This is a genomic window from Dehalococcoidia bacterium (genome assembly GCA_025054935.1).
Classification (GTDB): domain Bacteria; phylum Chloroflexota; class Dehalococcoidia; order SpSt-223; family SpSt-223; genus JANWZD01.
In genome coordinates, this window is sequence record JANWZD010000002.1 from 130065 (window position 1) to 245407 (window position 115343).

87 protein-coding genes, 1 tRNA gene and 1 pseudogene (2 of these 89 cut by a window edge) are annotated in these 115343 nt (G+C 67.1%); 50 read left to right on the forward strand and 39 right to left on the reverse strand.

From position 1 onward, the window contains the following. Window positions 1–1556 carry the 5' portion of a fused MFS/spermidine synthase gene (locus NZ773_03495; protein MCS6800992.1) on the reverse strand. The gene continues 856 nt to the left of window position 1, outside the view, so the window shows 1556 of its 2412 coding nt (coding positions 1–1556); the start codon lies at window positions 1554–1556; its stop codon lies beyond the left edge, outside the window. Between the two features lie 133 nt (window positions 1557–1689). Between NZ773_03495 and NZ773_03500 the strand changes: the two genes are divergently transcribed. Then, window positions 1690–2148, forward strand: coding sequence for a MaoC/PaaZ C-terminal domain-containing protein (locus tag NZ773_03500; GenBank protein MCS6800993.1), 459 nt, complete (start codon window positions 1690–1692; stop codon window positions 2146–2148). Window positions 2149–2158: 10 nt separating this feature from the next. Further along, entirely contained in the window at window positions 2159–3082 is a 924-nt protein-coding gene (locus tag NZ773_03505; protein MCS6800994.1) for an LLM class flavin-dependent oxidoreductase, read from the forward strand. Between the two features lie 65 nt (window positions 3083–3147). On the opposite strand, the pseudogene NZ773_03510 reads toward NZ773_03505, so the two are convergent. The 6 genes and pseudogenes from NZ773_03510 to NZ773_03535 all read right to left on the reverse strand — a co-directional run bounded on the left by NZ773_03510 (window position 3148) and on the right by NZ773_03535 (window position 7923). Beyond that, window positions 3148–3450 (reverse strand): annotated as a pseudogene (locus NZ773_03510) (MGMT family protein). Next, window positions 3447–4337, reverse strand: coding sequence for a homoserine kinase (gene thrB, locus NZ773_03515; protein MCS6800995.1), 891 nt, complete (start codon window positions 4335–4337; stop codon window positions 3447–3449). The pseudogene NZ773_03510 and the gene thrB overlap by 4 nt, the downstream one beginning before the upstream one ends. Beyond that, window positions 4334–5341, reverse strand: a complete 1008-nt coding sequence (locus tag NZ773_03520) for a hypothetical protein (protein ID MCS6800996.1) — start codon at window positions 5339–5341, stop codon at window positions 4334–4336. Before NZ773_03520 ends, thrB begins: the two co-directional genes overlap by 4 nt. 1 nt (window position 5342) lies before the next feature. Next, window positions 5343–6641, reverse strand: coding sequence for a homoserine dehydrogenase (locus tag NZ773_03525; GenBank protein ID MCS6800997.1), 1299 nt, complete (start codon window positions 6639–6641; stop codon window positions 5343–5345). Between the two features lie 19 nt (window positions 6642–6660). Further along, on the reverse strand, window positions 6661–7185 hold the full coding sequence (locus NZ773_03530; GenBank protein MCS6800998.1) for a GNAT family N-acetyltransferase: 525 nt from the start codon (window positions 7183–7185) through the stop codon (window positions 6661–6663). Between the two features lie 324 nt (window positions 7186–7509). Next, on the reverse strand, window positions 7510–7923 hold the full coding sequence (locus tag NZ773_03535; protein ID MCS6800999.1) for a carboxymuconolactone decarboxylase family protein: 414 nt from the start codon (window positions 7921–7923) through the stop codon (window positions 7510–7512). A gap of 43 nt (window positions 7924–7966) precedes the next feature. On the opposite strand from NZ773_03535, the gene NZ773_03540 reads away from it, so the two are divergent. After that, on the forward strand, window positions 7967–9037 hold the full coding sequence (locus NZ773_03540; GenBank protein ID MCS6801000.1) for a D-2-hydroxyacid dehydrogenase: 1071 nt from the start codon (window positions 7967–7969) through the stop codon (window positions 9035–9037). 644 nt (window positions 9038–9681) lie between these two features. Here NZ773_03540 and mutL read toward each other — a convergent pair. Continuing rightward, the gene (mutL, locus tag NZ773_03545) at window positions 9682–11178 is read right to left on the reverse strand and encodes a DNA mismatch repair endonuclease MutL (GenBank protein MCS6801001.1); all 1497 of its coding nucleotides are present in this window, start codon (window positions 11176–11178) and stop codon (window positions 9682–9684) included. A gap of 65 nt (window positions 11179–11243) precedes the next feature. Between mutL and NZ773_03550 the strand changes: the two genes are divergently transcribed. Further along, window positions 11244–12857, forward strand: coding sequence for an ABC transporter substrate-binding protein (locus NZ773_03550; GenBank protein MCS6801002.1), 1614 nt, complete (start codon window positions 11244–11246; stop codon window positions 12855–12857). Between the two features lie 416 nt (window positions 12858–13273). Here the strand turns inward: NZ773_03550 and NZ773_03555 are convergent, their stop codons facing one another. Beyond that, window positions 13274–15799: a glycosyltransferase family 39 protein gene (locus tag NZ773_03555; GenBank protein ID MCS6801003.1), complete on the reverse strand. Its 2526-nt coding sequence runs from the start codon at window positions 15797–15799 to the stop codon at window positions 13274–13276. Between the two features lie 252 nt (window positions 15800–16051). Beyond that, complete coding sequence (locus tag NZ773_03560) at window positions 16052–17167, reverse strand: NAD-dependent epimerase/dehydratase family protein (GenBank protein ID MCS6801004.1); 1116 nt, start codon at window positions 17165–17167, stop codon at window positions 16052–16054. On the opposite strand from NZ773_03560, the gene NZ773_03565 reads away from it, so the two are divergent. Both NZ773_03565 and NZ773_03570 read left to right on the forward strand, forming a co-directional pair. Continuing rightward, window positions 17166–18317 (forward strand): DNA methyltransferase, encoded by a 1152-nt coding sequence (locus NZ773_03565; protein ID MCS6801005.1) that lies wholly within the window; start codon window positions 17166–17168, stop codon window positions 18315–18317. The genes NZ773_03560 and NZ773_03565 overlap by 2 nt on opposite strands. Then, on the forward strand, window positions 18314–19507 hold the full coding sequence (locus NZ773_03570; GenBank protein ID MCS6801006.1) for a Xaa-Pro peptidase family protein: 1194 nt from the start codon (window positions 18314–18316) through the stop codon (window positions 19505–19507). The genes NZ773_03565 and NZ773_03570 overlap by 4 nt, the downstream gene beginning before the upstream one ends. 1650 nt (window positions 19508–21157) lie before the next feature. Here NZ773_03570 and NZ773_03575 read toward each other — a convergent pair. Continuing rightward, window positions 21158–21544, reverse strand: coding sequence for a MarR family transcriptional regulator (locus tag NZ773_03575; GenBank protein ID MCS6801007.1), 387 nt, complete (start codon window positions 21542–21544; stop codon window positions 21158–21160). 26 nt (window positions 21545–21570) lie between these two features. Next, window positions 21571–21702, reverse strand: coding sequence for a hypothetical protein (locus NZ773_03580; GenBank protein ID MCS6801008.1), 132 nt, complete (start codon window positions 21700–21702; stop codon window positions 21571–21573). A 68-nt stretch (window positions 21703–21770) separates the two neighbouring features. Here NZ773_03580 and NZ773_03585 point away from each other — a divergent pair, with 68 nt between their 5' ends. After that, the gene (locus tag NZ773_03585; GenBank protein ID MCS6801009.1) at window positions 21771–22241 is read left to right on the forward strand and encodes a hypothetical protein; all 471 of its coding nucleotides are present in this window, start codon (window positions 21771–21773) and stop codon (window positions 22239–22241) included. A gap of 278 nt (window positions 22242–22519) precedes the next feature. Continuing rightward, window positions 22520–23497 (forward strand): galactokinase, encoded by a 978-nt coding sequence (locus NZ773_03590; GenBank protein MCS6801010.1) that lies wholly within the window; start codon window positions 22520–22522, stop codon window positions 23495–23497. 33 nt (window positions 23498–23530) lie between these two features. Here NZ773_03590 and NZ773_03595 read toward each other — a convergent pair whose 3' ends face one another. The 3 genes from NZ773_03595 to NZ773_03605 are packed head-to-tail and all read right to left on the reverse strand — an operon-like array spanning window position 23531 to window position 27211. Then, window positions 23531–25054, reverse strand: coding sequence for a leucyl aminopeptidase (locus NZ773_03595; protein ID MCS6801011.1), 1524 nt, complete (start codon window positions 25052–25054; stop codon window positions 23531–23533). A 22-nt stretch (window positions 25055–25076) separates the two neighbouring features. Further along, window positions 25077–26537: an ATP-binding protein gene (locus tag NZ773_03600; GenBank protein MCS6801012.1), complete on the reverse strand. Its 1461-nt coding sequence runs from the start codon at window positions 26535–26537 to the stop codon at window positions 25077–25079. A 2-nt stretch (window positions 26538–26539) separates the two neighbouring features. Next, window positions 26540–27211 carry a response regulator transcription factor gene (locus NZ773_03605; GenBank protein ID MCS6801013.1) on the reverse strand — a complete coding sequence of 224 codons (672 nt, stop codon included), beginning with the start codon at window positions 27209–27211 and terminating at the stop codon, window positions 26540–26542. Between the two features lie 108 nt (window positions 27212–27319). Between NZ773_03605 and ilvD the strand changes: the two genes are divergently transcribed. The 9 genes from ilvD to NZ773_03650 all read left to right on the forward strand — a co-directional run bounded on the left by ilvD (window position 27320) and on the right by NZ773_03650 (window position 36650). After that, window positions 27320–29005 (forward strand): dihydroxy-acid dehydratase, encoded by a 1686-nt coding sequence (gene ilvD / locus NZ773_03610; GenBank protein ID MCS6801014.1) that lies wholly within the window; start codon window positions 27320–27322, stop codon window positions 29003–29005. Between the two features lie 231 nt (window positions 29006–29236). Then, entirely contained in the window at window positions 29237–29443 is a 207-nt protein-coding gene (locus NZ773_03615; GenBank protein ID MCS6801015.1) for a hypothetical protein, read from the forward strand. A gap of 152 nt (window positions 29444–29595) precedes the next feature. Further along, the gene (locus tag NZ773_03620; GenBank protein MCS6801016.1) at window positions 29596–31143 is read left to right on the forward strand and encodes a hypothetical protein; all 1548 of its coding nucleotides are present in this window, start codon (window positions 29596–29598) and stop codon (window positions 31141–31143) included. Then, complete coding sequence (locus NZ773_03625) at window positions 31140–32180, forward strand: ABC transporter ATP-binding protein (GenBank protein ID MCS6801017.1); 1041 nt, start codon at window positions 31140–31142, stop codon at window positions 32178–32180. The genes NZ773_03620 and NZ773_03625 overlap by 4 nt, the downstream gene beginning before the upstream one ends. A 46-nt stretch (window positions 32181–32226) precedes the next feature. Further along, entirely contained in the window at window positions 32227–32619 is a 393-nt protein-coding gene (locus tag NZ773_03630; protein ID MCS6801018.1) for a zinc ribbon domain-containing protein, read from the forward strand. Next, the gene (locus NZ773_03635; protein ID MCS6801019.1) at window positions 32619–32981 is read left to right on the forward strand and encodes a zinc ribbon domain-containing protein; all 363 of its coding nucleotides are present in this window, start codon (window positions 32619–32621) and stop codon (window positions 32979–32981) included. The genes NZ773_03630 and NZ773_03635 overlap by 1 nt, the downstream gene beginning before the upstream one ends. Then, window positions 32950–33621 carry a thiamine phosphate synthase gene (gene thiE, locus NZ773_03640; protein MCS6801020.1) on the forward strand — a complete coding sequence of 224 codons (672 nt, stop codon included), beginning with the start codon at window positions 32950–32952 and terminating at the stop codon, window positions 33619–33621. The genes NZ773_03635 and thiE overlap by 32 nt, the downstream gene beginning before the upstream one ends. Continuing rightward, window positions 33618–34247, forward strand: coding sequence for a haloacid dehalogenase (locus NZ773_03645; GenBank protein MCS6801021.1), 630 nt, complete (start codon window positions 33618–33620; stop codon window positions 34245–34247). Before thiE ends, NZ773_03645 begins: the two co-directional genes overlap by 4 nt. A 213-nt stretch (window positions 34248–34460) precedes the next feature. Further along, window positions 34461–36650, forward strand: a complete 2190-nt coding sequence (locus NZ773_03650; protein MCS6801022.1) for a sodium-translocating pyrophosphatase — start codon at window positions 34461–34463, stop codon at window positions 36648–36650. A 46-nt stretch (window positions 36651–36696) separates the two neighbouring features. On the opposite strand, the gene NZ773_03655 is transcribed toward NZ773_03650, so the two are convergent. From NZ773_03655 to NZ773_03665, 3 genes are all read right to left on the reverse strand, one after another. Beyond that, window positions 36697–37785, reverse strand: a complete 1089-nt coding sequence (locus NZ773_03655; protein ID MCS6801023.1) for an ATP-dependent 6-phosphofructokinase — start codon at window positions 37783–37785, stop codon at window positions 36697–36699. Window positions 37786–37883: 98 nt separating this feature from the next. Further along, entirely contained in the window at window positions 37884–40343 is a 2460-nt protein-coding gene (locus NZ773_03660) for an ATP-dependent Clp protease ATP-binding subunit (GenBank protein MCS6801024.1), read from the reverse strand. A 65-nt stretch (window positions 40344–40408) separates the two neighbouring features. Continuing rightward, complete coding sequence (locus NZ773_03665) at window positions 40409–41584, reverse strand: S1 RNA-binding domain-containing protein (protein ID MCS6801025.1); 1176 nt, start codon at window positions 41582–41584, stop codon at window positions 40409–40411. Between the two features lie 299 nt (window positions 41585–41883). Between NZ773_03665 and NZ773_03670 the strand changes: the two genes are divergently transcribed. Further along, window positions 41884–43200 (forward strand): hypothetical protein, encoded by a 1317-nt coding sequence (locus NZ773_03670; GenBank protein ID MCS6801026.1) that lies wholly within the window; start codon window positions 41884–41886, stop codon window positions 43198–43200. Here NZ773_03670 and rimM read toward each other — a convergent pair. The 4 genes from rimM to NZ773_03690 form a co-directional block, all read right to left on the reverse strand. After that, the gene (rimM, locus tag NZ773_03675; GenBank protein ID MCS6801027.1) at window positions 43197–43874 is read right to left on the reverse strand and encodes a ribosome maturation factor RimM; all 678 of its coding nucleotides are present in this window, start codon (window positions 43872–43874) and stop codon (window positions 43197–43199) included. The two genes, NZ773_03670 and rimM, sit on opposite strands and share 4 nt — an antisense overlap. After that, window positions 43871–44098 (reverse strand): KH domain-containing protein, encoded by a 228-nt coding sequence (locus NZ773_03680; protein MCS6801028.1) that lies wholly within the window; start codon window positions 44096–44098, stop codon window positions 43871–43873. The genes rimM and NZ773_03680 overlap by 4 nt, the downstream gene beginning before the upstream one ends. 12 nt (window positions 44099–44110) lie before the next feature. Next, window positions 44111–44383, reverse strand: a complete 273-nt coding sequence (gene rpsP, locus NZ773_03685; protein ID MCS6801029.1) for a 30S ribosomal protein S16 — start codon at window positions 44381–44383, stop codon at window positions 44111–44113. Between the two features lie 68 nt (window positions 44384–44451). Beyond that, the gene (locus NZ773_03690) at window positions 44452–45990 is read right to left on the reverse strand and encodes a hypothetical protein (protein ID MCS6801030.1); all 1539 of its coding nucleotides are present in this window, start codon (window positions 45988–45990) and stop codon (window positions 44452–44454) included. A gap of 263 nt (window positions 45991–46253) precedes the next feature. Here NZ773_03690 and NZ773_03695 point away from each other — a divergent pair, with 263 nt between their 5' ends. From NZ773_03695 to NZ773_03705, 3 genes are read left to right on the forward strand one after another with little or no spacing between them, the layout of a single operon-like run. After that, entirely contained in the window at window positions 46254–47960 is a 1707-nt protein-coding gene (locus NZ773_03695; GenBank protein ID MCS6801031.1) for an ABC transporter substrate-binding protein, read from the forward strand. Between the two features lie 3 nt (window positions 47961–47963). Beyond that, on the forward strand, window positions 47964–48914 hold the full coding sequence (gene rlmB, locus NZ773_03700; protein ID MCS6801032.1) for a 23S rRNA (guanosine(2251)-2'-O)-methyltransferase RlmB: 951 nt from the start codon (window positions 47964–47966) through the stop codon (window positions 48912–48914). Continuing rightward, a complete protein-coding gene (locus NZ773_03705) occupies window positions 48911–49495 on the forward strand; it encodes a Maf family protein (protein MCS6801033.1) in 585 nt (194 codons plus the stop codon). Before rlmB ends, NZ773_03705 begins: the two co-directional genes overlap by 4 nt. Here the strand turns inward: NZ773_03705 and NZ773_03710 are convergent. Further along, window positions 49470–50141, reverse strand: coding sequence for a hypothetical protein (locus tag NZ773_03710; protein MCS6801034.1), 672 nt, complete (start codon window positions 50139–50141; stop codon window positions 49470–49472). The genes NZ773_03705 and NZ773_03710 overlap by 26 nt on opposite strands. Before the next feature lie 125 nt (window positions 50142–50266). On the opposite strand from NZ773_03710, the gene NZ773_03715 reads away from it, so the two are divergent. The 4 genes from NZ773_03715 (at window position 50267) to NZ773_03730 (ending at window position 58971) form a co-directional block, all read left to right on the forward strand. Further along, entirely contained in the window at window positions 50267–51601 is a 1335-nt protein-coding gene (locus tag NZ773_03715) for a hypothetical protein (GenBank protein ID MCS6801035.1), read from the forward strand. Between the two features lie 145 nt (window positions 51602–51746). Then, entirely contained in the window at window positions 51747–53357 is a 1611-nt protein-coding gene (locus NZ773_03720; protein MCS6801036.1) for a protein kinase, read from the forward strand. Between the two features lie 53 nt (window positions 53358–53410). Beyond that, window positions 53411–56194: a DUF2723 domain-containing protein gene (locus tag NZ773_03725; protein MCS6801037.1), complete on the forward strand. Its 2784-nt coding sequence runs from the start codon at window positions 53411–53413 to the stop codon at window positions 56192–56194. Beyond that, the gene (locus tag NZ773_03730; GenBank protein MCS6801038.1) at window positions 56191–58971 is read left to right on the forward strand and encodes a glycosyltransferase family 39 protein; all 2781 of its coding nucleotides are present in this window, start codon (window positions 56191–56193) and stop codon (window positions 58969–58971) included. Before NZ773_03725 ends, NZ773_03730 begins: the two co-directional genes overlap by 4 nt. 196 nt (window positions 58972–59167) lie before the next feature. Here the strand turns inward: NZ773_03730 and NZ773_03735 are convergent, their stop codons facing one another. Beyond that, window positions 59168–59767 carry a 3'-5' exonuclease gene (locus NZ773_03735; GenBank protein ID MCS6801039.1) on the reverse strand — a complete coding sequence of 200 codons (600 nt, stop codon included), beginning with the start codon at window positions 59765–59767 and terminating at the stop codon, window positions 59168–59170. Window positions 59768–59885: 118 nt separating this feature from the next. On the opposite strand from NZ773_03735, the gene NZ773_03740 reads away from it, so the two are divergent. From NZ773_03740 to NZ773_03750, 3 genes are all read left to right on the forward strand, one after another. Further along, window positions 59886–62186, forward strand: coding sequence for a penicillin acylase family protein (locus tag NZ773_03740; GenBank protein MCS6801040.1), 2301 nt, complete (start codon window positions 59886–59888; stop codon window positions 62184–62186). A gap of 92 nt (window positions 62187–62278) precedes the next feature. Next, the gene (glpX, locus tag NZ773_03745; GenBank protein ID MCS6801041.1) at window positions 62279–63322 is read left to right on the forward strand and encodes a class II fructose-bisphosphatase; all 1044 of its coding nucleotides are present in this window, start codon (window positions 62279–62281) and stop codon (window positions 63320–63322) included. A gap of 54 nt (window positions 63323–63376) precedes the next feature. Next, window positions 63377–63838 carry a hypothetical protein gene (locus NZ773_03750; GenBank protein MCS6801042.1) on the forward strand — a complete coding sequence of 154 codons (462 nt, stop codon included), beginning with the start codon at window positions 63377–63379 and terminating at the stop codon, window positions 63836–63838. Here NZ773_03750 and NZ773_03755 read toward each other — a convergent pair. Next, a complete protein-coding gene (locus NZ773_03755; protein MCS6801043.1) occupies window positions 63828–64181 on the reverse strand; it encodes a hypothetical protein in 354 nt (117 codons plus the stop codon). The genes NZ773_03750 and NZ773_03755 overlap by 11 nt on opposite strands. Before the next feature lie 59 nt (window positions 64182–64240). Here NZ773_03755 and dapB point away from each other — a divergent pair, with 59 nt between their 5' ends. The 3 genes from dapB to pknB all read left to right on the forward strand — a co-directional run bounded on the left by dapB (window position 64241) and on the right by pknB (window position 68028). Continuing rightward, entirely contained in the window at window positions 64241–65026 is a 786-nt protein-coding gene (dapB, locus tag NZ773_03760; protein MCS6801044.1) for a 4-hydroxy-tetrahydrodipicolinate reductase, read from the forward strand. A gap of 49 nt (window positions 65027–65075) precedes the next feature. Next, on the forward strand, window positions 65076–65978 hold the full coding sequence (gene dapA / locus NZ773_03765; GenBank protein ID MCS6801045.1) for a 4-hydroxy-tetrahydrodipicolinate synthase: 903 nt from the start codon (window positions 65076–65078) through the stop codon (window positions 65976–65978). Between the two features lie 289 nt (window positions 65979–66267). Next, complete coding sequence (gene pknB / locus NZ773_03770; protein ID MCS6801046.1) at window positions 66268–68028, forward strand: Stk1 family PASTA domain-containing Ser/Thr kinase; 1761 nt, start codon at window positions 66268–66270, stop codon at window positions 68026–68028. A gap of 69 nt (window positions 68029–68097) precedes the next feature. On the opposite strand, the gene NZ773_03775 is transcribed toward pknB, so the two are convergent. From NZ773_03775 to NZ773_03785, 3 genes are all read right to left on the reverse strand, one after another. Further along, window positions 68098–68427, reverse strand: coding sequence for a hypothetical protein (locus NZ773_03775; protein ID MCS6801047.1), 330 nt, complete (start codon window positions 68425–68427; stop codon window positions 68098–68100). 234 nt (window positions 68428–68661) lie between these two features. Then, entirely contained in the window at window positions 68662–69915 is a 1254-nt protein-coding gene (locus NZ773_03780; GenBank protein MCS6801048.1) for a M23 family metallopeptidase, read from the reverse strand. 104 nt (window positions 69916–70019) lie between these two features. After that, window positions 70020–72356, reverse strand: coding sequence for an Ig-like domain-containing protein (locus tag NZ773_03785; GenBank protein MCS6801049.1), 2337 nt, complete (start codon window positions 72354–72356; stop codon window positions 70020–70022). A gap of 207 nt (window positions 72357–72563) precedes the next feature. Between NZ773_03785 and NZ773_03790 the strand changes: the two genes are divergently transcribed. Genes NZ773_03790 through NZ773_03810 form a run of 5 tightly spaced genes read left to right on the forward strand, consistent with a single transcriptional unit; the run spans window position 72564 to window position 78939 of the window. Continuing rightward, window positions 72564–73682 (forward strand): glycosyltransferase family 4 protein, encoded by a 1119-nt coding sequence (locus NZ773_03790; GenBank protein ID MCS6801050.1) that lies wholly within the window; start codon window positions 72564–72566, stop codon window positions 73680–73682. Further along, on the forward strand, window positions 73679–74866 hold the full coding sequence (locus NZ773_03795; protein MCS6801051.1) for a glycosyltransferase: 1188 nt from the start codon (window positions 73679–73681) through the stop codon (window positions 74864–74866). Before NZ773_03790 ends, NZ773_03795 begins: the two co-directional genes overlap by 4 nt. 30 nt (window positions 74867–74896) lie before the next feature. Next, a complete protein-coding gene (locus NZ773_03800; protein MCS6801052.1) occupies window positions 74897–75907 on the forward strand; it encodes an NAD-dependent epimerase/dehydratase family protein in 1011 nt (336 codons plus the stop codon). A gap of 3 nt (window positions 75908–75910) precedes the next feature. Then, entirely contained in the window at window positions 75911–78673 is a 2763-nt protein-coding gene (locus NZ773_03805) for an O-antigen ligase family protein (protein ID MCS6801053.1), read from the forward strand. A gap of 5 nt (window positions 78674–78678) precedes the next feature. Further along, complete coding sequence (locus NZ773_03810) at window positions 78679–78939, forward strand: glutaredoxin family protein (protein ID MCS6801054.1); 261 nt, start codon at window positions 78679–78681, stop codon at window positions 78937–78939. Here NZ773_03810 and NZ773_03815 read toward each other — a convergent pair. Together NZ773_03815 and NZ773_03820 are read right to left on the reverse strand one after the other, a co-directional pair. After that, window positions 78911–79777 (reverse strand): ParB/RepB/Spo0J family partition protein, encoded by an 867-nt coding sequence (locus tag NZ773_03815; GenBank protein ID MCS6801055.1) that lies wholly within the window; start codon window positions 79775–79777, stop codon window positions 78911–78913. The two genes, NZ773_03810 and NZ773_03815, sit on opposite strands and share 29 nt — an antisense overlap. Next, on the reverse strand, window positions 79767–80540 hold the full coding sequence (locus NZ773_03820) for a ParA family protein (GenBank protein MCS6801056.1): 774 nt from the start codon (window positions 80538–80540) through the stop codon (window positions 79767–79769). The genes NZ773_03815 and NZ773_03820 overlap by 11 nt, the downstream gene beginning before the upstream one ends. Before the next feature lie 134 nt (window positions 80541–80674). On the opposite strand from NZ773_03820, the gene NZ773_03825 reads away from it, so the two are divergent. Further along, window positions 80675–83251 carry a M1 family metallopeptidase gene (locus NZ773_03825; GenBank protein ID MCS6801057.1) on the forward strand — a complete coding sequence of 859 codons (2577 nt, stop codon included), beginning with the start codon at window positions 80675–80677 and terminating at the stop codon, window positions 83249–83251. A 15-nt stretch (window positions 83252–83266) separates the two neighbouring features. Here NZ773_03825 and NZ773_03830 read toward each other — a convergent pair whose 3' ends face one another. Together NZ773_03830 and uvrA are read right to left on the reverse strand one after the other, a co-directional pair. Beyond that, a complete protein-coding gene (locus NZ773_03830; GenBank protein ID MCS6801058.1) occupies window positions 83267–84022 on the reverse strand; it encodes a serine protease in 756 nt (251 codons plus the stop codon). 80 nt (window positions 84023–84102) lie between these two features. Next, the gene (uvrA, locus tag NZ773_03835) at window positions 84103–87003 is read right to left on the reverse strand and encodes an excinuclease ABC subunit UvrA (GenBank protein ID MCS6801059.1); all 2901 of its coding nucleotides are present in this window, start codon (window positions 87001–87003) and stop codon (window positions 84103–84105) included. Window positions 87004–87181: 178 nt separating this feature from the next. Here uvrA and NZ773_03840 point away from each other — a divergent pair. Continuing rightward, a tRNA-Thr gene (locus tag NZ773_03840) sits at window positions 87182–87256 on the forward strand. A 41-nt stretch (window positions 87257–87297) separates the two neighbouring features. On the opposite strand, the gene NZ773_03845 is transcribed toward NZ773_03840, so the two are convergent. Then, window positions 87298–88467, reverse strand: a complete 1170-nt coding sequence (locus tag NZ773_03845) for an acyl-CoA/acyl-ACP dehydrogenase (GenBank protein ID MCS6801060.1) — start codon at window positions 88465–88467, stop codon at window positions 87298–87300. Between the two features lie 465 nt (window positions 88468–88932). Here NZ773_03845 and NZ773_03850 point away from each other — a divergent pair, with 465 nt between their 5' ends. The 3 genes from NZ773_03850 to NZ773_03860 are packed head-to-tail and all read left to right on the forward strand — an operon-like array spanning window position 88933 to window position 91334. Continuing rightward, window positions 88933–89379, forward strand: coding sequence for a heme-binding protein (locus NZ773_03850; GenBank protein MCS6801061.1), 447 nt, complete (start codon window positions 88933–88935; stop codon window positions 89377–89379). Next, complete coding sequence (locus tag NZ773_03855) at window positions 89376–90317, forward strand: VOC family protein (protein ID MCS6801062.1); 942 nt, start codon at window positions 89376–89378, stop codon at window positions 90315–90317. The genes NZ773_03850 and NZ773_03855 overlap by 4 nt, the downstream gene beginning before the upstream one ends. Before the next feature lie 3 nt (window positions 90318–90320). Then, window positions 90321–91334 (forward strand): LLM class flavin-dependent oxidoreductase, encoded by a 1014-nt coding sequence (locus NZ773_03860; protein ID MCS6801063.1) that lies wholly within the window; start codon window positions 90321–90323, stop codon window positions 91332–91334. Window positions 91335–91344: 10 nt separating this feature from the next. Here the strand turns inward: NZ773_03860 and NZ773_03865 are convergent, their stop codons facing one another. Both NZ773_03865 and NZ773_03870 read right to left on the reverse strand, forming a co-directional pair. Continuing rightward, complete coding sequence (locus NZ773_03865) at window positions 91345–97137, reverse strand: Ig-like domain-containing protein (GenBank protein MCS6801064.1); 5793 nt, start codon at window positions 97135–97137, stop codon at window positions 91345–91347. Window positions 97138–97151: 14 nt separating this feature from the next. Further along, complete coding sequence (locus NZ773_03870; protein MCS6801065.1) at window positions 97152–99548, reverse strand: transglycosylase domain-containing protein; 2397 nt, start codon at window positions 99546–99548, stop codon at window positions 97152–97154. Between the two features lie 34 nt (window positions 99549–99582). Between NZ773_03870 and dcd the strand changes: the two genes are divergently transcribed. After that, window positions 99583–100269: a dCTP deaminase gene (dcd, locus tag NZ773_03875; protein MCS6801066.1), complete on the forward strand. Its 687-nt coding sequence runs from the start codon at window positions 99583–99585 to the stop codon at window positions 100267–100269. 45 nt (window positions 100270–100314) lie between these two features. Here the strand turns inward: dcd and NZ773_03880 are convergent, their stop codons facing one another. Continuing rightward, the gene (locus NZ773_03880) at window positions 100315–101628 is read right to left on the reverse strand and encodes an MFS transporter (GenBank protein MCS6801067.1); all 1314 of its coding nucleotides are present in this window, start codon (window positions 101626–101628) and stop codon (window positions 100315–100317) included. Between the two features lie 58 nt (window positions 101629–101686). Here NZ773_03880 and NZ773_03885 point away from each other — a divergent pair, with 58 nt between their 5' ends. After that, window positions 101687–101818 carry a hypothetical protein gene (locus NZ773_03885; GenBank protein ID MCS6801068.1) on the forward strand — a complete coding sequence of 44 codons (132 nt, stop codon included), beginning with the start codon at window positions 101687–101689 and terminating at the stop codon, window positions 101816–101818. 118 nt (window positions 101819–101936) lie between these two features. Here NZ773_03885 and NZ773_03890 read toward each other — a convergent pair whose 3' ends face one another. Continuing rightward, entirely contained in the window at window positions 101937–103496 is a 1560-nt protein-coding gene (locus tag NZ773_03890) for an ABC transporter substrate-binding protein (protein MCS6801069.1), read from the reverse strand. Window positions 103497–103774: 278 nt separating this feature from the next. On the opposite strand from NZ773_03890, the gene NZ773_03895 reads away from it, so the two are divergent. Then, entirely contained in the window at window positions 103775–104053 is a 279-nt protein-coding gene (locus tag NZ773_03895; protein ID MCS6801070.1) for a hypothetical protein, read from the forward strand. Window positions 104054–104463: 410 nt separating this feature from the next. On the opposite strand, the gene NZ773_03900 is transcribed toward NZ773_03895, so the two are convergent. After that, complete coding sequence (locus NZ773_03900) at window positions 104464–104805, reverse strand: nuclear transport factor 2 family protein (GenBank protein MCS6801071.1); 342 nt, start codon at window positions 104803–104805, stop codon at window positions 104464–104466. Continuing rightward, entirely contained in the window at window positions 104805–107525 is a 2721-nt protein-coding gene (locus NZ773_03905) for a PBP1A family penicillin-binding protein (GenBank protein ID MCS6801072.1), read from the reverse strand. The genes NZ773_03900 and NZ773_03905 overlap by 1 nt, the downstream gene beginning before the upstream one ends. A gap of 212 nt (window positions 107526–107737) precedes the next feature. Between NZ773_03905 and NZ773_03910 the strand changes: the two genes are divergently transcribed. The 6 genes from NZ773_03910 to selA form a co-directional block, all read left to right on the forward strand. Further along, complete coding sequence (locus tag NZ773_03910) at window positions 107738–108691, forward strand: LLM class flavin-dependent oxidoreductase (protein MCS6801073.1); 954 nt, start codon at window positions 107738–107740, stop codon at window positions 108689–108691. Window positions 108692–108783: 92 nt separating this feature from the next. Beyond that, entirely contained in the window at window positions 108784–109428 is a 645-nt protein-coding gene (coaE, locus tag NZ773_03915; GenBank protein ID MCS6801074.1) for a dephospho-CoA kinase, read from the forward strand. Then, window positions 109425–110282: a CbbQ/NirQ/NorQ/GpvN family protein gene (locus tag NZ773_03920; GenBank protein ID MCS6801075.1), complete on the forward strand. Its 858-nt coding sequence runs from the start codon at window positions 109425–109427 to the stop codon at window positions 110280–110282. The genes coaE and NZ773_03920 overlap by 4 nt, the downstream gene beginning before the upstream one ends. A gap of 3 nt (window positions 110283–110285) precedes the next feature. Further along, complete coding sequence (locus NZ773_03925; protein ID MCS6801076.1) at window positions 110286–113432, forward strand: hypothetical protein; 3147 nt, start codon at window positions 110286–110288, stop codon at window positions 113430–113432. A gap of 11 nt (window positions 113433–113443) precedes the next feature. After that, entirely contained in the window at window positions 113444–114634 is a 1191-nt protein-coding gene (locus NZ773_03930) for a response regulator (GenBank protein MCS6801077.1), read from the forward strand. Continuing rightward, window positions 114631–115343, forward strand: the 5' portion of a protein-coding gene (gene selA, locus NZ773_03935) for an L-seryl-tRNA(Sec) selenium transferase (GenBank protein ID MCS6801078.1). The gene runs 649 nt beyond the window's last position; 713 of the gene's 1362 nt are visible here — the first part of the coding sequence; the start codon lies at window positions 114631–114633; its stop codon lies off the right edge, out of view. Before NZ773_03930 ends, selA begins: the two co-directional genes overlap by 4 nt.

Here is a 115343-nt window from a genome sequence, read left to right on the forward strand (position 1 = left end):
TCGACCCCCTCGCGGTACCACAGGATCTCTTGGTGGGGGAATTTGGTTGCGAGCACGTTCTCGTACAGGTCCGGCGTTGTCTGCACCGCCCCCCAGAAGATGAACCCGCCGAGCGCAGTCAGGCCGACCTTCCAGCCCCAGTGGGTGCTGCGGCGGGGCGCAAGCCAGAGGACGAGGGCTCCCGCGAGAAGCGACCCCGTCGAGAGGAGGAACAGACTGCGTTGGCTGGAGAGGATGGGGATGAGGACAAAGCCGGCGACCGCCGAGCCGAGGATCGAGCCGACCAAGTTTGCGGCGTACAGCGTCCCGACGCGCCGTCCGGCGTCCTCGCGGTCTCCGACATAGAGCGTCGCCGCCACCGCGAAGGTCATTCCGGAGAAGAACATCGCCGGCGCGATCGCGGCGACTGCCGCGAAGATCGAGCGATAGTCTTCGTACTGAGTGATGAATTGCAGCCACTCCCACCCCTGTAGGGTCTGGATCGCGGCCTCGAGGTTGCCCAGCACGCGCACCGAGAGAAGAGCGCAGAGGCCGATTGCAAACTGGAGCAGCGCGAAGATGATCCACCAGTTGATGAAGCGCCCGAATGCGCCGAGCACCGGTCCCAGGACGTAGCTGCCGACCGCGATGCCGAAGAGGACCGCTGCCAGCATGATGGTGAACGAGTAGGTGATGTTCTCGAAGAAGATGCCGAGCAGCCGGAACCAGATCACCTCATAGCCGAGAGCGAAGAACCCCGAAAGCCCGAAGGCGAGAAAGACCGCCGACTGGCTCAGCCCGGTCGTTCGGGTTGAGGTGAGCATGTTGACGATCGCGGCAAGGAGGAGAGAAGCAAAGCCGATGGCGATGTTGATGACCGCGGCGGTCTGAATGCTCCCCTGCACCCCCGAATTCGCAATCAGGACAAACCCCGCGGCGACTGCGCCGAAGATCGCGCCGGCGGTGTTGATCGCATAGAGGAGGCTGACGCTGCAGCCGAGCGAGCTGCCGTTCAGGATGGTCGACCGGAGGATGACGGGGAGCGTCGCGCCCATCAGGGTCGTGGGAATGAGCAGGATGCCGAAGGCGAGGAGCAGCCGGATGAAGTCGGGGAGCAGGGCTGCGGTCAGGCTGAGCGGGCCGAGGGTGCCGAGCGTTGCCGCGACGCCTTCGCTCCACCGGTAGATCGCGGGATAAGCATCGCGGAGGAGGCCGAATGCCCACGGCGTGGCGAGGCCGGTGATGCCGATGCCGAACTCGATGAACGCGTAGGCGACGAGGGGGTTCTTGATCCGGTCGGAGAAGCGGCCGGCGAGATAGCTCCCAACGGCGAGGCCGAGCATGAAGCCGGCGAGCACGGCGCTGACGGCTTGAACCGTCACCCCGAAGATGAGGCTGAGAATGCGCACCCAAGCAACTTGATAAATCAGCCCGCTCGCGCCTGAGGCGAAGAAGAACAGGGCGATAACAAGAATGAACAGCAGCGCTCCACCCTGGGTGAGCGCGACGCTGCCGAGGCGGGAGACGGAAGGCAGACGAAGCGCCCGTACCGCAGCGCGTTCGGCATGTAGCGCCACTCTGTCTCCCCTCCGTGAGGTCGGCCGGTCCGACGATCCGCGGGGCATCATAGCAACGCGAACGCCAAAGATCATCCATGGGCGCTCCCGCAGATCGGCTACGATGGCACTATTCCATGTCCGAGGAGGGGATGTGGCAGGAGCGCCACCAATCCTGTATTGGGAAGATCTGACGATCGGCGACGAATTCTGGTCGCCGGCGCGCACGCTGACCGAGGCCGATCTCGTCTGGTTCTGCAGTTGGACGGGCGATTGGCTGCCGATCCACTCAGATGAAGAGTTCGCCAAGCAGTCTGAATTTGGGCGGCGGATCTTTCATGGGCAGGCCGGCTACGCTGTCGCGACGGGGCTCGTCTCCCGCTCGGGCCTTCACAATGGCGCGATTGTGGTCCTCGAGGTGACGCTTCGCTATAAGAAGCCGCTCTTTGTCGGCGACACGATCCGGGTGCGGAGCATCGTTCAGAACAAGCGCGAGACGAAGAAGCCCGACCGTGGCATCGTCTGGTATGACGTGGCGATCATCAACCAGCATAACGACGTCGTGACCGAAGGACCGTGGACTTTCCTCGTTCGCCGACGGCCAGCCTCGTGAGGGGAGGGCGATGCTCGACCATGTCGGCATGAATCCGGGGTTTTCGCACTACACCCTCGCGCCTGAAATCCAGTCGCTTGGGTTCGACTCGATTTGGGTGAGCGAACACATCGTCTTTCATGGTCCGGTGCTGGAAGCGATGACCGTGCTGAGCTACTACGCTGCGGCGGCGCCGCGCCTCCAGCTCGGCACGGCGGTCTATCTGATGCCGCTGCGCCACGCCACCATCACTGCGAAAACGGCCGCAACCCTCGACTATATCTCTGGCGGCCGGCTCATCCTCGGGATTGGGGTAGGCGGGGAATACCCGAAAGAGTTCGAGGCGTGCGGGGTGCCGGTCAAGCAGCGCGGCGGCCGCACTGATGAGGCGATCGTTGTTGCCAAGAAGCTCTGGTCGGGCGAGCGGGTCACCTTCGAGGGAAAATACTTCCAGCTGAACGATGTCCGGCTGCAGCCGCTGCCGGTCCAGCCTGGGGGGCCGCCGATTTGGGTAGCGGGGCGCTCCGACGCCGCCATCCGGCGCGCGGCGCTGCTCGGCGATGGCTATCTGCCCTATCTCTTTACTCCCGAGCGCTATCGGACGAGCCTGCAGAAGGTGCGGGAGACTGCAGCCCAGGCCGGGCGGGAGCCGGAGGCGATTGCGGCGGCGCACTATCTGCAGTACTACATCGCCAATAGCAAAGAAGAAGCGCGCCGTGCCGCCGCCGACTTCATGACGGACAACTACAAGCAGGACTTTCATCCGCTGGTCGACCGCTTTCTCGCTCTCGGCACGCCGGCCGATTGCGCTGAGTTCATCCAGCGGTTTGTCGATGCGGGGGCGCGCAAGCTGATCCTAATCCCGGCGAGCTACCCGCAGGGGGTGCCGGACCAAGTGCGGCGCGCCGGCGAGGAACTGCTGCCCCTTCTGCGGCCGGGTGCGCGCCGCGGCTGAAGCGCCTCGCCCAGCCGGTCGAGGTGGACCGCTGTGACGCGGCAGGCGGCTTCCTCCTCGGGCGAGGGCCACCAGCGGTAGCGCGCAAGGGAGATTACGCCGTCTGCGTCGGGCACAACCCCTTCTTCGAGCAGGAGGTGCCGCTGATACTCCGGCGGATGGTCGAAGCAGCGCGTGCTGATCCGCCCTTCGCGGTTGATGACGCGCCACCACGGCACGGCGGTCGGGTCGGGCAGATAGTGCAGCGCCGTGCCGACGGCGCGCGCTGCCCGCGGCAGCCCGAGCGACGCGGCGACTTGCCCATACGTCATGACCCGGCCCGGCGGAATGCGCGAGACGAGGGCGTAGACCGCATCGCGGAAGTTCATCGCTCGACCGTCACCCCCTCGCGGGCAATAGCGAGCGGCAGCACTCGCCCCGGCAGCTCACTGCCGGCCGCAGCCGCCATCGCGGCGGCAACCTCCTCATCCCGCTCGTCGACGAGGGCGAGGATGCTCGGTCCCGCACCAGAGAGGGCGACCAAACGCGCCCCCGCCTCCCGCGCTGCGGCGAGCACCCGGGGAAGCGCGGGGATCAAGGCGGCGCGGGCGTCCTGATGCAGCCGGTCTTCGCACGCGATCGGCAGCAGATCGCGACGGTCGGCCCAGAGCGCCGCGACGAGAAGCGCCGTTCTGCCGAGATTGAACACGGCATCGGCGCGCGAAACGGTCTCGGGCAGCACTCCTCGTGCCTTCGCTGTCGGCAGCCGCCGCGTCGGTACATACACAAGCGCCCGCAGCCCCGCTGGAAAGGGGATGGGCGCCACCTGGACGCCGTTGGCGACGACGGCGACTGTGCAGCCGCCGTAGACGGCGGGGGCGACATTGTCGGGATGGCCTTCGATCTCGGCCGCTTTGGTCACCAGTTCCTCGCGCGACAGCCGAAGGCCGGCGAGGGTCGCACCCGCGAGCAGCCCGCCGACGATCGCCGTACTGCTGCTGCCCAGCCCGCGCGAGAGCGGGATCGCGTTGCGCAGTTCGAGAGCGAAGGCCGGCGCAGCCCGGCCGGAGAGCTGGTAGCCGATCGTCGCGCAGCGGTAAGCGAGGTTCGAGGGGTCGCGTCGCAGGTCGTGTTCGCCTTCGCCGGTAATGCTGATGTGAGGAATGGAAGCGGCCGAGATGCGGATCTCGTTATAGAGCGCGAGCGCAAGCCCCAGGCAGTCGAAGCCGGGACCGAGATTAGCGCTGCTGGCCGGCACACGAACCGTGAGGGTCATTTCCCCCGCGCCTTGGCGATCCGCGCCCGGACGTCGCGGATCTGCTGCTGAAGCTCCGTGACGAGGCGGACGCGATGCTGCTCCTCGAGCGACTCGTAGTCTGCGAGCAGTTCGGCGAGCTCCTCCCGCACGCGCTGGATCGCCGCCGCCTGCTCAGTGACCCGCTCGGCGAGAGCGGCTCGGCGGTCGTCCACCTGCTTGGCGAGCCGATAGGTTTCATCGATCTGATTTTTCTGCTCTGTCGTTCGAACGTCGAGGTCGTGCGTCAGCTTTTCGACCCGCGCGAGCGCCACCCGGACAAGACTGACTTGCTGTTCGAGGGCGCGGCGAGCGTCCTCCTCGGCGAGAAATGCCGCGAGGCGATCTTCAGCGTGGTGCAGGCGGTCAGAAAGGATCCGAAGCTGGTCAGCCAGCGCTTCGTGGTGACGGGAGAGGGCGTCGATCTGAAGCTGCAGGTCGCTGAAGCGGTCGTCAACCCGTTTCTCACGCTCCGCGCTGATCTGGATCTTCTGGGCAAGCTGCGCCAGTTCTGCGCGGAGGGCGTCGTTGGCGCTGTGGGCGGATTGGATCGACTCGATGATGCGCTGCTGCGACTCGCTCAGGTTTTGGATCTTGCCGGTGAGGGGGTCGACGTCGCTCCGAAGCGCCTCAATCCGGCGCCACGCTTCGGAGAGAATGCCGCGCAGCCGCTCGACCTCCCCTTGGTCGGCCTTACGGGCGCGGTCGGTGGACGCAGTGAGGTCGGCAAGGGAGTCGCGGCAGTGGGCGAGCGCGCCTTGGACGCTTTTCAACGTTTCGTCGAGGGTGGCGATGTGCCCGGTCTGAGAGCGCAGAGCGGCGAGGGAGTCCTGCATCACGCGCAGTTGGTCGGCGAAGTCGCGCATCAGGCCGATGAGCTGGTCGTATTGGCCGCTCAGCCGGTTGAGCCCTGCTTTTGCTTGCCGCGCTTCATCTTCCAGCCAGGCGATCGTTCCATTCAAGCGACTCCACTCGAGCGGCTGCACCTCACTCCTCCACGCGCAGAAAGCTGGCGACCGTTGCGACGACGGGAAGGCGGGCGATGGCAGCGACCGTCTGCTGCATTGCCGATTCGCTGGCGCGATGGGTCATCACGACAAGTTCGGCGGTACCTGCATCGGCGTCGGCGGCGACTTGGATGACAGAGGCGATGCTGATAGCGTGGTCGCCGAACTCGCGCGCGATCTGGGCGAGAACACCCGCCCGGTCGGCGACGATGAGCCGCAGGTAGAACCGGGAGCTGACATGGTCCATCGGGATGACGACAACGGGGCGGCGCGGCGGCTCTGTTGAGGCGGGCGAGACGCCGCGCACGAGATTTTGGACGAGATCGACCACATCCGCGACCACCGCGCTCGTCGTCGGCTCCGCGCCTGCGCCGCGCCCGTACAACATCAGCCGTCCGACGAGGTCTCCTTCGACCTCGATGCCGTTGAACACGCCGTCGACTTTGGCGAGCAGCTGGTCGCGCGGGATGAGGGTCGGGTGTACCCGCACCTCGATGCCGCGCGCGGTGTTCCGCCCAATCGCCAGCAGCTTAATCGCGTACCCGAGGTCGGCGGCATATTTGAAATCTCGCGCCGAGAGGCGGCGGATCCCTTCGCGAAAGACCTGATGGGGCCGAATGTCGGCATGGAAGCCGAGCGAGCTGAGAATGGCGAGCTTATAGGCCGCGTCATGGCCGTCGATATCGGCGGCGGGGTCAGGTTCGGCGTAGCCGAGCGCCTGCGCCTCAGCGAGCGCCGTCTCGAAGTCGCTTCCGTCGACTGCCATCTTGGTCAGGATGTAGTTGGTCGTCCCGTTGATAATGGCCCGGATCTCGCGGATCTCGTTCGCGCTCAGGTCGTGCTGGAAGACCGCGATGATCGGAATGCCGCCGCCGACGCTCGCCTCGTATTTCACTGCAACTCCCTGGGCGGCGGCGGCGCGCAGCAGTTCTGGGCCGTGCTTGGCGATCACCTCTTTGTTCGCGGTGACGACATGCTTGCCGTTGGCGATTGCGCGTTCGAGGAAGCGGAGGGCCGGGTCTTCGCCGCCGATCACCTCGACCACAATGTCGACTTCGGGATCGTCGAGGACGTCGGCAGGGTTCGTGGTGAGGAGTGCGGGATCGAGGCGCACCGGCCGCGGCTTTGCGGGGTCGCGCACGAGCACGCGACGGATGATCAGCGAAGCGCCGAGGTGGCTGAACAGCGCTTCGCCTTTTGTCGGCAAGATACGCGCGACGCCGCTGCCAACGGTGCCGAGCCCGAGCAGCCCAATCCCAAGTTGCTTCCGCACGCCCACGGATCCTCCTGCGGGGCGCTTACGTGAGCGGAGCGGCGAGGAGGAGCGTTACCTCGTCCTCGCGGTCCACGACGTCGCGCACGCCCCGAATCGTAAATCCCTGCTTCTGAAGAAAGCGGATTGCCGGCGCATTCCGCGCGTCAACGCTCGCCTCAAGAAAGCGGAGACCGCATCGTCGCGCCCATGCGCGGACTTCGCCGACCAGCTGCCCGCCCAGCCCTTGACGTCGCCACGGCGCCCCCACCACAACGAGGTCGAGGATCGCGCGGCCGCCGACCCGCTTGGCGAGGATGTAGGCCGCGACCGCGAGGTCCTCCAGGAGGAGCGCGAAGTCGGCGTCCTCCAGCCGTTCCTCCAGGGGCGGGATGATCGGATACCCGTCGACTGTCCGAGGACGGGGCAGCTTGACCGGCCGAAGAGAAAAGCTAGTCTCCTCACCCCATTCCCGCCGTTCGAGCTGCCATGCCCAGTCGGTGGTGTAGCCGGGGTCAAGATCAAGGCAGGCGAGGATGTCGTCATCGCGCATCCGGCGGGGGCGCAGCACACTCCTAGTATAGGCAGCCCGATTGCGCGAAGCAGCCGGTTGGGTTCGCCGTCGCTACGGGCCAGACGCAACGGCGCCGTCTCCCCCAGCTTCGCTGCCTGCCGGTTGCCGAAGGGCGCTGGGGACGGATCCTCGTGCCCTCTCGGCTGCTCGCGGGCGGAGAGACCTCCTGTCCGCAACCGGTCGCTAGGGGGAGGGCGTGCGCTCGGGCATGAGAAGCCCCGCTTAGGAACGAGATGCCGGCGGCATCGTGCGATACTCTGGTTCGCTTCGCTGGGTTCTGCCGCTCTTCCCACTTCATGCCCCGGCTCCCGTCACAGAATCCTAAGAGGCGTTCGAGCGCGCCTGGTCGGGATGGCGGGCGTCCCACTCGGTGAAAGCCGCCTTGGCGACGCGAAAAGCGCCAATCGCACGGGGGTGACCGCCGTACGGCGCGACCGCCATGATGGTCTCGATGATCTCCTGCTTGGTGAGCCCATTGACGAGCGCCGCCCGGATGTGGTGCCCGAGGGTGAAGTCCAGCCCGAGGACAGTAAGCGCGCCGATGACAATCTGGATGCGCGTCTTGAGGTCGATCCCCTCGCGGCACCAGAGCCCGCCGAAGACATACTCATCGGCATATTCGAAAAAGTCCGGCGCAATATCCTCAAAGCCGGCGCGAATCTCGGGAGCGAACTCGCCGAATATCTCTTGAATGCGCTTCCGTCCTCGTTCCAGCTGCTCGGGGCGTGATGCCATGGTGTCTTCCCTCATCGTTTGTGCGAGTTGTTCGGAGCTGCCGATGATAGGCACGCGCAAGAGTGCCGGTCAACCAGCCTACAATCTGCTCGACCTCATCCCGGAGCCGGCTATGACCGTCAAAGCAGCGATTGCGGGAACCTTCAGTGCGGAAGAGTGGGAGCTCCTCCGGGCAGTGCCGGATGTCGAATTGGTCGACCTCTCAGTCTGGGGAAGTTGGCACCCTCCTGCCCCGCCGGAGAGCGAGCAGTACCGCGCCCTCGTGGCCGCTCTTCCCTCTCAGCTCGCTGGGGTAGAAGCGCTCCTCCTGATGGGACCGGCGCGTCCGCTCGTCGACTGTGCGCCCGACCTGAAATGGATCCAAATCCCGTGGGCCGGACTGGACCAAGTCGCTGCCGCCGGTGTCTTTGAGCGCGGCATTGTGGTGACGAATGCCAAAGGGCTGAATGCCCGCTATGTTGCCGAATGGGCGCTCGCCGCCATCCTTGCGTTCGCCAAGAACCTGCCGCGCTACATCCGGCAGCAGCCCGCAAAGTGCTGGGATCGCCATCCCGCGCTCAGCCTCGAGGAGATCACCGTCGGCATCGTCGGATTAGGGACAATCGGAAGCGAACTCGCGCGTCGCGCTCAGGCGTTGGGCATGCGCGTCATCGCCATTCGCCGGTCCGGGCCGGCCGCCCCGCCGCCTGGCGTCGCCTGGCTGGGCGGCCCTGCAGACTTGGACCGGCTGCTTGCGGAGGCGGATGTCGTCGTCCTCACCGCGCCCCACACTGCTGAGACGCGCGGCCTGATCGGCGCGCGCCAGCTGCAGACGATGAAGCGGAGCGCCTATCTTGTCAATGTGGCTCGAGGCGCATTGGTAGACGAAGAGGCGCTAGCGGCTGCGCTCCGCGAGGGGGTGATTGCGGGCGCCGCGCTCGACGTCTTTCAGACCGAACCCCTCCCGCCAAGCAGTCCGCTCTGGGACCTCGACAACGTCATTCTCACTCCGCACGTCTCCGGCTCGTATGAGGGGCATTTCCACCGCGTCCTGCGCCTGTTCATCGCGAACCTCGAGCGTTATATCGCCGGCCAGCCGCTCCTCAATGTCTGCGACCCAGAGAAAGGCTACTAGCGGCGCTCTCGCCGCGCGGGTGACAGGCGCGCTCATGCGTTTCCTCATCTCAGAACAGCGCGCAAGCGAAGCTGGTGCCTAGGCAAAGCGAACATCCTGCCGGTCGCCCGCGCGCGAGCCGCGGCAGCGCTGGGCGGCGCGCCGCGTTCTGCCGGTGTCCTTAGGCGGGCGAGAAATCGGCGTAATCCGGGCCGCGGAGCGAGGTCAGCGTCCGATCGCCCGTGCGCAGGAGGGAGGCCGCGGCAGCGTCGTGCGGCGCACGGCGCGGTCCTCCTCGTCATTGCGAGTGGTCGAGGCAGTCGAGGAACAGCGGTTGCGTGGTCCTCCTCGTCATTGCGAGGCCGCCGGAGGCGGCCGAGGCAATCCCGAACTGGGAAGGCGAGAGCTGCCTCGCGACGGTGCGCCCCGGCTGCGCCCGAGGCTGCGCATCGGTCTGCGGCAGGTCGCAACGACACCGACTTCGCTGCTGGTGGCGAGGATACGGTAGCGGCAGTGCTTGTCTGGCCATCGCCTCACCGGCCGGGTGAATGAACGGGCGGGTTGGGAACGCTTCCCGCAGCGGTGCCGCGCGGTCACTACGCCGGAAGCAGAGAGAGGTCGATGCCCTGCATCGGCCGGCGAGGGGGTCGGCAAACCTGCTGGCGCTAGCGCCGGCCAAACTGGCGCTTGAGGAAGCGGCGGTCGAAGCGGAGGATGGTCGGCGCGCCATGGGGACAGGTGGTGGGCACATCGGCGAGAGCAAGGCGGCGCAGCAATTCTTGCTGCTCGCCCGGGTCGAGCGGCTGGCCTGCCTTGAGCGCCGAGGTGCAGGCAGCGCGGGCGAGCGCGTCGTCGCCCTCGGGGCCCTCAAAGAGCGGCGGCTGGACATTCTCCGCGGCGCGGCGCGCGAGGTCGCTGTAGAGGATGCGCTCATGGGCGCGGTGCTGGTCGACGAGATAGAGGCCGTCGGGACCGAGAGCGATGATGAAGGTGTTGTCGAACTGGCCGATCGCGCGGAGTTGCGTGAGATCGGGCTCGTCCGGCGCGTAGTCTGCGGGCTCTTCCGCGACCCCGAAGTCACGGCCGAACGACGCCTGCCCGCCTGCGAGCCCGAGCACTGCCCGCCGCGGCCACGCTGGCGTGGCGAGGCGGCGGCTGAGCGCTGCTTCGACAGCTTGCTGCAGCTGTTCCGCGAGCGCGCGCTCATCGTCGATCCGGACCTCGAGCTTCGCTGGATGGATGTTTGGGTCGACACGGTCGCGATCGAGGGAGAGGTCGAGCACGCCGAGCGGCGAGCGACCGCGCGGGAGGAGCGACCGGTATGCCGCTTCGACCGCCCGGAAGAGCGCCGGGTTGCGGACGGGGCGCCCATTCACGCCGATCACGAGGTGACGGCGGTCGGAGCGGCTGAGCCCCGGCGGGCTGATCGCGCCTTCGACGAGAACGCTTGCAACGGGAAGCAGCCGCCGTGTTGTCTCGTGCCCGAAAACGGCGGCCAGCGAACCGGTCAGGCCGGTGCCGGGCGTCTCGAAAACAACTGTGCCGTTGCTCACGAACTTCCAGCGGACGTCCGGGTGGAGCAGCGCATAGGCGGCAACGACGTCAGTAATCGGGCGGCTGATCGCTGGGCCGCTGCGTCGCGCCGGCATGTTGAAAAACAGGTCGCGGACCGTCACGGTCGTCCCCGGCGGACCGCCGACCCAGTCGCTCGCGCCACATTGCCCTCCCCGGACGGTCAGGCAGGCGCCGACAGCAGCCTCCGGCGGGCGCGAGCGGATCGTCAGCTCACTCACTGCCGCAATGCTCGCCAGCGCCTCGCCGCGAAAGCCCAAGGTGGCGATAGCGCGCAGGTCGTCGCCGGCGGCCAGCTTGCTCGTCGCGTGGCGCGCGACCGCAAGCGGCAACTCATCGGCCGGAATCCCGCAGCCGTCGTCGGAGACCGTGATGCCGCCGAACCCGCCGGCGCGGACCTCGATGACGATGCGGCGGGCGCCAGCGTCGAGCGCGTTCTCGACCAGCTCCTTGACGACCGAGGCAGGACGCTCGATCACTTCGCCGGCAGCGATGCGCTCCCGCAGGTCAGGCGGGAGATAGCGGATCGGCAGGGCAGCCTCCTGTTCCGTTCGATCGTAGCGTCTTCTCCAGCGCGAGCGACGCGGCAACAATTTTGACGAAGCGAATCAACGCACTTTACACTGTGTGCTGTGGTCACTGGAGGAGGGAGCCAATGAGCGACATCACTTCATCCCTCTCGCGACGAGACCTGCTCCGACTGATGGCGCTTGCAGGGAGCGTCCCTGTCGCAGGGGGGCTGCTCGCTGCCTGTGCCCCCCAACCCTCGCCCGGCGCGCCCGCGCAGCCGGGGGCTGGCACCGCCCCGCAGCCGGCCCGCATCGCCGAACGAATCACGGTGGCGACCCAGCTGTTCCCGCCGACCTTCGATCCGGGCTTGCTCATCGTCGGCGACTCCGGCGAGGTGATCGACGCCGTCTTCGACAACCTCGTCCGGATGGAGAACGATAGGATCGCGCCCGGGCTGGCGACAGCGTGGCGGTCGGAGGATGGCGGCAAGACATGGACGTTCACCCTGCGGCCGAATGTCCGCTTCCAGAACGGCGACCCCCTGCAGGCGAGCGACGTCGTCTTCTCCTACAAGCGCGGGATCTCATCTGGGCCGAACGGCGCGCCGATGACCGGCTTCAGCCGCATCGCGACCACGATCGAGGACATCGTCGCGGTCGACCCCCTGACGGTGCGGGTCGTGGCGCGGACGCCGGACGCGCTCGTCCCCGGCCGGCTGGTCGATATGCGGATCATCCCGCAGCGGTATTACGAGCAGGTGGGCGAGGCGGCCTTTGCGCAGCGCCCTATCGGCAGCGGCCCGTACCGCATCACCAACTTCGTGCCGAACACGTCGGTGACAATCGAGGCGTGGCCGGAGTCGTGGCGCGGTGCCTCGAAGACGAAGGAGTGGGTGTGGCTCTTAGTCCCGGAGCCGAGCGCGCGGCTGAACGCGCTCCGCACCGGCCAAGCGGATATCGCCACCGCCCTGTCGATCGACGCCGCGAAGGCGCTTGCCAACTCGCCGGATTTCAAGATCGCGCCGATCCCGGCAGGCGCCGTCGTCTCAGTTTATCTCAGCCCGCTGCTCGACACTCCGTTCAAGGACATCCGCGTGCGCCAGGCCGTCCGGATGGCGATCGACAAGAAGCCGCTTATCGACAACCTCTTCTCGGGCTACTACCGGCCGATCAGCGGCCAGTTCGTCGGCGAGGCGACCTTCGGCTACAACCCGAACGCGCGCGACCCTGAATACAACCCCGCGCGCGCCCGCCAGCTTTTGGCCGAGGCCGGCTACCCGAACGGCTTCAAGACGACCCTCGAGTTCAATACGGGGATCCCGTTTGTCACCGATGTCGGCCAGTACGTCGCGGACCAGCTGCGCCAGATCGGCATCGAGGCGCAGATCGACGCCATGGACCTGAACGTCTGGAACACGCGGTTCTTTGCCAGCCAGCTGGGGCCGATGCAGATCATCCTCTCGCTCGTGCAGCCGCTCTTGGACGCCGACCTGACGCTCCAGTTCTGGACCTCGCAGGGAGCGACCCGCCGGATGGAAAATCCCGAGTTCGACCGAACGCTGCTCGCTGCCCGCGCCGAACTCGATCAAGCGAAGCGGCTCGCGCTGCTCCAGGAGTGCATCCGCATCATCAACGACCTGCACGTCGTTGCTCCGCTCTACCAGCCGACGCAGATCTGGGGCTACTCGTCGAAGATCAACGACTTCAAGAAGGGCGTCTCATTCGGCTTCAACATCCAGGGCATCACCAAGAGCGTCTGAGCGACGCCGCTCACGCGGCGGCCGTCAGGGAGGTGATAGGTACGCGGAGCCGGCCGATGAGCGTCGGCAGGGGAGGTGGGGGTGCAGTCGGCGTCGGCGTGGTGACGCTGAGGTCGAGGCTGTTCAAGGGGCGGTCGGCGCGGCGCCTCCGCCCTGCGCGCGACCGGCAGACGCCCGCCGAGCTTTAGGCCAAGCTCGGCTTGGCGGGCGCAGCTGGAGGCTTTCCCGCCGGCCTGCGCCCGCACCGGGAGAAGGATGAGACAAGCAACCGGGATACCGGCTCCGGGCGCCCCGACCCGAGGGAGTTACCCTGTCTGCTCCGCCCCGTCCCACCGCAGACCCAGACCTTCCACGACGTTGGCTCGCCGCAGCAAACATCGCTCGCCAGGGGCAGCGCCTCAATGCGGCAGACCGGTTTAGGGACGGAGGAGCGCCCGCATCCGCTCAGCGACTTCGGGCGTCACCCCTCCGAGGGCGAGGACCTGAACGGCGAGCGACTGCGCTTCCTCGGCACGGCCTTCGGCAGCACGAAGGAGGGCCAGTTCAGCAAGGGCGACGAACCGGTCGGGGTTGTTCTCGACGGCCAGCGCGCGCTGAATCTCTCGCTCTGCTTCCGCAAACTGTCCGGCTTGACGAAAGACTGCGGCTCGGGCAAGGCTGGGCCAAAAAGTCCACGCCGGCTGGCGTTCGCGGGCGACGGCGTACCACTCGAGGGCCTGCGCTCGCTCGCCGCGGGCATTCGCGGCGTTCCCGAGGCGCATCGCCGCCTCGTAAGCGAGTGCTCCCATCGCCTCGAGTTCGACCGTGCGGCGATAGGCGAATTCAGCTTCCCCTTGGCTGCCCAAGGCGCTCAGCACATCGCCGTACTCCAGCCAGCCTCGTGGGTCGCGGGGAGAGTGCGCGAGGTAGCGCGTGAGCAGTTCGCGCGCGTCGTGCAGCCGTCCGTCCTCGCGGTAGAACGCGGCGAGGCGCTTGACGGCGACGATCCGGTCGGGGTGCGCCTCGTCGTTCGCGGCTCGGGCGAATGCCGCCTCGGCGCCAGAGCGATCGCCTTGGCGGAGAAGCGCTTCGCCAAGCCCGAGAAGCGGCCAGAACGCCCAGTCTGGCTGGGCGTCGATCGCCGTCTCGAACCACTCCCGCGCTTCGCCGACCCGGCCTTGGCGGAGGCGAAGCTGCCCAAGGTTGCGCGCCGCGAGGTGGCGAATAGCCCCCTGCTCTTCCAGTTCGGTTGCCTTCTCAAATGCCGCAGCCGCTTCTTCCTCAAGCCCGTTCGCTAGCAGTTCATTGCCGAGCCGGAGCTGAAGCTGCGCCGAGAGGGGCTGGCGCATCGCCGCTCGAGTTGCCCGGAAGAGCCGGGAAACAGGGGATTGCGGCAGATTCGAACGCTCGAGAAGCTCCAGCCCGCGCGCGAGCGGATCGTGGGGATAGGTTAGCTGGGCAAGGCCGAGCGCCTCCAACACCTCACCCGCACGATAGAGCGCCTCCGCCCGGCTGGCAACCCCACGACGCTTGACGACCGTCAGCTCAAAGAAGCGATCGTCAATCTCATACCCCTCGCCAAGGGAGGCAGCGAATGCCGGGGCGTATTTCGATTCGAGCCCGAGAATGACCCACCAGACCGTCGCCGGCTGGTCAAACGTCCAGGGTCCGCTGGCAAGGGCGTCATTGGTGTTGAGCGCGTCCTGCACGCGGTCGACGAGGCGAGGATTGGTAAGGTAGTAGGTGAGCGTGAACGGCCACTGGGCAACGAGGATCAGGTCGGCAGGGGTCGCCTCCGCGTCGAGCATCCGCGCTACCCCGCGCCAATCGGGTCGGGCGGCCTTCCAAGCAAGCGTGGGCGGCGCCTGCACGAGCGAGAGCGCGACGGCGCTCACGAGCACTCCCTGCGCAATCAGGCTGGAACGCAGCGGCGCCGCGCGACGGAGCGACATCCAGCGGGCGAGGTCGGCGGCGAGAACGAGCAGCGCGCCGCTGAAGAGGACGGTGTAGACCGGCAGAAAGAGGATCACATTCCGGAAGAAGAGAGTGGCTTTGAAGGCGTTCAGCAGCAGCACGGCGCCGACGCCGATCGCGAGCACAGCGGCGAGGAACAGGACAGGACGGCTCGTGCGGCGGACGACGGCGTACGCGATGACGCTCACGGGGAGCCAGACGGGGAGGTCCGGCGTGATCGCGGCCAGGGTGTCGAGGAAGGCGCTAAGAGAATTCGGCCAGAAGTATCCCAGATCAGGCCGGTTGTGCAGCTGAAGCTGCGCTCCCGGGACCCACGGCAGGTAGAGCGCCGCTGCGCCGAGCACGACAAGCGCGAAGCGTCCGATCGGCCGCCAGCGTTGGCCTGGCGGGAGCGCCGGCAGGGAAGCGATAACCGCACCCCCGGCGAGAACAGCGACAAAGACGCCGTAGTAGTGAAGATAGGGGGCGAGCGTCAGGATCCCCAGCAGCACCAGCCAGACACCGCCGCCACGCTGGAGCGCGCGCTGCGTCACCAGCACGGCAAGCACGCCGAGCATCGACAGCCAAGCGTAGGCGCGGTTTTCGCGGGCGAAGTAAATCATCAGGTTCGAGAAGGTGAGCAGCAGGGCGGCAATCACGGCCGCGCGCAGGTTGAACAGGTCGAGCGCGAGTCGATATGCCGCCGCGACCGCCAGCGTGCCGGCAATGAGCGAGAGCAGGCGAAGCGCGAACTCGCTCCCCCCGACGAGCCGCTGCCAAAAATGGACGAGGATCAGGTGTCCCGGCGGGTGGACCCCGACGTCGAGGTTCCATCTGAGGATCGCAGAAAGCGGCTGCGCCGAGACAAGCGCAGTATTGAGCTCATCCATCCAGAAGCTGTCGCTGCCGAGGTTGGAGATGCGGAGCGCGAACGCCGCCAGCAGGAGCGCGACGCCGGCTCCTCCGGCGCTGAACAGTCGGCGTTGGCTTACAGTGCTCGACGCCTGCATTACCGGGAGATATAGCGAAACGGCGTCGGCGTGTCGAGGAGGACGAGCGGGCTAGAGCGATACGGCTCCGATCTCGCCGGTCGAGCGAGCACGCATGACCGCCGCTGGATCAGGTCTCGCGCTGGCGTCGGCATACTCGGGCATCGCTCTCGGACGCGCGTTCGCAGCGTCGCGCCTTCAGGCCCGTTGCCCGGGAACAGGCGACAGCTCAAAAGAAGCGAGCCGAGGGAGGCGGCTCCCGACGCTTCCGGGTCACGTCGTCGCCCGGCGCAGCGCGCCCGTGGCAAGCATGCGCTGCATCGCTGCGCCATAGTGGTCATCGAGCCCTGGCTGGCGGCGCGCCCATTCGACATACTCGGCGATTATGGCGTCGAGCGTCCCGGTTGGCTCCCAGCCGAGGGCGCGCAATGCCGAGATATCCGAGACGATATGGCGGGTATCGCCCGCGCGATACAGGCCGGGCGTCTCGGGAGTGAGGGAGGACCCGAGGTAGCGCGCAAGGCGCGCCGCATATTCGAGCACTGTCGTTGGCCGCCCGCTGCCGACATTGAAGACGCGGCCGATCGCGCGGTCATCCTCCAAGGCGAGAAGGTTTGCCCGCGCCACGTCGCTGACAGAAACATAGTCGCGGACCTGCTGCCCGTCTTCATAGGCCACTGGCCGCTGGCCGGTGAGCAGGCGGACGGTGAAAGAGCGCAGAATACCGCTGTAGGCGTTCGTGAAGCTTTGACGCGCGCCTTGCGTGATCGAGTAGCGCAGCGCCACTGAGGGAATACCCCACCGCGCGCCGAGAAGAAGCGCGATCCGCTCCTCCGTATATTTCGAAAGGGCATACTGATTGTGCGGGTCGACGTGGCGTTCATCGGTCGGCTGCCATGCCATCGGCTCGCGACAGACTGGGCAGCGCGGCTCCCACTCCCCGCGGTCGAGCTGCTCTACCGGCCGAGGCGGCGGGTATTGGTCGCCATCTCGTTCGCAGCGGTAGCGTCCCTCGCCGTAGACCGCTTGCGAGCTGGCGACCACGACCCTGCGGATCGGCAGCCGCTCGGCGACGATGATCTCGTAGAGGAGCGCGGTTCCAACCGCGTTGGTGTGAAAGAAGGTGGAGAAGTCCGGCAGATAATCTTGATAAGCAGCGAGATGGATGACGGCATCGACCCCGCGCAGAGCGCGGGCGAGGGCGTCACGGTCGCGTACGTCCCCAGCGATGCGCTCAATGCCGTCGGGAAGGTAGTCTGGCCAAACGGGAACCGGGTGAACCGGGGGGAGAAGGGCGTCGAACACGCGCACGGCATAGCCGCGTGCCACGAGGAGATCGACGGTGTGGCTGCCGATGAAGCCCGCTCCGCCCGTCACCAAGACGTTCATGCTCCCTCCAGGACGCCGGGAGTGTAGCGCTACAATCTCTTTCGTGCCGACGCTCCCGCTCGATACTGTTCTTGAAGGCGATTGCGTGGAGATCCTCGAAACCTTTCCTCCCGCATCAGTCGACCTGGTATTCGCTGACCCTCCTTACAACTTGCAGCTGCAGCGGCCGCTCTATCGGCCAAACGGCAGTCGCGTGGCTGCGGTCGATGCGAGCTGGGACCAAATCGGCTCCTTTGCCGCCTACGATGCCTTCACGCGACGGTGGCTCGCTGCCTGCCGGCGTGTCCTCAAGCCGACGGGAACTATCTGGGTGATCGGCACCTACCACAACATCTATCGGGTAGGCGCAATTCTTCAGGACCTCGGCTTTTGGATCCTGAATGACATTGTGATGATCAAGACGAACCCCATGCCGAACTTTCGCGGCGTTCGGTTTGCCAATGCCCACGAGACCCTCCTCTGGGCCCAGCGTGAGCGCGGCGCTTCCTACACCTTCAATTACCAAACGATGAAAGCGCTCAACGACGATCTCCAAATGCGGAGCGACTGGTATCTGCCGGTCTGTTCCGGCAGCGAGCGGCTTCGCGTCGAGGGGCGGAAGGCGCATCCGACCCAAAAACCGGAGGCACTCCTCTACCGCATCCTGCTCGCGAGCAGCCAGCCGGGCGATGTCGTGCTCGACCCGTTCTTCGGCACGGGGACAACAGGAGCGGTCGCGAAGAAGCTCGGCCGCCGCTGGATCGGCATCGAGCAGGACGCAGCCTACGTCGCGATGGCCCGGCAGCGCATCGCCGCCGTCGCGCCCGTCGCCGACGTGGCGCTTGACTGGCCTCCTCCTCGCGAGCGGCGCATCCCGTTCGGTGCCCTGCTCGAGGCTGGGCTGCTTCACCCCGGCGACCTGCTGCGCTTTGACCGGTCCGACGAAATGGCAATGGTGCTTGCGACCGGTCGGCTCCGCTGGCGCGGCCGCGAGGGGTCGATCCATCAGCTGGGGCGTCTCCTCGCCGGCGGCCCAACGAACGGCTGGGCGCGGTGGCTGTACTGCGACCCGCTGCACGGCTGGCAGCCGATCGATCGCCTCCGACAGCGCCTGCGCCAGTCGGCGGCTGCTGCGCGCGTTTCATTCCACCACGGAGCAAGGGAAGGATGACAAACTCGTTCACGCAACGCCGCCTTCCGCCGCTCGCCGACTACGATCGAGCGCGCGAGGAGATCCGCCGTCATGGGCTCGAAGCAGTCGTCTGCTCGCTTGCCCACAATGTCTATTACTTTTCGGGGCTCGATTCGCCTCCGCTCTGGCATTTCCCCGGCTACGCCGCGGTTCTCGTCCCGGCGCAGGGTGAGCCTGCGCTCATCTGCTCGATCCTGACCCTCAACGCGGCCGCAGAGATGGACCCGTGGATCAGCGATGTCTATCTCGTCTCGCGGGGCGACGCGATCCTCTATCTCGCCGAGGAACTACTGGAATCCGAGCGCTACCTCCGGGAGCTGCGCGATACGCTCGCGCCTACCGCCAGTCCCACGCTGTTTGAGGCGATTGCCAAGGCGCTGACCGACCGGGGCCTCGAGCGCGGCCGGATCGGCTTCGATGAGCCGGGGATCGCCGGCCGCATTCCGCTCGAGGGGTTCCAGCCGTTTGACGCGGTGGACGTCGTGCGCCGCATTCGGATGATCAAGACGGCGCCCGAGATCGAGAAGATGCGCAAAGCGGCGGAGGTCAATGAAGCGGCGGCGCTCGAGGCGGTGCGGCTGATCCCACTGCGGCTGCGAATCGATGAGATCGTCGCCCGCTATCGCTCGGCGATTGCGCTTCGAGGAGGGGAGGCGAAATACCTGCTCACCGGCTCGCCGCATCACACCGGCACCTTCCAGCATCAGTTCACCGACTACCGGCCAGCGCCGGGGGACTTCCTAATGGTCGATGCACTCGGAACGTGGCAGCATTACCACGGGGACTTCGGCCGGACAGTCTCGTGGGGCGTGCCGGCCGCGAAGGTCCGCCAGCGCTTCGAGGCGATGCGGCGCGGCTTCGAGGCGGGCTACGAGAAGGCGCGCCCGGGCGTTCCGTTCAGCGAAATCAGCGAAACCGTTCGCGAGACCGTGCGGCGGGAAGGCTTCCCGGAGTTTGTCGCCTGCGCTCCCCATTCTGTCGGGCTCGAGCATACCGACAATCCCCGCTCGCCAATGCAGACGGTGCAGGCCAACATGACGATGAATATCGACATCGTCTACATGGAAGCGGGATTTGGAGCGCTCCATCTCGAAGACACGTTTCTCATTCGGGAGCAGGGGAACGAACTGTTGACGAGCGGTCGAACCGAATTGATCGTCGTCGAATGAGCGAGGGGCGATGCCGCGTGACGCTCGCGCGGCTAGCGAGCGGGCTTTTCGCGAACATCGGCTCCGCTCCCCTCTGAGCCCTTTCCTTCCATGCCCGCGCTCCGGAACAGTGACGGCTGCTGCCCCCCGATGGTCAGGAGCAGACGCTCAGGCTGGGCGAACTGACGCTGCGGGATCCCCTGACGGCCGTGTCTTCCCAACCGTGTCCGCGTTTTCGCGCGCGATCGTGCTCCCTGCCCCGAGCACGCTGAGAGGCCCGTCTGCTGAGCACGCTTGAAAGGAGGCGGTCTCAGCGCGCGGCGTGTCCACACCCATCGCCCTTTCTTTGCAGGATAGTGAGGCGCTCTTCGGGTGAGGGGGAGCGCACTGTGCAGCCGTCAGCGCGAAGCCGGGCGTCGCACTGCTGACAGCAGCGTGCCGCCTCCTAGAGACAGGAAGGTGCCGCCGAGAGGAGGCGCGCTTGCGCTCTCGTCTCCCAGCCAAAGCCGGCTGCAACCGCTCACGTTGCTTGGGCTGGCGGAGAGGGGGGCCGATGCTGACGGGAGTGCTATAACCGATCCCTATCGTCGCCCCATCCAGTAGAGAAAATTCGATACGCTGCATCCTGTCGATCTGGTACAGTTGCCAAGTCACGACCTGCCGCACCCTGAACGCTCTTCTGGCGGGGTACTCCCAGCATCTGCCTCACGCGCCTATATCGTTCCGTCGCGCCGTCTGACGCGCTGAATGCGCAGGCTGACGGTCGGCGGGTGGAGGAGACTGTTGCGGTACACCGACGATCGGCCTGTCTCGCTGTCTCGAAGCACTCACATCCTTGCTCTTCCCGTCGCGCTTTCCCCTTCCGAAAGGGGCATTCCATGCCAGCTCCCTCTTGCTGCCTGCCCGAAACTTCATGTCACCGGCGAGGTTTGGACGGTCGAAGGGCAGCATCGCGCCTGCTCACCGCAGCCGCCTCGAGCCGTCACGCTCACGTGCGGCAATCGGCCCGGCATCGGCTTGCACGCGGACTGGGCGCTTGCGGTCTGCCTCTCGGTCCGCAATCGGGACTGTCCGTTCCGCTGACCGTGACCGCTTCCCCAACTTCGTGCCCCTGAGAAAGGCACTAATGCCGGCCCGAGCCAACGAGCGAGCCTGATTTCGCGGGCTTCCTCGGGGCCGCCCCTCGCCGCCTTGTCGAACACGGTAAGCCAGCTGCGCAGACGCAGCGGAGGCCGAGGCCGACCACAAGCAGACCAACGTCGATCAGAGCGGTGTCGAATACCATGGGGCAGCGACAGACCCGCCGGTTAGGAGCGAGGCGAGAGCTGCCGCAATGAGGAGGGGAAGAAGGAGAGAGCGGACGCAAGTATCCCGGCGGGTCAGCCTCATGCCGAGCGGTGTGCCGCGCTTGGGACAACGCGTTCCAAGGGCGGGCAGCCGATGCGGTCCAGTCCCCGGGCGCCACGGCCTGCCGCGCGGTTAGATCCTGAAGAGTTGCTGAGGTGGATACCGCGCAGCAGCAGGATGGTGCCCGTTCGCGCCGGAATGGCGAGCGGCTGCTGCATGGTCGCGCATCCGCTCGGCGAGGGGAGCCGGCGGTTGGAGCGCTGGAGGAGGTGTGCGAGACGTCCCGTTCGCTGCCATGCGACGAGCGGGATACCGGGAAGGCGCTCAGAACGGTTCCTCCCGCTGCTCGCCCGCGGTGACCTGCACCAAGCGGCGGCCCGGCGCGGTCGGGAGCGCGATCGGCGCGCGGTGCGGGCGGAGGAGTGCGCTCGCATGGCGCACACGCTCGGTCATGTCGCGCAGTTGCGCAGCAAGCACCGCCAGCGTCTCGGCCTCGATCCTGTTCAAGCACGCGCTCGCCCAGCGCGCTTGCCGCTGGCTGAGCGCCTGATGAAGCGCCCGGCCTTTGGGGATGAGGATCACGAGGGGAGCACGGCGGTCGTCGGGGTTCGGCTGCAACTCGATCACGCCCTCCGCGGCGAGCGCGCTGACGGTCCGCTGCACGCTTTGGCGTGCCAAGCTGAGCCGGCGGGCGATCCGGGAAACGGTCAACGACGACGCGCTGCCACGTTCGTCACTTACCAGCGCGCCCCGCTCGAGCCGAGCTCTGCCGAGAGGGCGTCAGCGGCCTGCAGCACCTCGCCGTGAAGCTGAAAGAGGGCTAGCAGGACAGCTTGAAACGCTTCAGAGGCCTCAGGAGGGGAGGTCATGCTCGTCAAACTGACAGTACTCTGTCATATTGACCGTCTAGTGTCTGCTGGCGAAGAGGAGCATGCCGATGGAGCCGTGGGAGCGCGCTCTCTGGGAGGCGCACGTTGGGGTCTGGAGAAGCCGCTACGTTCTCTACGACGCGTCGGGGAACATTCTCGACCGCCACGAGGCGCGCAGCGACATCGCTCTTGACTGGGTGGCGAACCAGTATGCCCAGCGCAATATCTACACGCGCAATGGCGCCGTCGAAGTGCGCCGCTATGCTGGCCGGTTCGAGGGAAGTCGGCTGCTGATCGAAGGGGAGCAGCTAACCGGCGCTGCCTGGCCGGTTGACCGGCGTGTCATCCTGCTGCACTTTCGTCTCAAGGAGGGGCCAACCGAAACCTTCGAACTGATCACGCTCGGCGATCCGGGCCGTCGCGCGCGGGTGATGCAGCATCTGGTCGCTGGTCGGATGACGGGAGTGACCGCCGTCTTCGATGAGGAGCGCATCTCGTCTACTCCCGCCATCGATGCGCGCGGCAACGACCTTGCCTAATCTGCGGGAGCGGGCAGAGCGGCGTTGTCACTTGCAGGCCGCGTCGTACAGCAGCGAGGCGCGCGCAGTCGTTCGCGGCGTCCTCCTCCTAGCCGGCCCTCTTGTCCCTGCCGCGACCGAGTGACTGCCGTAGCAGGGCGCGTCACGCCGACGGCGCCCCCGCTTCGGCTCGACCCGCTGCTTGGTCCTTCGCCATAATCATTGAGCCGAGCGGCGCTCACCGACGAGCGCTGCTCGAGTCTCTGCTCGCGGCGTCGCGCGAGCGCGAAGGATTGGCAGTGATCATTGCGCGGAGCCCCCTCCGAATTACGCTGGGCGGCGGTGGCACCGATCTCCCCTCGTATTACCGGAAATATGGCGGGTTCCTGACGGCTGCAGCGATCGACAAGTACGTCTACGTCACGGTGATGCGGCCGTTCAGCCCGGGGATCTTCCTCAAATACTCGAAGCTGGAACGCTGCTCGACAATCGATGAGGTAGACCATCCGATTATTCGAGAAGCGCTGCGGCTCCTTGACTTCCGGACGCCCCAAATCGAGATCACGACCCTCGCAGACATCCCCGCCGGAACGGGGCTCGGGTCATCCGGCAGTTTTACGACGGCGCTGCTGAAGGCGCTCTTTCTTCACCGCCGTCGGCTTCTCCTGCAGCAGGAGCTGGCCGAATTGGCCTGCGAGATCGAGATCAACCGGCTCGGCCGCCCTATCGGAAAGCAGGACCAGTATATCGCTGCCTATGGCGGCCTCACCTGTTTTGAGTTTCACCCCGACGATACGGTGACGGCAACGCCGCTGCGGGTCTCCCCGGAGACCCTCTTCGATCTCGAAGATCATCTCCTCCTCTTCTTCACCGGGTTCGAGCGGGGCGCCTCAGAGGTGCTCCGCGATCAGCAGCAGCGGACAGAAGCGGAGGACCCCGAGATGGTCGCGAACCTCCACTACATCAAGGAGCTCGGCCTGCAGAGTAAACGTGCACTCGAAGCCGGGAGAACGGAGGAGTTTGCGGCGCTCATGCATGACCATTGGGAGCACAAGCGCCGGCGCTCGCGCGGCATGTCGAACCCCCAGATCGACGAGTGGTATGAAGCCGGCCGTCGCGCCGGCGCGATTGGGGGGAAGCTGGTCGGCGCCGGCGGCGGCGGCTTCCTCCTCTTCTATGCGCGCGACCGCAACCGCCTGCGGGAAGCGATGGCGCGCTGTGGGCTCGAAGAAGTGCGTTTCCGCTTCGATTTCGAGGGCACCAAGATCCTGCTCTAGGCCGAGCGCCGCGTCAATTGCAGCGGTGCGCGCCTATTGCGGCGCAGCCGTCGCCTCGGGATCGCGCTCGGTGAGCACTTCGACGAAATGGACAAGCGTGCGCGTCGCGACCCCCGTGCCGCCTTTCACTTGGTAGCCCTTCACTGTTTCAGAACGGGCAGTGCCCGCAATATCGAGATGCGCCCACGGCGTGCCCTCGATCATCATCTTCAGCAGCATCGCCGCCGTGATTGCCCCCGCTGCTCGTCCGCCCGTGTTCTTGACGTCCGCGATCTCGGATTTGATCTGGTCGAAATACTCTTCATCGAGCGGCATCGCCCACAGCTTCTCCCCGCTGCGCTCGCTGGCGGCGAGGAGGGTGTGCAGGGTTGCCTCGTCGTTTGCGAAGACGCCCGTGCGCACTTTGCCGAGAGCGATGGTCATCGCTCCGGTCAGCGTCGCCACGTCGACCACCGGCCGGAGACCGAGCGCTTGGGCGTAGGCAAAGGCATCAGAGAGGATGAGCCGGCCTTCGGCGTCGGTATTGATCACCTCGATCGTCTTCCCGTGCATCGTCCGGACGACATCGCCCGGCCGCTGAGCCCGCCCGCCGGGCATGTTCTCGGTCGCCGGGATCAGCCCGACCACCGAGCGCGGCAGCTTCAGGCGAGCGATTGCTTGCAGCGCCCCAATCACCGCCGCGCCGCCCGACATGTCGGTCTTCATCCACTCCATGCCTTCTGCCGGCTTGATCGAGATCCCGCCGCTGTCGAACGTAATCCCCTTGCCGACCAGCCCGACGGGAGGGCGGTCGTCCTGCCCGCGATAGCGCAACTCAAGAAAGCACGGCGGCTCGGCGCTTCCTTGGGCGACTCCAAGGAGCGCTCCCATCCCTTTCTCGCGCATCCACGCGACGTCGTAGACTGCGACCTCCACGCCATACGGTTCAAGCGCGGCGCGGGCCCGCTCGGCGAGGAGGGTAGGGGTGAGGCGATTGGCAGGCTCGTTCTGGAGGTCGCGGGCGAGATTTTGCGCTTCGGCGAGGATGACGCCCCGCGCCACTGCGGCTTCGATTGCAGGGATCCGCGCTGCCTCGCGCTCGACGATGATCAGCTCTTCGATGTCGGGCGTGTCGTCGGATGAGCGGTAGCCGCGGAAGCGGTAGAGACCGAGCAGGGCGCCTTCAACAGTTGCTCTGGCGCTGGCGCCCGGGTCGAGTCCCCCAATGCCGGCACCATGGACGATCGTTGCGATCCGGCGCGCGCCTCGGCTTCGGAGCGCTCGCGCCGCCTCAGCGCTCACTTGGCGAACACGGTCGAGGGTGAACTCTGCTGCTTTGCCGAGCCCGACAATCGCTACCCGGCGCGCTCCTCCGTCCGGCCGGCCGGGAATGATGACGACTTCGTTCAACTTGCCTTTGAGGTCGCCATTCGCGATCAAGGAGGAAATGACGCCACCGAGCGCGCGGTCCATCGCGCCGGTTGCCCCGCCGGGGGCGGTCACGCCTTCGAAGAGGTTGACGACGACGCTGTCCGCGTCGACTGTGGTGATGTCCCCAACGATTACGCGCACATTCACGGGCTGCTCCTTCACATGCTCTTCAGCGCGGGGATGAGACAGCAGTCGTCGCTGGCTCGGGCAGAGCGACATCGTTTACGGCAAGGACCGGGAGGCGAACGGTAAAGACCGAGCCGTTGCCCACCGAGCTTGTCACCTCGATCCGGCCTTGGTGCTCGTCGACCAGCCAGCGGGCAATCGCAAGGCCAAGCCCCGAGCCGGACCCGGCGCGCGCCGGCTCGGCGCGGTAGAACCGTTCGAAGATGTGCGGCAGCGCTTCCGGGGGAATGCCTTGCCCTGTGTCGGCGATCTCGATCGCTAGCTCCGGCGGGTCGCCGCCGAGTTCGGCCGAAATCCGGATCGTGCCGCCGGGCGGCGTGTACTTGATCGCGTTGTCGACCAAAATCAGCAGCAGCTGCTTGAAATGATCGGGAGAGGCGACGATGGTCGCCGGCGCGATCGGCCCCGCTTCAATCGTCTGACCGGTGGCGAGCCGCCGCGCCTGCCGGACCACCTCGCGGACGGTCTCATCGGCGCGGACAGTCGTCATCTGCAGCCGCTGGCCGGCGTCGGCGCGGGCGAGAAAGAGCAGGTCCTCCACCAGCCGGCTCATGCGCTGCGCTTCCGATTTGGCATCGGCGAGCGCGTCGCGCAGATCGGGGTCGTGGAAGGAAGCGTGGCGGGTGAGAAAGTCGAGGTTGCCGAGCACCGTTGTCAGGGGGGTGCGCAGTTCGTGCGACGCATCAGCGACAAAACGGCGCTGCGCCGCGAGCGCCTGCTCGAGGCGGCTGTACGCTTGTTCCAGCCGGTCGAGCATCCAGTTGAAGGTGTTCGCCAAGCGGCCGATCTCATCCTGCGGGCTGGGCGCCCGCACCCGCTCGGTCAGGTTGCCGGAGACACCGATCCGGCGGGCGGTCTGCGTGATCCGGTCGATCGGCATGAGCGCCCGGCGAGCGATCAGCGACCCGGTCAGAAAAGCGACGATCAGGATAAATCCCGAACTGACGAACAGCACTTGGCGCAAGCGGAGCATCGTCGCCTTCAGCTCTTCGAGGGAGCGCGCAATCTGCAGGAAGCCGACCACCCGCCCGCCGCTGACCAGCGGGATAGTGTAGACGCGCAGTTGATGCCGCTCCGCCTGCATTGTGTCGTAGCCGGCGCGTCCGTCCCGCACGATCCGCGCCAGCACCGCGGGGTCGGCGGGGATCCGCTGCGACATCAGGTTGCTGGAGCGATCGAGCAGGTTGCCTTCGGCGTCGATCAGCTGGATGAAAAACTCGCCCGACGCGAACGCATCGACGGTCGGGGGGATGCGGGGCGAAATGAGGAGCGGTCCGGAGGCCGAGAGGACGCGGATCATCTCGTCGGCCCGGGCGTAGAGGGAGTTATCGATCTCTTCCAGCAGATTGCGTTCAAACAGCACATAGAGAAACGAACTGAACAGCGCCAGCATGATCGCAAGGAGCGCGACATACCAGAAGGTGAGGCGCAGCCGAATAGACATCGCTATTCGCGGAGCACGTAGCCCGCTCCGCGGACCGTGTGGATCAGCCGCGGTTCGCCGTTTGCTTCCAGCTTATTCCGGAGATAGCCGATGTAGACGTCCAGCACGTTCGAGTCGCCGCCGAAGTCATAGTCCCAGACGCGCTCGAGAATGGTGGCGCGCGGGAGCACCTGCCGCGGATGGCGCATGAACAAGCTGAGCAGTTCGAATTCGCGGTTGGTCAGTTCGATCGGGCGGTCGCCGCGGAACACCTCGCGGCTGGCGGGGTCAAGCGTCAGGTCGGCATAGCGCAGGATGCCGCTGCTGCTCGGTTCTCGGCGCCGGAGGAGGGCGCGCACCCGCGCGATCAGCTCCTCGAACGCAAACGGCTTCACCATATAGTCGTCGGCGCCGAGGTCGAGCCCGCGAACGCGGTCCGACACCTCGTCGCGGGCGGTCAGCATGAGGACGGGCACATCGCCCCCCGCCCGCAGCCGCCGGCAGATCTCAAACCCGTCCAGCCCGGGGAGCATGATGTCGAGGATGACGAGGTCTGGCGCATGCTCGCGCGCGAGACGCAGCCCCTCTTCTCCCGAGCCGGCAATGTCGACCTGGTATCCCTCATAGGCCAGCCCGCGCCGGACGGTGTTGAGGATCTTGGGGTCGTCGTCGATGACAAGAATGCGGTGCGACATGCGATCTTTTTTCATCATACCATGGTAGCTTGCTGCACTGGCACGCTGGAGCCTTCTCTCGCCTCGTCTTCTGGCACAATTTGTTCCACCGCCTCGAAGGAGAGCAGCATGGCGTATGACCCCAAAGCGAGAAGCGCCGCCATCACCAACGGCCGCGAGCGCGCTCCCGCCCGGGCGATGCTCAAGGCGATCGGCTTCACGGATGACGATCTTGCCCGCCCGATCGTCGGGATCGCCAACACCTGGATCGAGACGATGCCCTGCAACTTCAACCTGCGGCGGCTTGCTGAGCAGGTGAAGGCCGGCGTTCGCGCTGCCGGCGGCACGCCGATGGAGTTCAACACCATCGCGATCGCGGACGGCGTCGCGATGGGCACGGAAGGAATGAAGACCTCCCTAATCAGCCGCGAGGTGATCGCCGACTCGATCGAGCTGGCAGGCCGGGGCTACCTGTTCGATGCCATGGTCTGCCTTGCCGCATGCGACAAGACGATGCCCGGCACCGCGATGGGCTTGATCCGCCTCGACATCCCGGGGTTTGTGCTCTACGGCGGGACGATCCTTCCCGGAAAGTACAAGGGGCGCGACGTCACCATCCTCGACGTGTTCGAGGCGGTCGGTGCAAACGCCGCCGGCCTGATGTCGGATGAGGAGCTGCGCGCTCTCGAGGATGTCGCCTGTCCCGGGCCGGGAGCGTGCGGCGGCCAGTACACAGCCAACACGATGGCGACCGCGTTTGAGTTTCTCGGCATCTCGCCTATGAACACCGCGAGCGCACCTGCTGTCGACCCCCGCAAAGACCGCATCGGGTTTGAGGCAGGCAAGCTGGTGATGGAGATGCTCCGGGCGGGCCGAAAGCCGAGCACCCTGCTCACCCGCAAGTCGTTTGAAAACGCAGTCGCTTCGGTGGCGGCGACGGGCGGTTCCACGAACGCCGTCCTCCACCTGCTCGCCCTCGCTCATGAAGCGGGCGTGCCGCTCACCATCGATGACTTTGACACGATCAGCCGGCGAACGCCGATCATCGCCGACCTGAAGCCAGGAGGACGGTTCACTGCCTATGATGTCGACCGCGCCGGCGGCTGCGGCATCATCGCGCAACGCTTGCTGGCCGGCGGGCTGATCCACGGCGATGCCCTCACCCCGACAGGCCGAACTATCGCCGAAGAAGCAGCGATGGCCGTTGAAACTCCCGGCCAGACCGTTATCACGACCGTCGACCGGCCGTTCAAACAGCAGGGAGGGCTGGTTATCCTGAAGGGAAACCTCGCTCCGGAAGGGTGTGTGGTCAAGATCGCAGGTCACGAACGGATGTACCATCGCGGCCCCGCCCGCGTGTTCGACCGCGAAGAGGATGCGATGGCGGCGGTGACGAGCCGACAGATCCGCCCGGGCGATGTGGTCGTCATCCGCTACGAAGGGCCGCGCGGCGGACCGGGCATGCGGGAGATGCTCGGCGTGACGGCTGCCATTGTCGGCGAGGGGTTGGGCGAGACGGTGGCGCTGCTGACCGACGGCCGGTTCAGCGGCGCGACGCGGGGCCTGATGGCCGGCCATGTTGCCCCTGAGGCCGCCCGCGGCGGGGTGATCGCAGTCGTCGAGGAGGGCGACCCGATCATCTTCGACATCGAGAACCGCCTGCTCACGCTCGATGTCCCGGAGGAGGTGATCCGCCGGCGGCTTGCCGCTTGGTCGCCCCCGCCGCCCCGCTACACCAGCGGCGTAATGGCGAAGTATGCGGCGAGCGTCTCGTCCGCCTCCCAAGGCGCGATCACTGCGCCAGTGTGGGGGTAGCGGGTGCGCTCCTCTGGCAGCGTGCGCTCGGCTGCCTCCTGCGGGGCGGCAGTTCTTAGCAAGTCCTTAGCTTCTCTTCACGTTCCTCTCACGCTGACTGCCTACAGTTCGTAGCGGCATGTGCGGGCGGGGCAGGGGCGAATCACGGCGCTGATGGGCGCCCTCTGTCTGCGTTTGCTCCGCGCCTGCTCGTGCCCTTCACGTCGCGACTGGAAAGCAATCAGGAGGAACGTGATGCTCGGCGATGCGATTGTGGCGCGGCTGGCAGAAGCGGCGGCCGCTGGGCAAGACGGGGTTGTGGTCTTTTTCCCCGACGCCCCTGAGGTGCGGGTGCCGGAGATCGTTCTCCGCCAACCCTCCCGTCCGCCGACCACCCCGCTCGCTCGTCGGATCATCCCGCCAGACCCAGCCTGGAGCGTCAACAGTCCGCCGCTCTGACGCGCCTCCCCCGCCGAAGGGCAGCACCCTTACCGCGCACTCTTCAGGCCGCCGCAAGGCGGCCTTGCTCATCCAAGGAAGCAGCCCTGCCGGCTAACTGATAGAGCAGCCAAGCTGGCAGTGGTAGGATGCGGGCGAAGGAGGAAATCCTGATGGCCCGCGTTCCTGCCATCCTCCGGCCCCTCGGGGGGCCGCTGGCGACCGTTCCGAGCCGAGGCGAACCGCGCATTCGGCATGGCGCTGTCCCTCCGGCGCCGCCCCTTGCCTGGCGAGCACGCCAATGGCTCGCGATCGCCGTCTTTGCCTTCAGCGGTGCTGCTCTGGTCGCTCTTATCGCTGCCGCCGCATCATCTCCCCACGCCCTCGACCTGAGCAGAACAGCAGCTGCAGCGGTCAACTCGCTCCTCGTGGCGGGAGCAGCGACCCTGTTCTCGCTCAGCGCAGGCGTTGCGCTCGCGCTTGCTGCCGCCGCAGGCCCCGTGGAGCTCCGGCCGGTGGCGCTGCGCGCCCTCCCGCTGGCGGCCGGAGTGCCGACAGTGGTCGTTGCGCTCGCCGTGCTGCTGACGGTAGGCCAGCCGAGCGACCCGGTGCTGGCAGTGGTCGCGGTCGCGCTGGTGCAAAGCCTTCTCCTCGGACCGATCGTCGCCGAACAGCTGATCGGCGCCTCGGCCGAGGCGAGCGTTGCCGCTGATGAGGCGGCGCGGGACCTCGGCGCCCGCGGCTGGCTCCGCTTCCGGGTTGTGCTCTGGCCGGTGCTCGCTCCTGCCCTCCCTGCCATCGCAGCAGGAGTGTTCGTCTGGTCGCTCACCGATGTTGTCACGCCGGTGCTGCTCGCCGGACCTCTCCTCACCCTTCCCGGCCTTATCTGGACGCAGGCGCGTGCGGGCGACTCAGCGGCCGTCGCGGCGATGATGATCGTCTGGCTCAGTTTCGGCAGTGTCGCGGGCCTCGCTGCGTGGCGGCATGCCAGCCTGCCTCGGCTCAGTCGGCCCGTCCTCGAGCTGCTGCCCGGATGGTCGTCGCTCGTCCTGACAATCGCGATGGCGCTGCTCTTCCCCCTTGCGATGGCGCCGCTTGTCCTCGTCACCGCTGCCGGCGGCGCAATCGGCCCCGTGATCGCGGCATGGCCGGCCGCTCTCGGCGGGGCTCTCCTCGGGGCGGTAGCGGCCGCTGTCGCGGCCCTCGGCGGCGAGGGACGGAGCAGCGCTTTTCGGCGCGTGTCTGGCGTGCTCCGCGCGGTTCCCGCGCCGGTGCTGGCGGGAGGCGTTGTTCTCGCGCTGGGAGAAGGAGTGCGTTCGTTCGAGCTGGGATCGCTGCTTCTGCTAGCCTTAGTTTCCCTTGTGATTGCGGTTCATCTTGCCGCGTCTCGCCTCCCCTCGCGTCAGCCGCTCCCTCCTGCGGCGGAGGAGGCGGCGGCTGCCCTCGGCGCGCACCCCGCCCTGATCGCCCCGCCGATTGGGCTGCGCCGCGATACGGCCACTGCGCTGACGCTTGCGGCCAAAACGGTTGGGTCCGGCGCAGCGGCGTTCGTGGTGCTCGCCGGACTCGATCATCCTGTCAGCCTGGTGCTTGCGGCCGGCGAGGTGACGCAGCGGCCGGTCGCCGCTGCCGCCGCGCTTTCTATTCTCGCTAGCGTCGCCATCCTCCGCGGTGTCGCCGCGTGGGTGGCGCGTCCTGCCCGCTTGGGAGAAGAGCCATGATCATCGTCGAGCAGCTTGCCGCGGGCGCGCTCCGCGAGATTTCCCTGACAGCAGCGTCGGGAGAGACCGTCGTCATCCTCGGCCCGCCGGGGGCGGGAAAGACGACCCTCTTGCGCGCCCTTGCCGGCTTCGAACCTGTCCGGCTCGGTCGGGTTGTGGTGGACGGCGAGCCGATCACGGCGCTCCCCCCCGGCCAGCGGCCGACCGCCTTTGTCGCGCACGAGAACTCAACCTTTGGCCACCTGACGGTGTTCGACAACGTCGCGTTTGGGCTGCGTCTTCGCGGCGAACCAGACGCGGTGGTCCGCGAACGCGCGGAGGACTTGATCGCCCGCGTCGGGCTGGCGGCGGTCGCTGACCGCCCGGCAAGCGCGTTGACCGATGAAGGGCGCTGGCGCGTGGCGCTGGCGCGGGCAGTCGCGATCGAGCCGAAGGTTTTGCTGGTCGATGAGCCCGTGGGAGACCCCGCGGTCGGCCTCGCGCTCGCGCGCGGTCTCGCCACCCGCAGCGAGGCGAGCCTGATCGCAGCCACCTGCGACCGCACTGCGGCCTTGTCCAACAGCGATCGGGTCGCCTTTCTTCGCGCGGGACGGATCGAGCAGATCGATACTCCAGTTGAACTGTTCTACCGGCCCGCGACGCCCTTCGTCGCCGATTATGTCGCGCGCGCGAACCTGCTCGACTGCATGATCGATGGGATTGGCGCGGGAGTGGTGCTCGTGCGGGTCTTCGATCGGCGGATCGCGGTTCCCGCGGACCGGCGCGCGGCGGCGAGCTATCACTGCGGCGACCGGGCGATCTTGGTCGCGCGGCCGGAAGCGCTGCGCCTCGTTCACGATGGTGACGGCGTGCCGGCGGTGATCAAGCAGACGGCATTCCTCGGCGCGACGGTCGCGTACGAAGTTGAGGTCGAGGGACAATCGCTCTCAATCGTTGCGCCGGACAGCCGCGGCCGGCTGTATCCTCCCGGCACAGAGACGCGGGTCGGCATGATCCAGGAGGCGCTGTCGCTCCTTCCGTACCCCTCTCCGGTATAGGTTGCTATACTCGAAGCCGGAGATCGTTCGGGGGATACGGCCGACGATGCCGATCTACGAATATCGCTGCAACGGCTGTCGAAAGCGGCAGACCCTTTTCTTTCGAAGCGTGGCGACAGTAACCGACCCCGTCTGTCCAGAGTGCGGCTCGCGCGATATGCGGCGCCTCGTCTCGCTCTTTGCCGTCCTCCGCAGCGAGGAAAGCCGGCTGGATGATCTTGCCGACCCGAGCGCGTTCGGCGACCTCGATGAGAACGACCCGCGCAGCATTGCGCGCTGGGCGCGCCGGATGGGCGCCGAAATGGGGGAGGAGCTCGGTCCTGAATTCGACGAGATGATCGAGCGAATGGAAGCCGGCGAAATGCCCGACGAGATGGGCGAGTTTGGCGGGGGAGACGATACGACCGAGGACGGCGGTGAGGAAGGGGGAGACGACTGATGCCGATCTACGAGTTCCGCTGCCTTCGCTGCCGCCGGCGCGTCGAGATCTTCACGCGCTCCGTCAGTCAGCCGTACACTGCCGTCTGCGAGCACTGCGGGAGCACCGATCTGCGCCGGATCATGCCGCGGGTTGCCGTTCACCGCACCGAGGCAGACCGCCTTGCCGAGCTCGACACCTCGAAAATGCCGGGAGAGGACTTCTATCGCGATAGCCGAAATATCGGGCTGTATGCCAAGAAGCGGATGGCAGAGCTCGGAATGACCGACCTGATGCCCCAGATCGACGAGATCGTCGAAAAAGGCCGCTCCGGCGAGCTGCTGAAAGAGTATGAGGCAGCCGCCGAAAGCCGGGAGTTTTGAGCTGACGCGGCGAGAAGAGGTCGCTGCCCGGCTGCGCGGGCTGTACGTCATTCTCGACCCCGAAGCGGGTGCCATCCACGCCCTTGCCGACGCTGCCATCCGCGGCGGCGCGCGCCTCCTCCAGTTGCGCGACAAACGCGGACCGGCGGCGGAAACGCTTCGCCGTGCTGAGGCGCTCGGGGCGCGTGCGCGCCAAGCTGGGGTGCTGTTTTTTATCAATGACCGGCTCGATATCGCCCTCGCCGCGGGCGCGGACGGCGTCCATCTCGGCCAGCATGACCTGCCGGTCCGCGCCGCCCGGGCAGTTGCGGGGGAGCGGCTGATCATCGGCTGCTCGACGAATACCGTTGCCGAGGCACTGCGGGCGGTCGCCGACGGCGCCGATTACCTTGGCGTTGGCGCCATCTTCCCAACGGCCTCGAAAACCGACACCCGCCCAGCAGGAATAGCCGGCCTGCGCGCTATCCGCGCGGCCGTTGATTGCCCGATTGCCGCAATCGGCGGGATCACGCCGAGCAACGCCGCGGAGGTGATCGCGGCGGGAGCCGACATGATCGCCGTCATCGGTGCACTCGCGCAGGCAGCAGACCCCGAAACGGCCGCGCGCCAGCTCGCTGCAGCGTTTGGAGAGACGCCATGACCGAGATCGAAGCGGTCGGCGAGGCGATCCGCGCGGAACTGGAGGAGAAGAACCGGCTGCGTGAGGCGGGCCTGCAGGCCCAGCGCGAGGTGATCCGCGCGGCGGCAAACGCGATCCGTGCGGTTCACCGGGGCGAACTGGAGCGTGCGCGCCAGCTGCTCGACACTGCAAGGAGCGCTCTTGCCGCAACATCCGCGAGCTTGCGGGAGCACCCCGACCTTCGCTATGCGGGATGGCTGCAAGATGCCGAGAAAGAGTATGCCGAGGCAGCCACGACGGTCGCGCTCCTTGCGGGGGACCCGCTGCCGACCCCGCACTCGCTGGGGGTCGGCGTTGTGCCCTACGTGAACGGCTTGGGGGAAGCGGTCGGGGAGCTGCGGCGGGCGATCCTCGATTTGCTCCGCCGCGGCGAACTCGGCCGCTCAGAGGAGCTGCTCGAGACGATGGACGCGATCTACAGTGTGCTGGTGACGATGGACTTTCCCGACACGCTGACCGGAGGACTGCGCCGGACGACCGACGGCGTTCGCGCGCTCCTTGAACGCACGCGCGGTGACCTAACCCTCGCCATTCGCCAAGCGCGCCTGGAAGCGAAGCTCGCCTCGCTCCTTCGCTGCACCGACTAGCGCGCGTCGCGTTGCAGGCTTCGGCTTCCCATGCTAGACTGCCGGCGAACCGGCGCGCAGAGACGACGGTTTTGCCTGGCATGCGCCGGTCTGATCGCGCCCTCGACTCGGCAGGCGTTCTGGTGAAAGCGCCTCTCCACAAGGAAGTACCGGCACGCGTTTGGTCTCTCATGACCCCACGTTCAGCAGCCGACGCGTAATGGAGGATATCGAGTGGACCACTTCTTCTGGATCGTTCCAGTTGCTGGAGTGTTCGCCGTCGTCTTCGCGATCTATCTCGCTTGGGATGTGCTCCGACGGGACACCGGCACCCCCGAGATGCGGGCGATAGCAGATATCATCTACGAAGGCGCGATGGCGTTTCTCCGCCGCCAGTATCAAACGATCGCTCTCCTCTCTGTGGTCGGAGCGATCATCATTGGGGTCGCGCTCTCCTTCATTCCGCAGCCCGAAGGTCTTCCCCAAGGGTTTGACCTTGGCTGGCGGACGGCGGTCGCGTTTCTGCTGGGAGCGCTCTGCTCGGGGATCTCCGGCTTTACCGGCATGTTCGTCGCCGTGAAGTCGAATATCCGCACCGCTGCGGCTGCTCGCACGAGCCTTGATGGCGCCGTGTCGGCGGCGATGCGAGGCGGGGCGGTCTCCGGCTTTCTCGTCGTCGCGCTCAGTTTGCTCGGCGTCTACATCCTCTTTGTGCTGTACGGCGGCCTTGTCGACCCGAAGACGGCGCCCTATCTCATCGTCGGTTATGGCTTCGGCGCCTCGTTCGTCGCCCTCTTCGCGCAGCTGGGCGGCGGGATCTACACCAAAGCGGCCGACATGGGAGCAGACCTCGTCGGGAAGGTGGAAGCGGGCGTGCCGGAGGACGACCCCCGCAACGCTGCCGTTATCGCGGACCTTGTCGGCGACAATGTCGGTGACTGCGCTGGCCGCGGCGCGGACCTCTTCGAGTCCACGGCGGCCGAGAGTATCGGCGCGATGATCCTCGGCGTCGCCGTGGCGCAGCTGACGGGCAACTCGGCGTGGGTATTCTTCCCGCTCATCATCCGCGCGCTGGGGATCTTCGCCTCCGCGGCGGGACTACTGGTGGTGCGCGCTCGTCAGAATGAAGACCCGATGAGCGCGCTCAACCGCGGGTATTATCTCGCGGCGGCCCTGTCGGCCATCTTCATGGTCGGCTCGGCGATGCTGATCTTGAACAGCTGGCAGTTGGCATTGGCTGGCGTAATCGGCATTGTCACCAGCATCGCCTTCGTTTATATCACGCAGTACTACACCGCCGGCAGCTGGCGGCCGGTGCAGGAGATCGCGAACGCCTCGCGCACCGGGCCCGCAACAGTCATCGTCAACGGCACTGCCGTCGGGTTCGAGACAACTGCGCCAACCGCTATCGCCATCTCGCTCGCTCTCGGTCTTGCCTTCTGGCTCGGACAGCAGGCCGGCCAAGCGATCCCGATCGATCCGAACGCGAAAGCGTTCTACGCCCAGTCGGCCGGTCTCATCTATGGGATCTTCGGCACTGCCATCGCGACGATGGGGATGCTGATGACAACGGCGTACATCCTTGCCATGGATACGTTCGGCCCGATCACCGACAACGCGGGCGGGATCGCCGAAATGTCGCATCAGCCGGAGTCGACGCGTCACATCACGGACGCGCTCGATGCGGTGGGGAACACGACGAAGGCGCTGACCAAAGGCTACGCGATCGCCTCCGCAGGACTGGCCGCTTTCCTGCTCTTCTCGGCCTACATTGAAAACGTAGGGCTGTTCCTCTCTGCTCGCCCCAACAGCGGCGTCGCGACCCTCGCCAATATCACGATCGATCTTGCCAAGGTTGATGTCTTTATCGGCGCGCTGATCGGCGCGATGATCGTCTTCCTGTTCAGCTCGCTCGCCATTCGGGCGGTGGGGAACGCCGCGGGCAAGATTATCGAAGAGGTGCGTCGGCAGTTCCGCGCTGACCCCGGCATCATGGCGGGCACCTCGAAGCCGGACTACGGCCGCTGCGTCGATATCACCACGCGCGCCGCGCTGCGAGAGATGGTCGCGCCGGGCCTGCTCGCCGTGGCGGGGCCTGTCGTCGTCGGCGTTGCGCTCGGCTGGCAGGCGGCAGGCGGGTTGCTCATCGTCGGCACGATCGCCGGCATTCTCGTGGCCACTTTCTTGAACAATTCCGGCGGCGCCTGGGACAACGCCAAGAAGTTTATCGAGGCAGGGAACCTCAAAGCCGCCGACGGGTCGATCATCAAGAAGGCGACGCCGGAGCATGCTGCGGCAGTGGTGGGCGATACCGTGGGTGACCCGTTCAAGGACACGGCAGGGCCCTCCCTGCACGTGCTCGTGAAGCTGTTCAGCACGATCACCCTCGTGCTGTTGCCGCTCTTCCTCCTCTTCCACGGCTGATGGCGCGCCCTGGCCTCAGCAGAAGCGAGGCCGGGGCGCCGCCTTGTCACACGCCGAGCGAGATGCCGAGGCCGCGCGCGGTCTGCACCAGTTCGCCGTCGGGCGGAACGGTGCGGATGCGGCCGACGCACTGTTCGAGCGGCACCTCACAGATGACATTGCCTTTCAATGCCACCATGTGGTTGACCCGCCCCTTGGCGATGGCGCGCGCGGCGGCGGCTCCGTAGCGCGTCGCCAAAACGCGGTCAAATGCGGTCGGCGTGCCGCCCCGTTGGAGGTGACCGAGGACCGTGCAGCGCGACTCATGGCCGCTCGACATGGCGAGGGTGTCGCTCAGCCATTCGCCAATGCCGCCGAGCCGACCGAGCGACAGCTCATCCTTTGGCTTGACGTAGAACTGGCCGCTTCCGGCGGCCTTTGCCCCCTCCGCGACGACCACAATGCTGAAATGCCGGCCCGCTCGGTCGCGCTCCGCGATCTTCTCGACGACTTTCCGAACGTGGAATGGGATCTCGGGGATGAGAATGACATCCGCGCCCCCCGCAATGCCGGCGTGAATGGCGATCCAGCCCGCATCGCGGCCCATTACCTCGAGCACCATCACGCGGTGATGGCTCTCCGCCGTGGTATGGAGCTTGTCGATCGCCTCGGTTGCGGTGAGGACGGCGGTGTCGAACCCGAAGGTCTGGTCGGTTTCAGGGAGGTCGTTGTCGATCGTCTTAGGAACGCCGACAACGGGCACGCCCCGCTTGGCTAACTCGTGGGCGATGTTGAGCGTGCCGTCTCCGCCGATGACGACAAGAGCGTCGATGCCGAGTTCGTCGAGAGTGGCAATGGCTTCGGGGGTTTGGTCGACTAATTCAACGCGCCCCTCGGCGGTGACACGCCGGACGAAGGGGCTGCCGCGATTGGCGGTGCCGAGGATTGTCCCGCCGCGCGGGAGGATCCCCCGGACGCCGTCGAGCGTCAGCGGTCCGGCGCTCGAGGGAGGGATCAGCCCCTCAAAGCCATTGCGGATGCCGATGACTTCCCAGCCGTATTCATGGATGGCGGTCTTGACGACGGCGCGGATGACGGCATTAAGCCCCGGCGCGTCGCCGCCGCCAGTGAGCACTCCAATCCGTCGGACTGCCATAGGGGTACTCTACCGATTACCGGGCGCGTCGCTCAATCGGGAACAAGCAAAAGGCCCCCGGGAAGAGAAGCCGGGGGCCCGCCGCCTGTCCATGAGGTCTAGGGTGTTTCGACCAGAGCAGCGGTACGGATGGCGAGGTCGTCGCCTTCGACGATGATCCGGACCGTGTCGCCGGGCCGCACCGTGCCTTCAAGCAGCGCCTCGGACAGCCGGTCTTCGACGTTGTTCTGGATGACGCGGCGGAGCGGGCGAGCGCCGAAGGTCTCGTCGTAGCCCTTCTCGGCGAGCCAGTCTTTGGCTTCGTCGGAGATCTCGAGCGTGATCGACTGCTCGACCAGGCGCTTCTGCACCTTGGCGATCTCGAGGTCGACAATGCTTCGGATCTGCTCGCGCGAGAGCGGATGGAAGACGACGGTGGCGTCGATCCGGTTGAGGAATTCGGGACGGAAGAGATTCTTCATCTCTGCCATCACCTTCTCCTTCATCCGCTCGTAGGCCTGTTCACGCGTTTTCACTTCATCGCGCGTGGTGCGGAAGCCGGTCACGACGTCGCGCTTGATCAGGTCCGCTCCCACGTTGCTGGTCATCACGATGACCGTGTTGCGGAAGTCGACCCGCCGCCCTTTCGCGTCGGTCAGCCGCCCTTCGTCGAGGATTTGCAGCAGGATGTTGAAGACGTCGGGGTGCGCCTTCTCGATCTCGTCGAAGAGGACGACGCTGTACGACTTGCGCCGCACCGCCTCGGTCAGTTGGCCGCCCTCGTCGTACCCGACATAGCCGGGCGGCGCGCCTACCAGCCGGGCGACAGCGTGCCGCTCCATGAACTCGCTCATGTCGAGCTTGATCATGTGGTCTTCGCTGCCGAAGAGGAACTCGGCCAGGGCGCGGACGAGCTCAGTCTTCCCGACGCCCGTCGGGCCGAGGAAGATAAACGACCCGATCGGCCGCTTGGGATCTTTCAAGCCGGCGCGGGCGCGGCGGATCGCCTTCGAGACGACCGAGATCGCCTCATCTTGGCCGACGACGCGCTTGTGGAGCGCCTCTTCCATGTGAACCAGGCGCTGCGACTCGTCGCCGGCGATCCGGACGACGGGGATGCCGGTCCACATCGAGACCACTTGGGCGACATCGTCCGGCCCGACCTCCGGCTTCGACGACCCTTGCGACGACTGCCAGCCCATCTCCAGTTTTTCGATCTTGTCGGCCAGCTTCAGCTCGCGGTCGCGCAGTTCCGCGGCATATTCGTACTGCTGGCTGCTGATCGCCGCTTCCTTCTCGCGGCGGACCGTCTCGAGGCCCTTGAGCGCCTCCTTCAGCGAGGGCGGCGTCATCGACCGCTGGAGCCGGACGCGCGAGGCAGCTTCGTCGATCAGGTCGATCGCCTTGTCGGGCAAGAAGCGGTCGGGAATATACCGAGCGGCGAGCTCGGCGGCCGCTTTCAGTGCCTCGTCGGTGATCGTCAGGCGGTGGTGCTGCTCGTAGCGGTCCTTGATCCCGCGCAGGATCTCGATCGTCTCCTCAATGGTCGGCTCCTCGACCATCACCGGCTGGAAGCGCCGCTCGAGCGCAGCATCCCGCTCGATGTATTTGCGGTATTCGTCGAGCGTGGTCGCGCCGATGCATTGCAGCTCGCCGCGGGCGAGGGACGGCTTGAGGATATTGGCGGCATCGACCGCTCCCTCGGCGGCACCCGCACCGACGAGGGTGTGCAGCTCGTCGATGAAGAGCATGCAGTTGCCCGAGGCGCGGATCTCCTCGATCACCTTCTTCAGGCGCTCTTCAAACTCGCCGCGATACTTCGTGCCGGCGACAAGCGCGCCGATGTCGAGCGTGAGCAGCCGCTTCCCGAGCAGCGTCTCGGGCACATCGCCGTTGACGATGCGCTGCGCCAGCCCTTCGGCGATAGCCGTCTTTCCGACGCCGGGCTCGCCGATCAGCACCGGGTTGTTCTTCGTGCGCCGCGAGAGGATCTGGATGACCCGCTCGATCTCCTTCTGCCGGCCGATGACCGGGTCGAGCTTGTTGGCTCGCGCCGCGGCGGTCAAGTCCATGCCGAGCTGATCGATCGTCGGGGTCCGCGCTGGGCTGCGCATCTCCGGATGCGACTGCGGCATCGACTGGCTGAGGACACGGATTGTTTCGGCCCGCACGCGTTCGAGGTTGACGCCAAGGCTCTCGAGGACCCCCGCAGCGATCCCCTCTCCTTCGCGCACCAGCCCGAGCAGCAGGTGCTCGGTGCCGATGTAGTGGTGATTCAGCCGGCGCGCCTCGTCGACGGCCAGTTCGATCACCTTCTTGGCGCGAGGGGTAAGGCCGATCTCGCCGAGCACCATCCGGTCGCCGCGGCCGATGATGAACTCGACCGCCGAACGCACCTTGTTCAGCTCGACGCCGAGGTTGGCGAGCACTTTCGCAGCGACGCCGTCCCCCTCGCGGACGAGGCCGAGCAAGAGGTGCTCGGTGCCGATGTAGTTGTGATTGAAGCGCTGCGCTTCCTCTTGAGCAAGGGTCAAGACTTTCCGCGCGCGTTCAGTGAATTTGTCAAAGCGGTCAGCCATGGCCGCCTGCTCCATGCTGGGCGCCGCGCGCCCTGAACGAATTGCTTCTGCGTCGTTCGGTGGGATTAATCATGGTCATTGCGACGACCACGAAAGGCGTCCTCCCCAAGGTCTTCTACCGCTTGCCGGAGGCTCAGACCGAGCCGGTGCCGCTCTGGCTCGATCTTGACCACCTTCAACGTCAGAACGTCCCCTTCGCGGACAACCTCCCGCGGGTGAGTAATCCGCCGGTCGCTCAACTCGGAGACGTGGATCAGCCCCTCGATCCCCTCTTCGAGTCGGGCAAACGCCCCGAACGACGTCAGCTTCGTAATTTTACCAGTTACGAGCTGTCCCAGAGAATACCTTCCCAGCACCCGCTGCCACGGCTCCCCTTGAGCGCGCCGGAGGCTCAGTCCGATCTTCTTCGTCTCCGGGTCAACGTTCATCACGTAGACGTTCACTTCGTCGCCCGGCTTGACTACCTCGCTCGGGTGCTCCACCCGGTCCCACGACAGCTCCGACAGATGGATCAGCCCATCTGCGCCGCCGAGGTCGACGAAGGCGCCAAAGGAGGTGACGCTCGTGATCACGCCGCGCCGAACATCTCCCGGCGCGAGTTCACCCAGGAGGCGCTCTTTTTGCTGGGAGCGCCATTCCTGCATCGCCGCCCGCTCCGACAGAATAACGCGGTTGCGCCGCCGGTTGACATCAACGACCTTCAGGCGGAGCGTCCGCCCCACCATTTCCTTCAGCCGTTCTTCAAGCTGCGCTTCTGCTCCTCCCTCGGTGCGGAGGCCCATCACTTGGGAGCTCGGCAGAAAGCCGCGCACCCCATCGATCGAAACGATCAGCCCGCCTTTGTTGAAGTCGACAACCTCGGCCTCGAAGATGGCTTGAGTCTCATACAGCTGTTGGATGCGCCGCCAGCCGCGCTCTGCGCGCGCTCGGTCAACCGAGAGCACCGCAACCCCGCCGACATCTTCGGGCTGAACGACATAGACCAGCACGGTGTCGCCCACCTTGAGCGGCTCCTCGCCCGAGGCGACGCAGGTTGCCTCGTTCGCCGGGACGTGCCCTTCCGACTTGCCACCAATATCGACCAGGATGCCCTCCCGGTCGATCGCGACGACCGAGCCCTCGATCACGTCGCCGCGCCGAAGCACGGCATAACTCGTGCCCATCTTGGCGTCGAGAAGCTCTTGCATCGTCAGACCGTTTTCGTCGGTCGAGTGGTCTTGGTAGCTCTTCACGAGGGTCACGCCAAACCTGCGAATCCTCAAGCAGCCAACAGCTTCTGGGACTCGCCCGAGTATATACCCCGCACGAGGAATTCGCAAAGCATTCGGCGGCGCGCCGGCGACCCTTGCCCACGCCCTCTCCCCTCCTCAGCCCGGACCGCCCTTTATCTTGAAGGTCGGCGGCACCGGCCCCCATCATGCGGGTGCTTCCCTGCTGAAAGCACGCTTGACAAGCGGATGGACGCTTTCTAGCATTAGCTCGCCAGCTTGCCAGCTTCATCGGCACCGCAGGCTGGACAACGCGCCGAGGCAAACTGCAGATGACGCGATGGCGCTTGGTGACGCTCGCCCTCGTGCTGGCGGTGGTTGCGCCAGCCTCTCTGCTGACGGCTGACCTCGCGTTTGGGGCTCCGCCGCGCGATTATCCCGTCCCGAACGGCCACTTTTTTTCTCAAGCCAATGGGGATGACCGAAGCCCCTATGGATTCACTGTCTCAGACAATGGCGGTGACCTGTTCTACACCGAATTCCAACGCTACGGCGGTGTCAGCGTTCTCGGCTATCCCATCTCGCGCCGCTTTCTCCTTGACGGCTTTCCCTCGCAGGCGTTCCAGAAAGGTATCCTGCAATGGCGGAAGAATGAAAACCGGGCCGTCTTCGTTAATGTGTTCGATAAGCTGAGCGAGGCGGGCTACGATGATTGGCTGCGGACGGTTCGTCTTGTGCCAAACCGCACGATCCCGGAGGAGCCGAGAAACGTTCCCTTCGAACAGATCATTGTCACCCGCCAAGCAGTCCTCAACGACAATCCGCAAATCCGCGCTGCCTACTTTGCCGCGAGAGACCCCCTCCTTCAGTACGGTCTGCCGACCTCGCGCATCGAAGACCTGGGACCGGTTTATGTGGTCCGTCTGCAGCGGGCTGTGATCCAGCTCTGGAAGACCGACCAGCCGTGGGCACGGGCGGGGCAGGTGACGATCGCCAACGGCGGCGACATCTTCAAAGAGGCGGGGATGATTGAGAGCGGCCCCGCAACCCCGCATCCCGCCCCGGGATATGAGGGTCACGGTCCGGCCCCTGTGCTGCGCGCTCCCGCCGTCACGCCGCGCCCCGCTCAACCGGCCGACCGCGCGGCCGCGGCCCGTCCCGCCGCGTCGGCGACCCCCGTCCCGAGCAGTGCGGGCACAATTGTGCGGCAGATCGACCCGCGTCGCCGCACCCAGCCCGCCTACCTCCAAGAGGTGCCGAACGCCGACTTCATCATCATCAAATTACGCCAGCGCACGGCTTGCGAAAACGCCTGGATGGGCCACGGCTTCTTTGAAGTGCAGGATAAAGACGGTCGCCCTCTTGACAAGGTGACGATCGTCACCCAGAGCGGCGACACGATCGTCCGGCACATCTCGGGAACCAAAGCGCCCGGCAAGGTCGAGGCCTATTTCTACCGCGGCAATTGGACTGCTTGGGTCGAGAAGGATGAGAACGGCCGCCCCGTCACCTCCGACCGCGCCGTGAATATGGACACGATGATCTTTACGATCACCCCTGAGGAGCACGCGGAGCGCTTCTGCAACGGCGTCGAGACCATCACGGTCGGCCACTACTCCTATGACGTGACGTTCCGCAAGGTGCGCTAGCGCGGCGCTTCCTGCTCGAGCGCAGGAGTGGCGGCCGCTTTGCTCGGGCGCCCCGCTGCGCTCTCGCCGCGGGCCGGCGTCTGGGGTGAAGAGCGGCGCCGCCGCTTCGGCTGCCGTCCTAGGCGCGGTTTGGGCGGGGTCGGGATGCTTCCTTCAAGCGGTTCGGCGATCAACACCCCCGCCTCGAGGTCGATCGCGAGCACCACATCCTCGATAGCAGGGAGATAGAGCAAACCGTGCGGCGTTGCGACGACATAAACGTCGTTGGCGCCGGTAAAGAGCACATCAGTGACCGTGCCGAAAACCCGGCCCTGCCGGTCTTGGACGCGAAGCCCCACGAGCTGATGAATGTAAAATTCGCCCTCCGGCAGCGGGGGGAGTTCTGCTTTCGGGACGAGCAGAAACTCGCCGCGCAGCGCTTCGGCAGCGGTGCGGTCAGTGACCTCTTCGAGCGTGATCGTTGCGTTGGCGCCCATGATGCGTGCCTCGCGGAGGCGCATGCGGCGGCTGGCGACGATAAATTCGCGGCCGGGAACCAGCCGCTCAGGGAAATCCGTCTCGAGGCGCACCCGCAGCGCACCTTTCAGCCCGAAGGCGCCGACGATCTGGCCGACAGCGACGAACTCGTCCGGCACCTCTCGCGGTCGCCGGGGCGGCGCGGGACGATCGGTCACTCGATTTCGAGAACGTACCGGCCGCCGGAGCGGGTGGCCGCAGCCTTAAGCAGCGTCCGCATGGCGCTTGCGATGCGGCCCTGTTTGCCGATGACCCGCCCCATATCATCCGGGGCGACCCGGAGCTCGAGGATGGTCGAGTTGCGGCCCCGCACTTCGCGCACCTGCACCTGCTCGGGGTGGTCAACAATCGACGAAGCGATATATTCGATCAGTGCTTTCATCGTCATCGGCGGCTACGCCTTATTGGCGGCAAGCTGCTTGAACTTCTCCGTGATGCCGGTAATAGCGAGCAGCTTCGCGACTCGATCGGTCGGTTGAGCGCCGTTGCGGAGCCAGCGCAAGGCTTTCTCTTCGTCGATGACAATCGTCGACGGTTCGGTGCGCGGGTTGTAGTGGCCGATTATCTCGATGAAAGCGCCATCGCGCGGAGAGTGCGCGTAGGCGGCGACGACACGGTAGGTTGGTTTCTTCTTCGACCCCATGCGGCGAAGACGAAGTCGTACCATAACGTTCCTCTCAGCTGTTGCAGCAGAAAAGTATAGAACTGTTTCGCGCCCGGGGCGAGGAGAGGGCGCTACTTCGGAGTAGGGATGTAGGCGCCCGTCGGCTTTCTGCCGAGCGCATACGCAGTCGATGTTTTGAGGCCGGCGACGCCGGTAATGATCGGCAGCAGCAGCGGCATCATCACGTAGAAAAGCGCCATTTCGACGACCCGGCGCCAAACCGGCGCGCGATCGGGCACGTAGAGCGGGGCTGCAAGCAGCCGCCAGAAGACGACAAGGCCGAGCACCGTAACGATCGAGAGGAAGAACGGCAGCCCCATCTCGAGCGGGGTTAAGTCGTAGCGAGGATAGAGCGTCTCGACCACGCTGCGCGCAGCAAGAAATCCCCAGCCCGGCAGGATGGTCAGCGTATCCCGCTCGATCCCCGCCCACAGTTTCCAGGCGGTGAAATAGGGCGCGCCGGCTTTCACCGACTCAATGAACTCGTCGAGCGGCCCTTCTCGCCACCGCGCGCTCTGCCGGAACAGAACGCGGAAGCTCGTCCAGTAATCCTGCAGCCGGGCCCAGACGGTTCGGCCCGTCTCAAAGATCATCACCGGATAGACGTAGGTGGGCACTGGGAGGCCAGTCACCGCAAAATCGTCGCCATACCGCATCCGGAGCCGCAGCTCGACCCCGCTGTCCTGACTGTGGGACTGGGTCGGCCAGAAGTCGACCGAGTGCAGCAGCTGCAGGCTCGCAGCGGCGCCTGTGAAAGCGACTTCCGGCCAGCGGTTCCACCCTAAAGTCAGGGCGGAGGTCCCGAGCGCCGCGATCCGGCTATGGAGCGGCGCTGCCCAATAATCGATCGTGAACATGACGACCGGCTGATAGACGCGTTTGTGCCGGTTGGGGTCGCGAAGGAATGTCGTCAGGAGACAGGCGAGATAGTTCGGATGGAGGCGAGTATCGGAGTCGAAATCGGCCACGATCACTTTCGCCGGGTCGCCGCCCGCGCGAACGACCTCGTCGTACAAGATCCGCCCGGTGTAGTGCATCGCGCTGCTGGGCCCCGGCAGGACATCCGGCTCGACCGGATGGAGGATCTGGCGGACCCGAAGACGGCCGGCGAATTCGGCCGCGAGGCGTTCGATCAGCGGCGGCGTGATCGGGTCGGTCACCTCGGTTGCGTACACGACCTCCACCTGGCGGAGCCCCGCTGGGTCTGGCCAGGCGCTGTTCAGCACCGACTGCAGCGAGGCGCGCAGCATCTCGACATTCTTCTCGCGGAACGCCCGCACGAGAAGGATGAGCCGATAGTCCTGCCAGCCATCGCATTGGGCGAGCTGGGCAGCCCAGTCTTCCGCAGCGGCACGCTGGACCGGGGCGTAGTTCCGGATCGCCCCGAGCCCGAAGCGAAGGACTTTGAAGAAGAAGATCCCCGTCGCGATCAGCACAAACGCGAGGCCCGCCATCGGGTGGATCGCCGTCAGCCATATCGGCGCAAGGACGATCAGCCACGCGAAAAGCCCGGGGTAGGCCTCAATAAACCGATCGCGGAGCGAGACATGTGCTCGCGCGGCGGCCGCGCTGGCAAGTCGCTCTTCGCGAGGGCGGACTGAGTTTTCCATCTCAAGACGTCCTTCGAGCGGCAATTGGAACAATTGCGTCGCGCTGCCTGAGAGTCTCGCCACTGTCACATGGGAGCCGAGGCGCGACACAGCAAGAGGGGCGCCCGCGCGTGCCGAGTCCGCCGGCAGTATATCAATCACTCATTTCTTCAGCAACCGCTCGCCTGCCTGACTGCTCGATCAGCGCGAGCCGTTAACCGTTCTCTCGCCGTGCCGCCTTCCATCGTCGCCCGCTGAGCAATTGGGTACACTTCGGTAGCGATGTGCAGCACGTTCGCGCGGCGAAAGACCCCGCTTCTCGTTGGGCTCAGCCGACCTCGGCGCGGGAGCGCGGGGGGGTGATCGGACGCCGTCGTTTTCTCCAGTTGGCGGGCGCGGCTGCGGGGCTGGCGTCGGTCCGCTGCGCGCCGATCCTGCCGGCCAGCACCGACATCGGCCCGCCGCTTATCCAGCCGGGGGGGATGCTGCGCGTGGCGGTTGCTGGTGAACTGCCGAGCGGCGACCCGCTGGTGACAACGCCCGCGAACCAGGTCCTGTGTGGGCTGCTCTACAGCCGGCTTCTGCGCCCCCGCGCGGGCGCTGGAGTGCCCTACGACTCGGCCGAGATTATCGAAGACCTCGCCGAGAAGTGGGAACAGGTCGATGACTATGTCTACATCTTCTATCTGCGCCGCGGGGTCCGCTGGCACGACCTCCCGCCGGTCGCTGCCCGGGAGGTCGTCGCTGATGATGTCCGGCTGACCCTCGAACGGCTGATCGCGCTGCGGCCTGCCGCCGCCCCGCTCGCCTTCGGCGCCATTGACCGGATTGAGCTGCCCGACCGCTACACCCTCAAGCTGACGCTCCGCGAGCCCCTTCCGTCGATCATCGCGGCGATTGCCAGTCCTCTTGCGCGGATTGTGCCGGCGGAGCTGATCGATCGCGAAGTCGACCTGCGGCGTCATCCCGTCGGCTCGGGCCCCTTCCTGCTGCCGCGTCCCGACCGCAGCGGCCGGATTGTGCTCCGCAAAAACCCCGGCTATTTTCGCTCCAGCCAGCCCTATCTCGAGGCGGTGGAGCTGGTCTTGGTGCCGGACCGCGCCACAGAACTGGCGCTGCTCAAAAACCGAGAGAGCGACCTCGGCATCGAACCGGCCGGGCTGCTGCAGAGCGAGGCAGACGCGCTGCGCGCCGCGAACCCCGACCTCGTCATCAGCCGCATCCAGCGGCCGACCGTCATCCTGCTCGGCTACAACGACGCCCGCGCGCCGTTCCACGACGTCCGCCTCCGTCAGGCAGTCTCGCTCGCGCTCGACCGGCGGCGCCTGGCGAGCGAGGCGTATGGCGAGAATTATGTCTTGTCTGGGCATGTCCCGCCGTCGGTAGCGGACTGGGCGCTTTTCCCGGACGAGGTAGAACGGTTGTGGGGGCGCCGAGACATCGCCCGAGCGCGCGCGCTCTGGGCAGAGGCGGCCGTTGTCGACCCGGGCGAGCTGACGTTGCTGGTGCATCCCAGCGCTGACCTTGGCGGGCTCGCCGACGGGATCGTGGAGCAGCTTCGGGAGGCGGGGATCCGCGCTCGCCTCTCTCGTCTCGAGCCGGTTCTGCTCGGGCGGGCGCTTGCTGACCGCGCTTTCGACCTCCTACTCATCCAGCCCGCGCCCTCGACCGAATTCGATGACTGGACCGGCGCGCTCTACAGCGCGGCCTCCCCGCGCAATCTCTGGGGCTATGTCGACCGCCGGTTTGAGGAGCTGCTCCTTCGCACGCGCCGCGGCCCGGACCGAGAAGGACGCCGTCGCGCGGCGCTCGACCTCCAGCGCTACCTTGCCGATAAGGTTCCGGTCGCCCCCCTCTTCTCGCCAGTGCACTACTATGCTGTTGCCGCGAACGTGAAGGGCTGGGCGCCCCATTGGTCCGCCGGCTTGCCCGGCCTCGATGAGGCGTGGCTTTACCGCCCGCCGCTCCCGACACCGACCGGGCGGGGATAAGCAATGCCCACGGAGACAATCCTTGGTCGGCACGCGGTCAGCGAGGCGCTTCGCGCCGGGCGTCCCATCCGTCGGCTGCTGGTGGTCGGCGCGCGGGGGCTTGTGCCTCCGTCGTACCACGATCTCGCCGCGCTCGCCCGGCAGCACGACATCCCGGTGCACATCGTTAACCGCCAAACGCTCGACCGGCTCGGCGCTCAGCATCAAGGAATTGCGGCGGAGGTGGAGCCGTTCGCCTACGTTGAGCTCGACGCGCTCTTCGAGGCGGCAGCCGCAAGCGGGCGCCCCTTCTTGGCCGTCGTGCTCGACTCGGTTCAAGATCCCCAGAACTTCGGAACACTTCTCCGCACTGCTGCCGCGCTTGGCGCCCACGGCATCCTTCTTCCGAAGCACCGGTCGGTAGCCGTCACCCCGGCAGTGGAGCGCGCCTCTGCCGGCGCCGTATCGCGGCTGCGTATCCACCGCGCCACGAACCTTCCCCGAGCGCTCGACCAGCTCCGAGAGCGGGGAGTGTGGGTGTATGGGATCGATGCTCGCGCTCCCCTGCGCTACGATCAGGTGGACCTGACCGGGCCGATTGCTCTTGTCGTCGGCTCGGAGGGAGCCGGGATCAGTCGTCTCGTCGGCGAACACTGCGACCGGATGCTCCGCGTGCCGATGGCCGGCGAATTCGACTCCCTGAACGTCGCGGTCGCCGGCTCAATCGTCTTGGCCGAAGTCTTCCGCCAGCGCGAGCGAGTAGGCGAAGCGGCGGAAGGGCCGCTCCCCCCGAAGCAGGCCAAGGCGAGCTCCGCCGCCGGCGCGCGCGAGACCGCGCCAGTCTCTGCTCCTCCGACGCCCGGCCTGCCCCGGCCGACCCCTGACCGCCAGCCGACGCGGGCTCAGGGCGGGAAGCGACGCTCCGGTCGGCCGCCGGGCATGGGCGGGCGGGGACGCCCCGGCCGCCGGAAATGATGCGGCTGCTGCTCCTCTCGGCGTCGCCGCGCCGGCGCGACCTCCTTGCTGCAAGCGGCCTCTCTTTTGAGGTCTGCCCAGTCGCCATCGACGAGACCCCCCGCCCCGGGGAGTCCCCCGCGCAGCTCGCGGAGCGGCTGGCCCGCGAAAAAGCGGCCGTGGCCCCGGTGCGCGACGCTTGGGGCATCGCCGCCGACACCGTCGTTGCCCTCGAAGGCGAGGTGTTCGGCAAGCCGGCAACCCCCGAGGAAGCGGTCGCGATGCTTCGCCGGCTGCGCGGCCGCTGGCATGAGGTGTATACCGCAGTCGCCGTTCGCCGTCCGGATGGCGTTCTCCTCTCCGCGGTTGACCGCACCCGTGTCCTCATGCGCTCGTATAGTGACCAGGAGATCGCCGCCTACGTCGCGAGCGGCGACCCGCTCGACAAAGCGGGAGCGTATGCAATCCAGCATCCGGGCTTCCGGCCGGTCGAGCGGATCGAAGGGCGATACGATACTGTCGTCGGGCTGCCGGTACCCCTGGTCATGCAGCTGCTCGATGCTGCCGGCTGGCCGCTCAGGTCAGCCGCAAGTCCGCAATAAGGTCGGTCTCGCTCGTCTGGATCGCGAGGATTCGAAAGCCGACAGCATTCCGGTAGGCGTTCATGCGGGTGTTGATCGCCTCCTCAACGACCTCGGCAATCTGCCCCCGAAACGGCAGGAGCAGGAGTGAGGAGCTGAGAGGCGTCACCGCAATGCGGTTTCCCGCCAAGGAAAGCTGCCCCGTAAACGAGAGGGCGAGGTCGCGCGCGCCGACCGGACGCGCGCGCAGGACGATGATGTTGCCAGGGCGGATGTCGAGGTCAACGGTGTCGATGCCGGCGCCGATCCCGCTGGTCGGGATCGACTGGTTGGCAACGGAATTGAGATACGCCTCTGAGATCCGAAGCTGCACGTCATAGCGTCCCGGTGGGCGGGGCGTCGGCTCGGGGAGCAGCTCCGGAAAAGGCGTCGGCGTTGCGGCGGGAACGAGGACCGGAAGTTCGGTAGGGGTCGGCGCTGCTGGGCTCGCGCCGAAGGTGACCGGCTCGGCGAACTGGGCGACGATTGTCGCCGCCGCCGCGTAGCCGAGAAGGAGCAGCAGCGCGAGGGTTCCTACCGCGCCGAGCGCCATCATGCCGAGGGAATAGAGACATGAATGGACCGGGGGACTAAGGGTCGGGTCGGGTCGGCGGCCCGGCTTGATCACGCCTCATCTCCTACAGTGATGTTTTAACGCCGTCGGCCAGTGTTCGTTCCGCCTCCTTGACTCCTTGCTGCTCGCGCTCGAGAATCGCGTCGGACCCGGACAGGATGGCCGAAAGGGGGCGTGCCATGCGGATTCTTTGGGTGCTGGCGCTTGCGCTGGCGCTGATCATTCCGGCGAACGTGTCGGCGCAGGAGCCGAGAGCGGGGCGGATCGCGTTTGCCGGACCGTTCGGCCTCTGGACGATCGGGAGCGACGGGCGCGGTGAACAGCTGCTTCCCAGCGGGGTGGGCGCCGACATGCCGGCGTGGTCCCCGGATGGCCGCCGCCTCGTCTACGTCATCAGCGGCACGCCGGAAGCAGGGGTCTGGCTGCTCGACCTGCAGGACGGCTCCCGCCGCCTCCTGACGCGCGATCTCTGGCGCTGGCCGGCCTGGTCTCCCGATGGCCGCGCGATCGCGTTTACGCTGCCGCATCCGTTCGGCTCTGACCTCGGCATCTGGGACCTCCAAGTAGGCGCCGGCGTCATCATCGCTACTGGCGGGTTCAATGAAGCGCCCTCGTGGTGGCTCGACGGCTCGCGCCTGCTTTTCAGCCGGAATGGCGAAATCTGGAACATTCGCGTTGATGGCGGCGAGGCCGGGCCCCTGCCGGGGCTCGCGGGGATACGAGCGCTGCAGGCTGCTTGGTCGCCGGACGGCTTGCGGCTTGCCTACCTCACGACACCCAGAGAACGCAGCTTCGACGACCCGACCGCGCCGGTCCAATTGTGGGTCGCAACGAGCGAAGGGTTTGACGGCCAGTGGATCGCCCAGGGCGCGATCGACCGGACGCAGCGGATCAGCTGGTCGCCGGATGGCAACCAGATCGCTTTCGCGGTCCTCTCCGGCCTCGGGTCGGATATCTACACCATCTACCGAACGGGCGGAGAGTGGCAGCGCCTCTCGGACGGACGCAATCCGGCGTGGCGGCCGGCGGTGCCGGACGTGACGCGCCCTGTCTCACCGGTGTGCGCGATCGCTCCGGAACGGCTGTATGCCGACGCCTTCCGGAAAGTGCCCGCGCTCCAACAGTATATCGGCTGCCCCACCGACCAGATCTCCTCGGTGTATGGGGTGATGCAGGAGTTCGAAGGCGGGTTCCTCTACTACCGGACCCTGCCGAGCGGCACGACGACATGGGTGTTCTTCAACGACGGCACGTGGACTGCCGGCGACCCCCGTCCGCTGCTCGCAGCGCCGATCGTTCCGCCGCCGCCCGGCCGCTTCGTGCCGAGGAATGCCTTCTTCAACGTGTGGGTTGCCCTTGGCGGCCCCGTGTCGCGGCTTGGCTGGGCGACGACCGAAGAGACGGGCTTCCCGAGCGACGGGCAGCCGTATGAACGCGGCCTCGCGTTTGCGGGGAACAATCGCGTTATCTTCCTCAACGTCGACGGGACGTACCAGATGGTGCTGCTGCCCTAGCGTCCGCTGCCCCTATAGCGGCGGGGGCGCTGCTCTCAGCGCTCAGCAGCCGCCTTCCCGCTGCGTCGCGGTGAAGCCGCGCGCATTCTGATATGATCCTTCGCGATTCTCTCAATACCGCGCCCAGCGCGCCACAGGAGACGAGGTGCAGGAGCTTCGCGGGGTTCAGCTCGGCCCCTACGTCCTCGAACGCGAAATTGGCCAGGTCGGGGCGGCGCGTGTCTTTGTCGGGATGCAGACGACCCTCGGCCGTCGCGTTATGGTGAAAGTCCTCAACCTCTCTGGCGCTGTCAGTCCGACGGTTATCGAGCGGTTCAAACGCGAAGCGGCCGCGATCTCGCGGCTGCGCCATCCGCATATCGTTACTGTCCACGACTTTGGAGAAGAGAGCGGTCTGCTGTACCTCGTGACCGAGTATGTCGAGGGCGGCACCCTCGCCGAGCGCCTCGGCCAGCCGCTGCCGTTCATCCAGGCCTACCTGATCATTTCCCAGGTTGCGAGCGCCCTCGACTATGCCCACTCGCGCGGGGTGATCCACCGCAACGTCAGCCCCGATACCTTGCTGCTCGTTGAGCGGGGCGGCCCGCGGAGCCTCCTCGACGGCAATGCCCATCCGTGGGTCCTGCTCTCTGACTTCAGTCTCGTCAAGCTGACCGACCTGCCGACGGTGACAGGCAATGCCGCGCTCTTCGGCGCACCGTATTACATGAGCCCCGAACAGGCCCAGGGCTTGCCTGTCGATAAGACGACCGACATCTACTCCTTAGCGATCGTCGCTTTCGAGCTGTTGACGGGCCATGTGCCTTTTGGCGGCAACACCGCCTTCGAGGTAGCGAATAAGCACATCACCGAGCCGCTGCCGAGCGTGCGTCTTGTCGTCCCCGACCTTCCTCCCGAGATCGATCGCGTGCTCCAGACCGCGGCGGCCAAGTACCCGCGCGAGCGCTATCAGTCAGCCGGAGACTTCGCCGACGCGTTCGCGCGAGCGGGAGGGATCGAGCCGACCGGGCGCGACGCGTCTCTCATCACGCCTAGCGTCGGAAACGGCGTTGCGCCGGCCTTCCCGGCGGGCGAGCCGGTCGACGACGAAGACGAAGCGCCGATCCGGCCGCTCCCCTCTTGGGCGATCCCCGCTGGGGGCGCGACGATCGGTTTGCTCTTTATCTGCCTCGCCATATTCTGCGGCCTTAATATCGTGGGTCCGGCGGTCAGCCGCGCTCTCGGGCTGACGACGACCCCAACTCCCACTGCGACCCCAACTGTCCGCCCGGTGCTGCCGGCAGCAACCGGCACCGTGACTGGCACGGCCGGAACAGCGGCGACGCCGACGATCCCCGTGCCGACGGTTGTTGTGACGGGGGCAGTCATCTTTCCTTCCGACGCCGAGGCCGTCCAGAATGTTGTCCGCCAGAGCAACGTTGTTTGGGCGAGGGCAGTGGGCAAGGGCGGCACTACTGATGAACTGAGCACGGTCTTCGCCGGACGCTGGCTGAACCTGATCACCAGCCAGGTCCGCGCTCTGCGCAGCAATCAGCAATACCGCGACGCCCAGCTGCTCGACCTCCGGATCGAGTCCATCGAATTCCAGAGCAATACCTCGGCGACCGTGCGGACCGTCGAGCGGTGGAACGACACGCTGCGGGCCGAGAACGGAACGCTCATTACGACCAATCCATCCAATCTTCGTCAGGAGTACGATCTCGAGCGGATCAACGGGAGATGGTACGTCGTTGACTCTCGGATCCAGCGCGGCTAGCCGCTACCCCCCGAACCGTGGTGACGTCCTCCTCCCGCGTTGATACTCCCCGCATGCTGACGAGGTTCCCAGGGCGCTTGCAGCGGTCTCAGCCGCCTGCTGCGCTCAGCGTCGGCGACTGGATCACGGCGGCCTTCCTCGCAGTCGCGGCGTTTCTGCTCTACCGCCAGACCCTCGCGCCCTCGGTCGTCGCCCTCTTCGATGACACGCTCGAGTTTCCCCTTGCTGCCCACCAGTTCGCCATCCTCCACCCAACGGGCTATCCGCTCTATGCGCTTTTGCTGGGGCTCTTTGCCCTTCTGCCGGTAGGCGAGCTCGCCTACCGTGTCAATCTCCTCTCGGCTGTCGCCGGCGCGGCGGCCGTCGGCGGAATGGCAGTGCTCATCCTCGTCCTCGCTGTCGGCTCGCGGCGGGCGAGCGACCGCGTGGGGGCAGCGGTCGGCGCGCTGCTGCTTGCCGGCTCGAGTGTGTTCTGGTCGCAGGCGATCGTCGCCGAGGTGTACACCTTGGCGGCGGCGCTTGCGCTCTTCGCTGTCCTCGCTACCCTTCGCGCTCTCCGCTGCGGCCGGGGCTGGAGCTGGGTCGCGTTTGCAGTTGGGCTGGGCCTTGCGCATCACCGCACCTTCGTCCTCCTCCTGCCTGCCCTTGCGCTCGCGGCGGCGGCGGCCGGCGCGCTCCCTCCTCCTCGCCGGTGGTGCCCGAGCGTGCTCCTGCGAACATGGTGGCCGCTCGCTCTTGGGCTGCTGCTCTATCTCTACCTCCCGCTTCGAGCCTCGGTCGGCTCAATCGACGGAACCTACCGCAACGACCTCCCCACCTTCCTTGGGTGGGTGACCGGCGCGGTCTACGGCGGCTTTCTCGGGGAGAACCCGCTCGCGCGTCCGGGCAACCCGCTCCTTGCGTATGCGCAGCTTGTGATCAGCCAGTTGACGCCGCTCGGCCTCATCTTGGCCGCGCTCGGCTTCGGCTGGCTGCTCGCGCGCTCGTGGCCGCTCGCGCTGCTGCTTGGGGCGTGGTATGTCCCGACAGCGCTCTTCGCGCTCCTCTACCGCGTTGCCGACCCTGAGGTTTTTGCGCTGCCCTCCTTGCTTCCGCTCGCTGCGGCGGCGGGCGTTGGCGGGGTCGCGCTCGGGCGCGGCCTCGCGAATGTCGTCCTCCGCTGGAGCATGCCGTGGCGGGCGATTGCTCGCGCCGGAGGCGGCATCGTGCTCGCCGCGCTCGTGGTGGCGCCAGCGAGCGCGGTGATCGCGAACTACGACGATGTTGACCTGAGCAGCGAACTGACCGCGCGCGCGTACGGGCTCGACGCCCTCGCCCAGCCGTTGCCGGCGAGCAGCGCCATCATCGCATTGCTCGGCGAAGCGTCGCTGTTCCGCTACCTCCAAACTGCTGTCGGAGCGCGCCCGGACATCGCCGTCCGCTTTGCCGACCGGGAAGAAGCGCGGCTTGCTGCTGTTCAAGCTGCGCTCGACGAAGGCCGCGAGGTGTACGTGACGCGGCCTCTTTCCGGACTGGCTGAGCGCTACCATCTCAGCGGCGTCGGCCCGCTAATCGCTGTCGAGCGTCTGCCCGCGGAGACCCTGCCGCCAGGGGTGCGGCCGGTCAACCGGCTTCTCGGCGAGATCGAACTGCTCGGTTACACCAGCGAGATCATTTTCGGCTATGGCCTCGGCCCGGGGGGGCCGTCAGACCTTCGTCCCGCCGCTCGGTCGGTGCGCGTGACCCTCTTCTGGCGGGCAAGCGCGCCGATTGCCCAAGACCTCGTCACCTTTGTCCACCTCCAGGAGCCCTCTGGCGAGCGCTGGGCCCAGTCGGATAGCCGGCCGGTTCGCGGAGCGTATCCCGCGCCCCTGTGGAGACCGGGCACCATCGTCGCCGACGTCCACGACCTCCCGCTGCCGCTCGGCACGCCCCCCGGCGACTACATCCTCGTTGGCGGGCTCTATCAGGCGGCAGGCGAAGGGAGGGTGGCGCCCCAGAGTGTCCGCGAGGTGCGCCTTGGCCCTCAGTTTCTCGACCCCCGCCCTGGCGGCTACACCCGCGCTCGGCTCGACCTTGACCCAGCGTTCGCGCGCTTCAGCGGTGTCACCCTAATTGGCCAGCGCCTGCCGAAAGGGTCGGTGCCGCCGGGGGGGCAGTTGCCGCTGGAAACCCTCTGGCGCAGCGAGCGCGAGATGGCTTCCTCGCTCACCCTGACGGCAGAGCTGCTCGGCGAGGGCCGAACGGTGCCGCTCGGCAGCGCGCCGCTTGGCGGACGCTACACCACGGTTCGCTGGCAGCCCGGCGAGATCGTGCGCGACCGCGAGACGTTTCGGCTCCCGCCCGACCTGCCCGATGGGCGCTATCAGCTTCGGATCTCGCTCGGCGAAGGAACGCGCCATGTCCTCGGGTCGATTGAAGTCGTCGGCCGCCAGCGGCTGTTCCAGCTGCCGGCGCCGCCTCCCAATCGAACGGCTGTCCGCTTCGTCGGAGGGCCGGAGCTGCTTGGCTGGACGGCGAAACGCGTGGGCAGTGCGCCGGAACAGCGCGCCGAGATCACGCTCTACTGGCGCTCGGCCGGCCCGCTCGACAGGGACTACAGTGTCTTTGTCCATCTCGTTGCAATGAACCGGATCGTGGCCCAGCACGACGGCCAGCCGGCAGACGGCACCGCCCCAACGACGGGCTGGGTGCCGAACGAGTACATCATCGACCGTCACCGTGTTCCGCTCCCTGCCGGCCTTCCGCCCGAGCAGCTTCGGCTCGTCGTGGGGATGTATGACCCCGTGACCGGTCGCCGTCTCCTCTCTCCTCGCGGCGACGCGGTCGATCTCGGGCCGCTCCGGTTTGAGCCATGATGAGCGTCCCGGCGCGGCGTCTCCGCCGAGCGGCCGTGCCGGCAGTTGCCGCTCCCGGCACCTTCCTGCTCGGCGCAGTTGGGGTGCTGCTGCTGGCTGCAGCTGCGCGCTTCTACAATCTCGGCGCGTCCAGTCTCTGGTATGACGAAGGGTTCAGCGCCTTCGTCGCGAGCGAACCGCTTCCCGAGCTCATCGCGCATACCGCCCGCGATATCCATCCTCCGCTCTACTATCTCTTGCTTCATGGGTGGATGCAGGCAGCGGGACGGAGCGACGTTGCTCTCGCATTTTTCTCGCTCGTCTTCGGTCTGCTCTCGGTTGCGCTCGTCATCGCGCTCGCCCGGCGCTGGTTTGGCGACGGGGCAGGGCTCTTGGCCGGACTGGCTGCTGCCGTCAATCCCTTCCAAATCTGGTACTCCCAAGAAGTGCGGATGTACACCCTCGCCGCCTTCTTAGGGCTGCTCGTTCTCGCCGCCGCGGGGCGGGGCGAGCGTCGCGATAGCGCTCTCTACGTCGCGGCCGCAGCCGCTGGCCTCTTCGTCCTCTATTACCTCGCTTTTCTGCTGGTCACGCTTAACCTAGTCATGCTGGGAGCGTTCGTCGTGAAGCGGCGGCTGCTTGGGCAGTGGACGCCGCGCCGCTGGCTGATCGCTCAAGTGCTGGTGCTGCTGCTCTACCTGCCGTGGCTGCCGATCGCGGTGCGGCACGCGCTTGCGCCGGCGGTGCCGCCGTGGCGCGACTTCGTTCCGCCCGACGCGGCGCTGCTGGAGAGTGTCGCGGTCTTCGCGGCCGGGCAGCTGGCGACGCCGCAGATCCCCCTCACGCTGCTTGTCGTCGGGCTGGTCCTTGCTGCGCTCGGCACGGTGAGCCCGACCGCCGGCCGCATGCCGGTTTTCCTCATGCTCGCCGCCGTCGCGGGACCGGTTCTCCTGATCGTGGCAGTCTCCTTCGTCACCCCGCTCTATCATCCGCGCTACCTCTTCCCCTTCAGCCTCCCGGTGAGCGTGGTGGTCGGCGTGGGGATGGCGCGCCTGCTTGCCGCGGCGCCCCCGCTGGGCGCGGCGGCGCTGGCGGCTCTTCTGCTCGGCTCGGCAAGCGCCGTGCACGCCTATCACACCGACGACCGGATCGCGCCTGACGACTACCGCGCTGCCGTCGCCTATCTCGCGGAGCGCTGGCAGCCGGGCGACGCGCTGCTCATGAATGCCGGCTATATCTATGCTCCCTTCGTCCACTACTGGCCGCATCCCATCGGCTGGCGCGGCCGCCTCACCGACAGCCCGCCCCCGACCGAGGGAGCGATTGTCTACCAGACGGGAACGATTGATGGCCCGCCGGGCCTCGGCGGCGGTGACCCGCGCGCCGATTTCTACTCGACGACGTGGGCAGAGACTGAAGCTGCTCTTCAGCGCATCGCCGCTCGCCACGCCCGGCTCTGGGTGCTGCGCGGCTACGATACTGTCACCGACCCCCGGGGACAGATCCGCCAGTGGCTGACCGACCACGGTCGCCCGTTTGAGGATGTCGTCTTTCGCGGCCCAAGCAACATTCGCGTTCAGGGCTGGATTGTCGGCGAGGCGCCTCCCGAACGCGCTGCGGCGACCGACGGCCCGCTGACGGCGGGATATCGCCCCGTGCGCGGCGATGTGACGGCCGGCGGCTCCGCGCGCGTGGCGATCGCTTGGCGTCCTGACGCGCCGGTCGATCGCCCGCTGCGCGCCTATCTTGCCCTGGTCGATGAGGAGGGCCGGATTTGGGCGCAGCAGGACGATCCTGCAGTCGGCCCGGCGTGGACCGCCGCCGCCTGGCGCCGAGGGCAGTGGACTCCAGACCCGCGCGCGTTTCGCATCCCGCCCGGCACACCGCCCGGCGACTACCGGGTTGAGCTCGGCGCCTACTTCCCCGGCGGCAGCGCGATAGAGTTCGAGACCGCCGCCGGGCGGGCGTGGCGCCTTCCGGTCGGCGAGCTGACCGTTCGCCGCGGCATCGGCCTTGCCGACCCGAAAGTGCTGCTCCCGGTCGGCCGAGAGCTCGCGCCGGGACTGTGGCTGGTAGGGGCCGATTTTGGGCAGTTCGAGGTGCGCGAGGGCGAGACGCTCCGTCCCACCCTCGTCTGGCGGGCGCGCTCTTCCGCGCCGGCAGGGACAATCGCCCTGCGGCTGGTGATGAAAGAAGGACCCGTTGCCGCGATGACGGCGGGTGAACCGCTCGGCGGGCGCTACCCCCTGCGGGAGTGGCGCGCTGGCGAGCTGGTCCGCGATCCTCGCGAACTGCCGATCCCCGCCGGCGTCGAGGGGATCGGCACGCTGGAAGTGTCGGCGGGGCAGGGATGGCATCCTCTCGCTGAAGTGCGGGTGGAAGGACGGCAACGACGGTACGATGTTCCGCGTCTTGGCCAGCCGTTCGGCGCGCGCCTTGGCGACGTCGCCGAGCTTGTCGCCGCAGCCATTGCTGAGGGCAGGCCGGCGCAGGTCACCCTCGTCTGGCGCGCTGCCGGACGGACCGAGACGAGCTACACCGTCTTTCTCCAAGCGCTGGATGCGGCCGGGCGGATCGTTGCCCAGCGCGACCTTCCCCCCCTCGGCGGCGCGGCGCTTACCTCAAGCTGGCTGCCGGGCGAAGTGATCGTGGATGAAATCGCCCTCACTCCGCGGCCGGACGTTCCGGCGGGGCCATACCGCCTCATCGTCGGCCTCTATGACCCTCGCACAGGCACTCGTCTCCGGCTGCCGAGCGGGGATGATTATGTGGAAATCGGCACCGTGCGTTTCGAATGACCCTCCGCCGCCTCGGGCGGCGAGGATCGGCCCTCCGCGGCGCAGACCCCGGCGGCGGAACGCGAACGCCCAGCGTGCGCCAGAGCACTGAAATTCTGCTGAGCATCCGTCGTCCGAAGCGAGACTGTCGCGCTGCTGGGATCGGCCGGCGCTCGGCGGTCCTGCCGGCGCCGCCGTCGAGGGGTGCGCTGGCCGGCTATCCTCTCGCAGCACGGCAGTAGGCGTGCAGCAGGCCGACATCGCGCGGCAGATCACGGTGCCGTTGGAGCATGCGGCGCAGCACTTCTGCAGTTGCGCGCGCATCGGCCAACGCCGAGTGGGCGCCGACGTGCTCCCGGCCGCAGTAGTGCCGAACTGCGGCGGCGAGGTTGCGCTTCTGAAGCTGGGCGCCATCCCGCTGGTGAAAGAGCGTCATAACGTCGATCAGGGCGCGCCCTGCGAGGGGAAACGTTCTACCGCTGCGCTGAAATTCTTTGGTCAGGATCGGCAGGTCGTAGCGAATGATGTTAAAGCCGGCGAGGTCGCAGCCGCGCAGCAGCGCCTCGACGGTGGGAGCCAGCGCGCTGAACTGCGGGTGACCGATGACATCGCGGTCGGAGATCCCGTGAACGCGCACTGCGTCGGCGGGGATGGGAATGCCGGGGTTGACCCGGAAGACGTTTTGCTCCTCGCGCCCGTCCGGGTGGACAAGGAAGAGGGCGATCTCGACGATCCGAGAGTGTGCGGTGGAGATCCCCGTTGTCTCAAGGTCAAGAAAGGCGATGGGGCGATGCAGGGGGAGGGTGTCAGTCAGCATGATCGGCTCCCTCATGAGACACCGCACGCAGCGAGCGCGTTCTTGGAGCGACGCCTCGCGCCAGTATAATCGCTCTCAGGACCGGTGAGGGCGCGCAGTTTGCGCGGCCGGCGGAGAGGTGATCACCAGAGCGGTGTACTTCCCGTTGCTCTCCTTTCTTCTCGGCGCGGCGGTTGCCGCTCCGCTCGGCTACATCGGCGCGCGCCGCGCCATCGAACGGCGCCGCGCCCTGCCGCGGGTGGTCAGCGGGATCAGCGCGCCGGTGGAGATCGTGCGCGACCGCTGGTGGACCCCGCATGTCCGTGCCGCGTCGATTGCGGATGCGCTCTTCGGCCTCGGCTTCGTCCACGCGCAGGACCGGCTCTTTCAGATGGACCTGGCGCGCCGTGCCGCGGCAGGGCGGCTGTCAGAGGTTATCGGCCCGCCCACCGTCGAGATCGACCGCTACTACCGCACGCTCGGCTTGCAGGCTGTCGCTGAGGCCGAATGGAACCGCACGCCGCCCGAATGGCGGCGCTATCTTGAGGCGTACGCGGCCGGAGTGAATGCGGCACGCGCGATGCTCCCGCCGCCGATCGAGACGTTCCTCCTGCGCTACCGCATCGAGCCGTGGCAGCCGGTTGACTCGCTTGCGCTCACGCGGCTGCTCTCCACCAGCCTGACAATGAACTGGGAGTCTGAACTCGCGCGCTGGCAGTTGGCGATGCGCTACAGCGGCCGGAAGGTCTGGGCGAATGAGCAGCCGGAGCGGCGGCCGGAGGAGTCGCTCTTTGTGCCGGCGCTCGGCCTGAGCAACGCCTGGGCGGTCTCAGGCGCTCGGAGCGTCACCGGTCATCCCCTGCTCTCCGGCGACCCGCATCTGCGTGCTAGCCTTCCCCCAAGCCTGCATCTGAGCCATGTTCAGGGCGGCGACCTCGACGTTATCGGCGCGTCGATGCCCGGCGTTCCTGGGATCCTGCTCGGCCATAACCAGCGGATCGCTTGGTCGGTGACCGCGGCGCTGACCGACTGCCAAGACCTGTTCATCGAGGAGTTCGACCTCGACGGGCGCTACCGCCGCGGCCGTGAGTGGCGGCAGGCGGAAGTTCGTGTCGAGCGGATCCGCGTTCGGGGCGCGCCGGAGGTGGTGGTCCGCGCCCTCTCGACCGACCGGGGACCGATCATCTCCACGGTGCTTGATGGCGACCTGCCCCCGCTCGCTCTTTCAAGCTCGGTTCTCGTGAGCGAGCCGAACACCATGCCGGCGCTGCTGGGGCTGAACCTCGCGCGGGATTGGGAGAGCTTTCGCGCCGCCCTCCGCTGGTGGACCTACCCGCCGCTCAACTTCATCTATGCCGACGTTGACGGGCATATCGGCTACCAGCTCGCCGGCTTCCATCCGCGCCGCGGCGAAGGGAGCGGGGTGCTGCCCCTCCATGCCGCCGACAGCCCCGGCTGGGAAGGCTGGGTTTCGTTCGATGAGCTGCCCAGCCAATTCGACCCGCCGGAAGGACAGGTTGTCTCCGCCAACCAGCCGCCAGGCCCCGGCTACCCCTTCCTCGGCTTCGATATGTTCGACTCCAGCCGCTATGAGCGGATTGTCGCACTGCTCGCGGAGACCGAGCGGCATTCGATCGACAGTTTTCGTCGTCTTCTCGCTGACTGGTATTCTGCGCCCCTCCACCGCTTCGCCGAGGCCTTGCTGGCGGCGCGGCCGCGCCGGGCGCTCGAAGCACACGCGCTCGCCCTGCTTCGCGAATGGGACGGCCAGCTGCTCCCCGAGAGCGCCGCGGCGGCAGTGGCCCAAGTTGCGCTGCGCCGGCTGATCGATGAGCATGCCGATGCGGAATTCGGCGAGCTCGCGCCGCTCTGGCTCGGCTTCGGCCCCCATGTTGCAGCTCCGTTCAACAGCTATTCCTACCGGAACCGAACGATCATCCTCGGGATGGTCGAGCAGTGGCGAAAAGAGGCGAGCTGGCCCGAGCGCGCCTCTCGCGTGCTCGCTGCTGCTGTCGAGGAACTGGAGGCGACCCTCGGGGGTCCTGAGCGCTGGGCGTGGGGCCGGCTGCACGTGCTCCACGTGCGCCACCCGCTCGGGGTGATGCCGGGCGTGGCGCGGCTGCTGAACCGCGGTCCGTTTCCGCTCGGCGGCGATCAGTCGACGGTGTTTCAGTCGGCGCTCGCGCCCAGCGACCGCTACGGTGCCTCGGCGGCAACGCCGGCTGTCCGCCAGATTTTTGACCTTGCCGACTGGGACCGCTCGCGAGCGGTCCTGCCCGGCGGCCAGTCGGGCGCGCCCTTCAGCCCCTACTATGCCGACCAGCTCGACGACTGGCTGGCAGTGCGTGACCATCCTTTGCCGTTTACTCGCGCCGCCGTCGACAAGGAGGCAGTGGCGCGGCTCCGGCTGACCCCGTCGAACGCGCCGACAACCCGCTGAAGTGAGCGTGATACAATCCTGCGCGTCCCGCTGGTCAGACGGGAGCAAAGCAGTCCGATCGACACTGGGGTCGATCTGTGGGAGGATGACCGATGGCCGAACCAATCCAGCGCAACCTCGCGATGGAGCTTGTGCGCGTCACCGAGGCGGCCGCGATGGCTGCAGCCCGATTTATGGGGCGGGGCGATAAAGACGCGGCCGACCAAGCGGCAGTGGACGCGATGCGCTACGTCCTCAGCTCGGTGGACATGGATGGCGTCGTCGTCATCGGCGAGGGCGAGAAAGACGAAGCGCCGATGCTCTATATCGGCGAGGAGATCGGCAACGGGCGCGGCCCGCTGACCGACGTTGCGGTCGACCCGATCGACGGTACCCGGCTGCTTGCCAATGGATTGCCGAATGCGCTCTCGGTTGTCGCGCTCTCTGAGCGCGGGACGATGCTGCGCGTGCCGCGCGAGATCGTCTACATGGACAAGATCGCGGTAGGAGCGGAAGCGAAAGGCGTGATCGACATCACGGCGCCGGTCGCGGCCAATCTCAAAGCAGTGGCGCGGGCGACGGGAAAGGCAGTGCAGGAATTGACCGTCGTCATTCTGGACCGGCCGCGCCATCAGCAGATCATCAGTGAGGTGCGTGCCGCCGGAGCGCGATTGAAGCTGATTACCGACGGCGACGTCGCCGGGGCGATCATGGCGGCGATGGAGGAGTTCAGCGGCATCGATATGCTCCTTGGGATCGGCGGCGCACCGGAGGCGGTGATCGCGGCGGCCGCTCTGAAGTGCTTGGGCGGCGATATGCAGTGCCGGTTCGCGCCCCGCAACGACGAAGAGGCGCGCGCTGCCGAGGCGGCCGGCTTCTCCCCAAGCCGGGTGTTCCATATCGACGATCTAGTCGCGGGAGATGACATCTTCTTCGCGGCAACCGGCATTACTGACGGTGAGCTCGTCCACGGCGTGCGCTATCGCGGGAAGCGGCTGACGACAGAGTCGATCGTCATGCGGAGCCGCTCCGGCACGGTTCGCCGGATCTTCGCCAGTCACGACCTGCGCAAGTTGGCGGCGATCTCCGAAATCCGGTACAGCGGCGACGAATCTGAGCGCGTTTCGGCGCCCGCGGCGGAGCTGGCGAGCCGCTAAGCCCCTTGTCGCGATGCGCTTCTTTTCCTGCTCCCGAACGGGAGACAGCGCGCCGTGACGGCGGTCGACCTCTTCCGCGCGGCGATCCGGTGGCTCCATGTCCTCGCCGCGGTCGGCTGGATCGGCGGGGGGCTCTTCTATTGGTTGGTGCTGAATCACGTCTGGGCTGATGCCGGCGTCAAACAGCGCTCGGCAGAAGTGCGCGCCCTGATCGCGCGCCGTTTCCGCGAGGTGACTGCTACCTGCATTCTTGTCGTCGTTGTCACCGGAGTGATTATCACCGTCGACCGGCTCACCGACCCGCGGGTCTCAATCGAGTACGTGGTGCTCCTGGCGATCAAGCTGGCGCTGGTCGCCTTCATGTATGTTGTCTTCCGACAACTCGATGACCGACGCGCTCCCCGGCGCTGGGCGACCCCGGAAGCGATACTCGGCGCGGGCGTGCTGGTGTTTTTGGTGACGGTCGTTCTTCGGCTGGTCTATGAGGCGGCGCTCCGTGCCGCGATCATCGGCTAGACGGCTCCGGCGGCGGGTCGACCATCGGCAGGAGCGTTTCTGGCGCCGGCCGGCGCTTGCGGCTGCCCGGCTCGAGCAGGCCGGTCAAAAAGCTGTGCAGCGCTGCTGCTGTCTGGTGCGTCAGGACGAGCGTGAGGGCGCCGATGTTCTCGAGGCCGTCGCCCGCTTCGCTGCGCGGCTGCTTCATCGAAACGACGCCCAGTTCGATCGCCCACGCTCCCGCAAGGCGCCGAACCCCGGGCTCGGGGACAAACTGTTCCGGCGCAGCGATCACCGCCACCTCAAGCGGCCCGTGCCGCTCGGCGAGGAGGTCGAGGTCGCGTTTGATCGAAGACTCGCTCATGCTCCCGCTCGGCACGATTCTATCACCCGGCTATACTCGCAGCAGCGAAGGAGGGGAGAATGCCGGAACGAGTGCGCGTGGTCGTCTCTGGCGCGGCGGGGAAGATGGGACGGGAAATCTGTGCGGCAGTCGCCCGAGACCCGGAGCTGGAACTGGTCGGCGGGATCGACATCGCGCCCCCGCCCGCCGGGAGCGCTCTCCCGTGGTCAGCTGACCCGTTCGCCCTCGTCCGCAGTGTGCGTCCGCGGGTCGTCGTCGACTTTTCTACCGCCTCGGCGACGCTTGGGGTGGTTCACGCCGCCCTAGAGGCGGGCGCCTCGCCCGTGGTCGGGACAAGCGGGCTGACCGAGGCGATGGTCGCGGAGATCCGCGACGCCGCGGCGGCGCGCGGGGTCGGCGCGGCAGTCGTTCCGAACTTTGCCCTCGGCGCGGTGCTGATGATGCATTTCGCCGCGATTGCTGCCCGCTATTTCGACGCCGTCGAGGTCATTGAAGCGCATCATGAGACCAAGCAGGATGCGCCGTCAGGCACCGCCCTCGCGACGGCGCAGCACATGGTGGCAGCGCGCGGGCGCGAGTTCCTCCGCGCTATCCCGGAGAAGGAGACAATCCTCGGCAGCCGCGGCGCCCATTACGCTGGCGTCTCGATCCACAGTTTGCGGCTGCCAGGGGTAGTCGCGCGCCAAGAGGTGATCTTTGGCGCCTTGGGCCAGTATCTCACGATTGCACACGACACGACGAGCCGTGAGGCATATTTACCGGGGGTCATGCTCGCCATTAAGGCGATCGTTGGCCGGAACGATTTTGTCTACGGCCTTGCGCCCCTGCTGGGGCTAGGCAGCTAGGCGGCAGCCGCGACCCGCGCGGCAAGGACGCATTCCGTTGGAGGTAACGATGGCCACCATTGGCAGAGTGCTGACGGCGATGGTCACTCCCTTTTCCCCCGACGGGTCGATCGACGAAAAGCGGACGGCCCAACTGGCGCAGGCCCTCGTCGCAAGCGGTTCCGACGGCCTCGTCGTCACCGGCACCACCGGCGAGTCGCCCACCCTGTCCCATCGCGAAAAGCTCCGTCTCTACGAGATCGTGCGCGCCGCGGTTGGCCCGGAGACGGCGGTTATCGCCGGCACCTCCACCTACAACACTGCCGAAAGTGTCGAACTGACGCGGGAAGCCGCTCACCTGGGGGTCGACGGATTCCTCCTCGTGGTGCCGCCCTACAACAAGCCGACCCAAGAAGGAATGTACCGCCACTTCGCAGCGATCGCCTCGGCGACGACGCTCCCCTGCATCCTCTACAACGTTCCCGGCCGCACGGGCTCAAACCTGCTGCCGAGCACGGTGCTCCGCCTCCGCCAGTTCGCCAACATTGTCGGCATCAAGGAAGCCAGCGGCGACCTCGAGCAGATCGCCACGATCATCGAAGCGGCAGGACCAGAGTTCCGCGTTTGGAGTGGTGATGACAATCTGACCCTGCCGATCTTGGCGGTTGGCGGCTACGGCGTGATCAGTGTCGCCTCTCATCTCGTCGGACGCCAGATCCAGGAGATGATCCACGCGTTTCTCGCCGGCCAGAATGCCCGTGCCGCGGCGATCCATCGCCGCCTCCTGCCTCTCGTCAAGGCGCTCTTTGTGGTCGGAAACCCGGTTCCGGTGAAATATGCCCTCGGCGTCGCGGGGTTTCCGGTCGGCGAATGCCGGTTGCCGCTCTACGGGCCCGATGAAGAGACGGCGCGGATTATCCGCCATGCGATCGAGCGCCAGCAGATCGACTTGCCGATGGCGACAACCGCCTAGCATCGCTTTCCCTGCGGGGGCGGCTGTGAGGTGCCCCGCGTCTGCGGCCGTGACCATCCTCACCCGGCTGTTCTCCTGCAGCCGCCCTGCGCTTGGGATACCGTGTCGCTGGAGCGAGCGGGACGCGGCAGAGGGGCGGCGGGCGCGCTGGTGAAGCTGCGTGGCGGCGTGGCCCGGCATCTGCTTCCACGGCGGGCGCACTCCTCGTTCGCCCGGCAGGTCGGCGCCGCGCGAACGAAGGCAGCATCTTCATTCGAGCAGCCGAGCGCCGTGCTAAGATTGAGACGCAATGCTCGGCGTCTTGCTCGGTGGCCGCTACCGTCTCGAACGAGAAATCGGCGCCGGGGGCATGGCGCAGGTCTTCCGAGCGACGGATGAGGCACTCGGCCGGGTGGTCGCGATCAAGATGCCGCGCGACCAGTATGCCGAGGACCCTCTCTTCCGCGAGCGGTTTCTCCGCGAGGCGCGCGCGGCGGGCCGGCTCTCCCATCCCAACATTGTCGCGGTCTATGACGTCGGTGAGCAGGGAGGGCGGCCGTTTCTCGTCATGCAGCTGGTCGAGGGGCCAACGCTGCGCGAGGAGATTGCGCGCCGGGGGCCGTTGCCGATTGCCGAGGCGGTTGCCTATGCCCAGCAGGTCGCTGAGGCGCTGGCCTACGCCCATCTCAACGGCATTGTCCACCGCGATGTCAAACCAGCAAATATTCTGCTGACGAATCCTCTCGGGAGCGCCAGCCCTTCCGCCCGCCGAGCGCTCCTCTCCGACTTCGGGATCGCCCGCTCGATCGGCGAAGCGGGACTGTCATCAAGCCACGAAGTGTTCGGCACCGTTCACTATCTTGCCCCCGAGCGAGCGCTCGGCCACGAGGCGACGCCCGCTAGCGATGTCTATGCGCTCGGCGTCGTCCTCTACGAGATGCTGACCGGCCGGGTCCCGTTCAGCGCCGATACGCCCATCGCCACGGCGCTCGCCCACGCGCGTCAGCCGGTTCCGCCGCCGCGCGCCTTCAATCCCGCTCTCCCCGCCGCTCTCGAGCGCGTCCTCCTCCGAGCGCTTGCTAAGAACCCTGCGGAACGCTTCCGCACGGGCGCCGAGTTCGCGGCCGCGCTTGCGGCCATCCGCAGCGGCGCCCTCAGCGACACCGAGCGCTACGCTCCGGTGGCTCAGCCAGTGGATGCCGCTGATGCCCGGACCGTCGCTGCTGTGCCTGTCGTTGCCGCTGCGGCCGCCGACGGCGAGCGCGGCGGCGGGTGTCTCTGGCTGTGGGCAGCGCTCGGCGTCTTGGTCGCCGCCTTCCTCTTTGCGCTTGGGCTGCTTGCTGTTGCCAATCGCCACCAGCTAGGCGCGGCGGCGCCCGTTGCGCTGCCGACACGAACTGCCACCCCCGCTCCTCCTACCCCTACCGCCATTCCGCAAGTGCGCGTTCCGGCCGTCGAGGGGATGGACGCCGCGGCGGCGCGAACGGCGCTCCGCCAAGCGGGGTTCGAGGTTCGGGAGGGGGCCCAGGAGTTTCATCCGACGGTTCCAGCCGGCCGGGTGATCCGCACCGCTCCCCCGGCGGGACGCCTCGCCGCCGCAGGCTCGACGGTAGAACTGGTGGTGTCGAGAGGCCCTGAGCTGATCGAAGTGCCTGCGGTGCAAAATCTCCTGCTCGCCGACGCCAAGAAACGCTTGGAGGAGGCGGGGTTCGAGGTGGTCGAAATCGGGGAATGGAACAGCGCCGTTGCCCGCGACACCGTGCTCCTCCAAACCCCCCGCGCAGGCGAGAGGGTACCGCGCGGTTCGCGGGTAACCATTACCTACAGCCTCGGGCGCGAGCGGACCCGGGTGCCCAATGTTGTCGGCATGCGCGAGGAGGAGGCAAAACGGGCCATTGAGCAGGCGCGGTTGCGCAATGCGCCCTATGTCAACTATCAGACACGGCGTGACCTGCCCGAGTCGGTGCTGAGCCAAGTCTGCGTTGGCTGCGTTCTGAGCAGCACGCCCGCGCCGGGGACCGAAGTCGATCTCGGCACCGAGGTATTCATCGCGGTGCGCGGCCGCGACTAGGCGAGCAGCGGCTCCCACAGCTTCCGGCAGGAACGAACCCGGGCGCGCTCGCGAGAAAGAAGAAAGCCGTCACTCCGGCGGGGGGGGCGTTTCGGGCGGGACATGCCGGTTCGCGAGCAGGGCGGCAAGAAGCGCTTGGCGTTCTCCGGCAGAGAGCGACGCGATCGAGCGGCGCTTGCGCCGCCGCGAAGGGGGCTCTTCCTCAGCGAGGTGAAACAGCTTAAAGCCGGCTTCGAGGCTCGCGAAGACCCCTGCGCCCCGGTCCGCCCAGAGGATTGCGGCGATGCGCTCGGTCTCGGCATCGGAGAGCGGCACCTCGCTGGCAGCGCGGATCAGCTGATAGAGACGCTGGCGCTCGGCGTCGGAAAGAGAAGCGATCTCCTCGGAAGCGCGCGCCAACTCCTGGGCGAGCGCTTCCCTGGCTGGGCGCCCAACATCCTCGCGACCCCGGCCCTTGCGTGGCATTGTCAGAACGTCCTCTTTCTCCCGCAACCGACGACAATGGATCGTACCCATTCTTGCCAAGAAGTCAAGCAATTTGCCTGCCTGCTTCCCAAGATATTGCGAACAAGCTAGCAGATAGCCACAAGATATTGGTAATAACACGTATTAGACCCAGCTGAACCTGCCGCGCTAGGGGATGGTCGTTCGAGTCCACGCCATCGGGTCGACCGCTTCGCCCCGAACGCGCACCTCCCAGTGGAGATGCGGCCCCGTGACCGCGCCGCTCGCGCCGCTCAGTCCAATCCGGGTGCCCCGATCGACCGCTTGCCCGAGGCGGACATCGGCCCGGCTCAGGTGGTAGTAGCAGCTGAACACCCCGAGGCCGTGGTCGAGAATGACGGCGAGCCCGCGCACTGCCAGCGTGTCGGCAAGGACGACTGTTCCCGCGGCGGCAGCAGCAACCGGGGTCCCGACGGGACAGTCGAAATCGGTTCCCCAGTGGCGGCTGGTGATGGGGCCCCCATTGTAGCTGCGCCCGGTGGCGAACTCCGACACAATCGGATGGGGCACGGGAACGAGGAACGGCCCCTCCCACCGCTTGACCGGGGAGATGCCGGCAAAAATTCGGTCGAGCCGCGCGATCTCCTGGGCGTTGACGTTCGACCCGATCAGTCCGCTTGTCGCGGGCGGGAGCCACACCTCTTCGTTGGGATAGCGGACGGGGGTGACGGCGACGTCGAATGCGGCCTCGCTCCGGTTGCCGAGCTCATCGACTGCCGCAAGCGCAAGCCGCAGCCGGCCGGGACGCGTCATCGCGTCGAAGCCGGCGAGCGCCCAATTGAGCAGCCCATCGGCGACGAAGTGAAGCGGCCAGCCGTCGAGCGTTCCCCGCACCTCTGCCGGCACGTCTGTCCGCACCCGCACCACGAGGGTCTGCCCTTGGCCGACCTGGGTCGAGCGCGGGTCGAGGTCGAGGCGCGGGCCTGAGTTCCGGCTGACAAAAGAAGCCTGAGCGATTGTCTCGTTCGCGGCTGCAGAGCGGTCGCGCGCGCGCACGGTGACAACGTGCGCTCCGTCGGGGAGAGCAGCGGTGTCGATCCAGTGTTCGCCTGCCGCTGCCGGCAGCGGCGTCCCGTCGAGGTCGATCGACTCGATTGTCCAATCGTGCGCGTCAGCGACTTCGACAACGACGACCGCGACGCCGCGAACCGGTCGCTCGGGGACGCGGATTGTCACCGTTGGGGGCGCGGTGTCCTGGTACCACGCCAGCGTTCGGCCTGCCCGGTCGCGCGCGGCGGGCCAAAGCGCGCTGATCCCGAGCGCGCCCAGGAGCGCTGGCGGCGCGAGGAGGAGGCAGCCCCGGCGGCTGATCGACCTCAAGCTCATCCCAACGCGCGTATTGTGCCCGCTTTGCGGCGAGAACACAATCGGCTGGCCGCTCATCCTTGTCTCGTCGGCTGTTTCTGCAGGGTGCACCGGCAGCAGCGGCCGCTCCCGCACTGGGGGGAGACGGTCAGGCAGGGGAACGCGCTCTTCTCTTCTTTACGTTACGGCACCGTGTAGCGCAGAATGACGCCGTCGCCGGCGGCCCACGCCTCGTTCGCGTTCAGGATCCAGACCGAGCGCAGGTTCGCGTTCGGCGGCGAGACCGACCCGATCCCCGTGTAGAGCGTCCACGTGCCGCCGGAGAGACGCAGGATCGTCAAGTTGTCGCCGACGGCCCAGCCTTCAGTTGCGGAGAGGAGCGCAACCGCGTTCAGCCGGTTGCCGGTCGGCGAAGGGATCTGGCTCCACGAAGCGCCGTTGAAGCGCATGATTACGCCTGCATCGCCGACGGCATACGCTTGCCCGAGCGTCGCGCCGGACAGCACCCCTGCCACCCCGTTCAGCGGCACGAGCGCGGTCGCGACGGGCTGCCAGACAATCCCGGTCCACTGAAAGATCGAGTTGTCGCCCGGGTCGACCGTTGCATCCGCATTGCCGGAGACGGCGAGCGCGACGGTATCGGCGAGCGAATGCACGCCGCGGATCGGCGACCCGACCGCAGAGAGCGTGCTCGCGCCAAGGAAGCCCGTGCCGTTCCACGGGTAAGCGCGGCCGAGACTATCCACCATCCATCCTCGGGTCGCGCTGTGGAGGCTGACGCCGAAGAGATCGACGCCGGGAAGCGGCGCGGGAAGCGGTGCATCGCTCCACGCGCTCCCATTCCAGCGCTTGGCGGTGCCGTTGCTGCCGACGGCAAGCGCGAGGTTCGGGGCGACGGCGAAGACCGAATGCAGCGTCTCGGAGGTTCCTGCCGCGGTGAGGAGCCAGCCGTTGATACCGCCTCGAAGCGCCGTTCCCCCATTGCCGACAGCAAAGCCCTCGTTGCTCGACAGCATCGAGATACCGCGCAAGGTGCTGCCGGAGAACACCTGACGCCAAGTTCCCTGCCCGCTGGGAGGCGGTGTGGGGCACGTCGAGCAGCGAATGATGACGCTCACCGCCTCGATCTGGCGGGAGGCCGGCGGCGGTCCCTGCTGGCCAACCACGTTCGAGGTGCGCCCGTCCACCCTCGCGACCAGAGCCCGCCCCGCTTGGATGGGAGGCACCGTGAAAGAGAAGTTGCCGTTGGCATCGACCGTCCCGCTGGCGATCACTTGACCGGTGTCGACGTAGGAGACAGTCACTGGGGTCTGCGGCGTTCCCTGTCCGCTCACAGTCGTCGACCCTGGCGTCACCTCGTTCAAGACCGGCCGCGGGTTGAACGCCATGAAGATGAGGAAGTTGTTCGGCCGCTGCCGCCCGACGAACCACATCCACCAGTTGCCGAATTCATCCTCCACCACCGCGGGGTCGTAGGCGTTGCCGTCGAGAACAGCGTCGTTCGGCAGCGTCATCACGACGCCCCCGTTGAAGCCGTACTTGGTCCAGTTCACGCCGTCGGTTGAGGTGGCATAGAGGATGCGGCTGGTGTTGGCGGAGTCGTCGCCGCGATACCACATTCGGAAGATCCCGTTGCGGTCTTTGATCACCATCGGCTCGCCGACGAAATTCGAGTCGGGAGCGCCGGGACCGCCGCGCTCTAGGACGGGGCGATTCCGAATGTTCCAAGTCAAGCCGCCGTCGAGCGATTCCCCATAGCCGATGGATGTGCGTCCCTCGCTATCGACCGCCGTGAACCAGACTTTATAGACATTGCCGTCTTTCAGCCAGGTGGGGTCGCCGACCTCGGCGGCCATGTAGGGAAAGAGGCCGCGGCGGATGACGGGGTCGTCCGGGCGGATTGCGCCGGGGTCGCGGTCGGTCGGCTGAAAGTCGACGAGGGTGGTGGTGGTGGCGAGGCCGATCTGGGAGACGTTGTTCCTGCGCCCTTCGTAGAGCACCCGATAGCAGCGGCAGTCGCTCGCTCGGTCGTCGATCACCGACGGCGCAATCACGCGGCTGTCGAAGCGGCCGGCCCGGGGGTCCATCACCGGGTTTTCGCAGCCGGCGCAGTCGCCGCCGATCACATACTTGCCCCAGACAATCCCGTCGCCCGAAATGGCCATGTTCATGTTCGAGTTCGTGTTGCCTGTATCCGGGCATTCGCCGGTGTAGTACATCAAGAAGTTGTACGGTGCCGGGCCGCCGCCGGGACCCATCCGCGGAAAGGTTGAATTCGGCTGGTAGAGCACCGTCGGGGCGTAGGCGTTGGCGCAGTCGCCTTGGTTGCCCGATTCGCTCGGGTTGCCCGGAGCGAGCGACGGCCCGCCGTCAGTCGGCAGCCGCGTAAAGACCCCCGGTCTCGTCTGGTAGATCGGCGGCCCCTGCGTATCGGTTGCCCAGGCCGGGCGCGGCACGCTCATGACGGAGCTGAGCGCCACGGCTGCTGCGAGCAGGAGGGAGGGTAGGACACGAGGCATCGATCCTCCGTTTTAGCCGTGATCAGGACGCGGCGAGACCGGCCACTGCGCTCTGGCATCGGGCGGACACCCCAAGCGCGAGCGGCGCGGATTATACCGGATGGGCCGCCGCTCTTCCCCGCATTCTGGTCGTCTGCCTGGTCAACGAATGAAAGCCGGCGCGGTTGCGTCGGCCTATACTTGCGGCAGAGGGCGCGAGTTTCACAGGTGAATGTCGCTATCGATGCCCGGCCGCTTTCCGATCGCTTTCCCGGGATCGGCCGCTACTTGGCCGGACTGATCCCTGCCCTGCTCGAGGCGGAGCCGGCGCTTCGTCTCACGCTGTTCGCCGACCCGGCGGCGCGGGGAGGGCGCCATGACCCCTTTGCGCTCGCGGGCGAGCGGTGCGTCGTTGTGCCGCTTGATGCGCCGATCTTCTCGCTGCGGGGGCAGCTGCGGGCGGCGCGCGCTATCGACCGCGGGCGCTTCGACCTGCTGCACGCCCCGTACTTTCTCTCCCCGCTCGGCGTGCGGACGCCGGTGGTCCTGACGATCCACGACCTGATCCCGCTGCACCATCCTGAGATTCTGCCGAGCCGGCTCGCCCGGCTGGTCACGCCCTTCCTTCTCGCCGCGGCCGCGCGGTCGGCGCGGCGGGTGATTGCGGTGTCGCAGTGGGTCGCCGACGATCTCGTCGCGCGCGGGCTGGCCGACCGGGTGGCGGTCGTGCATCACGCTGCCGACCAGCTGCTCGCTCGAGCCGCCGCCGAGCGTGACCCGAACTGGCCGCCGCCGCCATACCTCCTTTTCGTTGGCGCCGACAAGCCGTTGAAGAACCTTCCTCTCGTCGTGCGCGCCTATGCGGCAAGCCGGGTGACGGTGCCGCTCGTCATCGCCGGACCTGCCGACCCACGCCATCGCGCCACGGCGGAGACGATCGCGGCGCTCGGTCTCGCCGGCCGTGTCCTGATGCTCGGGCCGGTCCCGGAGGAGCGGTTGGTGGCGCTCTACCGGGGCGCGCTCGCGCTGCTCTTCCCCTCGCGCGCAGAAGGCTTCGGCTTGCCTCCCCTCGAAGCGATGCAGCTCGGCGTGCCGGTCGTCTGCTCGACGGCGATGGCACTGCCGGAGGTCGTCGGCAACGCTGCGCTGCTCGTTCCCCCCGACGATGAGGCGGGCTGGGCGCGCGCCATCACGCGGATCGTCGAGGATGGAGCGCTGCGCGCTGCGCTTGCCGCGGCCGGGCGAGCGCGCGCAAAACAGTTCTCCTGGGCAGCGGCCGCCCGCCAGACGCTCGCCGTCTATCGGGAGGCGGCGCGTGGGGAGGCAGCGCGGAGCGCGTTCCCGTGACCCCACCCCCGATCGACGTCGTGCATGTCTACAAGGACTTCTGGCCGGTTGTCGGCGGGATCGAGAACCATGTGCGCCGCCTCGCCGCTGGTCTCGCGCGCGACCCGGCCTTCCGCGTTCGGGTGCTGGTCACGAATACCGGGCGGAAGACGGTGCGGGAGGAGATCGACGGCATTGAGGTGATCAAAGCAGGGCGCCTCGCGACGGCCGCCTCGACGCCGCTCTCGCTCGCCCTTCCTTGGGAGCTGTCGCGGCTGCGGCCTGACCTGATCCATCTGCACTTTCCCTATCCGGTCGGCGAGGTGTCGTCTCTGCTTGCAGGCCGGGGCGCTCCGCTGCTCATCAGCTATCACAGCGACATTGTCCGGCAGCGGCGGCTGCTGCGGCTGTATCGTCCTTTGCTCCGGCGTGTTCTCGAGCGTGCCGATGCGATTATCGTCTCAAACCCGCGCTCTGCGGCGAGCTCGCCGTTTCTGCGCGCCGCGCGCGCCAAGCTCCGGTTCGTTCCTTTTGGGATCGATCCCGCGCGCTACGCTCTCACGGAGGCGCGGCGGGCGCAGGCGGCGGCGATCCGCGCTGCGCTGCCTGGCCCGATCACGCTGTTTGTGGGGGTGCTGCGCTATTACAAGGGGGTCGACGCGCTGATCGACGCAATGCGCTGGGTGCCGGGCACGCTCGTGATCGTCGGCGACGGGCCGGAGGCAGCGCGGTGGAGGGCCCGAGCGGATGCGATGCCCTACCGCGACCGCATTGTGTTCCGCGGGCGCCTGTCGGACGAAGAGGTGGCGGCGCACTATCATGCGGCAGATGTCTTCGCGCTCCCGTCGACGCTGCGGGCAGAGAGCTTCGGGATCGTGCTGATCGAGGCGATGGCCTGCGGAGTGCCGCTCGTCACCACGGAGCTCGGCACTGGGACCTCCTATGTGAACATTCACGGTGAGACGGGGATCGTGGTCCCGCCGGGCGACCCGCGCGCTCTCGCCGCTGCCCTTCGGGTGATCCTCGACGACCCCGTGCGGCGAAGGCGGTTCGGCGAAGCGGCGCGCCGGCGTCTCGAGCAGCAGTTCAGCGAGACAGCGATGATCGAGCGGATAAAAGCGCTCTACCGCGAGGTGCTGGCGGCGCGCGCCCGGTGGCGGGGGCGTGCTCCCTTTTCCGCTGAGAGCGAGCGCGACGGTGAATGAGCTGGAACGCCCCTTTGATACAATCGAAACATGCCCTTGGCTTCTGAGGAGCGTGCCGTGACCCTCGGCGGCTCCGGCCGGGCGCTGGTGACAGGCGGCGCCGGCTTTATCGGCTCTCATCTCGTTGAGCGGCTCCTCGCCGAGGGATGGGAGGTGGTGGTTCTCGACGACTTCTCGACCGGCCGCCGTGCCTGGCTGCCGGGGCACCGCCGGCTCCTCCTGCACGAAGGCGATGTGCGGGATGCCGCTCTCGTCCGGCGCGCGATGGACGGCTGCTCGGTGGTCTTCCACCTTGCGGCGGTGGTCGGTGTCCGCCGGGTGGTGGCCGACCCGCTGCGCGCGCTGCAGGTCATTGTCGAGGGAACGGAGCGGGTGCTTGCGGCGGCGCTCGACGCGCAGGCGCGGGTCGTTCTCGCCTCATCGTCGGAAGTGTACGGCGTGAGCGACGCGGTGCCGTTTGCGCCGGACGGCCGCCGCGTGCTCGGCTCGACCCGCGTTCACCGCTGGGCCTACGCGACCGCGAAGGCGCTCGATGAGCATCTGCTCTTTGCCTATCGCGAGCATGGCCTGCGCGGGGTGGTCCTGCGCTATTTCAACACGTATGGGCCTCGCCAAGATGCCGAGGGCTACGCCGGCGTCCTTGCCGCTTTCTGCGACGCTGTCGCGCGCGGACAGCCGATGACGATCCACGGCGATGGCCGTCAGACCCGCTGTTTCCTCTACGTTGACGATACCGTGCTCGCCACGATCCGTGCTGCAGTCGCTCCCGAGGCAGAGGGAGCGATCCTGAACGTCGGGTCGACGGAGGAGGTGTCGATCGTCGAGGTGTCGCGCCTTGTGGCGGAGATAGCGGGCGTTCCGCACAATGTCTGCTTCGTTCCGTTCGAAGAGGTGTTCGGCGCCCGCTTCGAAGACCCGCGGCGGCGAGTGCCCGAGATTAGCGAGAGTGAGCGGCTGCTCGGCTTCCGGCCGACTGTTTCGCTTCGCGAGGGAATTGCGCGCACGCTCGAATGGAGAATGCGTCCGAGGGGAAGGGGCTAAGCCGTGCCGACGCGATTTGCCGCCCAGCTCGACCGGCTGCTTGAAGCAAGCTGGCTCATGGTCGCGATCGTGGTTCCCCTCTTCTTCAATGTGTTCAGTTCGCGGGTGTTCGAGCCCGACAAGCTGACCGCCTTCCGCGGGATCATGATCTTTGCGCTTGCCGTCTGGCTGCTCCGCGAACTCGAGCTGCCCGGCGCGCCGGGCAGCCTGCCGCGCCGCTGGATCGCGGGCTTCAAAGCGAACCCGCTTGCTGGGCCAGTGGCGATTTTGGCGCTCTCCTACGTCATCTCGACGATCTTTTCGGTTCAGCCGCTCGTCAGTATCTTCGGCTCCTATCAGCGGCTGCAGGGGACGCTGAACAATTTCTTGTACTTCGCGCTGTTCTTCCTCGTTGCGGCTGGGCTTCGCGATTGGGGCCGTCTTGATCGGCTGATCACGACGTTCATCATCGTTAGCGTGCCGGTCAGCTTGTATGGGATGTCGCAGCGGCTCGGCCTCGATCCGCTCCCGTGGGGGGCCGATGTCCAGTCCCGTGTCGCCGGCTCGGCCGGCAACCCGATCTTTCTCGGCGCCTACCTCATTCTCGTTCTCCCCTTCCTCCTCGCCCGCCTTGTCGATGTGGCGACACGGTTCCGGGCCGGAGCACGCGATGGCCGCACGATCGCGCTGCTTGCGGCCTACAGCGGGGCGCTGCTCGTTAACCTGATCTGCCTCTACTGGACTGGCAGCCGCGGCCCGTGGATGGGGTTCGCTGCCTCGCTGGTGGCGATGGCGTTCTTCCTTGGGGTCGCCCTGCGCCGGCGGCTGCTGCTGCTCGCCCCGGTGGCGGGGGTCGTCGCTTTCGTTGGGGTGATGGCCTTTCTCAACTCGCCGCTTGGGGCGCCGCTGGTCGAGGCGAGCGCCTTCGCGGAGCGGCTTGCCAGCATTGACGACGTGACCACGGGGACGAACCGGGTGCGGATGCTCATCTGGTTTGGCGACGGGGTGGCCAAAGGGGCTGCCGGCATGGTGACCGACAATCTGTTTCGGACGATCGTCGGCTACGGCCCCGAGACGATGTACGTCGCCTACAACCGCTTCTATCCCCCCACCCTCGCTCACTACGAATCGCGGACGGCAACGCCCGACCGTTCCCATAACGATTTGATCGACTTTCTCGTCACGAACGGCGTGATCGGTCTCTTCGCCTACTTGCTGATCGTCACGACGTTCTTCAGTCTCGCCTTCCGCTTTGTGCGTGACGCCCCGCCCGGCTATCGCCGGCTGATCGCCGTGGCTGTGGTCGGCGCGGTTGTCGCCCACCTTGTGGAGGCGCTGCTGGGGATCCCGATCTCGTCAACCCGCACCCATTTCTGGATGATCATGGGCATGGCGACGGCGCTCCCGGTGCTGCTGGCACCAGCCCCCGCTCCCGCTGCCGCGCCGACCCCCGCAAAGCCCAGTTCTGCCGCGCAAGCGCGCGGCCGGCGCCGGCGGCCGGAAGGGCGGCCCTCCCCGGCGCCGGCACCGCCGCCGGCGAGTCCTACCTGGCTTGCAGCAGCCGCGTGGGTTGTCGTCACGGTCGTCGTGGTCTACCTGCTGTTGTTCCAGCCGCGCCTTGTCCAAGGGCTCGTCGGCCAAGACAGCTTTCCCACGCTCGTTGTGCTCGGCGCGTTCGCGTGGGTCTGGGTCGGCATCGTTGCGCTCGCCACGGCGCTGCCTCTGCCGCCGAGCGGAACCCTGACCCGCACCAACCGCTCGCTCTGGATGGTTGCTCCGTCGCTCGCTTTCCTGGTCATCCTCCTTGCGGTCAGCTTCGCGAACCCCATCATCGCCGACATTCGCTTCAAGCAGGCGCAATCGCTCGACCAGATCGGGCGCTTCGACTTGAGCATTCCGGTCTATTTGAAGGCGATCGAAGCTGCGCCCGGCGAGGACTTCTATCACTTGTTCCTCGGCCGAGCGTATCTCGAGGCGGCGAAGCGCGCGCCGGAGCAGGGCGCAGCCGTCGTGCCGCGCACGATGGCCGATCTGCAGCGGTTGGCATCCGTCGCCGGCGTCAGCCGCGAGTCGCTCTACTATGCGAGTAAGGTCGCGCTCGACCAGGCCTACGCCTTAAGTCCGCTCAACACGGACCATTCGGCGAACCTCGGGCGGCTCCATCGCTTCTGGGCGGAGGCCAGCCCCACCCCCGAGCTGCGCCGCCAGCGGCTTGAGGAGTCGGACCGCTGGTACGAGAGCGCGCTGCGGCTCAGCCCGAACGCCGCCCATCTCTGGACAGAGTGGGGATTGACCAAAGAGGCGCTCGGACAGCCGAACGAGGCGGTCCAGAAGTACGAGCACGCGGCGCGGCTGGACAACCGCTATCTCCCGACCTTCCTGCAGCTAGGCAATCTCTACTTGAATCAAGCGAACGCGAAGCTTCAGGAGGGCGACCGCGACGGTGCGGCGCCGCATCTCGAGGCGGCTAAGGGCTACTACCAGCGCGTGATTGAGCTCGATCCGAACCAGCCGATTGCCCACAGCGCCCTCGGGTTCATCTATAACGCGCAGGGCGATACGCGGGCAGCGATCGAGGCGAACGAGCGCGCCGCTGCCATTGTCCCGAACGACCTTCCGACGCGCCGCAACCTTGCGCTCCTCTACCGCGAGCTCGCGCTGCAGACGAACGACCCCTCCGCACGAGCAAAAGCGATCGAAGAGGCGCGGCTGGCGATGAGCCTCGCCCCGGACAATGAGCGCGTCGCGCTCGCGCAGCTGATCGCCGAACTTGGAGGGCGCCCCTGACGCCGGTGACCATCTATACCCGCGCCGACTCTGCGGATTGCCGCGCGCTCAAGCTGTTCCTCGACGCCCGCGGTGTTCCCTACCGCGAACTGGACGCCCGCCACCCCGGCGTCCGCCATCAGATGTTCCAGCGCTACGGTGTGCTTGTTGTCCCGATCGTCGTCATCGGCCGGCAGGCGTTCTTCGGCTTTGCCGAGAACCGCGCCGCAATCGAGCGCGCGCTCCGCGAGGGAGTGCTCAGGCCCACGGAAGAGGACCGTACTTAAACACCCACGCCAGCAGTTCGTCGCTCAGCGCTTTGAGGCGCCGCCGCTCCTCGTTGGTCGGGCGCTGCGACGACCGGAGCAGCGCTTCGATGGCCGCGATCGCGCGCTGCGCCGGGCTCACCTCCGGGGGCGGCGGCTCGGCTGCTGGCGCGGCCTCGCGGCGGACGAGCGCGCGCGCTGTTTGCTGGTCGAGGTCGCCCTGCAGGATGCGTTGGCGGATGCGGGCGCGCATCTCGGGCGACTTCACCGAGAGCAGACGTTCGGCGGTGGAGACGGCGATCTTGCCGGAGCGCACGGCTTCGCCCAGCTCGGGGTCCTCGTAGACCCGGACGCGGCGGCTGACGTAGGAAGGGTCCTTATGGATCTTGCGGGCGAGCTCGCGCACGCCGAAGCCGCGCTGCCGCATCAGGGCGTCGAAGGCTGCTGCTTCTTCCTCCGGCGGAATGTTCTCGCGCTGGAGGTTCTCAATCAGGGCGGCAACGACCGCCTGCTCTTCATCAAAATCCCGGATCACCGCCGGGATCTCTCGCAGCCCGAGCTGCTGCGCCGCGCGATAGCGTCGCTCTCCCGAGATGAGGATGAACCCATCTTCGGCACGGCGGACGACAACTGGCTGCAGGAAGCCGACATCTTGGATGCTTCTCGCAAGCTCTTCGAGAGTGGCCTTGGGAAAACTCTTGCGCGGCTGCTGGGGGTCGGGACGGATCTGGTCGATGGGGACCATCTTCGCGCTCGGGTCGGGGCGGGTTGCCCGTTCGCCGACGATCGTGAACAGCATGCGGTCGCTCACCTCGGACGCATCGCGGGCAAACGTCGGCTGAACTCGGCTAGACGGCATAGCGGACCATCCCCATTCGTTCGAGCAGGGTCTCAGCGAGCGCGCGGTAGGTGGCGGCGAGCTCACTGTTCGAGGCATAGTCGAGCAGGCTGAGGCTGCGCTCCTGCGCCTCGAGCACTTTCACGGTCTGCCGGATGGGCGGCGCGAGAACAAGGTCGCCGAGCGCGTTGCGCACGTCGGCGAGCAGTTCGCGGTCGTAGAGGCGGCGCGGGTCGAAGAACGTCGGCAACACGCCGATCAGGTCTAAGGCGGGATTGAGATGGCGGCGGACGGCCGCGATCAGCCCCCGGAGATGGTTCAGGCCGAGAAGAGGCAGTCGCGCCATCTGAACTGGAACGAGCGCCCAGCGAGCGGCAGCGAGGGCATTGACTGTCAGCAGGCCAAGCGACGGCGGGCAGTCGATCAGGACGATCTCCCACTCGGCGCGGTCGGCGAGTTCGTCCCGAAGGATCGTCTCGCGGGCGAGCGCCTGCTGAGCAGCCACCTCCGCTGCGGCGAGGTCGAGGTGTGCCGGCGCGACGGCAAGGTTCGGCCTGAGCGCGCGGACAATCGCTCCCAGCGAGCGCTCGCGGCTGAGGAGGGCCGCTGTCGACTCGCCGGCGTCGATCGTCTCGAGCCCCAGCGCCGCGGTCAGGTTTGCTTGCGGGTCAAGGTCGATTAGGAGAACCCGCGCTCCCTGCTCTGCGAACGCCGCGCCCAAGTTGAGCGCCGTCGTCGTCTTGCCGACGCCCCCTTTCTGATTGGCGATCGCGATCACCACCACCGGTATGCTCCTTGCCCGCCAGTGTAGGTCGGCTCGCTCCTCTGCTCCAAGGAGTTAGTAGAATTGCGGCGAGGAAACAGCCGCCAGCGCAGGAGCCCCTCAGCTGCGCGCGGTTTTACGGACAAGGAGTTCCCATGTCGTCGGTCGCGCCCTCGATCACCCCGGCGGACGAGACCTCGTATCGGCTTCCCCGCACCGTTATCCCGCACCGCTATGCGATTCGTCTTGTCCCCGACCTTGCAGCCGCAACGTTCTCCGGCGAGGAGACGGTCGAGGTGACTGTGCGCGAGCCGGTGCGCGCCATTGTTCTCAATGCCGCCGAACTGGAGATCACTGCGGCCGAGCTGGTCAAGGAAGGGCGCGCGCTTCGGGCAGCGCCCGACTACGACGAACCGCTCGAGCGGGTGACGCTCGCGCTCGACGCGGAGGCCGAACCGGGCGAATGGCGTCTCCATCTCCGCTTCACTGGCACTCTCAACGATAAGCTGCGCGGCTTTTATCGCAGCACGTTCAAGGACGAGCAGGGCCAGCAGCAGGTGATCGCGGCGACCCAGTTCGAATCGACCGACGCGCGGCGCGCTTTCCCCTGCTGGGACGAGCCCGATTTCAAGGCGACGTTCGCAGTGACGCTCGTCGTCGATGAAGGGATGATGGCAATCTCGAACGGACCGGAGGTCCGGCGAGAGCCTGTCGGAGCGGGCAAAGTCGCGGTCACGTTCGCTGAGACGATGAAGATGTCGACATATCTCGTGGCGTTTGTCGTCGGGCCGTTCGAGGCGACCACGCCAGTGGATGTCCGCGGCGTGCCGCTGCGGGTCGTCGCCCCGCGCGGCAAGCTCCACCTTGCGAACTACGCCCTCACGATCGGGCAATTCGCTCTCACCTTCTTCGCCGACTACTTCGGCATCCCCTACCCTGCCGAAAAGCTCGACCTGATCGCGATCCCCGACTTCGCCTTTGGAGCGATGGAAAATCTCGGCGCCGTCACCTTCCGCGAGACGGCGCTCCTCGTTGATGAGGCGAACGCCTCCCAGTCCGAGCTCGAGCGGATCGCCGATGTCGTCGCGCACGAGATCGCCCATATGTGGTTTGGCGACCTCGTTACGATGCGCTGGTGGAACGGCATTTGGCTGAATGAAGCGTTCGCCACCTTTATGGAGATGGTCGCGGTCGATGCCTGGAAGCCGGAGTGGCGGCGCTGGGACAGTTTTGCGATCGAGCGGAGCGCCGCGATGGCGGTCGACGCCCTCGAGTCGACCCGTCCGGTCGAATACCCCGTTCGGTGGCCCGCTGAAGCAGCGGACATGTTTGATGTCCTCACCTATCAGAAGGGCGGCGCTGTGCTGCGGATGCTCGAGCAGTATCTCGGCCCTGAGCGGTTCATGGAAGGGATCCGCCACTACCTCCGCGTCCATGCTTACGGCAACACCGAAACCACCGACCTGTGGGATGCCATTGAGGCGACGACCGGCGAGCCGGTGCGCGCGATCATGGACAGCTGGATCTTTCAAAAAGGGTTTCCGCTGATCACGGTCTCGCGCGGCGACGATGGGCGGGTCTGCCTCCGCCAGCAGCGTTTCCGCTATCTGCCCGTTCCTGAGGAGACTACGCGCTGGAAGGTGCCGATCCTCCTGCGCGCAGAAGCCGCCGGGCAGACGACCCACTCCAAAGTGCTGCTCGAGGAAGAGACGCTCGCCCTTGACCTCGGCCAGCCGGAGCGGGTTGTCGTCAATAGCGGCGGCAGCGGCTTCTACCGCGTTCACTACGAGAGCGGTCTGCTCGCGGCGCTTCTGGAGCAGGTGGGCGCGCTCAATCCCGTCGAGCGCTACCAGCTGGTTGACAACACGGCTGCGGCGATGGTCGCCGGACGAGCGACGCCAGCCGACCTAATGGCGCTCGCCCGCGCCCTCGCGAACGACGACGACCGCAATGTCTGGGAGGCGCTGATCAGCGCGCTCAGCTATCTCCACCGCGCCGCCGACGACGACCTGCGGCCGGCGGTGCGGCGGCGGATTCGCGAGCTGCTCAAGCCGAAGGCTGACCAGCTTGGCTGGGACCCGGCCCCGAAGGAAAGCGACCTCACCCGCGCCCTCCGCGGCCAGCTGATCCAGGCGCTCGGGACCCTCGGCGACGATGAGGAGACCCGCGCTCACGCCCGTGCTCGCTACGCGCGCTACCTCGACGACCGCGCTTCGCTCGACCCGAACCTCATAACGCCGGTGGTCGAAGTTCTTGCTTACATCGGCGGCGCCGAAGAGTACGCGCAGTTCGTCGACCGCTACAAATCAGCCGCCACGCCGCAGGAGGAGATGCGCTATCTGCTGGCGCTCGGCGCGTTCCGCGACCGCGCGCTCGCCTCGCGCACCCTCGAGATGACGCTCAGCGGCGAGGTCCGGTCGCAGAACTCGGCGCTGGTGATCAACCGCGTCCTTGCGAACCTCACGGCGAGCGACCTCGCGTGGGAATTTATCAAGGGGCACTGGGACGAGATCCTTCAGAAGCTGCCTGCCAACATGGTCCCCCGCACCGTGAGCAGCCTTGCGGTGGTGATGGACCGCCAGATCGCCGAGGACGCGAAGCGGTTCTTCGCGACGGCGCCGCTGAAGGAGGGGCGGAAGCTGATTGAGCAGACGCTGGAACGGCAGGAAACTGCCGTCGCCTTCAGAGAGCGCGCTGCCGGTGTGCTCCGGGAGCTGTTTGGCGGTTCGTGAGCGTGCCAGGCGGCGCTACCAGCGCCACCACAGCTGACGAGACGGGGAGAGCAGAGAGAAGAGGCTCGGCGGCGCCGCGGGAGCGACGACCGGGTTGCCTTGCCGGTCGAGGACCCAGCCGCGCGCGAGATACGCGTTGATCGCCCCGGCCGGCGTGGAAAGAAGCGTGGGTGCGCTGCTGGTCGCCAAGCCGCCGCGGACGATCCCCATCAGCTTGCCGTCCGCATCGAGCACCGCACCGCCAGAGTCGCCGAACGACGCGGGGGTGTCGCTCGAGATGAGCGGCCAATCGCGGCCGTCGGGACCGAGAGCGCCGGGAGTGACGAAGCCGGTCACGCGCCCCGATTTCACGCTCGGCTGCTCAGCGGCATCTTGGCGATAGCCGATGACGGTCTGCGCTTCGCCGAGGCGGACGGGAGTATCGCGGACAACGAACGGCCGCGCCGGGAGCGAGCGGTCGGCGCGAAGGACGGCGAGGTCGGCGGCTGGCTCGAGCAGCACCGGACGGGCCGGCGCTATCGTCCCGTCGAGGAAGACAAGTGTGATCGACTTCGCCTCCGCCACCACATGGTAGGCCGTGATCGCAAGCCGGTCGCCGATCGTCGCCGCTGACCCGAGGGTGATCCCAGATCCCCCGTTGCGGCTGCCGACCACCTTCGGCACCGCCTGACGGTGGGACGAGGCCGGCTGCCACGCCGCAGCAGGCGCAGCCGCGATCGCGGTGAGGGCGAGGACGAGAAGAGGAAGGAGGAGGCGGCGGACCGAGCCCATCGCCACCAGTGTGGCAGATTTGGCCGTCGACCGGCAAATGGGGTTTTCCCTAATCCTGGCCCTCTGCGTTCCGCAACACGTCAGCGGGCGCCAACCGCAGTCCGCGCGCGCCCGCGGAGGATTTTCGCCAGGAACTGGCCGGTGTATGAGTTCGGATTGGCGGCAACCTCCTCGGGCGTGCCGACCGCGACGACGGTACCGCCGCGCGTGCCGCCGCCAGGCCCGAGGTCGATGATCCAATCGGCGGCTTTGATCATGTCGAGGTTATGCTCGATCAGCAGCACCGTATTGCCGGCGTCGACCAGCCGCTGGAGGACGCGCAGGAGCGCAGCACAATCCTCGAACGACAGCCCTGTCGTCGGCTCATCGAGGACATAGAGCGTTCGTCCGGTCGCGCGGCGCGACAACTCGGTGGCGAGCTTAACCCGCTGCGCTTCTCCGCCCGAAAGCGTGGTTGCCGGCTGCCCAAGCCGGATGTATCCCAGCCCGACATCGAACAGGGTTTGCAGCTTGTTGCGGAGCGCCGGCACGGCGTCGAAGAACGCCAGCGCTTCGGTCACCGTCATATCGAGCACGTCAGCGATACTTTTTCCCTTATACCGCACTTCGAGCGCTTCGCGGTTGTAGCGCTTCCCTTTGCACACCTCGCACGGGATCGTGATGTCCGGCAGGAAGTGCATCTCGATCTCGACGTAGCCTTCGCCTTTGCACGCCTCGCAGCGGCCGCCTTTGACATTGAAGGAGAACCGCCCCGGGCCATAGCCCCGCGCCCGCGCCTCGGGCACTTGGGCGAACAGCTCGCGGATGGCAGTAAACGCTCCGGTGTAGGTAGCGGGGTTCGACCGCGGCGTGCGGCCGATCGGCGACTGGTCAACGTTGACGACCTTGTCGAGATGCTCGATGCCCAGGATCTCGGTGTGCGCGCCGGGCTTCTCCTTCGCCCGATAGAGCGTTTGAGCGAGCTTCCGGTAGAGAATGTCGTGGATGAGCGTGCTCTTCCCGCTGCCGCTCACCCCCGTGATGCAGACGAGGAGCCCGAGCGGCAGGGTGACGTCAATGTTGCGCAGGTTGTGCTCGCGCGCGCCGCGGATTTCAAGGACCCGGCCGCTCGGCCGCCGCCGTGTCGCAGGAACCGGGATTTCGCGCGCGCCGGAGAGGTATTGACCGGTGAGCGACCGCGGGTTCGCCATAATCTCGTCCGGCGTTCCGGTCGCAACCACTTCGCCGCCGAACTCGCCTGCTCCGGGTCCCATGTCGATGATGTAATCGGCGGCGCGGATCATCGCCTCGTCGTGCTCGACGATCAGCAGCGTGTTGCCGAGGTCGCGCAGCCGCTTCAGAGTGCGGATCAACCGCTCGCCATCGACAGGATGGAGGCCGATCGACGGTTCGTCGCAGATGTAGAGGACGCCCATCAGGCCGCTGCCGATCTGGGTGGCGAGCCGGATGCGCTGCGCTTCGCCGCCCGACAGGCTCGAGGCCGGCCGGTCGAGCGTCAGGTAGTCGAGGCCGACGTCCATCAGAAAGCCGAGCCGGCTCCGGATCTCTTTCAGGATCTGGTGGGCGATCGCCCGCTCGCGTTCGGTCAGGAGCGGCGGACCGTCGGCTGGCCGCTCGTCGCTCAGCAGCGTGAAGAAGCAGATTGCATCGGCGATCGACATCGAGACGACCTCGTCGATGTTCTTGCCGCCGACCCGGACAGCGAGCGCTTCAGGCCGCAGCCGCTTGCCGCGGCAGGTCGGGCATTGGCGGGTCGTCATGTACTGCTCGATGTCCTGCTTCACCCAATCGGAGTCGGTCTCGCGGTAGCGCCGCTCGAGGTTCGGAATGACCCCCTCGTAGGTGGTGGTGTATTCGCGGACCCGGCCTTGGGCGTTGCGATAGCGGACGACGATCGGTGTCGGCCCCGTTCCGTAGAGGACGATGCGTCGCGCCTCGTCGCTCAGCTCCGCCCACGGCGTTGTGAGCGAGAAGCCGATATGCTCCGCCACTGCCCCCAGCAGGTTGCGGTACCAAGTTGCCTCGCTCGTGCGGCGGGTGTAGGGGACAATGGCGCCGTCGGCGATTGAGAGGCGCGGGTCGGGAACGACGAGGTCGGGGTCGATCTCAAGCCGCGTCCCGAGGCCGGTGCAGTCGGGGCAGGCACCGTGGGGGCTGTTGAACGAGAAGGTGCGGGGCGCGATCTCGGCGAGCGAGACATGCCCTTCCGGGCAGGCGAGCCGCTCCGAAAAGAGCAGTTCCTCTCCTCCGACGACCGACGCGATCATCACTCCTTCGCCGATCTTGAGCGCCGTCTCGACGGAGTCGGCGAGGCGGGCAGCATCGACGAGCACGCCGTCCTCCTGCTGAATGACCAGCCGGTCGACGACGACTTCGATCGTGTGGCGTTTGTTCTTGTCGAGGGTGATGGGCTCGCTCAGGTCGCGCATCTGGCCGTCGACACGCACGCGGACGAAGCCCTGTTTGCGCACTTCATCGAGCAGGGCGACATGCTCCCCTTTCCGGTCCTTGACGAGCGGCCCGAGGATGAGAATGCGCGTGCCGCTCGGCAGCTCGGCAAGAGCATCGACGATCTGCTGGACCGTCTGGCGCGCGATCGCCCGGCCGCACACCGGGCAGTGCGGCCGGCCGACGCGGGCGAAGAGCAGACGGAGGTAGTCGTAGACCTCGGTGATCGTCCCGACAGTCGAGCGCGGATTGCGGCTCGCCCCCTTCTGGTCGATCGAGATCGCAGGAGAAAGCCCGTCGATGTGATCGACGTCCGGCTTCTCCATCTGCCCGAGAAACTGCCGCGCATAGGCCGAGAGCGACTCGACGTAGCGGCGTTGGCCTTCGGCGTAGATGGTGTCGAAGGCGAGGGAACTTTTCCCGGAGCCGGAGAGGCCGGTGATCACCACCAGCTTGTCGCGGGGGATCTCGACGTCGATGTTCTTGAGATTGTGCTCGCGCGCGCCACGGACCACGATCCGGTCAAGAGGCATGTTGTCGCGGCTCCATCCAGCATGCTGACGCCCTCTGCTGCCGCGTTGCGGGCGAAAACTGGGTCATAATCATGCGGAGTCTACACGAACAGACGTGCGTCCCAACAGCAGTTGGCGGATGAACGGTCCGTCACGATTGAAGGGCAAGCGGAGCGGCGGTTATACTAGCTTCGTGCTTGCCGACATGGCTCAGCGGTAGAGCAGCCGCCTCGTAAGCGGCAGGTCCCCGGTTCGAATCCGGGTGTCGGCTCCATCTCTCTCACCGTTGTACCCGCTGGGCAGGTCGCTTCCGCATCAGCGCGGCGGTCGTCCTTCGCTGAGCGCGTGCTTTCCCAGAAGTTCCGTCGCCGCCAGATGATTCAGCGGGTGAACGGTGGCGCTGCGCACGTCGCGGTACAGCTTTTCGAGCCCGGTTCGGCGATAGAGCGCGACGCCGCCCAGGATCTCCATCGCCCGCGTCACGACCTCAACCGCGGCGTGCGACACGTAGTCCTTCATCGCCATCGCTTCGAGATGCTCTGTCGCCCCCCAGCCGGCTGCGGTTGGGTGGCGCATGATGAGCAAGTCGAGCCACGCATTCGCCGAGCGCCAAATGATCTCCACTTCGCCGACGCGGCTCGGCAGGCGCGGGTCGGCGGCGAGCGGCTGGGTGGAGCCGAATTGTGTTCGCGTCGTCAGCGTGTCGATGAGGATGCGCCGGGCGGCGTCGGCGACCCCCAAATAGAGCGACATCATGAACAGGACGCCGTAGCTGAACGCGAGGAAGTTCAGGTTGTTGGGGTCAGGGCTGAGGCGGTCGCGGTCAGGGATCAGAGAGAAGACCCGTTCGTCTGGGACGAACACGTTCTCAAAGACTAGGTCTTGGCTGCCGCTCGCCCGCATCCCCAGAGCGTCCCAGTCGTTCTGAGGCTTGACGCCGGGGTCGGAGAAGGAGAAGAGTCCGCTGACAGCAATCGGCTCGCTGTCGATCAGGGCCGGGCAGGAGAGGATGCCGAAGTCGGCCGCCGGACTGAGCGTTCCCCAGCCGGCGCGGCCGTTGAACAGCCAGCCGCCTTCAACCCGCGTTGCCGAGCGAGGGACGCGGCCTTCGAACTCGGGCAGCCCCCCGTAGAACCCGATCACCCATCGGTTCGCCGCAACTTCCCGCAGAAAGGCGGCGCCGTCCCACGCGCCGCGCCGGACCAGTTCGCCGAGGAGGTAGAGCGAAAGCTGATGCTGCAGCAGCCCGAGCGTCGTGCTCGGGCAGCCGCGGCCGAGGATGCGGATCGTCCGGCACAGGTCGGGCACGCCGACGCCCCACCCGCCGAACTCTTCCGGCAAGCCCGCCAGCACGTAGCCGGTCGCTTTCGCCGCGGCGATGTTCTCGTGAGGAAATCGGCTCGTGCGGTCGGTCTCGTCGGCAAGCTCGGCAAAGCGTGCCGACAGCTCCTCGGCGACCCGATAGACATCGGTTGCAGTCATCATGAGCGCTCTCCCGAATGGGCGATCACATTGCTGCCCGTCGGCTCTTGACTGGGCAGCAGGCGGCCGCGCGCTCCGAGAGCGGGCGCAGAGGGGGAAGCGCCCGCCTCCCGCGCGGAGCGCTGCGGACCTCAGCCGGCGGTCTGGTCGAGGATGAGGCCGGTGCTCGCGATGCCCGAGCGCGTTCTCGGCGTGAGGGGGAGATCGCGCAGCGCCGACCTCGCCGCCCGACCGCGCCAGCAGCGAGGCCGGCGCGCTGCGAAGCAGCGTTGGCTCCGCTTCTGTCCCACCGGCAGGGGCACGAGCGGGGGAAACGCCGTCTCAAGACCTCGGACAGGAGCACAAGCTGGGAAACCGCGGTATCAAGCATCTGTTTGCGCTTCTCCGCGGCCTATTCTACGCTTCGCGCCAGCATTTGCGAGTGCGTCCTCAGCGGGCGCAGAGACCTGCACGAAGGTGGAAGAAACGATGACCGACCATGCTGGCTGTCTTCCCGCCCTAACGCTCGCCGATGCGCTCCGCTTGGTCGAAGCGGCTGAAGCGCGGGCGCGCGAGATCGGCGTGCCAATGGCGATCGCCGTCGTCGACGCCGGCGGTCACCCGATCGAAGTGCGGCGGATGGACGGCGCTCCCGTGGCGGCGATGACGACGGTCGTCGCCAAGGCGCGCACTGCGGTCCACTTCCGGACGACGACCGAGGCGCTGGTTGAAGGGGCGAAAGCCTGGCCCGAGGTATACCAGTCCTGGATCACGGTGTCGGGCGGGCAATGGGTGCTGTCCAAAGGCGGCGTTCCGCTCTGGAAGAACGGCCACGTCGTCGGCGGCATCGGCTGCAGCGGCGGCACCGGCGCCCAAGACATCACCTGTGCGGAGACCGCTCGCGACCGCGCCGGCTTTGCCGCTGGGCCCGAATGACCGCGCGGCTGCTCGGCGGGATCGATCAGGTGTGCGTCGGTGCGCAGGACCTCGAGGCGACGACCCGCTTCTTTGTCGACGGCCTTGGGCTCCACGTGGTGGACGAGGGGCAGGTCGGCGGAGCGGGCTACGCCGCGCTGTGGGGGATCCCCGCCGATCGAGCGCTCCGTCTCCGGGTCGTTGGCCATCCCGCCGTCCCGCGCGGGCGGGTGCGAATCGCCGAAGCGCTGCTGCCGGCGCCGCCCCCGACGATGCTGACCGACCTCGGCATCTTCGACGTCGATTTCCTCGCGCGCGACCTCGATGGCATATGCGCGCGGGTGCGCGAGGCCGGCTTTTCGCTCTGGTCCGCCCCCCTTGCCTATCAGATAGGGGCGATCACCGTCCGCGAAGCGATCGCCGAGCCGCCCGACGGCCTGCGCTCGGCGCTCATTCAGGATACCGGCTCGGCAAGCGCCCTGCGCGACCAGCCGCACCTCGCCGTCTCGGAGGCGGTGATCACCGCGGTCGGGGTCGACGATGTCGAGCGCGGACTGGCATTCTACCGCGCGGCATTCGGGCTAGCGCCGCTGCGCGTCTTCGACATCCGCAGCCGCGAACTGAACGCTCTCCTTCTCCTTCCCGGCGAGGTTGCGCTGCGCGTTGCCCTGCTCGACATGCCGCCGGCTCGCCTCGAACTGATCCAAGTCGTTGACGGCCCCGCGCCCTGCCGCGACATCCGCCCGCTCCAGCGGCCGCCCCGCGCCGGCTTCCAGGGCAACGCGTATTGGATCGCCGACCTCGACGATGCCGTCGCTGCCTGCGTCACGGCGGGCGCGCGGCTCCTCGCCGGGCCGGTTGCGCTGCCGGCGGACGTCCTTTCCCCGCGGCCACGCCGCACTGTCCTCCTCGTCGACCCCGTCGGCACGGTACTTGAACTGTCGGAGCGTCGAGGCTGAGCGATGGCGATCGCGATGGGGATCGGGATGTCGGGCGACGGCGTGACCGGCCGCCGGCTGGTCGAGCTCGGACGCCGGATGGACGAGGCCGGCATGGATGCCATCTGGCTTGGGGAAGTGCTGTATGACATCTTCACCGTCTACGGCGCGCTCTCCCAAGTGACGCGGCGGCTGCGGCTTGGTGTCTCCGTTGCGACGTGGGCGCGGACGCCGCCCCTGATGAGCGTCTCCGCCTCGACGCTCGATGCCCTCGCGCCCGGGCGGATGATCCTCGGCCTCGGGACGATGCCGAAGTTTCGCAACGAGCAGCATCACGGCATCTCCTACCATCGGCCCGTCGCCCGAATGCGCGAGTACCTGACGCTGATGCGGCTGCTGTGGAAGGCCGTGCCGGGCTCGCCGCTCGACTTCGAGGGCGAGTTCTATACCATCCGCCGCTACGAGCGCTGGAGCGCGCCCGAGTCGCCCGACCTGAAGGTCTATCTCGGGGCGGTCGGGCCGAAGATGCTGGAACTGGCGGGGGAGCTGGCCGACGGCGTCATCCTTCATCCGGTTCACTCCTACCGCTCCTACGCCGAGCTGACCCTCCCCGCTCTGCGCCGCGGCCTCGCCAAGCGCGACCCGAGCCTCGGCCCATTTGAGGTCGTCGGCTCGTTCGAATGCTCGATCGACGATGATCCCCGCCGCGCGATCGCGCGCGCCCGCAACGGGATCATGTTCTACTTCCGGACGCCCTACATCACGCCGGTGATGGAACTGCACGGCTTCGTCGAGGAGCAGGCGGCCATTCGTGCCGCGCTCGAAGCGGGCGACCTCGCCAAGGCGGCGCGGATGGTGACCGACGAGATGGTGAAGGTGCTCGCCATCGCCGGAACAGCCGACGAGGTGCGCGCCGAGGTCGCCCGCTATGAGGGCATGGTCGATGCCGCTGCCCTCGCTGTGCCGACGGCCGGCCTTCCGCCGGATGAGGTGTGGGAGCAGTACGAGCGTGTTATGCAGACGTTCGGCGCTTCCTGAACCCTCGTCCTTATTCCCGGACCTCGAAGCGCGCGCTGCCGCTTCGGCCCCACACCTCCGGGAAGTACATCAAGCTTGCCCGCGCCGGCGGGACGACGAAGTCGCCGGCCGTCGTCACGCGGACGAGGTAGGAGAACTGGTAGGTTCCCCGCGGTAGAGCGCGCGCGAAAAGGGCGACCCGGTCATCGCGGATATCGATATGCGAGAAGCGCCAGGCCGATCGCCCGCCTCCTCGCTCGAAGATACTCGCCGTCGCAAGGTCGGGGTTCACGGCCTCGGCGCCGGCGAACAACGGGTCGTCCACCACCACGTAGTCGAGGTCGCTCGGGGCGATGATGGTCAGCTGGACGCGAATGAGGTCGCCGACCCTCGCAGAACGGATCGGGCTTGTGCTGGTCGGGTCAGCGGGCAGGTACTCGCGGGTGATTGCAATCCCCTCCGCGCGCGGCTCGGCCTGCTCCCCAAGGCGGAAGGTGCGGAGCGACGCCGTGTAATAGAGCCGTCCCGCGGCGCTCGGTAGGCCGCTCGCCTCCCGCTCGAGCACGAGCCGGTTCGGCGCGTCGAGCAGCAGGTCGCGCACGGGGACAACGAGTGTGCGCGCGCCCGGCGTGTCCTGGGTGACGCGGCCGCTCGCGAGTGCTCGGCCGTTGAGGGAGACGCGATAGCGATAATCGGGCGACGGCAGAGCAGAGCGAACAGCATAGACAGCAAGCGCGTTCAGCGCGGCGGCGGTGTCGAAGGTGGTGCCCCACCAGCCGTCGCGCCGCTCGATCATCAGCCAGCGCACGGCCGGGTCAATGAGCGGGCTTTGCGGGTCAGCGGCGAGGAGGGCTTGCAGGACGACTGCCGTCGATCGGCTCGTTCCGCCGAGTCTGCGTCGGTCGCCGGGGTCGTTCCAGTGGACTCCGGTCGCGCTCCACGTGGCGGTGCCGACAAGTTCGTTCAGCAGGGTCGCAGTGCGGGCGTCGCCGCGGTCGCCGTTCGCCCGGAAGATGGCGAGGAGGAGGGACGCCTTGGCCCAGTCGGCGAGGGCAGCCCGCCGCTCGAATAGGGCGTTGAGCGCTCCGGTCGAAGGCCGCCCCGCTTCGGCGAGGACGAAGAGGGCATAGGCGCGGGCGTTGGCATCGTCGGGACTGCCGACGTCGACAGGACGCTGCAGCTGCTGCGTCACGGCATCGAGGCCGCGCGCAAGGCTGCTTTCATCGACTGCGTAGCCGGCCTTCTGCGCCCTGATGAGGCCAAAGACGGCGTAGGCGGTGAGGAAGGGCTGGCTTGGGTCGCCGCGGAACCAGCCCCAGCCGCCGTCGGTCCGCTGCGCCAGCGCAAGCCGCTGGAGGGCAGCAATATTCTGGTCCGCAATCCGGCTGACGAGCTCCGGCGTCAGCGTTCCCGTCGCGCTCAGGACGCGCAGGTAGTCGAGCGAGGAGAGTAGCCGCGAGACGGTTACCTCGGTCGGCTCCCACGGGAAGGCGCTCAGTTCGCGGAAGCCGGTTTCTAGGCCGGCGGTGAGTGAGGGAGCGAGTTCGACCGTCAGTTCGCCGAGATTGGGGTTGACGGGGCTCGGCACCCGGACCGTTTCGACCACTTGGGCGGCGACTTGCCCGCTAGAGGCGACGACCTCGGCGGTCGCGAGCGGATTGACCGGCAGCGCAATTTCGACGGCGTCGCCGGGGGGGCTGGTCCCGCCGGTGTCGGCGCGGAAACGGAGACGCGCCTCGCCCGGCTGGCCGGCGCTCACCTCCCAGCGGGCGCTTGCCGTCCCGCGCGCCGGGACGCTCAGCCGCGGCGCCGCGAAGCCGCCAGCCGGCGAGGCGAGATTGCTCACCTCAAGGGTGGCGGTAACCTCCAGCGGCCGGTCGGTCAGGTTCTGGACGATCGCGCCGACTGTCGCCCGATCGCCGCTGGTCAGGAAGCGCGGCACCACCGGCCGCACGAGGAGGTCCTTCGTGCTGACGATGTCATGGGTCGCTTGACCGAACTGGGAGTCGCGCGTCACCGCCTTGACAGTCAGCCGCCACGTTGTCAGATTGTCCGGAAGCATGACATCGAATGTCGCCTCGCCGTTGCGGTCGGTGACAAGACGGGGGCTCCAGAAGGCGGTATCGGCAAAGCGCGAGCGCACCTCGCGGATCGCGCCGCCGCCTCCCTTGCCGGCGGCGCGTGAGGCGATGTCGAGGCGGGTCTGCGATGCCGCTAATGTCGCGGCAGTGACGACGCCGAGTCCGCGCTCGCGGTAGAAGCGATCAAACAGCCACGTCGGCGGCTCGTCGTCGGCGAGCGACAGGACAGCGCGGTCGACGACCGCCGCCGAGAGCTGCGCCTGCACCGGCCGTCCGGCGGCATCGGTCGCCTTCACCCGGTAGCGGACGGTCTCGCCGGGCTGGTAGCGCGCCTTGTCGCTGCGGATCTCGAGCGTGAGCAGTTTCGCCGAGGCATCCACCCGAAGATTGGCGTAGCCGAGCTTGTAGGAAGGCGGCCCCTGGGCGCTGTCGCCGGCAAAGGCGACGACCGAGACGAAAACGTTCGGCAGGTAGTCGGGCTCGACGGGGATGTCGAGAACGGGGCTGCTGGATGTCAGCGTGACGACGCGGGAGGAGCGCACGCCTTGGCGCTCGATGGTGAGGAGCGCGGTTGAGGTCGCGAACGGGGTCGGCACGAGCAGCTTCGCGGTCTCGCCCGGCGCGTAGACCGGCTTGTCGAGGACGAGGTCCATCCGGTCGTTGCTCTCCAGCCCCCAGTTGACGAACTCGGTTCCGGCAACCCAGAGGAAGGCGACCGTTCGTACCTCGTTGCCGAGTTCATCGCGGCCCGTCGCTTGGATGCGGTAGAGGCCAGGGCGCGGAGGCGTGAACGCCGCTTGGGCGCGGCCGTTCCTGTCCGTTGTCAGAGTGCGCGCTGCGCCTGGCACCGGCGTGTCCTCGAAGGTCGTGACCCAGACGAGGTCACCCTCGGGCGTGCGCTCCTGCACCGAGTAGTAGCGCCGAGCGGCGAGGTCGAGCGTGAGCGGCACGCTCGGACGCGGCCGCACGTCGATACCGACCGTTGCGATGTCCCACGTCGCTGTCTCGCCGCTGCGCACGAGGCGCGTCGGGCTGCGCACGCCGATGTAGAAAGCCCCTTTGTGAGCGATGATCTCTGCCCGCCCGCTGATCTGCTGGGCGCTCTCGTCGCTGACCGACGCCTCGACCGTCAGCAGCCGGCTGCCCTGAAAGCGGTCGAGATCAGCGCGAAAGGCGATGTCGACGCGGCCTTGGCGGTCGAGTGTCCCGAGGCCGGACGCGAGCGCCTCCGGCCCGCTGCCGACCGGCGGCGGCCGGAGATCGACGACGCCGTAGGTAAAGCCGGTCCAGTCGGTCCCCGTCGGGCCGCGGAAGATGTAGGGGTCGCTGGCAACGCGCCACGTCACGCGGCCGCCGGCAACCGGCGCTCCGAAGAAGTACTCCGCGGCGACGGTGACGCTGACCGTCTGGTGGGCGACCACCTGCTCCTCTTGCGGCCGCACTTCGACCTGGAACTCAGGACGACGATACTCTGCCACTTGGAAGCCGGCCCACGCGGAGAAGTCGGTCGCGGGGTCTCGGAGCGTGATCGACCAATCGCCGGTCGCGGCATTCTCCGAGAGCGGGATCTGGCCGGAGAAGGTGCCGAAGTCGTCGAGGATGACTGTCTGCGAGAGGACGGAGCGGCCGGTCGGGTCGGTGACTGCCAGCTGGAAAGACGACAGCGCTGTCGGCAGGCTGTAGGCGCCGTCGTCATCGCGCCGGACGATCCCTTTGAAATAGACAATCTGGCCGGCGCGATAGACCGGGCGGTCGGTGAAGATCGCCGCGCGGTACGGCGAGAGCGGCAGCTCCCCCTCGATCCCGAATTGCCACGGCTCGATCCCGTCTGACCAGCTGGCCGAGACGACCGATGGCCCGTCCGGCTCGTCGAGAAGCACCCAGAGATTGGGCGGCGGCCCCCCCGGGAGGGGAAAGCGGGCGACGCCGTCGGCGCCGGTACGGACTGGCTGGGGCATCGGGAGGGGCTGGGTTGGACCGAAGAATGCCTGCACCGGCGCGTTCGCGACCGGTTGGGCCGTCGCCGGGTCGGTCGCCCAGAGCAGCGCCTCGTTCGCGCCGAGCTTCACGGTGAGGGCGCGCCGCGAGACAGCGAGCAGCTGGGAGTCGCGCACTCCCGCGCCCTCGGCGGTGAGGAAATAGAAGCCGGGCCCAAGCGGCTGGCCGCCGACCGTGAGCGTCTGCGTGACGACCCGCGTCGCATTCAGTTCCCCGCGCGTATCGACGGTCCATTCGCCGGCAAGCTGGCCCGGCGGCGCGGCCGGATTGTTCCCGCCCGGCCTCGAAGAGGCAAGGTCGAGATAGGTCCGCTGATCGAGCCGGTAGAGCCGAAGGGTCGCCGACGGGACATTGACAGCCTCGAGCGCGCCCAGCAGCGGTGTCCCGGCGAGCACTGTCGTCGTCTCGGCAGTGCTGAGGAAGGTGAGCCGCGGCGGGGTCGTCGCGGTGGTAAAAGCGATCCGCTGCGGCGTGCCAATCGCTCTGCCGAGCCGGTCCCGCGCGTCCGGTCCGACAACGACGCTGTAGGCGGTCGACGGCTGGAGCCGGAAGAAGAAGGTCAGGCGCGTGTTCGACTCGGTCCACGAGGAGAAAACCTGCGTTGGCGCGGGCACGATCGTCAGGTTCGCCGCCACCGAGGCGGGATCCATCGGCTGATTGAAGGTGAGCGAGAGCTGGGTTGTCGGCGCGGCGGTGGCGCCGTCGGCAGGGGTCGACGCGACAAGGCGCGGCGGCCCGACGGTCTGGAACGTCCACCGGAACGGCTCGGGTGAGGGGAGCGGCCCGTCGCTGCCCCGGAGGCCGGCGGCAAGCTGTGCCGCGTAGGTGACATCGGCGGCAAGGGGCTGCGCCGGCACGAACGCAACGCGGCGGTCGCTCTCCCACCGGAACGTGCCGGCAACAGGCTGATCCGTCGGCCCCGTGAGGCGGAACGCCGCTTCCACGCTCGCGCGGTCCATCGGCTGGTTGAAGACGAGGGTCAGTTCTTGGGTCGTGGGGACGAAGCGGCTGTTCGCGGTCGGCGTGAACTCGGCGAGTGCCGGCCGAATGGTGCTGAAGGTGGAGCGGACATCGCTCGCCAGCCGGCCTCCGGTGACATCCTCGACATCGCGGCGAAGAGTGACGGTGTAGACCGACGCGGGACGGAAGCCGTCGCGGCTTTGGAAGCGGTAGACGCTCGGGCTGATCCAGCGTCCGGTTCCTAGGAGCGACGGCGTGATGACGAGCGGGTCGGGGGTGCTGCTGGCGCCGAGCGCGACGACTGGCCGGTTGAAGGCGACTGTAATCGCCGCATCGAGCGGAACGTCGAGGGCGCCGTCGAACGGAAAGAAGGCAACAGGAACGAGGTCGCCGGCGGTGGTGAACTCGGCCGAGAACGGCTCGCGCAGCGGCAGAGCGGCGGCGCTCCGCGCGGTTGTGCCGAGGGTGACGGTGTAGGTGGTATTCCGCGCCAATGGGCGGGACGGCGCGAAACGGACAGTATCGCCGCTCCACTCGAAGCGGCCGTCGACAGCCGGCTGGAGCTGGAACGCCCGTTCGACCGAGGCGCGGTCCATCGCGGTGTTGAAGGAGATGACGATGGTCGCGGTGGGCGGGACCTCGCGCTGCTGCTCCGGCTCGTAGGCGATGACCGCCGGAGCGACTGGCGCACGGCGAAGAAGGAGCAGCGTCGCGACGGTGCCCCCTGCCAGAACGAGGAGGGCGAGGAGGATACCGGCGATGGCGATCCAGAAGCGCGCGCTCATGGCTCGTCTCCCTCTTATCTTCCGTCGACCCGAATGCGCCGCTCATCGGCAGCTACTTCGCTGCCGTCGCGGAGGAGGGCGGCTCGGACGACATGCTCGCCCGGCTCGAGCGTCCACCATCCTTCAGCGGCTCCGAGCGGAGCGATCGGGATGCCGTTCACGGTGAGGAGAACAGCGCCGCCGGCGGCGGCAGCCCGGACGCGCAGCCGCTGCATCGCCGTCGGCAGCCGCGGCGAGATGACCAGTTCGGCGCCGTCGTCGGGCGCGACGAGCCGGACGAACCGAGGTGCCTCGTCGCGCTGACCGGTGAGACAGCTCTCAGTCGGCGGCAGGGGGATGCCGCGCTCCTGCGCCCACGCGAGCGCCGGTGGCGGGACGATCCAGAACAGGCGCTCGCTGACCGGTCCGCGGCAGCCCGGCTCCCACAGCCGGCCGGTCGCGCTGTCGATCCGGAGGCGCTGGTAGCTCGTCGACGGCTCGCTCGGCTCGCGGCCGGCGAGAAACGGCTCAAGGACGACCCGCGGGCAGTCGGGCGCAGCGCGCTTGCCGTCCACCTCGCAGACTGCAGCCCAAACAATCCCCGCCGGGACGGGAAATGCCTGCGCCGGCTCGCCGCGCAGCGCCTCGCTGATGAAGTCGCGCCAGATCGGGGCCGCCCCGGAGATACCGCTCACCTCGCGCATCGGCCGGCCGTCGCTGTTGCCGACCCAGACGCCGACCACCAGCTGCGGCGTGAAGCCGATCGTCCAGTTGTCGCGGAAGCGGCTGGTCGTGCCTGTCTTCACGCCGGCCGGACGGGAGAGCGTCAGCGGATTGTTCATGCCGAAGGACAGTTCGCGGGCGCGGGGGTCGCTCAGCACGTGGGCGACAAGGTAGGCGATTTCCGGGGCGAGCACCTGCCGCGGCGGCGGCCGCTCGATCGCAACGAGCGTCTGCCCTGCGCTCGATTCGATCCGCAGCAGGTCAGCCGGGGGAGAGAGAAGCCCGCCGTTTGCAAACGCAGCGTACGCTGCCGTCAGGTCGAGCAGCGTCACCTCGCCGCCGCCGAGGGTGAGGGCGAGGTCGTAGCGGTCAGCGTCGTGCCATGTCGAGATCCCAAGCCGCTGCCCCATCTCGACCAGCGCCGAAACGCCGATCCGGTCGAGCAGCTGGACGGCAACGACGTTGATCGAGGCGCCGAGCGCGGTCCGGAGGGATATCGGGCCATGATAGTCGTGGTCGTAATTGACGGGGACGAAGGGCTCGCCGCGGCGGGTTGTGAACGTCGAGCGGACGTCAAAGAACACATCGGCCGGCGCATAGCCGCGCTCGAAGGCGGCAGCGTAGGTGAGCGGCTTGATCGCCGAGCCGGGCTGGCGCGGTGAGACGGCGACATTCACTTGGCCGTCGATCGCGGGGTTGAAGTAGTCGGCCGAGCCGGCAAGCGCGAGGATGTCCCCCGTTCGCGGGTCGATGGCGATGAGGGCAGCGTTGGTGACGTCGTGGTTGGCGAGGCGGGCGAGATGGCGCGCGATCGTCCGTTCGGCAAGCTGCTGCAGGCCGGCGTCGAGCGTCGTGATCACGCGGCTGCCGCCGTGCTGAGCGGCAAGCGCGAGCGCCCGCTCGCGTGTCCCGACCACAAAGTGCGGCGCAACGACCGGCGGCGCTGACGGCCGAAGCTCGAGCGGTTCGGCGGCGGCGCGTTCCGCCTCGTCCCGGCTGAGCATGCCGCGCCGTGTCATCAGCGTGAGCACGGTCTGGCGCCGCTCGAGCGCAAGCGCTGGGTCGTCGCGCGGGTCGTATCGCGCGGGGGCTTGGAGCAAGCCAGTGAGAAGAGCCGCTTGGCTGACCGAGAGATCGGACGCGGCGACGCCGAAGTACGCCCGGCTTGCGGCGTCGATCCCGACGGCGCGAGCGCCGTAGGGGGCGCGGTTGAGGTAGAGGCGGAGGATCTCGTCTTTCGGGAAGTGGCGGGCGATCTGGAGCGCGAGGGCCAGTTCCCGCGCCTTGCGCCGCAGCGGGGGGTGGGCGAGCGGGTCGTCGCGGAGCAAGGCCTGCCGTGCCAGCTGCATTTCGATCGTGCTCCCGCCCGACGGCTCGCCGCGCAGCGACTGACCTGCCGCCCGGAGGAGCGCCACGAGATCAACGCCGGGATGCTGGAAGAAGCGGTGATCTTCGGTCGCGAGGGTCGCCGCCACGACGCTCGGCGCAATTTCATCACGCCTGACCGGCCGGACGCTCCCAACCTCGGTCTCGATCTCGTAGAGCAGGCGCCCGTTGCGGTCGAGGATGAGGATGGACGCGGGCGGGTCCGCGAGCATGACGGGCGAGGGCAACTCGGCCAGTGCCCAGCGGAAGGCCGCGACAGCCGCGACCCCGACGATCGCGAGGGCGAGACCAGGGTGCTGCCATGCTCGCATTGATGCTGACAACCTCGATCAGTCTAACGCCCGCCGGCGCTTGACGGTGCAGGAGATTACCCCCGTTCCGATGGCGACGGCAGGACGGTCCTGCTACGATGCAGACAAGAAGACGGAGGGAAGCACGGCGATGGTGCTGAGCGACAAACGCATTCTCGAAGAGCTGGAAAAGGGGAATATCGTCATCGAACCGTTCGACCGCCGCCAGCTGGGGACAAACTCCTACGATGTCCGGCTAGGGGAGTGGTACTACGAGCCGAACCGCAACCTGATGGTCGTCGACTTCTTTGACGAGGAGTCTGTCCGGGCGTTCTGGGGCGAGCCGAAGCGGGCGAAAGACGGGATCATTACTATCCGCGCCGGCGACACGATCCTCGCTCACACCCAAGAGGTGGTCGGCGCGCGCAACGGGTTCACGACCTCGATGCGCTGCCGCTCCAGCATCGGACGGTCCGCGCTCTCGGTCTGCAAGTGCGCCGGCCTCGGCGATGTCGGCTATATCGCTCGCTGGACGATGGAGATCACCAATCATAGCCAGTCCAACATTCGCCTCCCTGTCGGCGCCCGCATCGCCCAGATCATGTTCTACGAGGTCGGCCCGACCCTGACTGAATACCGCGGGAAATACGGCCAGTCGGAATGGACGCCGGAAGAGATGCTGCCGCGCCTCTACCGCGATTGGGATGTCGAACTGTTTCACCCCGCTTTCTCGATGAACGGAGCGCGATCGTGATCCGCCTCATTGCGGCCGCCCAGATGCCGGCTCCTGCGCGGCAGTTCACGATTTCGAAGCCGAAGAAGCGCGGGATGTCCCGGCGGGGAGAGGCGGTGAGACGCGTTCGCCAGCGTTGACCCGGCGGCTGAACTGCTCCCCGCGCGTGACGAGGGCGACGGCGAGCGCGGAGAGCAGGCCGAGCCCAACGAGCAGTGCCCATGGGAGCGCGGTCAAGCCGGCGGTGCGCTGCGCGTCAAAGGCGAAGCCGGTGAGGGTATTGCCGATTGTGGCGCCAATCCCCGACCACATCCAGAACACGCCGGTGTAGGTGCCGAGCAGGCGGTCGCCGGCGAGCAGGGGAATGAGGGCCATCTGAAAGGGGCGGACGATGAGAAGCCCGAACGTGAGGATGGCCGCCGCAAGCAGAACGGGGCTGGCATTGATCAGCGCGGCAAAAATGCTCTCGCCGGGAAGGGGGAGGAACAACGCGCCGACGAGCGGCGGCACGAATGCCAGCCCCATCACGAGGACCCCCCACGGCAGCGACGCCGCTTCTCCCCACCGTTCTTGGCAGAACGAGGTGACCCGCAGCTGGCCGAAAATAGTCATCGCCGAGGAGATGAAGAAAATCGCTCCGACAAGCAGTTCGCTCCCCGTCAGGCGGCGGATCTCCAGCGGCAGCCCGATATAGATCTGGTTGAACAGGGTGAAGAAACCGAGCATCGAGAGCGAATAGAGAAGGAACGGCCGATTGCCGAACACTTCCCGCCAGCTGCTGAACGCTGAGGCAACTCCTGCGCCGCCCCCGCCGCGCGGCGGAAGAGAGAACAGCTGGACGACGCCGAGCACGAAGAACACCGCAGCCGCAGAGAGACAGACGAGCTGAAAGCTGAACTGGAGGAGGACCACGCCGACGAGCGGTCCGAGCAAGGTGCCGGTTTGGGCGAAGACGGCATCGAGCGCGAACACCTCGGCGCGGCGCTTCGGCGCTTCGGCAGCAAGATAGGCGCGCAGGGAGGGGCCGAAGAGGGCGCCGGCGAGCCCGGTCAGGATCGCGGCGAGCAGCACCCCCGGCAGGGAGGCGGTGACCCCAAAGAGCAGAAAGCCGATCGTTCGCAGCAGGAGACCGGCGACGATCACCGGCTTGAACCCGATCTGGTCGGCGAGTGTTCCGCCGAGGATTGTCAATCCTTGCTGGCAGAAGACCCGCACCCCGAGGATGATCCCGACAAGCCACGCAGGAAAGCCCAGCGTATCGGCGAAGTAGGTGGCGAGATACGGAAAGAGCATAAAAAAGCTGAGGAAGATCGTCAGATCGTTGATGAGGAGAAGCTGAACCGGCCGGTCTTGAGCGCGAAAGCGGCGAACGATTTCCACGCGGACACTCAGCGGGAGAAGATGCGCAGTCGCTGAAGCAGCCTTCAGTATACTGGCCGTGACACGAGGACGTCACGTGCCGCCGCTCTTTCAGCGGCCGGACGGCTCGAGCGGAACGCGGCTGACGGACATCCGCGCCCCCCGCTTGATCAAAGAGCAAGCAGCAAATCGGCGAGCCGTCCCCGGTTAGAGACGGCTCGCGTTGCAGCGGGGGGAGATGAGGCACGCGCGCTGAGCGCCCCGCCTGCCTGACGGCGGCCGAGCGAAACCTCCGGGGGAGGCGCCAGCCTTGCTCCCCCGAGAGCGGTCTATGCCTTCTTGCGGATGATGTCGAAGCGGGGCTCTTGGTCGCCGCGCGGGATGACGTTTTCGAGCTTGCTGCTGGCGGCCCAGAGGCGAACCCCGTCGACGAGAAAGAGGAACGGCGGGTTCTCGTACATCACCTCAATCGCTTTCTGCAGCAGCTCGACCCGCTTCTTCTCATCCATTTCGGTCAGGGACGCGAGGTAGTAGCGGTCGAATTCGGGGTCGTTATGCCGGCGCGCCGGCTCCGGTTCGTTGCCGCGGAACCAGGTCAGCGCGAAGTCGGCGTCCATTGCCGGGGAGTTGAGCAGCCCCGCGGTGAGGATATGCGCCCGCTGCGTTCGGCCGTACCAGTGGTCGAGCAAGAACGCGGAGTCGGCAGACTGTTCGATTGCAGCCTCGATCCCGACATCGCGCAGGTTGCTCTGGATGAGCAGGAAGGTCGGCTCCGCCGCCGTCGTGCCGAGGGTGACCGCCATCCGGATCCGAAAGCCAGTCGGGTAGCCCGCCTGCGCCAGCAGCTGGCGCGCCCGCGCCGGATCGTACGGATACGGCCGGATGTTCGGGTTGTAGCCGACCGTCGTCGTCTGGACAACCTGGCCCGTCGGCCGCGTCAGTCCTTTGAAGATGTCGCGGGCGATCGCCTCCTTATCAACGGCGTAGTTGATCGCCTGGCGAACCAGCTTGTTCTGTGTCGGCTCGCCGGCAAGGGTACTGAAGATGAACGCGCCGATTGTCTGGCCTTGGTTGAAGACGATCACCTGCATCCCGGCGCGCGTCACCGCTTCATACTGGTCGATCGGCACATTGTCGATCAGGTCGAGTTCGCCGGTCCGCAGCCCGGCGATGCGTGCCGACGCCTCCGGAACCGACCGCACCAAAATCTCGCTCGCGCCCGGCTTCGTCGGATAGTGCGGGTTGGCGACGAGCAACAGCCGGTCGGTGCCGTTGAACTCTTTCACCATGTACGGACCGGTGCCCATCCCTTTGGTGGCGAACTCGGCAGGACCGATCCGCTCGAGATAGGCCTTCGGCACGATCACGACAAGGGCGACCCGCTTGAGCAGGATCGGGTCCGGACCCTTCGTCGTGATCCGGATCGTCGACGGATCGACGATCGTCGTCTGGTCGATGGTGCCGGTCCGGGCGAGAATGGCAAGACGGAGCTCGGGGTTGGTCGCTCGGTCGAGACTGTATTTCACATCCTCGGCTGTCACCGGGCTGCCGTCGTGGAACTTGCGGTTCGGCGCGAGTTTGAACTCCCACGTTGTCGCGTCAACATTGCGCCATGAGGAGGCGAGCGCCGGCTCCAGCCGGCCAGCTTCGTCCTGAGCAACGAGACACTCATAGAGGCCATAGCGGCGCGGGTTGTTCCCGATCGCCGCGTGCGGGTCGAGGGTGGTGATGCTCGTCGAGATCGCGATGTTCAGCTTGAAGTCTTGAAGCATCACTGGGCCGGTGACGCTCCCCGCTGTCTGGGTCGGCGCGGCAGGAGCGCAGGCCACTCCGACGAGAGCGAGCGCGGCGAGCGGTCTGAGCAGGTTCGGAGGTAGCGGCCGGAACATGTTTCTCCTCCCGGTGGCTGCCTGGCGACGCCGTATTCAGGGGCATTGTATCCGGAAAATACTTCAAGGTGAGATATTTCATACGAAGCGATCGCTCCGCACTCGGCACGGTCAGCGTGGCTGTCTGACAGGCGGAGCCGGGTTGCCCCGCTGCGCTGCAATGGACGAGCGCGCACCGGGAAGGGGGCGTCGGTCTGCTGATCGCTGCACGCTCCTCCTGCCGACCTAGCGGACGGGCCAGCTGCCGCTCAGCTGCAACCGTTCCCCCGCCCTACGTTGTGCTCAGACTGGAAGGCCTTCTTGCCGCCCGCGCGATCACAGCGGCCGACAGTCATCCGTCGGCGAGCCTTGCCGGCATCGCCATCCCGACGCAGGTTCGGGCGCGTCCTGCCGAACTGTCCCCGGCGCTCGTCTGCGCGCTGCCGATCCCGCCGCATCGCTTCCCGGCCCCCATCGAGGACTACACCCTTCCGCTGGTGCCCCGCGGCCCGCCGCGGATCGCCGTTCTCGGCAACTCCGCCTGCCGGATCGCGGGGGCGCGCGCAGGCGTGCGCTGATCCTGAGCAGTGGCCCCTCGTGACGGCTGACCAGAGCGTCGCCAGCGTCTGTCCTGACCGTATCGTGCCCGTCGGCGACTTCTTTTGCCGGGAGGAGCCCTCTTCCTAGCGACCACCCGGGCTGTGCCGGCAGCCCGTACAGCGCCACCTAGGAGGCGTGGCGCACCGATTGGCTCGCGCCTGCTGCGCCGGCCTTTCTCACCGCGCCGTGGGCACTGGTGCGCAGCAATCATGCGGTGTGCGAGCGCGGCGGCGAGGGGTGGTTCCGCTACCGCGGCAGGCACTTCGGCTTCATCACCATCGAGCCGTCGGGAACAAGAGCGTGGATGGCCGTCGGCGCGACCCGGGGGGAGGCCCGCTGGACGCCTGCGCGGCGGAGGGCAAGCAGCTGGCCAGCCGCTGAGCTGCTGTCAGCTGCGGAGGCGGTCGAAATACAGCCGCTCCGCGGCGATGCGGCCGTCGCGGATTTCGAGGATCGAGACCCATTTTGAGAGGCGGGTGCTGGTCTCGAACACCCCTTCGACCGCGACATGGCGGCCGTCGTCGCCGATGATGACCAGATGCGCCGTCAATCGCCCGTCGCCGGCGTTGCGCTGATCCTGCGCGACATGAGCGTCGCGGCCGACGAGCGGCTCGGAGCGGCCCGGCGTCAGATAGGTGACATCGTCGGTGAAACAGTCGGCATAGGCGGCCCAGTCGCGCCGATTGAACGCCTCGATCCAGCGGGCGACGAGCGCGCGGAGGTCAGCCATCAGTTTGCTACCACGACGGGGATTGTCGTCGTCTGCCGACCGCCGCTGCGGTCGAAGACGTGCAGATAGATCGTGTAGCTGCCGTTTCGGAACTGCGTGGTTGGGAAAGTCGCGAGAAAGCCGTCGCCGGGTGCGAGCGACTCCCCAATGGCAGTGAACTGGGCGCCGTTCAGCCCGGGACTGACCTCAACTTTGTAGGCGGCGAAATTTGCCACGTTGGCGATCCCCGAGATCGGCACATTGCCGCGCAGGACGGCGCCGGCCGCCGGCGCGGCGATCGCGACCCCGAACGGGCCGCGAAGCTGTGGCCCAGGGGTGCCGACCGGCTGCGGCATCACTGGCCCTGGCGTCGGGGTCGGGGTGAAGGCGGCGATCGCGCAGGGCGCCCAGCGGGTAGGCGGCTGCGGAAGCTCACGCTCTTCTGGAGTGGGGGTGCCCGCGCTCGGCAGCAGGATGTAGAACTCCCGATCCTCGACCTCCTCTGGCTTGCATCCTTCGTTGGCGCGCAGGGAGGGGTCGCTCTTCAGAACGAGCACTTTTTCGACCTTGAACCGCGGTGCCGGCGGCTCAAACCCGCGAATGTAAAGGTCGTTGGAGACGCGGGCGCATTCTGGGGGGAGCCCTTCGGCGACGCAGGTGCGCGGGTTGACCACGCGGGCCGGCTTGTCGTACCAGAGCTTGCTGACCCAGTGCTTCTCGCCGGCGCCTTCAGCAGGCTGGAAATGGACGCCGTCAAACTCATCCTTCGGGAAATAGCCGAAGGCGCGCTCCATAAACTCGTTCCAAATGAGCGCGGGCGTGCGCGACCCGTTCAGCCCCGCCATCGGGCGATTGTCCGAATTGCCGACCCAGATCCCGGTCACAAGGTACGGCGTGTAGCCCATCGTCCAGCCGTCGCGATGGTCATCTGTCGTGCCGGTCTTGACGGCGGCGGGGCGGCTGAGGCGAAGGGGCGGACCGGTGCCGAACGTCACGCGGCGCGCCTGCGGGTCGTTGAGCATGTCGGCGATCATGTAGGCGATCTCTTCCGTCAGCACGCGCTCCGGCTGGCGAGCCGGGTCGGTCGCAGCATCGTAGACCACTTGGCCGTTCTCGTCGAGGATTTTCAGGAACGGCGTGAGCGGCACTTTCAGCCCGAGATTGGCGAACGTTGCATACGCCTGCACGTGATCGATCAGCCGCACTTCGCCGCCGCCGAGCGTGATCGCAAGGCCGTACCGGTTTGCATCCTTGAAGCTGGTGATGCCCATCTTCCGAGCGAGCTCGATCATCTCTCGCACGCCGACAAACTGGAGCGCCTTGACCGCGGGGATGTTCCACGAGTTGCCTAGCGCTTCGCGCACGGTCATCGCGCCGTGGAAGCGGTTGTCGTAGTTCATCGGTGTCCAGACGCGCGAACCGTCGCGGAACGAAATCGGAGAGTCGATGACGATCGTGCCGGGGGTCCAGCCCTTCATGAAGGCGGCGGCATAGGTGATCGGCTTGATCGAACTGCCGGGCTGTCGCTCCATCAGGGCCACGTTCACTTGGCCGTCGATGCTCTTCTCCCAATAGTCGTAGCTGCCGACCATGACGAGGATCTCGCCTTTTTTGGGGTCAACGGCGACAAGCGAAGCATTCGTCGCGCGGAAGCGCCGGGCGGCGTCGATATGCTTTTTGACGATCTGTTCTGCCTCGGCTTGGAGCCGGAGGTCGAGCGTCGTGTAGACGTGGTAGCCGCCGCGGTAGAGCCGCGGACCGCCGAACCGCTCCTCGAGCAGCTCGCGCACGTACATGACGAAATGCGGCGCTTTGATGTCGTATCTCGGCGGCTTGTAGACGAGCGGCTCCTCGTAGGCGGCGTCGGCTTCGGCTTGGGTGATCATGCCCCGCGCCACCATGAGGCGAAGAACGTCGCGCTGGCGCGCCTTCGCCCGCTCGGGGTAGAGCAGGGGGTTGTAGAGGCTCGGCGCTTGCGGCAGCCCCGCGAGCAGTGCCGCTTCCGCGAGGGTGAGGTCTTTCGGGCGCTTGCCGAAGTACCCTTCGGCGGCCGCCGCGATCCCGTAGTTCAGGTTTCCGTAGTAGATTTCATTGAAATACATCTGCAAAATTTGGTCTTTGCTGTAGCGCTGACTGATCTGGACCGCGAGCGCAATCTCGCGCGCTTTGCGGGTATAGCTTCGCTCCGCCGCTTCGTCCGGCGTCATGAGGGCTGCGCGCGCCAGCTGCTGCGTAATCGTGCTCCCGCCGGACAGCCGCTCACCGGTATATTCGTGCCACGCCGCGCGGGCGATCCCCCGCAGGTCGACGCCGAGGTTGTATTCCTCATAGAATGTCGGGTCCTCGGTCGCCAAGGTCGCCCGGATAATGTGGCTCGAGAGGTCGCTCAGGGTGACGGGCGTTCGCCGACCGCCGTTCTCGGCGATCAGTTCGTACAGCAGTTCGCCGTTCCGGTCGTAAATCTTGGTCGACTTGAACGTTTCGCGAGTGGAAAGGTTGGCCGGGTCGGGGAGATCGATCAACACCCGCGACAGAGCGACTGTTGCGGCAGCTGCGCTCGCTGCCGAGAGGAAGAAAGCGCTGCTGACCGCAACGATGCTTGCGACGAGGAGAAGGCGGAGGAGCCGCTGCGCCGACCCAGGGCGTCGGCGAGCGCGCATTCGCTCGCGCGCCCGTCGGCGAAGATGCCGAGCAGGCGGCGAATTGGGGCTCCGGCCGGTTTGCCTCCACGAGCCGGTCATTCCTCCTCCGGGCGCGAAATCATCAGGCTGACCGCTAACTCGCTTGTTCATCGAGTATAACGATGCAAGCGGCCGTTGGGTTCGCGTTAGCGCGGGCAACGCCGCTCGCTGCGCCGGAGGGCGAGGAGCGCCGGCATGCTGTTCCGCTATTCCGTGAGGCGCTCTTGGGGGCAATGGGCGTATCCTCCCCTAGATGGCGGAAAGGAGCGAGGATGACCAAGTCACCGCGTATCGGCGTTGCGCTTCCCTCGCTGGTCGGCGACCGCGAGGCGACGTGGGAGGACATTCGAGCGGTAGCGCTTGCTGCCGAACGGGCGGGGATCGACTCGGTGTGGTATCTCGATCACTTTTTCCTCGCCCGCGGCGGCGGTCGGCTCGGGGTGCGCGAGTGCTGGACAGTCTTGTCTGCGATTGGCGCGCTGACGGAGCGGGTGCGGATCGGCAGCCTCGTGCTCTGCCAGTCCTTCCGGCATCCGGCGCTGCTTGCGAAAGCGGCTGCTACCCTTCAGGAGGTGACAAAGGGCCGGCTCATTCTCGGCTTGGGCGCGGGGTGGTTCGAGGAGGAATACCGTGAGTACGGCTTCCCCTTTGACCGGCGCGTTGCTCGGCTGGAGGAGTATGTCGCGATCGTCATCCGGCTGCTGGCGGGAGAGACCGTGTCGTTCCGGGGGCGATTTTTCGCGCTGGAGAACGCGCGCCTCTCCCCGCCGCCTCCGCCGACGCCCGTCTGGCTTGCGACCTTGCGGCCGCGCATGAACGCGCTCCTTGGCCGGGTGGGCGACGGGTGGAACGGCGCTTGGTACGGCGGCAATGTCGAGCCGTTTCGCGCTCGCCTCGCGGCCCTGCGCGAGGAGATCAGCCGTGCCGGGCGCGACCCCGCCGCGCTTGAACTGTCGGTTGGGGTGCTCGCTGTTCCCATTGCCGCGGCGGCGGATGCCCCGCGCGCACTGGCCGCCGTCCGGCGTGCCGCAAGCCAGTTTGCTCCGCTGACGGATGAGGAACTGCGCGCCCGCGTCTTCATTGGCCGTCCTGATGAGATCGCGGCGCTCGCTCGCCGCTACGGTGAAGCCGGAGCCGACACGGTCATCCTCTCTCTCGGCGCGGCCCCCTTCGCCGTGGCTGATGCCGCGCTGGTCGAGCCGACGCTGCGCGCCTTGGCCGGATGAAGGCGTACCACCGGAGGGTGAACAGGCATGGTATACTGTTCTCACCCCCACTTGACGAGCTCCACCGGTGGAGCCTCGCTACGAGAGGCGAGATGCTCGTTGTCGGCCTGACTGGAGGCATCGCCAGCGGCAAGTCGACCGTCGCCGCCATGCTGCGCGAACGCGGCGCTGCCATCATCGATGCCGATGCGCTCGGTCACCGCGTGCTGGAGCGCGGCAGCGACAGCTGGGCAACCCTCGTTGCCACCTTCGGCGAAGGTATCCTCAGCGACAATGGAGAGATCGATCGGCGCCGCCTCGGCGCCATTGTGTTTGCCGACCCCGAGCAGCTGAAGCGTCTCAACGCGATCTCCCATCCCCGCATCCGCCGCATGGCCCTCGATGAGCTCGCTGCCCTTCGCGCCCGAGGCGATGTCGAGGTGGCAGTGGTTGAGGCGGCGCTCCTCTTCGAAGGGGGGTGGGACGATTTCTGCGACGAAGTGTGGGTTGTCTATGTTCCCGAGGAGATCGCGCTCGCGCGCCTTCGCTCGCGCAACGGGTTGACCGACGCGCAGGCCCGCGAGCGGATCCGAGCCCAGATGCCGATTGACGAGAAGCGCGCCCGCGCCAACATCGTGCTCGACAACAGCGGCAGCCTCGCCGACCTTGAGGCGCAAGTCGAAGAAGCGTGGGCGGCGGCGCTGCGGCGCGCGCGCGGCGAGGCGCCGCCTCTTTCGCGAACGGGAGCGGCGCGATGACCCTCCGTCGAGCCCGTGAAGTCGCGGTTGAGGAGCATCTGATCCGCGAAGAGCCGTTCTACCTTCCCCAAGGCGACGAGGTCGAGATCTTCACCGCTGCTTACGAGCAGCGCCTCCCCGTGCTGCTGAAGGGTCCTACGGGCTGCGGGAAGACCCGTTTCGTCGAGTACATGGCCTATCGGCTGCAATCCCATCGCATCGGCGTCAACGGCGAGGCCGGGGTGCCGCTGATTACCGTGGCGTGTCACGAGGACCTGACCGCCTCCGACCTCGTTGGGCGCTACCTGCTGGAGGGCGAAGAGACGCGCTGGATCGACGGCCCGCTCACGAAGGCGGTGAAGACGGGCGCGATCTGCTATCTGGATGAGGTGGTGGAGGCGCGCAAAGACACGACGGTGCTGATCCATCCCCTCACCGACCACCGCCGGATCTTGCCGATCGAGAAGCGCGGGCAGGTGATTGAAGCGGCCGACGGCTTTCTCCTCGTCATCTCCTATAACCCCGGCTATCAGAGCGCGCTCAAAGATCTGAAGCAGAGCACCCGCCAGCGATTCGTCGCCATCGAGTTTGACTACCCGCCCCGCGAACTCGAAGCACTGATCATCCAGCATGAAGCAGGCGTCTCTCCGCAGGTCGCATACGACTTGGCGAAACTCGGAGAAAAGGTGCGCAACCTCCGAGAGCATGGTCTGGAGGAAGGGGTCAGCACGCGGCTTTTGATCTATGCTGGCCGGCTGATTGCGAAGGGCATCTCGCCGCGGCGCGCCTGCCAAGTGGGGATCACTTGGGCGATCACCGACGATGAGCATGTCCAGCGCAGCCTCGAGGAAGTCGTCTCGAGCATTTTTGAGTGAGCGGTGTCTGCGAGGCTGAGCTACGTCCGCGCTGACCTTGCTCCCTTCTCGCGAACCCTCGTTCGTGAGTTGGACGAAGCTGCCGCCGTGCTTCAGCGTCAGCTCTCTCCCTCGAGCTTCGACCGCTGGTGCGATGCGGTGCTGCAGATCGCGCGTTCCTCATTCCGCTCTTGGGAGACGGCGGCCGAGTTCTTGCGGACGTCTCCGGTGATGGCGGCACTGCTCGACGAAGAGCGCCTGATCGAATGGGCTCAGAGCGCCCGCGAACTGACCACCGCCTCATCGATCGTGGCCGCTGCGTTCATCCACGTTTCTCCCCGGGTTGCGGAGCGGCTTTCCCCGGCGGACCTGCTCCGCTGGGCCGAGCTGGGGCGGCGCTTGCATGGCGACAGTTGGAAATCGATCTCGCTCGCCACCCGCTATTTCGAGGAGAGCCCTGCGCTGCTCGACCTCCTCGACCTAGAAACGGGAGAAGCATTTGTCGCCTTCCTCGCCGCCCTCGCCCACCACTCGTACGACGCTGCGGCCGACTGTCTTGAGCACGGCTCGCGGATCCTGACACGGGTGCCGAGCGAGCAGCGCAGGCCGCTGCTCGACCTCGCGCGGCGGCTTGCGCTGGGCAACTGGAAGGCGGCGCAGACCCTCTTCAAAGAGAGCCCTGCGCTCTTCAAGGGCGTGGAGGGCGAACTGCGGTCGTGGGTCATTCGCCTGACCAGCCAACTCGCCGAGCGCGAGCCGGATGCGGCTCTCGACTTCCTTAAGGAGATGATTGCGGCGCTCCGCGCAGCCGCCGAGGAAGACCGGCAGGCGCTTGCCCCCCTTGCCGAGACACTCTTCGCACTAAGCTGGCGAGCGGCGACGGCTCTCGCGCGAAGCGCCCCCACCGTTCGCGCGCGGGCGGGCAGCCGGGGTCTGCACGCCTGGTACCAGCATGGCGCTGACCTGCTGCGCGAGAGCGTCGAGGCGGGTGAGGCGTTCTTCCAGCTGCAGTCGAGCCGAGCGAAGCAGGTGCTCGACCTCGTCTCGCCCGGGGTCGCGTTTGAGTCGGTGCGCTCCCTGCTCCAGATGTACTGCGAGGCGCTCTCGGGGCGCCGGCTTCGGGTCGTCTCCACTGCCGACCTGAAGGAGCGCGCAGTGGGGTGGACGAACGTCGAGCGTCCCGCGACCGATGGCGTCTCGGTGCATCTTCCCGCGTATCTCGAAGAGTATGGCGACAAAGAGCAGAATTTTGCCGCCTACAAAGTGCTTGCCACGCATCAAGCGGGCCATCTTGAATTCGGGACGTTCGCCTTCGACTTCGACCGCCCGGCTGCGGTGCACGCGCGCAACCTGCGCCAGACGCTTCCCGCTCCGCCCGCCGGGTCGCCGTTCCAACGCTTCTTCGACTCCTTCGAACAGCGCGCCTTGGCGAAAGATCTCTTCGCTGTTGCGGAGGATTTTCGGGTCGACCAGCGGATTCGGCGCGAATATCCCGGCATTCGGCGGGCGCTTGCTGCCGTCCAAGGCCACGCCCTCGCGACCCGCCCCTTGCGAGCGCGGCCATTGCAGGAGCAGCTGGTTGAGCTGCTGATCCGGCTGTCGCTCGGCATGGAGCCGACTGATGAGGTGGAAACGGTTCTCCGGTCAATGCTCGCGCCGCTGGCGCAGCCGGAAGCGACTGTCGAGGACTCCGCTGAAGCTACCATCCGCCTCTATCGACTCGTCGCTCAGCTTCCGAATATTCCATTGATGGGCAACGCATTTGAGCCGCTGCAGCTGAAGGGCGATGACCTCTCGATCGAGTTGGGGAAAGACGCAATGCCCGACCCCTCCTCCGCGCTGCCCTATCGCTCGCCGGACCCGGTGGCGTATCGCGATGAGCTGAAGCCTGAGTTGGTCGAAGCGATGGCCCGCGCCCGCGAATCGAGCCAGCGCGGAGGGGAGACAGGGGGCATCTCCCCCGAGGAGTTGGGCGAGCTCTTGGAGAAAAGCGGCGAGCTCGACCTCGGCGATCTCAGCCGCGGCGAGGCGAAGCAGAGCCTCGGGCTGCTCGTCACCAATATCCTGCGCGAAGCAGGACGAGGGGCGACGGCGAGCCAGGTGCACCCGACGGTCGAGCCGGCTCGCCAAGCCGCTGCCCCGCGCCACGCCCTGGGCGCGACCGACCCGAAGGTCTTTCTCTACGACGAATGGGACTTTCGGGCGAACGACTATCGTCCGGGCTGGTGTCGCCTGAAAGAGCAAGTGCTGCAGGAGGGGAGCATCGAGTTCTTCGAACGCACCCTCCTCACGCACCATGCCCTCGTGAGCGAGATCCGCCGCCAGTTCGAACTGCTGCGCCCCGAGGCGTTTAAGCGGATCAAAAACCTCCAAGACGGTGAGGAATTCGATCTCGATGCGACAATCGACGCGATCGCGCAGCGCCGCGCCGGTCAGACGTCGTCCGACAAGCTGTATTGGCGGAAGAATAAGGGTGAGCGCGACGTCGCGGTTGCCTTCCTCCTTGACATGAGCGCATCAACGGACGAAGAGATCGAAGAGCGGCCGCGTCGGTCCATCGCTATCGAGCCACCCCCCGCGATCCGGTGGGACCGCCCAAACGGCTGGCGGTGGCAGTGGGATGAACCGCTCGACGCGCCGCGCAAGCGCATTATCGATATCGAGAAAGAGAGCCTCGTGCTCCTCATCAAGGCGCTTGAGACGATTGGCGATACCTATGGGATTTACGGCTTCTCCGGCTATGGACGGGAGAACGTCGAGTTTTTCACGATCAAAGACCTCGACGAACGGCTGAGCGACCGAGTGAAGCGTCGCGTTGACAAGATCAGTCCCGTGCAAGGCACCCGGATGGGCCCTGCGCTTCGCCATTGCGTCACCAAGCTGCGCCAAGTTGACGCGAAATTGAAGCTGCTGATCCTCCTTTCCGATGGCCGGCCGCAGGATCATGAGTACGGCCGCGATCGGACGGAAAAGGAATATGCCATTCATGACACGCGGATGGCGCTGCTTGAAGCAAAGCGGGCGGCGATTGTTCCCTTCTGCCTCACTGTCGACCGCTTCGGCCACGACTATCTCAAGACCATGTGCGTCGATATCGGCTACGAGGTCGTCTACGAAATCGGCATGCTGCCAAAGCGGCTGCCGGCCTTGTACCGTCGGCTGACAACGTGATGGAGGTCGGAATGCCGCGCTCGGTTTCCCTCGGGTCAGCAGGCCGCCGCCGGATCCTGCTTGCTGATGATCACGCGAGTATTCGCCAGCTGGTCGCTGCCACGTTAGGCGGCGATCAGTTCGACCTTTCCTATGCCGCGAACGGCCGCGAGGCACTCGATCTTGCCCTGCGCGAGCACCCCGACCTCGTCCTGCTCGATATCAATATGCCCCTGCTCGACGGCTTCGAGGTCTGCCGTGCTTTGAAGCGCCGCTCTGCCACGGAAGATATCAAGGTCGTATTCCTCTCGGCGCTGGACAGCGAGGAAGACCGCCGCCGCGGGTTGGCAGCGGGCGCCGACGGCTATATCGTCAAGCCGTTCAGCCCCCTCTTTCTGCTCAACTCGGTGCAGCAGCTGCTGGACGAGAAGCGGGCGGCTGAAGCGAGCGTTGACAGCGTCGCGCAGCGCGCTTTCACGCCGCTGGAATTTGTGACCGCAACGTTGGCACACGGGCCGAGCGCTGCTCCTCTCTCCTCCTCGCTCGAAGCCCGGGTCACAGAGCTGGAATGGTCTCAGCAGCAATTGCTCATCTATGCCGACGAACTGAACAAGGCCTACCGCGAGCTGCAGACGACCTACTTCGCTACCTTGCAGGCGCTTGCAGCGGCCATCGACGCCCGCGACCCCTATACGTTCGGCCACTCTCGGCGCGTCTCGTACTACAGCGTTGAGATCGCCAAGCTGATGGGCCTCGACCCCAGCGCGATTGAGGTCATTCGCCGCGCGGCGCTCCTGCATGACATTGGCAAGATCGCCGTCTCTGACGCGACCCTGCGCAAGCCCGGACCGCTCACAGCTGCTGAATGGGCAGAGATGAAGCGGCATCCCGAGGTCGGCGAGCAGCTGATTGCCGGTCTTGCCTTCCTGCGGGAGAGCGCCCCCCTTATTCGCTGTCACCATGAGTGGTGGGACGGCCGCGGCTATCCTGACGGCCTCCGCCACGAGGAGATCCCGCTTGGCGCCCGGATTTTGAGCGTCGCCGACGCCTTCGACGCGATGACCTCTACCCGGCCCTACCGCCCGGCGCTCAGCGTCGAGGAGGCGCGCGCCGAAGCGCATCGCGGGCGCCATCGCCAGTTCGACAGCCGGGTTGTCGATGCCTTTGAGGACGGGATCGCCGCGATCGAGGCGATCCTGCGGCAGGAGCGCCCGTCTGCGTGAGCGACCAGCGAGCCGAACTGCGAAAACTGCCGAGTGTCGATGCCCTGCTGCGCTCTCCTGATCTTGCGGGCGCGCGCGCCGCCCTCGGCGATCAGCTTCTGGCCGATCTCGCCCGGGACGCTCTCGCCGCCGCCCGCGACGCGATTCAGCGCGGAGCGCCGGCGCCGTCGGCTGAGCGCTTGCTCGAAACGATCCTTGCGCGCGCTGCGCCGCTGATTGATGGCCCCCTCATTCCCGTGATCAATGCGAGCGGGGTGATCCTCCATACCAACCTCGGCCGCGCCCCCCTTGCGGCAGATGCGGCCGCCGCCGCGCTCGCAGTGGCGCAGGGGTACAGCAATCTCGAATTCGACCTCGCCGCCGGCACGCGCGGCGTGCGAGACCGCCATGTCGAGTGGCTGCTCTGTCAGGTCACGGGCGCGGAGGCGGCGCTCGCAGTCAACAACAATGCTGCGGCGGTCCTGCTTGCGCTCTCCGCGCTTGCGGCCGGCCGCGAGGTGATCGTTTCGCGAGGGCAGGCAGTGGAGATCGGGGGAGGGTTCCGCATTCCCGATGTGCTGCGGCAGAGCGGCGCGACACTGGTCGAGGTGGGGACAACCAACCGGACCTATCTCGACGACTATGCGGGCGCGATCACGGCCGAGACGGCGGCGCTCCTGCGGGTGCACCGCAGCAATTTTGCCCTCATCGGCTTTATTCATGAGGTGGA

What these genes read in the sequence shown, in the direction of transcription:
- NZ773_03505 (MCS6800994.1), top strand. Translation starts at nt 2,159, where the DNA reads ATGCTCGACCATGTCGGCATGAATCCGGGGTTTTCGCACTACACCCTC.
- NZ773_03780 (MCS6801048.1), bottom strand. Translation starts at nt 69,915, where the DNA reads ATGAGCGGCCAGCCGATTGTGTTCTCGCCGCAAAGCGGGCACAATACG.
- NZ773_03680 (MCS6801028.1), bottom strand. Translation starts at nt 44,098, where the DNA reads ATGAAAGCACTGATCGAATATATCGCTTCGTCGATTGTTGACCACCCC.
- NZ773_03855 (MCS6801062.1), top strand. Translation starts at nt 89,376, where the DNA reads ATGACCGCGCGGCTGCTCGGCGGGATCGATCAGGTGTGCGTCGGTGCG.
- thiE (MCS6801020.1), top strand. Translation starts at nt 32,950, where the DNA reads ATGAGGCAGCCGCCGAAAGCCGGGAGTTTTGAGCTGACGCGGCGAGAA.
- NZ773_03535 (MCS6800999.1), bottom strand. Translation starts at nt 7,923, where the DNA reads ATGGCATCACGCCCCGAGCAGCTGGAACGAGGACGGAAGCGCATTCAA.
- NZ773_03830 (MCS6801058.1), bottom strand. Translation starts at nt 84,022, where the DNA reads ATGGGCTCGGTCCGCCGCCTCCTCCTTCCTCTTCTCGTCCTCGCCCTC.
- NZ773_03655 (MCS6801023.1), bottom strand. Translation starts at nt 37,785, where the DNA reads ATGGCAGTCCGACGGATTGGAGTGCTCACTGGCGGCGGCGACGCGCCG.
- NZ773_03920 (MCS6801075.1), top strand. Translation starts at nt 109,425, where the DNA reads ATGACCCTCCGTCGAGCCCGTGAAGTCGCGGTTGAGGAGCATCTGATC.
- NZ773_03550 (MCS6801002.1), top strand. Translation starts at nt 11,244, where the DNA reads ATGAGCGACATCACTTCATCCCTCTCGCGACGAGACCTGCTCCGACTG.
- NZ773_03825 (MCS6801057.1), top strand. Translation starts at nt 80,675, where the DNA reads ATGTCGTCGGTCGCGCCCTCGATCACCCCGGCGGACGAGACCTCGTAT.
- NZ773_03850 (MCS6801061.1), top strand. Translation starts at nt 88,933, where the DNA reads ATGACCGACCATGCTGGCTGTCTTCCCGCCCTAACGCTCGCCGATGCG.
- NZ773_03605 (MCS6801013.1), bottom strand. Translation starts at nt 27,211, where the DNA reads ATGTCGCACCGCATTCTTGTCATCGACGACGACCCCAAGATCCTCAAC.
- NZ773_03585 (MCS6801009.1), top strand. Translation starts at nt 21,771, where the DNA reads ATGGAGCCGTGGGAGCGCGCTCTCTGGGAGGCGCACGTTGGGGTCTGG.
- NZ773_03905 (MCS6801072.1), bottom strand. Translation starts at nt 107,525, where the DNA reads ATGACCGGCTCGTGGAGGCAAACCGGCCGGAGCCCCAATTCGCCGCCT.
- rlmB (MCS6801032.1), top strand. Translation starts at nt 47,964, where the DNA reads ATGCCCACGGAGACAATCCTTGGTCGGCACGCGGTCAGCGAGGCGCTT.
- NZ773_03555 (MCS6801003.1), bottom strand. Translation starts at nt 15,799, where the DNA reads ATGCAGGCGTCGAGCACTGTAAGCCAACGCCGACTGTTCAGCGCCGGA.
- NZ773_03570 (MCS6801006.1), top strand. Translation starts at nt 18,314, where the DNA reads ATGACAAACTCGTTCACGCAACGCCGCCTTCCGCCGCTCGCCGACTAC.
- NZ773_03730 (MCS6801038.1), top strand. Translation starts at nt 56,191, where the DNA reads ATGATGAGCGTCCCGGCGCGGCGTCTCCGCCGAGCGGCCGTGCCGGCA.
- NZ773_03635 (MCS6801019.1), top strand. Translation starts at nt 32,619, where the DNA reads ATGCCGATCTACGAGTTCCGCTGCCTTCGCTGCCGCCGGCGCGTCGAG.
- NZ773_03755 (MCS6801043.1), bottom strand. Translation starts at nt 64,181, where the DNA reads ATGAGCGAGTCTTCGATCAAACGCGACCTCGACCTCCTCGCCGAGCGG.
- NZ773_03690 (MCS6801030.1), bottom strand. Translation starts at nt 45,990, where the DNA reads ATGGAAAACTCAGTCCGCCCTCGCGAAGAGCGACTTGCCAGCGCGGCC.
- NZ773_03815 (MCS6801055.1), bottom strand. Translation starts at nt 79,777, where the DNA reads ATGCCGTCTAGCCGAGTTCAGCCGACGTTTGCCCGCGATGCGTCCGAG.
- NZ773_03860 (MCS6801063.1), top strand. Translation starts at nt 90,321, where the DNA reads ATGGCGATCGCGATGGGGATCGGGATGTCGGGCGACGGCGTGACCGGC.
- ilvD (MCS6801014.1), top strand. Translation starts at nt 27,320, where the DNA reads ATGGCGTATGACCCCAAAGCGAGAAGCGCCGCCATCACCAACGGCCGC.
- coaE (MCS6801074.1), top strand. Translation starts at nt 108,784, where the DNA reads ATGCTCGTTGTCGGCCTGACTGGAGGCATCGCCAGCGGCAAGTCGACC.
- NZ773_03715 (MCS6801035.1), top strand. Translation starts at nt 50,267, where the DNA reads ATGCGGATTCTTTGGGTGCTGGCGCTTGCGCTGGCGCTGATCATTCCG.
- NZ773_03890 (MCS6801069.1), bottom strand. Translation starts at nt 103,496, where the DNA reads ATGTTCCGGCCGCTACCTCCGAACCTGCTCAGACCGCTCGCCGCGCTC.
- NZ773_03565 (MCS6801005.1), top strand. Translation starts at nt 17,166, where the DNA reads ATGCTCCCTCCAGGACGCCGGGAGTGTAGCGCTACAATCTCTTTCGTG.
- NZ773_03900 (MCS6801071.1), bottom strand. Translation starts at nt 104,805, where the DNA reads ATGGCTGACCTCCGCGCGCTCGTCGCCCGCTGGATCGAGGCGTTCAAT.
- NZ773_03580 (MCS6801008.1), bottom strand. Translation starts at nt 21,702, where the DNA reads ATGACCTCCCCTCCTGAGGCCTCTGAAGCGTTTCAAGCTGTCCTGCTA.
- rpsP (MCS6801029.1), bottom strand. Translation starts at nt 44,383, where the DNA reads ATGGTACGACTTCGTCTTCGCCGCATGGGGTCGAAGAAGAAACCAACC.
- NZ773_03625 (MCS6801017.1), top strand. Translation starts at nt 31,140, where the DNA reads ATGATCATCGTCGAGCAGCTTGCCGCGGGCGCGCTCCGCGAGATTTCC.
- NZ773_03910 (MCS6801073.1), top strand. Translation starts at nt 107,738, where the DNA reads ATGACCAAGTCACCGCGTATCGGCGTTGCGCTTCCCTCGCTGGTCGGC.
- NZ773_03800 (MCS6801052.1), top strand. Translation starts at nt 74,897, where the DNA reads ATGCCCTTGGCTTCTGAGGAGCGTGCCGTGACCCTCGGCGGCTCCGGC.
- NZ773_03645 (MCS6801021.1), top strand. Translation starts at nt 33,618, where the DNA reads ATGACCGAGATCGAAGCGGTCGGCGAGGCGATCCGCGCGGAACTGGAG.
- NZ773_03930 (MCS6801077.1), top strand. Translation starts at nt 113,444, where the DNA reads ATGCCGCGCTCGGTTTCCCTCGGGTCAGCAGGCCGCCGCCGGATCCTG.
- NZ773_03845 (MCS6801060.1), bottom strand. Translation starts at nt 88,467, where the DNA reads ATGATGACTGCAACCGATGTCTATCGGGTCGCCGAGGAGCTGTCGGCA.
- NZ773_03620 (MCS6801016.1), top strand. Translation starts at nt 29,596, where the DNA reads ATGGCCCGCGTTCCTGCCATCCTCCGGCCCCTCGGGGGGCCGCTGGCG.
- NZ773_03725 (MCS6801037.1), top strand. Translation starts at nt 53,411, where the DNA reads ATGCTGACGAGGTTCCCAGGGCGCTTGCAGCGGTCTCAGCCGCCTGCT.
- uvrA (MCS6801059.1), bottom strand. Translation starts at nt 87,003, where the DNA reads ATGCCTCTTGACCGGATCGTGGTCCGTGGCGCGCGCGAGCACAATCTC.
- NZ773_03540 (MCS6801000.1), top strand. Translation starts at nt 7,967, where the DNA reads ATGATAGGCACGCGCAAGAGTGCCGGTCAACCAGCCTACAATCTGCTC.
- NZ773_03630 (MCS6801018.1), top strand. Translation starts at nt 32,227, where the DNA reads ATGCCGATCTACGAATATCGCTGCAACGGCTGTCGAAAGCGGCAGACC.
- NZ773_03670 (MCS6801026.1), top strand. Translation starts at nt 41,884, where the DNA reads ATGACGCGATGGCGCTTGGTGACGCTCGCCCTCGTGCTGGCGGTGGTT.
- glpX (MCS6801041.1), top strand. Translation starts at nt 62,279, where the DNA reads ATGGCCGAACCAATCCAGCGCAACCTCGCGATGGAGCTTGTGCGCGTC.
- thrB (MCS6800995.1), bottom strand. Translation starts at nt 4,337, where the DNA reads ATGACCCTCACGGTTCGTGTGCCGGCCAGCAGCGCTAATCTCGGTCCC.
- dapB (MCS6801044.1), top strand. Translation starts at nt 64,241, where the DNA reads ATGCCGGAACGAGTGCGCGTGGTCGTCTCTGGCGCGGCGGGGAAGATG.
- pknB (MCS6801046.1), top strand. Translation starts at nt 66,268, where the DNA reads ATGCTCGGCGTCTTGCTCGGTGGCCGCTACCGTCTCGAACGAGAAATC.
- NZ773_03560 (MCS6801004.1), bottom strand. Translation starts at nt 17,167, where the DNA reads ATGAACGTCTTGGTGACGGGCGGAGCGGGCTTCATCGGCAGCCACACC.
- NZ773_03735 (MCS6801039.1), bottom strand. Translation starts at nt 59,767, where the DNA reads ATGCTGACTGACACCCTCCCCCTGCATCGCCCCATCGCCTTTCTTGAC.
- NZ773_03600 (MCS6801012.1), bottom strand. Translation starts at nt 26,537, where the DNA reads ATGTCTATTCGGCTGCGCCTCACCTTCTGGTATGTCGCGCTCCTTGCG.
- NZ773_03785 (MCS6801049.1), bottom strand. Translation starts at nt 72,356, where the DNA reads ATGCCTCGTGTCCTACCCTCCCTCCTGCTCGCAGCAGCCGTGGCGCTC.
- NZ773_03865 (MCS6801064.1), bottom strand. Translation starts at nt 97,137, where the DNA reads ATGAGCGCGCGCTTCTGGATCGCCATCGCCGGTATCCTCCTCGCCCTC.
- NZ773_03705 (MCS6801033.1), top strand. Translation starts at nt 48,911, where the DNA reads ATGATGCGGCTGCTGCTCCTCTCGGCGTCGCCGCGCCGGCGCGACCTC.
- NZ773_03660 (MCS6801024.1), bottom strand. Translation starts at nt 40,343, where the DNA reads ATGGCTGACCGCTTTGACAAATTCACTGAACGCGCGCGGAAAGTCTTG.
- dapA (MCS6801045.1), top strand. Translation starts at nt 65,076, where the DNA reads ATGGCCACCATTGGCAGAGTGCTGACGGCGATGGTCACTCCCTTTTCC.